Origin of the sequence: Brevibacillus reuszeri (genome assembly GCF_001187725.1) — a bacterium.
Lineage (GTDB): Bacteria > Bacillota > Bacilli > Brevibacillales > Brevibacillaceae > Brevibacillus > Brevibacillus reuszeri.
On the sequence record NZ_LGIQ01000017.1, the window covers coordinates 173,015 to 287,347 of the forward strand.

Annotated in this window: 114 protein-coding genes, 1 tRNA gene, 1 pseudogene and 1 riboswitch (2 of these 117 only partly in view); of the genes and pseudogenes, 41 read left to right on the plus strand and 75 right to left on the minus strand. The window is 48.9% G+C overall.

Translation table 11 applies throughout. The features are described from left to right. Positions 1–1,818, minus strand: the 5' portion of a protein-coding gene (tkt, locus tag ADS79_RS32260) for a transketolase (protein WP_049742589.1). Its footprint begins 189 nt before the window's first position; the window shows 1,818 of its 2,007 coding nt (coding positions 1–1,818); its start codon is at positions 1,816–1,818; its stop codon lies off the left edge, out of view. Positions 1,819–1,954: 136 nt separating this feature from the next. Between tkt and ADS79_RS35485 the strand changes: the two genes are divergently transcribed. Together ADS79_RS35485 and ADS79_RS32270 are read left to right on the plus strand one after the other, a co-directional pair. Continuing rightward, positions 1,955–2,113 carry a hypothetical protein gene (locus tag ADS79_RS35485; RefSeq protein WP_162490619.1) on the plus strand — a complete coding sequence of 53 codons (159 nt, stop codon included), beginning with the start codon at positions 1,955–1,957 and terminating at the stop codon, positions 2,111–2,113. Between the two features lie 21 nt (positions 2,114–2,134). Then, the gene (locus tag ADS79_RS32270; RefSeq protein ID WP_049742591.1) at positions 2,135–2,611 is read left to right on the plus strand and encodes an NUDIX hydrolase; all 477 of its coding nucleotides are present in this window, start codon (positions 2,135–2,137) and stop codon (positions 2,609–2,611) included. Positions 2,612–2,664: 53 nt separating this feature from the next. On the opposite strand, the gene ADS79_RS32275 is transcribed toward ADS79_RS32270, so the two are convergent. From ADS79_RS32275 to ADS79_RS32285, 3 genes are all read right to left on the minus strand, one after another. Beyond that, positions 2,665–3,252 carry a DedA family protein gene (locus ADS79_RS32275; protein ID WP_084766162.1) on the minus strand — a complete coding sequence of 196 codons (588 nt, stop codon included), beginning with the start codon at positions 3,250–3,252 and terminating at the stop codon, positions 2,665–2,667. Positions 3,253–3,521: 269 nt separating this feature from the next. Then, on the minus strand, positions 3,522–3,725 hold the full coding sequence (locus tag ADS79_RS32280; protein ID WP_049742592.1) for a YqgQ family protein: 204 nt from the start codon (positions 3,723–3,725) through the stop codon (positions 3,522–3,524). Continuing rightward, entirely contained in the window at positions 3,722–4,120 is a 399-nt protein-coding gene (locus ADS79_RS32285) for a hypothetical protein (RefSeq protein ID WP_049742593.1), read from the minus strand. The genes ADS79_RS32280 and ADS79_RS32285 overlap by 4 nt, the downstream gene beginning before the upstream one ends. A gap of 184 nt (positions 4,121–4,304) precedes the next feature. On the opposite strand from ADS79_RS32285, the gene ADS79_RS32290 reads away from it, so the two are divergent. Further along, complete coding sequence (locus ADS79_RS32290; RefSeq protein ID WP_049742594.1) at positions 4,305–5,474, plus strand: MFS transporter; 1,170 nt, start codon at positions 4,305–4,307, stop codon at positions 5,472–5,474. 81 nt (positions 5,475–5,555) lie between these two features. Here the strand turns inward: ADS79_RS32290 and abc-f are convergent, their stop codons facing one another. From abc-f to ADS79_RS32310, 4 genes are all read right to left on the minus strand, one after another. After that, positions 5,556–7,511 (minus strand): ribosomal protection-like ABC-F family protein, encoded by a 1,956-nt coding sequence (abc-f, locus tag ADS79_RS32295; RefSeq protein WP_049742595.1) that lies wholly within the window; start codon positions 7,509–7,511, stop codon positions 5,556–5,558. Positions 7,512–7,879: 368 nt separating this feature from the next. After that, positions 7,880–8,644: a stalk domain-containing protein gene (locus tag ADS79_RS32300; protein ID WP_049742596.1), complete on the minus strand. Its 765-nt coding sequence runs from the start codon at positions 8,642–8,644 to the stop codon at positions 7,880–7,882. Between the two features lie 158 nt (positions 8,645–8,802). Next, on the minus strand, positions 8,803–9,741 hold the full coding sequence (locus ADS79_RS32305; RefSeq protein ID WP_049742597.1) for an AEC family transporter: 939 nt from the start codon (positions 9,739–9,741) through the stop codon (positions 8,803–8,805). Between the two features lie 15 nt (positions 9,742–9,756). After that, positions 9,757–10,161, minus strand: a complete 405-nt coding sequence (locus ADS79_RS32310; RefSeq protein ID WP_049742598.1) for a hypothetical protein — start codon at positions 10,159–10,161, stop codon at positions 9,757–9,759. A 268-nt stretch (positions 10,162–10,429) separates the two neighbouring features. On the opposite strand from ADS79_RS32310, the gene ADS79_RS32315 reads away from it, so the two are divergent. The 5 genes from ADS79_RS32315 (at position 10,430) to ADS79_RS32340 (ending at position 15,196) form a co-directional block, all read left to right on the plus strand. Beyond that, the gene (locus ADS79_RS32315) at positions 10,430–11,254 is read left to right on the plus strand and encodes an amino acid ABC transporter substrate-binding protein (protein WP_049742599.1); all 825 of its coding nucleotides are present in this window, start codon (positions 10,430–10,432) and stop codon (positions 11,252–11,254) included. Positions 11,255–11,358: 104 nt separating this feature from the next. Beyond that, positions 11,359–12,195: an amino acid ABC transporter substrate-binding protein gene (locus ADS79_RS32320; RefSeq protein WP_049742600.1), complete on the plus strand. Its 837-nt coding sequence runs from the start codon at positions 11,359–11,361 to the stop codon at positions 12,193–12,195. Beyond that, a complete protein-coding gene (locus tag ADS79_RS32325) occupies positions 12,182–12,877 on the plus strand; it encodes an amino acid ABC transporter permease (RefSeq protein WP_049742601.1) in 696 nt (231 codons plus the stop codon). The genes ADS79_RS32320 and ADS79_RS32325 overlap by 14 nt, the downstream gene beginning before the upstream one ends. Positions 12,878–12,894: 17 nt before the next feature. Continuing rightward, the gene (locus ADS79_RS32330) at positions 12,895–13,632 is read left to right on the plus strand and encodes an amino acid ABC transporter ATP-binding protein (protein WP_049742602.1); all 738 of its coding nucleotides are present in this window, start codon (positions 12,895–12,897) and stop codon (positions 13,630–13,632) included. A gap of 595 nt (positions 13,633–14,227) precedes the next feature. Continuing rightward, on the plus strand, positions 14,228–15,196 hold the full coding sequence (locus ADS79_RS32340; protein ID WP_049742604.1) for a DUF4367 domain-containing protein: 969 nt from the start codon (positions 14,228–14,230) through the stop codon (positions 15,194–15,196). Positions 15,197–15,251: 55 nt separating this feature from the next. Here the strand turns inward: ADS79_RS32340 and ADS79_RS32345 are convergent, their stop codons facing one another. Next, a complete protein-coding gene (locus ADS79_RS32345) occupies positions 15,252–15,794 on the minus strand; it encodes a nitroreductase family protein (protein ID WP_049742605.1) in 543 nt (180 codons plus the stop codon). Between the two features lie 237 nt (positions 15,795–16,031). Between ADS79_RS32345 and ADS79_RS32350 the strand changes: the two genes are divergently transcribed. Then, on the plus strand, positions 16,032–16,325 hold the full coding sequence (locus tag ADS79_RS32350) for a leucine-rich repeat domain-containing protein (protein ID WP_049742606.1): 294 nt from the start codon (positions 16,032–16,034) through the stop codon (positions 16,323–16,325). A 21-nt stretch (positions 16,326–16,346) separates the two neighbouring features. On the opposite strand, the gene ADS79_RS32355 is transcribed toward ADS79_RS32350, so the two are convergent. Then, positions 16,347–17,129: a SagB/ThcOx family dehydrogenase gene (locus tag ADS79_RS32355; RefSeq protein ID WP_049742607.1), complete on the minus strand. Its 783-nt coding sequence runs from the start codon at positions 17,127–17,129 to the stop codon at positions 16,347–16,349. A 132-nt stretch (positions 17,130–17,261) separates the two neighbouring features. Here ADS79_RS32355 and ADS79_RS32360 point away from each other — a divergent pair, with 132 nt between their 5' ends. Continuing rightward, complete coding sequence (locus tag ADS79_RS32360) at positions 17,262–18,143, plus strand: LysR family transcriptional regulator (protein WP_049742608.1); 882 nt, start codon at positions 17,262–17,264, stop codon at positions 18,141–18,143. A gap of 48 nt (positions 18,144–18,191) precedes the next feature. On the opposite strand, the gene ADS79_RS32365 is transcribed toward ADS79_RS32360, so the two are convergent. Beyond that, complete coding sequence (locus ADS79_RS32365) at positions 18,192–19,640, minus strand: aminotransferase-like domain-containing protein (RefSeq protein ID WP_049742609.1); 1,449 nt, start codon at positions 19,638–19,640, stop codon at positions 18,192–18,194. 167 nt (positions 19,641–19,807) lie between these two features. Between ADS79_RS32365 and ADS79_RS32370 the strand changes: the two genes are divergently transcribed. Beyond that, complete coding sequence (locus ADS79_RS32370) at positions 19,808–20,728, plus strand: DMT family transporter (RefSeq protein WP_049742610.1); 921 nt, start codon at positions 19,808–19,810, stop codon at positions 20,726–20,728. 24 nt (positions 20,729–20,752) lie between these two features. Here ADS79_RS32370 and ADS79_RS32375 read toward each other — a convergent pair whose 3' ends face one another. Beyond that, positions 20,753–21,499 (minus strand): MIP/aquaporin family protein, encoded by a 747-nt coding sequence (locus tag ADS79_RS32375; protein ID WP_049742611.1) that lies wholly within the window; start codon positions 21,497–21,499, stop codon positions 20,753–20,755. Positions 21,500–21,573: 74 nt separating this feature from the next. Further along, positions 21,574–22,788, minus strand: coding sequence for a formaldehyde dehydrogenase, glutathione-independent (gene fdhA / locus ADS79_RS32380; protein ID WP_049742612.1), 1,215 nt, complete (start codon positions 22,786–22,788; stop codon positions 21,574–21,576). A 254-nt stretch (positions 22,789–23,042) separates the two neighbouring features. Here fdhA and ADS79_RS32385 point away from each other — a divergent pair, with 254 nt between their 5' ends. Further along, positions 23,043–24,812 (plus strand): sigma-54-dependent Fis family transcriptional regulator, encoded by a 1,770-nt coding sequence (locus ADS79_RS32385; protein ID WP_141260952.1) that lies wholly within the window; start codon positions 23,043–23,045, stop codon positions 24,810–24,812. Positions 24,813–24,908: 96 nt separating this feature from the next. Here ADS79_RS32385 and ADS79_RS32390 read toward each other — a convergent pair whose 3' ends face one another. The 4 genes from ADS79_RS32390 to ADS79_RS32405 form a co-directional block, all read right to left on the minus strand. Next, a complete protein-coding gene (locus ADS79_RS32390) occupies positions 24,909–26,003 on the minus strand; it encodes a glycoside hydrolase family 15 protein (RefSeq protein WP_049742613.1) in 1,095 nt (364 codons plus the stop codon). Positions 26,004–26,175: 172 nt separating this feature from the next. Next, on the minus strand, positions 26,176–26,997 hold the full coding sequence (locus ADS79_RS32395; protein ID WP_049742614.1) for an inositol monophosphatase family protein: 822 nt from the start codon (positions 26,995–26,997) through the stop codon (positions 26,176–26,178). Positions 26,998–27,173: 176 nt separating this feature from the next. Continuing rightward, positions 27,174–27,386 carry a CstA-like transporter-associated (seleno)protein gene (locus tag ADS79_RS32400; RefSeq protein ID WP_049742615.1) on the minus strand — a complete coding sequence of 71 codons (213 nt, stop codon included), beginning with the start codon at positions 27,384–27,386 and terminating at the stop codon, positions 27,174–27,176. After that, entirely contained in the window at positions 27,383–29,473 is a 2,091-nt protein-coding gene (locus ADS79_RS32405) for a carbon starvation CstA family protein (protein ID WP_049742616.1), read from the minus strand. Before ADS79_RS32405 ends, ADS79_RS32400 begins: the two co-directional genes overlap by 4 nt. Before the next feature lie 641 nt (positions 29,474–30,114). Here ADS79_RS32405 and ADS79_RS36475 point away from each other — a divergent pair. Both ADS79_RS36475 and ADS79_RS32415 read left to right on the plus strand, forming a co-directional pair. Beyond that, the gene (locus ADS79_RS36475) at positions 30,115–30,237 is read left to right on the plus strand and encodes a hypothetical protein (protein WP_255323391.1); all 123 of its coding nucleotides are present in this window, start codon (positions 30,115–30,117) and stop codon (positions 30,235–30,237) included. A 156-nt stretch (positions 30,238–30,393) separates the two neighbouring features. Continuing rightward, positions 30,394–30,879 (plus strand): hypothetical protein, encoded by a 486-nt coding sequence (locus ADS79_RS32415; RefSeq protein WP_049742618.1) that lies wholly within the window; start codon positions 30,394–30,396, stop codon positions 30,877–30,879. Positions 30,880–30,943: 64 nt separating this feature from the next. Here the strand turns inward: ADS79_RS32415 and ADS79_RS32420 are convergent, their stop codons facing one another. From ADS79_RS32420 to hppD, 6 genes and pseudogenes are all read right to left on the minus strand, one after another. Next, a complete protein-coding gene (locus ADS79_RS32420) occupies positions 30,944–31,276 on the minus strand; it encodes a hypothetical protein (RefSeq protein ID WP_049742619.1) in 333 nt (110 codons plus the stop codon). A gap of 15 nt (positions 31,277–31,291) precedes the next feature. Then, on the minus strand, positions 31,292–31,993 hold the full coding sequence (locus tag ADS79_RS32425; RefSeq protein WP_049742620.1) for a pirin family protein: 702 nt from the start codon (positions 31,991–31,993) through the stop codon (positions 31,292–31,294). A 38-nt stretch (positions 31,994–32,031) separates the two neighbouring features. Further along, a pseudogene (locus ADS79_RS34770) lies at positions 32,032–32,211 on the minus strand (GMC family oxidoreductase); the annotation flags it as partial. A 152-nt stretch (positions 32,212–32,363) separates the two neighbouring features. Further along, on the minus strand, positions 32,364–33,155 hold the full coding sequence (locus ADS79_RS32430) for a LytR/AlgR family response regulator transcription factor (protein WP_236700176.1): 792 nt from the start codon (positions 33,153–33,155) through the stop codon (positions 32,364–32,366). Then, positions 33,124–34,851, minus strand: a complete 1,728-nt coding sequence (locus ADS79_RS32435) for a sensor histidine kinase (protein WP_049742622.1) — start codon at positions 34,849–34,851, stop codon at positions 33,124–33,126. The genes ADS79_RS32430 and ADS79_RS32435 overlap by 32 nt, the downstream gene beginning before the upstream one ends. 160 nt (positions 34,852–35,011) lie before the next feature. Then, complete coding sequence (gene hppD, locus ADS79_RS32440; protein ID WP_049742623.1) at positions 35,012–36,103, minus strand: 4-hydroxyphenylpyruvate dioxygenase; 1,092 nt, start codon at positions 36,101–36,103, stop codon at positions 35,012–35,014. Between the two features lie 218 nt (positions 36,104–36,321). On the opposite strand from hppD, the gene ADS79_RS32445 reads away from it, so the two are divergent. Next, positions 36,322–37,011 carry a class I SAM-dependent methyltransferase gene (locus ADS79_RS32445; protein WP_049742624.1) on the plus strand — a complete coding sequence of 230 codons (690 nt, stop codon included), beginning with the start codon at positions 36,322–36,324 and terminating at the stop codon, positions 37,009–37,011. A gap of 231 nt (positions 37,012–37,242) precedes the next feature. Further along, positions 37,243–38,943, plus strand: a complete 1,701-nt coding sequence (locus ADS79_RS32450) for a M14 family metallopeptidase (RefSeq protein WP_049742625.1) — start codon at positions 37,243–37,245, stop codon at positions 38,941–38,943. 80 nt (positions 38,944–39,023) lie between these two features. On the opposite strand, the gene ADS79_RS32455 is transcribed toward ADS79_RS32450, so the two are convergent. The 10 genes from ADS79_RS32455 to ADS79_RS32500 form a co-directional block, all read right to left on the minus strand. Further along, positions 39,024–39,971 carry a methyl-accepting chemotaxis protein gene (locus ADS79_RS32455; RefSeq protein ID WP_049742626.1) on the minus strand — a complete coding sequence of 316 codons (948 nt, stop codon included), beginning with the start codon at positions 39,969–39,971 and terminating at the stop codon, positions 39,024–39,026. Between the two features lie 26 nt (positions 39,972–39,997). Next, positions 39,998–40,750: a hypothetical protein gene (locus ADS79_RS32460; RefSeq protein WP_049742627.1), complete on the minus strand. Its 753-nt coding sequence runs from the start codon at positions 40,748–40,750 to the stop codon at positions 39,998–40,000. 235 nt (positions 40,751–40,985) lie between these two features. Next, positions 40,986–41,225 carry a hypothetical protein gene (locus ADS79_RS32465; RefSeq protein WP_049742628.1) on the minus strand — a complete coding sequence of 80 codons (240 nt, stop codon included), beginning with the start codon at positions 41,223–41,225 and terminating at the stop codon, positions 40,986–40,988. 99 nt (positions 41,226–41,324) lie between these two features. Further along, entirely contained in the window at positions 41,325–41,945 is a 621-nt protein-coding gene (locus tag ADS79_RS32470) for a LysE family translocator (RefSeq protein ID WP_049742629.1), read from the minus strand. Between the two features lie 5 nt (positions 41,946–41,950). Beyond that, positions 41,951–42,385 carry an Lrp/AsnC family transcriptional regulator gene (locus ADS79_RS32475; RefSeq protein WP_049742630.1) on the minus strand — a complete coding sequence of 145 codons (435 nt, stop codon included), beginning with the start codon at positions 42,383–42,385 and terminating at the stop codon, positions 41,951–41,953. A 216-nt stretch (positions 42,386–42,601) separates the two neighbouring features. Beyond that, positions 42,602–44,089 carry a DEAD/DEAH box helicase gene (locus tag ADS79_RS32480; protein ID WP_049742631.1) on the minus strand — a complete coding sequence of 496 codons (1,488 nt, stop codon included), beginning with the start codon at positions 44,087–44,089 and terminating at the stop codon, positions 42,602–42,604. Positions 44,090–44,332: 243 nt separating this feature from the next. Further along, the gene (locus ADS79_RS32485) at positions 44,333–45,409 is read right to left on the minus strand and encodes a M42 family metallopeptidase (RefSeq protein ID WP_049742632.1); all 1,077 of its coding nucleotides are present in this window, start codon (positions 45,407–45,409) and stop codon (positions 44,333–44,335) included. 99 nt (positions 45,410–45,508) lie between these two features. Beyond that, positions 45,509–46,819 (minus strand): MFS transporter, encoded by a 1,311-nt coding sequence (locus ADS79_RS32490; RefSeq protein ID WP_049742633.1) that lies wholly within the window; start codon positions 46,817–46,819, stop codon positions 45,509–45,511. Between the two features lie 70 nt (positions 46,820–46,889). Then, a complete protein-coding gene (locus ADS79_RS32495) occupies positions 46,890–47,492 on the minus strand; it encodes a TetR/AcrR family transcriptional regulator (RefSeq protein WP_049742634.1) in 603 nt (200 codons plus the stop codon). A 70-nt stretch (positions 47,493–47,562) separates the two neighbouring features. Then, entirely contained in the window at positions 47,563–48,477 is a 915-nt protein-coding gene (locus ADS79_RS32500; protein ID WP_049742635.1) for a LysR family transcriptional regulator, read from the minus strand. 145 nt (positions 48,478–48,622) lie between these two features. Here ADS79_RS32500 and ADS79_RS32505 point away from each other — a divergent pair, with 145 nt between their 5' ends. Genes ADS79_RS32505 through ADS79_RS32510 form a run of 3 tightly spaced genes read left to right on the plus strand, consistent with a single transcriptional unit; the run spans position 48,623 to position 50,302 of the window. After that, positions 48,623–49,084 carry a nucleoside deaminase gene (locus ADS79_RS32505; protein WP_049742636.1) on the plus strand — a complete coding sequence of 154 codons (462 nt, stop codon included), beginning with the start codon at positions 48,623–48,625 and terminating at the stop codon, positions 49,082–49,084. Further along, entirely contained in the window at positions 49,077–49,259 is a 183-nt protein-coding gene (locus ADS79_RS36825; protein ID WP_409362416.1) for a hypothetical protein, read from the plus strand. The genes ADS79_RS32505 and ADS79_RS36825 overlap by 8 nt, the downstream gene beginning before the upstream one ends. After that, positions 49,238–50,302 carry an MFS transporter gene (locus ADS79_RS32510; protein ID WP_409362417.1) on the plus strand — a complete coding sequence of 355 codons (1,065 nt, stop codon included), beginning with the start codon at positions 49,238–49,240 and terminating at the stop codon, positions 50,300–50,302. The genes ADS79_RS36825 and ADS79_RS32510 overlap by 22 nt, the downstream gene beginning before the upstream one ends. Before the next feature lie 66 nt (positions 50,303–50,368). Here the strand turns inward: ADS79_RS32510 and pepV are convergent, their stop codons facing one another. The 4 genes from pepV to ADS79_RS32530 all read right to left on the minus strand — a co-directional run bounded on the left by pepV (position 50,369) and on the right by ADS79_RS32530 (position 55,400). Continuing rightward, a complete protein-coding gene (pepV, locus tag ADS79_RS32515; protein ID WP_049742637.1) occupies positions 50,369–51,805 on the minus strand; it encodes a dipeptidase PepV in 1,437 nt (478 codons plus the stop codon). Then, positions 51,792–52,523 (minus strand): GTP pyrophosphokinase, encoded by a 732-nt coding sequence (locus ADS79_RS32520; RefSeq protein ID WP_049742638.1) that lies wholly within the window; start codon positions 52,521–52,523, stop codon positions 51,792–51,794. The genes pepV and ADS79_RS32520 overlap by 14 nt, the downstream gene beginning before the upstream one ends. Before the next feature lie 215 nt (positions 52,524–52,738). Further along, on the minus strand, positions 52,739–54,817 hold the full coding sequence (locus ADS79_RS32525) for a methyl-accepting chemotaxis protein (RefSeq protein WP_049742639.1): 2,079 nt from the start codon (positions 54,815–54,817) through the stop codon (positions 52,739–52,741). A 109-nt stretch (positions 54,818–54,926) separates the two neighbouring features. Beyond that, complete coding sequence (locus ADS79_RS32530) at positions 54,927–55,400, minus strand: N-acetyltransferase (protein WP_049742640.1); 474 nt, start codon at positions 55,398–55,400, stop codon at positions 54,927–54,929. 200 nt (positions 55,401–55,600) lie between these two features. Here ADS79_RS32530 and ADS79_RS32535 point away from each other — a divergent pair, with 200 nt between their 5' ends. Beyond that, a complete protein-coding gene (locus tag ADS79_RS32535; protein ID WP_049742641.1) occupies positions 55,601–56,200 on the plus strand; it encodes a TetR/AcrR family transcriptional regulator in 600 nt (199 codons plus the stop codon). A gap of 32 nt (positions 56,201–56,232) precedes the next feature. Here ADS79_RS32535 and ADS79_RS32540 read toward each other — a convergent pair whose 3' ends face one another. From ADS79_RS32540 to ADS79_RS32550, 3 genes are read right to left on the minus strand one after another with little or no spacing between them, the layout of a single operon-like run. Continuing rightward, on the minus strand, positions 56,233–57,909 hold the full coding sequence (locus ADS79_RS32540) for a peptide ABC transporter substrate-binding protein (RefSeq protein ID WP_049742642.1): 1,677 nt from the start codon (positions 57,907–57,909) through the stop codon (positions 56,233–56,235). 3 nt (positions 57,910–57,912) lie between these two features. Then, positions 57,913–58,092: a hypothetical protein gene (locus tag ADS79_RS32545; protein WP_049742643.1), complete on the minus strand. Its 180-nt coding sequence runs from the start codon at positions 58,090–58,092 to the stop codon at positions 57,913–57,915. Between the two features lie 18 nt (positions 58,093–58,110). After that, entirely contained in the window at positions 58,111–59,382 is a 1,272-nt protein-coding gene (locus ADS79_RS32550) for an ATP-binding protein (RefSeq protein WP_236700177.1), read from the minus strand. A 392-nt stretch (positions 59,383–59,774) separates the two neighbouring features. Here ADS79_RS32550 and ADS79_RS32555 point away from each other — a divergent pair, with 392 nt between their 5' ends. Then, on the plus strand, positions 59,775–62,267 hold the full coding sequence (locus ADS79_RS32555; protein ID WP_049742644.1) for a U32 family peptidase: 2,493 nt from the start codon (positions 59,775–59,777) through the stop codon (positions 62,265–62,267). Positions 62,268–62,295: 28 nt separating this feature from the next. Beyond that, positions 62,296–62,526, plus strand: a complete 231-nt coding sequence (locus ADS79_RS32560) for a DUF1128 domain-containing protein (protein ID WP_049742645.1) — start codon at positions 62,296–62,298, stop codon at positions 62,524–62,526. A 71-nt stretch (positions 62,527–62,597) separates the two neighbouring features. On the opposite strand, the gene ADS79_RS32565 is transcribed toward ADS79_RS32560, so the two are convergent. The 5 genes from ADS79_RS32565 to fabF all read right to left on the minus strand — a co-directional run bounded on the left by ADS79_RS32565 (position 62,598) and on the right by fabF (position 67,797). Then, positions 62,598–64,094, minus strand: coding sequence for a DHA2 family efflux MFS transporter permease subunit (locus ADS79_RS32565; protein ID WP_049742646.1), 1,497 nt, complete (start codon positions 64,092–64,094; stop codon positions 62,598–62,600). Between the two features lie 226 nt (positions 64,095–64,320). After that, on the minus strand, positions 64,321–65,187 hold the full coding sequence (locus ADS79_RS32570) for an SDR family oxidoreductase (protein ID WP_049742647.1): 867 nt from the start codon (positions 65,185–65,187) through the stop codon (positions 64,321–64,323). After that, positions 65,184–65,687: a hypothetical protein gene (locus ADS79_RS32575; RefSeq protein ID WP_307725611.1), complete on the minus strand. Its 504-nt coding sequence runs from the start codon at positions 65,685–65,687 to the stop codon at positions 65,184–65,186. The genes ADS79_RS32570 and ADS79_RS32575 overlap by 4 nt, the downstream gene beginning before the upstream one ends. Positions 65,688–65,807: 120 nt before the next feature. Continuing rightward, positions 65,808–66,344 carry a MarR family winged helix-turn-helix transcriptional regulator gene (locus tag ADS79_RS32580; protein WP_049742803.1) on the minus strand — a complete coding sequence of 179 codons (537 nt, stop codon included), beginning with the start codon at positions 66,342–66,344 and terminating at the stop codon, positions 65,808–65,810. 208 nt (positions 66,345–66,552) lie between these two features. Further along, positions 66,553–67,797 (minus strand): beta-ketoacyl-ACP synthase II, encoded by a 1,245-nt coding sequence (gene fabF, locus ADS79_RS32585; protein ID WP_049742648.1) that lies wholly within the window; start codon positions 67,795–67,797, stop codon positions 66,553–66,555. Positions 67,798–67,930: 133 nt separating this feature from the next. Here fabF and ADS79_RS32590 point away from each other — a divergent pair, with 133 nt between their 5' ends. Further along, positions 67,931–68,803, plus strand: a complete 873-nt coding sequence (locus ADS79_RS32590) for a helix-turn-helix transcriptional regulator (RefSeq protein WP_049742649.1) — start codon at positions 67,931–67,933, stop codon at positions 68,801–68,803. A 34-nt stretch (positions 68,804–68,837) separates the two neighbouring features. Here ADS79_RS32590 and cimA read toward each other — a convergent pair whose 3' ends face one another. Continuing rightward, complete coding sequence (gene cimA, locus ADS79_RS32595; protein WP_049742804.1) at positions 68,838–70,460, minus strand: citramalate synthase; 1,623 nt, start codon at positions 70,458–70,460, stop codon at positions 68,838–68,840. 224 nt (positions 70,461–70,684) lie between these two features. Continuing rightward, positions 70,685–71,524 carry an alpha/beta hydrolase gene (locus ADS79_RS32600; protein WP_049742650.1) on the minus strand — a complete coding sequence of 280 codons (840 nt, stop codon included), beginning with the start codon at positions 71,522–71,524 and terminating at the stop codon, positions 70,685–70,687. Positions 71,525–72,000: 476 nt separating this feature from the next. On the opposite strand from ADS79_RS32600, the gene ADS79_RS32605 reads away from it, so the two are divergent. Together ADS79_RS32605 and ADS79_RS35790 are read left to right on the plus strand one after the other, a co-directional pair. Then, positions 72,001–72,270 carry a hypothetical protein gene (locus ADS79_RS32605; RefSeq protein WP_049742651.1) on the plus strand — a complete coding sequence of 90 codons (270 nt, stop codon included), beginning with the start codon at positions 72,001–72,003 and terminating at the stop codon, positions 72,268–72,270. A gap of 86 nt (positions 72,271–72,356) precedes the next feature. Continuing rightward, entirely contained in the window at positions 72,357–72,500 is a 144-nt protein-coding gene (locus tag ADS79_RS35790; RefSeq protein WP_162839561.1) for a hypothetical protein, read from the plus strand. Positions 72,501–72,681: 181 nt separating this feature from the next. Here ADS79_RS35790 and ADS79_RS32610 read toward each other — a convergent pair whose 3' ends face one another. From ADS79_RS32610 to ADS79_RS32620, 3 genes are all read right to left on the minus strand, one after another. Beyond that, the gene (locus ADS79_RS32610; protein ID WP_049742652.1) at positions 72,682–73,791 is read right to left on the minus strand and encodes a YheC/YheD family endospore coat-associated protein; all 1,110 of its coding nucleotides are present in this window, start codon (positions 73,789–73,791) and stop codon (positions 72,682–72,684) included. A gap of 111 nt (positions 73,792–73,902) precedes the next feature. Beyond that, a complete protein-coding gene (locus ADS79_RS32615) occupies positions 73,903–75,096 on the minus strand; it encodes a M20 metallopeptidase family protein (RefSeq protein ID WP_049742653.1) in 1,194 nt (397 codons plus the stop codon). Positions 75,097–75,177: 81 nt separating this feature from the next. Further along, entirely contained in the window at positions 75,178–76,173 is a 996-nt protein-coding gene (locus ADS79_RS32620) for a histidinol phosphate phosphatase domain-containing protein (RefSeq protein ID WP_049742654.1), read from the minus strand. 179 nt (positions 76,174–76,352) lie between these two features. On the opposite strand from ADS79_RS32620, the gene ADS79_RS32625 reads away from it, so the two are divergent. The 3 genes from ADS79_RS32625 to ADS79_RS32635 are packed head-to-tail and all read left to right on the plus strand — an operon-like array spanning position 76,353 to position 78,022. Then, complete coding sequence (locus tag ADS79_RS32625) at positions 76,353–76,538, plus strand: hypothetical protein (RefSeq protein ID WP_049742655.1); 186 nt, start codon at positions 76,353–76,355, stop codon at positions 76,536–76,538. 21 nt (positions 76,539–76,559) lie between these two features. After that, the gene (gene yqeK / locus ADS79_RS32630) at positions 76,560–77,177 is read left to right on the plus strand and encodes a bis(5'-nucleosyl)-tetraphosphatase (symmetrical) YqeK (protein WP_049742656.1); all 618 of its coding nucleotides are present in this window, start codon (positions 76,560–76,562) and stop codon (positions 77,175–77,177) included. Positions 77,178–77,194: 17 nt separating this feature from the next. After that, on the plus strand, positions 77,195–78,022 hold the full coding sequence (locus ADS79_RS32635; protein WP_049742657.1) for a class I SAM-dependent methyltransferase: 828 nt from the start codon (positions 77,195–77,197) through the stop codon (positions 78,020–78,022). A gap of 80 nt (positions 78,023–78,102) precedes the next feature. On the opposite strand, the gene ADS79_RS32640 is transcribed toward ADS79_RS32635, so the two are convergent. Continuing rightward, entirely contained in the window at positions 78,103–78,576 is a 474-nt protein-coding gene (locus tag ADS79_RS32640) for a dihydrofolate reductase (protein ID WP_049742658.1), read from the minus strand. Then, positions 78,573–79,367, minus strand: coding sequence for a thymidylate synthase (locus tag ADS79_RS32645; RefSeq protein ID WP_049742659.1), 795 nt, complete (start codon positions 79,365–79,367; stop codon positions 78,573–78,575). Before ADS79_RS32645 ends, ADS79_RS32640 begins: the two co-directional genes overlap by 4 nt. Before the next feature lie 129 nt (positions 79,368–79,496). Between ADS79_RS32645 and pdxR the strand changes: the two genes are divergently transcribed. Both pdxR and ADS79_RS32655 read left to right on the plus strand, forming a co-directional pair. Further along, positions 79,497–80,927, plus strand: a complete 1,431-nt coding sequence (gene pdxR / locus ADS79_RS32650; protein ID WP_049742805.1) for a MocR-like pyridoxine biosynthesis transcription factor PdxR — start codon at positions 79,497–79,499, stop codon at positions 80,925–80,927. A 126-nt stretch (positions 80,928–81,053) separates the two neighbouring features. Next, positions 81,054–81,257 carry a hypothetical protein gene (locus ADS79_RS32655; protein ID WP_236700178.1) on the plus strand — a complete coding sequence of 68 codons (204 nt, stop codon included), beginning with the start codon at positions 81,054–81,056 and terminating at the stop codon, positions 81,255–81,257. 97 nt (positions 81,258–81,354) lie between these two features. Here ADS79_RS32655 and ADS79_RS32660 read toward each other — a convergent pair whose 3' ends face one another. Further along, the gene (locus ADS79_RS32660) at positions 81,355–81,555 is read right to left on the minus strand and encodes a cold-shock protein (protein ID WP_049742661.1); all 201 of its coding nucleotides are present in this window, start codon (positions 81,553–81,555) and stop codon (positions 81,355–81,357) included. A gap of 223 nt (positions 81,556–81,778) precedes the next feature. Between ADS79_RS32660 and ADS79_RS32665 the strand changes: the two genes are divergently transcribed. The 3 genes from ADS79_RS32665 to ADS79_RS32675 all read left to right on the plus strand — a co-directional run bounded on the left by ADS79_RS32665 (position 81,779) and on the right by ADS79_RS32675 (position 83,128). After that, positions 81,779–82,240, plus strand: coding sequence for a Slp family lipoprotein (locus ADS79_RS32665; protein ID WP_236700179.1), 462 nt, complete (start codon positions 81,779–81,781; stop codon positions 82,238–82,240). Between the two features lie 121 nt (positions 82,241–82,361). Further along, a complete protein-coding gene (locus ADS79_RS32670) occupies positions 82,362–82,559 on the plus strand; it encodes a DUF3951 domain-containing protein (protein WP_084766164.1) in 198 nt (65 codons plus the stop codon). Further along, entirely contained in the window at positions 82,556–83,128 is a 573-nt protein-coding gene (locus tag ADS79_RS32675; RefSeq protein ID WP_049742663.1) for a GNAT family N-acetyltransferase, read from the plus strand. Before ADS79_RS32670 ends, ADS79_RS32675 begins: the two co-directional genes overlap by 4 nt. Before the next feature lie 92 nt (positions 83,129–83,220). Here the strand turns inward: ADS79_RS32675 and ADS79_RS32680 are convergent, their stop codons facing one another. The 4 genes from ADS79_RS32680 to ADS79_RS32695 all read right to left on the minus strand — a co-directional run bounded on the left by ADS79_RS32680 (position 83,221) and on the right by ADS79_RS32695 (position 89,055). After that, positions 83,221–83,700 carry a zinc ribbon domain-containing protein gene (locus tag ADS79_RS32680; protein ID WP_049742664.1) on the minus strand — a complete coding sequence of 160 codons (480 nt, stop codon included), beginning with the start codon at positions 83,698–83,700 and terminating at the stop codon, positions 83,221–83,223. Between the two features lie 124 nt (positions 83,701–83,824). Beyond that, entirely contained in the window at positions 83,825–85,171 is a 1,347-nt protein-coding gene (locus ADS79_RS32685; RefSeq protein ID WP_049742665.1) for a PepSY-associated TM helix domain-containing protein, read from the minus strand. A gap of 270 nt (positions 85,172–85,441) precedes the next feature. Further along, positions 85,442–87,409, minus strand: a complete 1,968-nt coding sequence (locus tag ADS79_RS32690; protein ID WP_049742666.1) for a dynamin family protein — start codon at positions 87,407–87,409, stop codon at positions 85,442–85,444. Then, positions 87,406–89,055, minus strand: a complete 1,650-nt coding sequence (locus tag ADS79_RS32695) for a dynamin family protein (protein WP_049742667.1) — start codon at positions 89,053–89,055, stop codon at positions 87,406–87,408. Before ADS79_RS32695 ends, ADS79_RS32690 begins: the two co-directional genes overlap by 4 nt. Before the next feature lie 198 nt (positions 89,056–89,253). On the opposite strand from ADS79_RS32695, the gene ADS79_RS32700 reads away from it, so the two are divergent. From ADS79_RS32700 to ADS79_RS35795, 4 genes are read left to right on the plus strand one after another with little or no spacing between them, the layout of a single operon-like run. Continuing rightward, positions 89,254–90,831 carry a spore germination protein gene (locus ADS79_RS32700; RefSeq protein WP_049742668.1) on the plus strand — a complete coding sequence of 526 codons (1,578 nt, stop codon included), beginning with the start codon at positions 89,254–89,256 and terminating at the stop codon, positions 90,829–90,831. Further along, on the plus strand, positions 90,828–91,934 hold the full coding sequence (locus ADS79_RS32705) for a GerAB/ArcD/ProY family transporter (protein WP_049742669.1): 1,107 nt from the start codon (positions 90,828–90,830) through the stop codon (positions 91,932–91,934). The genes ADS79_RS32700 and ADS79_RS32705 overlap by 4 nt, the downstream gene beginning before the upstream one ends. Next, positions 91,927–93,138 (plus strand): Ger(x)C family spore germination protein, encoded by a 1,212-nt coding sequence (locus ADS79_RS32710; protein WP_049742670.1) that lies wholly within the window; start codon positions 91,927–91,929, stop codon positions 93,136–93,138. Before ADS79_RS32705 ends, ADS79_RS32710 begins: the two co-directional genes overlap by 8 nt. A 23-nt stretch (positions 93,139–93,161) precedes the next feature. Next, positions 93,162–93,311: a hypothetical protein gene (locus ADS79_RS35795; protein ID WP_162839562.1), complete on the plus strand. Its 150-nt coding sequence runs from the start codon at positions 93,162–93,164 to the stop codon at positions 93,309–93,311. Between the two features lie 68 nt (positions 93,312–93,379). Here ADS79_RS35795 and ADS79_RS32715 read toward each other — a convergent pair whose 3' ends face one another. The 6 genes from ADS79_RS32715 to ADS79_RS32740 all read right to left on the minus strand — a co-directional run bounded on the left by ADS79_RS32715 (position 93,380) and on the right by ADS79_RS32740 (position 97,692). Then, on the minus strand, positions 93,380–93,910 hold the full coding sequence (locus ADS79_RS32715) for a type 1 glutamine amidotransferase domain-containing protein (RefSeq protein WP_049742671.1): 531 nt from the start codon (positions 93,908–93,910) through the stop codon (positions 93,380–93,382). A 157-nt stretch (positions 93,911–94,067) separates the two neighbouring features. Further along, positions 94,068–94,150 (minus strand) — tRNA-Leu (locus tag ADS79_RS32720). Between the two features lie 144 nt (positions 94,151–94,294). After that, entirely contained in the window at positions 94,295–95,512 is a 1,218-nt protein-coding gene (locus ADS79_RS32725; RefSeq protein ID WP_049742672.1) for a cytochrome P450, read from the minus strand. An 89-nt stretch (positions 95,513–95,601) separates the two neighbouring features. Beyond that, a complete protein-coding gene (locus tag ADS79_RS32730) occupies positions 95,602–96,618 on the minus strand; it encodes an anti sigma factor C-terminal domain-containing protein (RefSeq protein ID WP_049742673.1) in 1,017 nt (338 codons plus the stop codon). Then, positions 96,608–97,132, minus strand: coding sequence for an RNA polymerase sigma factor (locus tag ADS79_RS32735; protein ID WP_049742674.1), 525 nt, complete (start codon positions 97,130–97,132; stop codon positions 96,608–96,610). The genes ADS79_RS32730 and ADS79_RS32735 overlap by 11 nt, the downstream gene beginning before the upstream one ends. 41 nt (positions 97,133–97,173) lie before the next feature. Next, on the minus strand, positions 97,174–97,692 hold the full coding sequence (locus ADS79_RS32740) for a hypothetical protein (RefSeq protein WP_049742675.1): 519 nt from the start codon (positions 97,690–97,692) through the stop codon (positions 97,174–97,176). A gap of 137 nt (positions 97,693–97,829) precedes the next feature. Between ADS79_RS32740 and ADS79_RS32745 the strand changes: the two genes are divergently transcribed. The 3 genes from ADS79_RS32745 to ADS79_RS32760 all read left to right on the plus strand — a co-directional run bounded on the left by ADS79_RS32745 (position 97,830) and on the right by ADS79_RS32760 (position 100,916). After that, on the plus strand, positions 97,830–98,069 hold the full coding sequence (locus tag ADS79_RS32745) for a hypothetical protein (RefSeq protein ID WP_049742676.1): 240 nt from the start codon (positions 97,830–97,832) through the stop codon (positions 98,067–98,069). 115 nt (positions 98,070–98,184) lie between these two features. Further along, positions 98,185–98,610 (plus strand): metallothiol transferase FosB, encoded by a 426-nt coding sequence (gene fosB / locus ADS79_RS32750; protein ID WP_049742677.1) that lies wholly within the window; start codon positions 98,185–98,187, stop codon positions 98,608–98,610. 584 nt (positions 98,611–99,194) lie between these two features. Next, positions 99,195–100,916: a methyl-accepting chemotaxis protein gene (locus ADS79_RS32760; RefSeq protein ID WP_049742679.1), complete on the plus strand. Its 1,722-nt coding sequence runs from the start codon at positions 99,195–99,197 to the stop codon at positions 100,914–100,916. Here ADS79_RS32760 and ADS79_RS32765 read toward each other — a convergent pair. The 6 genes from ADS79_RS32765 to ADS79_RS32790 form a co-directional block, all read right to left on the minus strand. After that, a complete protein-coding gene (locus ADS79_RS32765; protein WP_049742680.1) occupies positions 100,913–102,034 on the minus strand; it encodes a chymotrypsin family serine protease in 1,122 nt (373 codons plus the stop codon). The genes ADS79_RS32760 and ADS79_RS32765 overlap by 4 nt on opposite strands. 465 nt (positions 102,035–102,499) lie before the next feature. After that, positions 102,500–103,807: a nucleobase:cation symporter-2 family protein gene (locus ADS79_RS32770; RefSeq protein ID WP_049742681.1), complete on the minus strand. Its 1,308-nt coding sequence runs from the start codon at positions 103,805–103,807 to the stop codon at positions 102,500–102,502. Between the two features lie 63 nt (positions 103,808–103,870). Next, positions 103,871–104,440, minus strand: a complete 570-nt coding sequence (locus ADS79_RS32775) for a xanthine phosphoribosyltransferase (protein WP_049742682.1) — start codon at positions 104,438–104,440, stop codon at positions 103,871–103,873. A 183-nt stretch (positions 104,441–104,623) separates the two neighbouring features. Continuing rightward, positions 104,624–104,725: riboswitch (purine riboswitch) on the minus strand. 448 nt (positions 104,726–105,173) lie between these two features. Next, positions 105,174–106,259: a ribosome small subunit-dependent GTPase A gene (rsgA, locus tag ADS79_RS32780; protein ID WP_049742683.1), complete on the minus strand. Its 1,086-nt coding sequence runs from the start codon at positions 106,257–106,259 to the stop codon at positions 105,174–105,176. Positions 106,260–106,506: 247 nt separating this feature from the next. After that, positions 106,507–106,749 carry a hypothetical protein gene (locus ADS79_RS32785; RefSeq protein WP_049742684.1) on the minus strand — a complete coding sequence of 81 codons (243 nt, stop codon included), beginning with the start codon at positions 106,747–106,749 and terminating at the stop codon, positions 106,507–106,509. Between the two features lie 146 nt (positions 106,750–106,895). Continuing rightward, positions 106,896–108,137: an MFS transporter gene (locus tag ADS79_RS32790; RefSeq protein ID WP_049742685.1), complete on the minus strand. Its 1,242-nt coding sequence runs from the start codon at positions 108,135–108,137 to the stop codon at positions 106,896–106,898. Positions 108,138–108,455: 318 nt separating this feature from the next. Between ADS79_RS32790 and ADS79_RS32795 the strand changes: the two genes are divergently transcribed. Continuing rightward, on the plus strand, positions 108,456–109,067 hold the full coding sequence (locus ADS79_RS32795; RefSeq protein WP_049742686.1) for a HutD/Ves family protein: 612 nt from the start codon (positions 108,456–108,458) through the stop codon (positions 109,065–109,067). 51 nt (positions 109,068–109,118) lie between these two features. On the opposite strand, the gene ADS79_RS32800 is transcribed toward ADS79_RS32795, so the two are convergent. The 6 genes from ADS79_RS32800 to ADS79_RS32825 all read right to left on the minus strand — a co-directional run. Next, positions 109,119–109,745 carry a YcnI family copper-binding membrane protein gene (locus ADS79_RS32800; RefSeq protein WP_049742687.1) on the minus strand — a complete coding sequence of 209 codons (627 nt, stop codon included), beginning with the start codon at positions 109,743–109,745 and terminating at the stop codon, positions 109,119–109,121. Positions 109,746–109,758: 13 nt separating this feature from the next. After that, on the minus strand, positions 109,759–111,039 hold the full coding sequence (locus tag ADS79_RS32805) for a copper resistance CopC/CopD family protein (protein ID WP_049742807.1): 1,281 nt from the start codon (positions 111,037–111,039) through the stop codon (positions 109,759–109,761). 144 nt (positions 111,040–111,183) lie between these two features. Next, positions 111,184–112,236: an ABC transporter substrate-binding protein gene (locus ADS79_RS32810; protein ID WP_049742688.1), complete on the minus strand. Its 1,053-nt coding sequence runs from the start codon at positions 112,234–112,236 to the stop codon at positions 111,184–111,186. 21 nt (positions 112,237–112,257) lie between these two features. Then, positions 112,258–113,049, minus strand: coding sequence for an ABC transporter permease (locus ADS79_RS32815; protein ID WP_049742689.1), 792 nt, complete (start codon positions 113,047–113,049; stop codon positions 112,258–112,260). Continuing rightward, positions 113,046–113,849 carry an ABC transporter permease gene (locus ADS79_RS32820; protein WP_236700186.1) on the minus strand — a complete coding sequence of 268 codons (804 nt, stop codon included), beginning with the start codon at positions 113,847–113,849 and terminating at the stop codon, positions 113,046–113,048. Before ADS79_RS32820 ends, ADS79_RS32815 begins: the two co-directional genes overlap by 4 nt. A 44-nt stretch (positions 113,850–113,893) precedes the next feature. Continuing rightward, positions 113,894–114,333 carry the 3' portion of an ABC transporter ATP-binding protein gene (locus tag ADS79_RS32825; RefSeq protein WP_049742691.1) on the minus strand. The gene runs 547 nt beyond the window's last position, so the window shows 440 of its 987 coding nt (coding positions 548–987); its start codon lies beyond the right edge, outside the window — the gene reads right to left on this strand; the stop codon is at positions 113,894–113,896.

Genomic DNA, 114,333 nt, shown 5'->3' on the forward strand with positions numbered 1-114,333 from the left:
TGGAATAACAGAATCGCGGTATTCCTTGGATTGACGCTCAAACAGGTTCCAGCTTGGCAGAGAAACGACGCGCGTTTCTACACCACGGGACAGGAGCTGTTCACGTGCTTGCATCACCAAGGACACTTCTGATCCAGTCGCAATCAGAATGAGCTGTGGTTTGACGCTTGGTGCGTCGGCGAGTACATAACCACCCTTGCTCACGCCTTCTGCTGCTTTTTCCAGCGTTTCTGGCAAGACTGGCAGGTTTTGACGAGTCAATACCAAAACAGTTGGCTCATCTGTGCGGGACACAGCATATTTCCATGCTTCATTCGTCTCTACCGCATCTGCTGGACGCAGTACGTTCAAGCCTGGCATCGCACGCAGGGACGCCAATTGCTCAATCGGCTCATGGGTAGGTCCATCTTCACCGACAGCAATGGAATCATGTGTGAAGACATATACCACTGGCTGCTTCATCAGTGCAGAGAGACGAATAGCTGGACGTACATAGTCAGAGAAGACGAAGAATGTACCGCCATAAACTTTTACGCCACCGTGCAGCGCCATACCATTCAAAGCCGCTCCCATCGCGAACTCACGAACCCCGAACCAGATGTTGCGTCCTTCGTATGTGCCAGGCAGGAAGTTGCCAGCTTCTTTGATCACAGTATTATTGGAGTGTGCCAGGTCTGCAGAACCGCCCAGGAAGAAAGGAACGCTCGTTGCCAAAGCATTGATCGCATTACCGGATGCTACACGGGTAGCCAGCTTTGCTCCTGCTTCATACGTTGGCATGTGGTTATCCCAGCCTGTTGGCAGGTGACCTTCCCCAGCAGTCGTAAACTGTGCAGCCAGATCAGGGTACGCTTTGGCATACTCCGCAAACTGGTCGTTCCAGGAAGCTTCTGCTTTTTCTCCTGCTGCTGTAAGTCCTGCATACAGTTCTGTTACTTCTTCTGGTACATGGAATTCATTTTCATGTGTCCATGCGTAGTTTTCTTTGGTCAATTTTACTTCTTCTTTACCCAAAGGTGCGCCGTGGGAAGCACTAGATCCACCTTTATTCGGGCTACCGTAACCGATCACGGTTTTTACCTCGATCAGGGTTGGACGATCCAAATCCAGCTTCGCTTCAGCAATCGCCGCTTCAATCGCAGCCAGATCGTTTCCATCCTCTACGCGGAGGTATTGCCAGCCATAAGCCTGGTAGCGTCCCGCTACATTTTCAGAGAAGGAGCGAGACAGCTCTCCATCCAAAGAGATATCATTAGAATCGTACAAAACGATCATTTTACCCAGTTTCAGGTGAGCAGCTAGAGAGGAAGCCTCACTGGAAACACCCTCCATCAAATCGCCATCCCCACAAATCACGTAGGTGAAATGGTTCACGATGTCAAACTTGTCGCGGTTGTAAACGGCCGCCATGTGCTTTTCTGCCATTGCCATCCCTACAGCCATCGCGATACCTTGTCCCAGAGGACCGGTCGTAGCATCTACACCAGCAGTATGGCCAAACTCAGGGTGACCAGGGGTTTTGCTGCCCCATTGGCGGAAATTATGTAGGTCTTCCAGAGAAACATCGTATTTCATCAGGTGCAGCATGGAGTATAATAGCATGGAGCCATGTCCAGCTGAAAGGACAAAACGATCACGGTCAATCCACTTCGGATTGCTCGGGTTCACTTTCATAAAACGGCTATACAGCACGTGAGCCATTGGAGCTGCGCCCATCGGCATTCCTGGGTGGCCGGAGTTGGCCTTTTCGATGGCATCAATAGCCAGTGTGCGGATCGTATTAATGGAAAGCTGATCAACAGATGTATGCTGAGTCATCTCGAAAAATCCTCCCTGCTTATTCTTTAAATCACTACCTGTAACTACTGCAATCGGTTTAAAAACACACTGTGCAATTATAGCACAGTTCAAGGCCATATTCATGTCTGCTTTCACGAAAAAGGAGGTCCCTATTATGTCTACTTTTTATCTCATCATCGGAATTGTACTTGGCGTAGCGGGATTCGGCATGCTGCTTGCTGCCATGACCAGCTCACCGCTTGTCAAACAAAGAAAATTAGAGCGTCAGCGCAAGGCAGCTGAAAACCATCGCCCGGAGGAAGGCGGCTTCTAAAGACGAAAGAGGGAGCGTACCATGAACAAGGATCGTTTTACCATGCCCGTCGCTGTTCATCTTATTCTAGTACGCGGGACGGAAATCTTACTGCTTCGCCGCTATAACACCGGTTATGAAGACGGCAATTACAGTGTGCCTGCCGGTCATTTGGATGGAGACGAGGAAGTCGTGGCAGGAGCCATTCGCGAGGCAAAAGAAGAATGCGGCATCGATCTTACCGCTTCTGAGCTGCGCGTCGTTGGTGTCATGCATCGCCGTTCTGTGGACGAGCGCATCGACTTTTTTCTTGCCGCCTCCAGCTGGAGTGGGGAAATCATCAATTGCGAGCCTGAAAAATGCGACGAGCTGCGCTGGGTGGATATAAATCATTTGCCAGAGAACGTCATCCCCTACGTTCGTCAAGGCATTGTCAATTACAAGAACGAGCAATGGTTTGACAGCTTCGGCTGGGACAAGTCTTCGGCTGTAGCCCACTGCCTGACTACGATTTCGTAAAACAAAAAAGCAAACAACCTCATGGGAATACACATGCCCGGTTGTTTGCTTTTTTATCCTTTAGGATCTTTCTCGATTTCAATCCGCTGCAGCTGGCGAATCACCATATACACCAAACCTATGCTGCACAGTGCGATCAGCGTAATTTTACTATACGTATAGACACCTGCCACCATTTCATCCATCCTGTCAGCGAACAAATACCCCGCCAGATAATAATGAAAGGTCCAGATGAGACTGCTCGGAAAAAAGTACAGACAAAACAGCCTGAGCGGAAGACGGCCTGCCCCAATAAAAAATGGTATCACATGACGAACAACCGGAAAAAAGAAACCGAGACATAGCATCCACCCGAAAAGCCGGTCCCTTTCTTCGCGGGTTCTTCCCTTCCCTGTGGGAATGAGCCTCCGCTGGAGCAGCCAGTTGACGATAGGCGTTCCAAGCACTCCCCCGATTATGTATCCGCTTGCCAACACCAGCGATACACCCGCGTAAATTGAAAAAAATGCCACAAAAATTTGTGCGTCTATATGTGCAACCTGTGCCCCCAAGGACATCACGGTGATTTCATCTGGAATCGGCTTCTCCACCATGCCCTTTACCATTTTCGCAAACAGGGTAACAAATTCTGTGCTCGCCACGTTCCATCCCTCCCTAGCTCCCTGATCTAATCGTACTAGGGAAACCTTTCAAAAAAAGAGAGATTCGTTTAAGAAAGTTTAAAGGATTTCTGAAGAATTTCTTACGGAAAAAGGCGTGCTTATCGAAAGCCCTGTGCCCGCTCGATAAACACGCCTTTTTTTACCGTATAAGAATTTATAAGCACGACGCTTATGAATTCTGGAGCGCATGGAAGCCTTCCGCTAAAACGCGGTCGCTCCTCCTTGGGTAAGCCTCGATAGAGGTTTTCTTATCGCCCCTCTGCTTTTCGTCTATCTCGCAAAGCAGACAAAGCCTCCAGAAGCTCTTCTTTGTCAATGACATTCAGTTCGTAAAGCTCCCGGATTTCATCTTCTATCAGAAGTAAATCCCCCTCGGGATCTCCCGTATAAATGAATAAACCGAAGCGATGCAAAAACGCTTTTAAATCGAAATCATTCGGGCCAGCTTTCAATTTGCTCCCTCCAGATCGCTTTCCATCCTAGCGAGGACGGCGTCGTAGTCAAATTCGACAGCAAAGCCAGTAATTACGATGATCTTTGCAGTTGGATACGCTTCGCGCCACGCCTCCTCCTCTTCCGGCTTCAAACCGACGATGTACAAAGGATCTGATGATAGCTGTTCATGCTCCAGACAGAGCTTTAAAAATGTACGGCATCTCTCCTGCTCTTGTGCCGCATTGAGGACGAGTACCGCCCGTGTTACCTCTCCTGACTGCCTCTGTTCGGCCAGCATCTCAAAGGTTTTCGCAGTAGGGACAATCGCATTCACCTCAGGAAAACGATCGAGAACCTCATCCAGCCAATCATCCTCGTGCCAGGCCAGGTAGTACATCATCGCAGTAGACATGATCACAAACACCTCATGGATATATACTTGACAACATTCTGAACGATTCTTGTTTCTTTTCCATTATAACATGGATCATGCCCACATGCGTATGTTGCTGGCTTGACTTCCCACGAACCATCACGTAAGGTGGAAAAAGTAAACAACATCCTGAATCGATTTTGTGTGAAAAGAGGTATTTTCTGTGAATAAGAAGCATCTGGCCCTCTTGTTCTTGATTGCTTTTCTCACGATGCTGGGCTTTGGTATCATTATCCCGATCCTACCATATTTTGCGGAACAGCTGGGCGCGACTTCCTTTCAAATCGGCGTCCTGTTCGCCAGCTACAATATTATGCAGTTGGTGTTTGCTCCGATCTGGGGAACACTTTCAGACCGCATCGGAAGAAAACCATTAGTATCGTTTGGCTTGCTTGGATTTTCCATCACCTTTATCCTGTTTGGAATCGCTGGCAGTTATACAGAAATGCTGATTTACCGTATTTTGGGTGGAATCGTATCTGCAGCAGCACTCCCTACCGTTACAGCGATGGTAGCGGATTGGTTCCCTTCTAATGAACGGGCAAAAGGAATGGGGATAATCGGAGCCGGAATCGGTCTTAGCTTTGTATTTGGACCTGTGATCGGCGGATTGTTAAGCGCTTACGGATTTGCCGTACCGTTTTACGCCTCCGGAATCGTGGCACTCATCACGTTTTTTGTCATTTTATTTGCTCTGCCAGAAAGCCTGCCGAAAGAAAAACGGGCATCCCACAAACGCGAAGCGCAAGGAAATCCGCTCGTTTCCCTTTTCGGTTCCCTCAATCTCCTTTACGCCATCTTGTTTATTGTCTCGTTTGCGTTTTCCGGACTGGAGACGACCTTTGCTCTGTACATCCATGATCTTTATGGCTTTACCTCAAAAGATTTGGGCTACATGTTCTTGGTCATGGGGATCATCGCTGCCATCGTACAAGGTGGCATGATCGGCAAAATGGTGAAGCGAATGGGTGATGCAGCTGTTTTGACATTGGGAATGATCTTGTACGGAATCGGCTTTTTCGCCATCCCGCTCTCAGGAAACTTCTGGGTGCTGGCACTGATTCTCTCCTTGTTCGGAGCTGGACAAGGCATGATTCGCGCCACAGCTACCGCCATGATTACGCAGCGAACAACCCAGGGGCAAGGCGTGACGTCTGGAGCCATCAGCTCCATGGACAGTCTGGGACGGATTTTAGGCCCACTTGCTGGTGGCGCTGTCTATCAATTTACGTACAGCGGACCTTTCCTTCTTGGAGGAGTTTTGATGGTACTGATCCTGCTCTGGTTCCGTAATAGCTACCGCAGCCTGCCTGAACCAAGCGCCCAGGCGTAAATCACCCGCATCACGACTTATATCATGCAAGACCCGCCAGCGCTACACAATTGCTGGTGGGTCTTTTTACGTTTTCTTTCTTTATCCTTCTTGCAATGCTAGCCAAGCCAGGTACGTTTCATCCATCTCGGTCTGCACCCGCTCGATATCCTGTTGCCATGTTACCAGCTGCTGATAATCAGCCCCCTCGCTGTGAAGACGGCTCGTTAACTCTCCCTTTTCTTCTTCCAGCAGCGCGATTTTTTGTTCCAACTCCGCCAGCTTGAACGCATTTGGTCGTTTCGCTGATGCTTGCACGGGCTTCATGATCGTTTGCTGCTCGACTACTGGAGGCGCGGCTTTTTTCGGCTCTTCCTGCACAATCGCCTTGGGTCGCTCCTCCCGCACCTCTGCTCGAGACAAGCTTCGCTGCTTTTGCTTTTCCCGCGCGTCTTCATATGAACCCACATCGTGAATGAGTCTTCTATCTTCTACCCAGAATACACCGTCCACCATCTTTTGCAGGAAATAGCGGTCGTGAGAAACGATAAACAGCGAGCCTTTAAAATCAGCCAGCGCTTCCTCCAATGTCTCTCTCGCTTCGATGTCCAGGTGATTCGTAGGTTCATCCAGAATCAAAAGATTGATTTCCTGATGCATCATCTGGGCGAGCCGCAGGCGCATCCGCTCTCCGCCGCTCAACTGCCCAATCCGTTTGAAAACATGCTCTCCGTAAAAAAGGAAGCGGGCCAACATATGTCGTGCTTCTGGTTCCGTGACATGCGCCACCTCACGAAATACATCAATCAGCCTTTGTTTTTGATCGCCCTCCAGCGCTTGCTGCGATAAATATCCAACCTTTACATTGCTGCCGATTTTCAGCGAACCATCATCAGGTGCCAGCTCACCCAGCAGCATTTTGATCAAAGTAGATTTGCCGCAACCATTCGGGCCAAGCAGCGCTTTTCTTTCGCCAAAACGAAGCAGAAAGCTCGCATCCTCAAATAGACGTTTTCCCCCAAAGGATTTGGATACACTCGTGGCGACCAGTACATCCTGACCACTTCGCTCGGTCTTTTGAAATTGGAGTCCCATGCGATCTGCTTCCATTTTCGGTCTGTCGATTCTCTCAATCCGAGCCAGCGCTTTTTCCATGCTTTTCGCCCGACGGTGAAACGCCTCGTTTGGCGGATTCGAGCGATTTCCCCATTCCTTCAGCCGCTTGATCGTCTCCTTCATCTTCTTAATCTGCTTTTGCTGCTCCTGGTAAGCGGCAAACTGACGCAAAAGCCGCTCTTCCCGCTCCGTCACAAAAGCACTGTAATTTCCGATGTAATACTCAGCCTCCCCGCCATCTACATGGTAAACCGAGGTGACGACGGCATCGAGGAAGTAGCGGTCATGGGAGATGATCAAGACAGTTCCTGGATAGCTTTTTAAAAATTCCTCCAGCCATTCCATCGAGTGTACGTCCAAATGGTTCGTCGGCTCATCAAGCAGGAGAACATCACTTTGCTGACATAGCAGCTTCGCAAGACCCGCTTTTGTTTTTTCTCCCCCGCTCAGCTGGGCGAACGGAGTAGTGAGCAGCTCAGCGGAAATTCCCAGACCCTCGGTCACTTGCGCCATTTTCGTCTCCCACTGATAGCCGTCCATTTGCTCAAATTCATCCTGCCATTTTTGATAACGGAGCATCAAACGATTCAGCTCCTGTTCGTCTTCATAAGCAGTTCCCATCTGCTGTTCCAGCTCGCGCATGTTCTCCTCAAGCTTTCGAACCTGTGTGAATGCACTCGCCACCACGTCTTCTCCTGTCCACTCCGCAGGATAGGTAGGAGTTTGGGGCAAATACGCCCACACCGTCCCTTTTGCGCGGTACAGCTCACCTGAGTCTGGACTTTCAATTCCTGCCAGCAGCTTGAACAAGGTCGTTTTACCAGCACCGTTTGGCCCGACGATACCTACCCGCTCGCCTGCTTTTATTTCCAATGTAATTTCCTGCAAAACCGGATCTGCTCCGTATGATTTTTGGATACGTTGAGTAGCTACGATAATCATAAAAAACCCTCCCTGGTATGGTATTTCGCTAAAAATGGACGCAAAAAAGCCGCAGGCATCATACCTGCGGCATCGTTCAAGGACTGACTATACAGCAAAGAAGAGCTGATCTAGCCAGTAACCTGATGTTTGCAAGAACCAATCAAACTGTTCCTGTATTGATGCATGGCACGCCTCTGGATACTCCGTTCAGTTGTATGACCGAAAATGGACAGACTGATCCCGTTAAGCGTTACATCATGCGTCATACTGGAAGTTTCTACCACAAACCATGCCTGAAGAGTTCCGAACACGTACCTACACCTCCATTCAAAGAATAATCTTATCCCACATCATACAACAGGGGATGGAAAATAACAACAGCGATGTTACTGAAATGGTTGATTTGTATCGGCATCGATCACAACGAGTGTCGTATACGGCGGCAGCTTTGCCTTCCCGACCAGATACGGATAGGTGATGACCTGCGGGTACATCCGATCAGGATCTGGTGAGGTTTGCTTCACATACACAATTAACTGCTCCCAGCTTTGCTGGACTTTGACCACTTGCAGGCCATAACCCGGATGTGGCAATTCCCCGCGCGCAATGACGTACAAATCTCCCTGATGGTATACTCCTTTTTTCTTTTTGACCGATTCAATAAAAGCTTGCTGCTCCGAGGTCAGCTTATCGACTTCCACCAGCGTAAATTTTTCTTCGGACTGCGCTGCTATGACTTCCACCGCCCTTTTCTCGGCATTCCATTCGATCTGATAGCCTGCTTGCTCAGCCATCCATCTGAGTGGCAAATAAACGGTTCCATCGCGGACAATAGCGAGCTGCCCATCCGTTTTCCACGATCCGTTTACTGCTACTTTCCCCGTATCGATTTGAAATGTCAGGGTAGCCTGCCCACGCGTTAACTTTCCTGTCTGTCCCTCCTGCTTCCAGTCTGCCTGTAAAATGCTGCTCGCGTCCTGGGCAGACACATACGTGCGCTGTGTAATGAGCAGCGACGCCTTTTTCATCGTGACTTGCTTGCCATCTATCATGATCGCCGGAGTTGCTGACGACGCTGGCGCAGCCTCTATTGGTTGTGCTGCAAGCAGCGTCATCCCTAGCACAACAGCTAATGCAGTTTTTCCTTTCATCGCCGTTCCTCCATCCTTGTAGGTTCGCTGTTTCTATCTTGTTAGACTTGGTGATCCTCTTATTCGTTTCAAGGCTGTGAAAAATAACCGCGCATACACAAAAAAACGGACCACCCATAAAGGCAAGACCGAATTTTTGATAAGCACAAGCTATCCAATTAATGCAGCAGCCAGTTTCCCATCAGGACGACTGCGGGTATCGAGAGCAGCGCGAGCAGTGTGGAGAACACCGTCGTCATCGCGCCCATTTCTTCATCCGCAGAATAACGGGCAAACAGGATGGAAGCCAGCGTCAAGGTTGGCATCGCCACTTGTATCAGCGCTACGCTGACAATGTCTTGATCCAGAGAAAAAATGGATAGTAAAAAGGCAGTAAGCAGAGGAAACAAAAACAGCTTGAACGCAATCGGCATCCCGAGAAGTGGCAGGGATACTTGAGGCTTGTTACGCAAAAACAGCGGCAGCAGCATCCCGATGTACATCATGGCAAGCGGAGAAGCCAGCTTGGACAAAGTCCCGAACAAGCTTTTAACCGGTTCCGGGGGCGCAAAGCCAATCAACGCCGAGCCAAGACCGAGCACAATCGCAATCATCGGAATATTGATGAGGGTCTTCAAGCCTTTCAAGGAAAACGAGCCTTTTTCCTGGAGCATCATGACACCGACCGTCCACAGCACCACATCCACACCAGCATCAAAGATCGCGGCAAGCAGTGCACCCTTTGGCCCAAACAGTGCGGCACAAAGCGGTAGACCGATAAATCCGGTATTGCCAAGACCCGACAGGATGGCAATCTCACGCCTTTTTTTCGCTGGCAAAGGAAGCGTCCGTGCACCCGCCCACCCGAGTAATATGCCCAAGCAATTCAAAAGAATGGAAATGAGGAATATTGTGAAAATTTGAGTGATAACTTGCTTGTCCATCGGCGTCTGGAAGATCCCGTCCAAAATAATACAGGGCATCGCAACATTAATAATAATAGTGATCACAAGCTTACGGGAATCGGCCGTCAAGGGCTGCCGGTAACCGATCAGGCTACCGATCCCAATAATGACGGCCATCACAAGGATGGACTGTTGCAGTGTTTGCAGTTCCATGTTTCTCTCCCCCGCCTACATTTCTACAGGGAGCCATTGCAGCTCCTGAGGCTCGCCTTTATCGCAAGTACGCAGCACATCGCCACAGAGCGGAACTACCTGCTCTAACGGAACACACCAGGAGATTGGAAAAGCCACTTCGCTTCCTTCGATCACAAGCGAAGCCATCACTGCGTCAGGCTGTTTATCCGTTGTCAAAACAAAATGCTTTTCGTAAGGCTCATGCTCTTTCCATTGAACGAGTACCAGCCCGTTATTGCCACCTGCAACCACAAGGTCTACATGATCGCCGTATGCGGCATGCACCAATGTACGGTCGATACCGTTTAATTGGGCAATCTCCTTCAGCACCTCGTGCCAGGCAACGTGCTTTTGCTCGATGCCGCTCTCATCTGTGTACACACGCCAATCGTTCAACATAGCTATAAACTCCTTTTAAAAAAAGCCCAAGATTCGTACCTAATTGTACGCTTCTTCCACAGGAACCTCAACCACTAGTTGTACTCTTCCCGCTCGTTTCAGACATATCCTGCGAGGAAAAGGTGAATCCTTAAGAAATGGACAAACACATCTAGCTTATCGAAAACATAGTATTCTAATCGGAATTTAAATATTTTTTCATTGACAACGTCATTTCCTGCCACTACTATGAATCCATAAAATCTGATCAACAAAAGGGGATTTTCAGATGAAAAAGGTCGTTTTCTCCGCATTGTTATCTTGCCTGCTCCTGGGAATCGTCGGTTGTAGCAGCTCCACCTCCCCTTCCCAGCCTAATATCGCAGCACCATCCGAGCAAGCCGCCACTCCCAATTTGCTTGAAAAAGTAAAAAGCGAGAAAAAGCTCGTCATCGGGACAGAAGGAACGTACTCTCCATTTACGTTTCATGATCCATCCGGCAAATTGACCGGCTATGACGTCGATGTCGCCACAGAGGTTGCCAAGCGCCTCGGTGTTGAACCAGCGTTTCAGGAAACTCAATGGGATGCCATGTTTGCAGGTCTGGACTCGAAGCGCTTTGACGTGATTGCCAATCAGGTAGGAATCCGTCCTGACCGTCAGGAAAAATACGATTTTTCCAAGCCATATACGATCTCGCGCGCTGTTTTGGTCACACACAAAGATAATACGACCGTCAAGGATTTCAAAGATATGAAAGGACTCAAAGCAGGGCAATCGATGACGAGCAACTACGCAGATCTCGCACGGTCAAATGAAGCAGAAATCGTCGGTGTTGACAGCTTCAATCAGGCGATCGATTTGATTGCGCAAAAACGCGTAGACGTTGTCATTAACGACAACCTGTCCGTGCTTGATTTCCTGAAAGCGAAGCCAGACACCCCGATCAAGGTCGTGGCGAAAAACGAAAAAGGCCAGCCAACCGCCTTTATGTACCGAAAAGGCAGCACGGAGCTCGTAGATGCCATGAACAAGGCGCTGGATGAAATGCAACAAGACGGCACACTCAAAACCATCTCGCAAAAATGGTTCGGGGAAGATATCACGAAATAAATTCAGCTTAAATAAGCCATTCATTATTTTCACGTTGACAAAAAAGCTTTGCCCTTTTAGTATTGGTCTAAATTAATTCATATCGGTTTAGTGGGGGATTATTTATGAAAAAACTATTGCTTTCTGTTCTTGTTTCTGGATTATTCGTTGCACTTGCGGGTTGCGGAGCCGCTCCTACTCAGCAATCTCAACCAAGCAATAACTCTTCCACTCCAGCAAAAGAAGAAAAGAAAGATCAAAGCTTGCTGGATAAAGTAAAAGCAGATGGAAAAATTCTCATTGGTACAGAAGGCACCTACGCTCCGTTTACCTTCCACGATCAATCTGGCAAACTGACTGGTTATGATATAGACATAGTGACCGAGGTAGCCAAGCGCATCGGCGTAGAGCCTGTCTTCCAGGAAACACAGTGGGATGCGATGTTTGCAGGTCTGGACTCCAAACGCTTTGACGTGGTAGCCAACCAGGTGGGCATCCGTGCTGATCGTCAGGAGAAATACGATTTCTCTAACCCGTACACCGTATCTACTGCGGTGCTCGTAGCGCACAAGGACAATACAACGGTAAAAGGCTTTGAAGATATCAAAGGCTTGAAAGCAGGGCAAACACTGACAAGCAACCTGACTGACATCGCCAAGAAAAATGGCGCGGAGATCGTTGCTGTCGAAGGGTTCAACCAGGCAATTGACTTGCTCGTTTCCAAGCGTGTAGACATTACCATCAATGACGGGCTGTCCCTGCTCGACTTCCTGAAGCAAAAACCAGATACGCCAATCAAAGTCATCGCAAAGGACCCGAACGTCTCGAAAAACGGATTCCTGTTCCGCAAAGGCAGCACAGATCTCGTTGATGCTTTCAACAAGGCACTCGACGAAATGGAAAAAGACGGTACAAGTGCAAAAATTTCCGAGAAATGGTTTGGTGCAGATGTTTCTAAATAACTTTTTTGACAACCCTGAGCGCCTGAACCGTTGGATCGATATCGCGCAAAGCTCCTTTCTGCCTCTTTTGAAAGGAGCCTTGCTCTATTCTTTGACGCTTGCCGTCGTTTCATTTTTCATTGGTCTGATCATTGCGATTTTGACTGCACTCGCTCGCCTTTCTGGAATGAAGCCGTTGATTGGGCTCGCTCGCTTTTATGTCTCGCTCATCCGAGGCACCCCACTCTTGGTTCAGCTGTTCATCATTTTCTTCGGTTTGCCGAGTGTCGGGATTATGATCGATCCGTTTCCTTCTGCGGTAATCGGCTTCTCCCTCAGTGTCGGCGCCTACTCCTCCGAGGTCGTTCGCGCGGCAATTTTGTCTATCCACAAAGGGCAATGGGAAGCGGCGTACTCGCTTGGGATGACGTATTGGCAGGCGCTTCGTCGCGTGGTTTTGCCACAGGCTGCACGTGTATCCGTTCCGCCTTTGTCCAACTCCTTTATCAGCTTGGTCAAGGATACTTCCCTTGCTGCGGCGATTCTCGTTCCCGAGATGTTTCGTAAAGCGCAGGAGATTGTGGCGGCAACCTATGAACCGCTATTGGTCTATTCAGAGGCCGCACTCATTTACTGGATGATTTGCTTTGTCCTCTCTATTATTCAGGATCGCATCGAAAATAAACTAGACCGTTATGTATAAGAAGTAGGTGAATGCCCATGATTACGATTACGAATTTGCACAAACAGTTTGCTAGCCTCGAAGTGCTAAAAGGAATCTCAATGACCGTTGAAAAAGGAAAAGTAGTCGTCATCATCGGTCCATCCGGCTCTGGCAAAACGACACTATTGCGCTGTCTCAACGCATTGGAAATTCCGACAACCGGCAGCGTTCAGATCGGCGAGGTCAAGCTGGACTTTTCTCAAAAGGTCGATCGATCAAGCATTCCTCGCTTGCGCAAGCAAACCGGGATGGTTTTTCAGAGCTACAACCTGTTCCCTCATATGACAGCACTGGAAAACGTCATGGAAGGCCCCGTTACCGTGAAAAAGGAAAACAAAGAGCAAGCCAAAACAAAAGCAGCCGCCTTGCTCGCAAAGGTAGGACTTGGCGATAAGCTGGACCATTATCCTGCCCAGTTGTCTGGCGGCCAGCAGCAAAGGGTCGGCATCGCCCGTGCATTAGCAATGGACCCGCAAGTCATGCTGTTTGACGAGCCCACCTCTGCCCTGGACCCTGAGCTGGTTGGCGAGGTGTTGAAGGTCATGAAGGAGCTTGCCATGGAGGGAATGACGATGGTCGTAGTGACGCATGAGATGGGCTTTGCCCGGGAGGTTGCCGACGAAGTCATTTTCATGGACCAGGGTGTCATCGTGGAGCACGACAGCCCTCAAAAGCTGTTTAATCAACCACGAGAAGATCGGACGCGCCAATTTCTGCAGCATCTCAAATCGTAAGAATAAAAAAGACTCTGTGTTCTCAAAAACACAGAGTCTTTTTTATACATAATGGACTAGTCATCCCAGAAGCTCGCTACCAGAAGAATAATCAGAATGATCCACAAAAAGCTGCCATTACCAAAAAAACCAAAGCCGCGTCCGCATCCCATCTGTTCCACTCCTCTCGTCATAAGTCATGATAGAAGCACCAGTCTGATTGAATCAAAAGCGCTTCTCTCCAGCATATGACAAACCCTGCCTGCCTGTATGGATGCCTGTCTACCGCCATCAAAAAACGGGTGCTTGCCCTCTTTTTAAAATTGAGCCTAAAAATTAACAAATGCTTTATGTTGTCTCTACTTCTCCTTAATATCAGCAGTCTATCATAAGAATTGTCAGACCCTACGATGGACATAACGTCCTCCATTTACCGCCCGTATAGCCCCCTTCTAGATCGGGCGGGCTTTTTTATTTTTACCGGATCGCGATCACGGGATTGCAAAGAAGCTAATCCTGCTTGTTTTATAAAAAAGTTTGCAAGAAGTGGAAAGAAACTGGAAACGAAATAGGTAGTAAAGGGTGAAAAGAAAAACTTTGGAGAGGTTGTGTAGACATGAATCGAAAGTTGAAACGTTTCTCCCTCCCTGCTACTGCAGCAGCAGTTCTGGCTGTTTCATTGGGATTTGGAGTTGTACCGCTGGCAGCCGTAGCTGCTGAAGCCAAACAGGAAGCCCCACGCCAGTTATCGCAGGAGAGTGCGTCCGAACAGGCCGGCTATCCGGTAAAGCTCCCTTCTTACCTGCCAAAGGGATATTATTTGTCCGATTTGGTGTACGTGAAAGACCTGGGTCAAGTACTTGGCACTTATTTTAGAAATGCGGGCGGCAATGCTGCCTATTTGCGAATCAAAAAAGCGGAGATTGCGAAAGAAGTGACTGGTCTAACAGAAGTGACGTTCACAAAAGGAAAAGCGTATGCGGGCAAACGTCCTGATGAGTATGGTGATATGAATTTATTGTTGTGGGAAGAGGAGAAGGGGATTGTTTATCAATTCACAAGCGGCCTGGCTGTCGATGAATTGAAAAAGATGGCCGATTCAGTCGGAGTGGGCACACCTCCTACGCCACCCGATCAATATGAGATTGTATCCGATACGCAAGAAATAACCGCAGAAAAAGCCGCAGAATGGCTTGGCTCTCCACTCCTGTTGCCAACGAAGCAGCCAGAGGGGGCAATTATCTCATACAGCTACACGAAATCGGACAATGAGGAATCCGTGACGGTTAATTTTAATAATCCGACCAAACCAGATGACCGTTTTTTCATCGACATCATGAAAGGTGATATCCAAAAAGAGGTTGGAAATGTCCCTTACATTGACGGCAAGAGCACAGTGAAAGAAATCAAGTTGGCAAATGGAACAACCGCTTATGCTTGCCAGTATAAGGCTTGGAGCCCCACCGATCCGAACCTGACAGCGTTGCAGGTGCTATTCTGGGAGCCGAGCAAAGGTGTCATTTACAAAACATTTGGCTTCAAGTCGATCGAGGAATATGTAAAAATAGCCGAATCAGTTAAATAAAAGCATGTCACACAAAAAAGCGAGATCACCTAAGTGGCGGTCTCGCTTTTTGTCTTTATTCAAATCGAGTGAACTTTTCTTCTGCTGGTGTCCGCTTTCTGGCCGCAGGAGGATTTTCTTTGTCGAAGAAGCCCAGATGCAGGAAGCCTACAATTTTCTCTCCTGGTTGAACGCCGAGAATGGCATGTGCTTTCGGGTCCCAGTTATGCGGGTTTGTTTTCCAGACGACACCAAGGTCGCGCTCCCAAGCAAGCAGCTGGAAGTTTTGAATCAGGCAGTTAACTGCACTGAAGTCTTCCTCCCACTGCTTCTGGCGCGGGTCTTCTTTCATGATGACGATCAAATATGCCGCTGGTTGGCTGTACATTTCCCTACGCTTTTCGTGGGCTTCAGGAGGGTAAACGGTAATCAGGCGCTCTACAAAATCCTTTTTCTTCTCAGTAGAAACAAATACAAAGCGCCACGGCTCTCGCAATCCATGATTGGGCGCATATACAGCGTCATTTAACAGCTCCAGAACGAGCTCTTCTGAAACAGCATCCGGTTTATAATCCGTTTTGATAGAGCGACGCTCTCGAATGACTTTGGCAATGGACAAAGTTTTCACCTTCTTATTTATAGACATCGTCTGCTTTTTGATAATGGTTATCAATATCATATGTTATCTTTACCGAGCAACAAAATCAAGCAAAAGTTACCTTTCGAAGTCCCTTTTTGAAACCTATGCTCTCGAAAAGCGACCATTGCTATCCGTAACGTTAGGCGTCGTAAGACCATTTTGATATAATGCCGATAGTAGTTGAACTGAAAAATTCCTTGTAGAGGAGCAGATGCTGTGCGGTTGAACTTTGATGGGGCAAACCTGACTGAAACACCAGCGATTGTATTCGAGACACCCAATCTGATTGAGTTGAGCGTGTATAACAACAAAATAAAAAGCATACCCGAGCGCCTCTTTACTCAGCACCCGAAATTAGAAGTGCTCAATTACGCAGGGAATGAAATTGAAGAAGTACCGGAGGGAATCACAAACCTGCAATCAATCAAAATGCTTGACCTCAGATGGAATCAGGATTTGAAAATCGGTTGTTGGTTAGATGAGCTAGAGAAAAAAGGATGGCGTGATTGACACTGACCATCCTTTTTCTTCTTATTCCGGGCGCCGGTCCTTCAACCAATCTCCACCCGCTATTTTCCCGACGGATGCCATCAGGACTGACAAATGCGAGCTCCCATCGATTCCTAAATATTCGTTCATGTTCTGGTCCATCCAGTGTCCGATTGTGGCGACGCCAAGCCCCAAGCTGTTTGCTGCCACATGCAGGTTTTGCGAGACATGCCCCGCATCCCACCAGATGTAGCGATAAGCCCGTTCTTTGTACTTATCCTTTGTTCGATCGACCATAGCCGTCCAGACAAAATTGACCGCAGCACGGCGCGTCATTTCTTGCTCCTCGGTAAATAAATAAACGGTTTCTGCCGTGTCTTCCTGCTTCAACCCCTCCAATGTCCAGTTTTCAACGTCGAGGTGATAGAGCCCTTTTTCCAAGCCTTCTACTTGATTCACAAACAAATAGGTCTCGATTGGATACAGGGCACCCGCAGATGGTGTAGTCCGTAGCTGGTAGTTCCCCATATCTGCCGTAATGCCCTGCGTTGCCCATAGTAGCAGATTGAGTTCATTGATGGTCAAAGGCTTTGGCAAAAAGTTGCGTTTGGACCGCCTATTTGCCATCACCTCCCACACATTTGTGACTGGCGGAAACTGTGGTTTACCTAAAGGCACTCTGACAAATGCCTCTTCATAGCGCATGTATGTCGCTGGTCTTTTGGAGAAATCGTAGCGAGAAGCCCACCCTTTTTCCAGTTCCCCCACCCGGTATGATGTTGCTTGGATAAAATCATTTGCAATTCGTTGCCATTCAGGATGCATTGCGTTCCTCTCCTCGAGTTCCTGTTAATAAGCTGCCTCATGATTTTTATCTTAAGCAGATCTTTAACATTAGTAAAACAACTGTTTATAATAGTAAGCATTAGTATTATCTAATGAAAGGAGAAGTAGCTCGTGACACTGGCACAACTGCAAGTGCTTGTCGCCGCCGCCAAGGCAGGCAGCTTCACAAGAGCGGCGGAGGAAATCGGTTTTACTCAATCTGCTGTCTCCCAAATGATTCATACCTTGGAAAAAGAGCTAGGGGTCTCCCTCTTTAATCGCAGTCGAAGTGGAATTACTCCAACAAGCATCGGCGAACGAATGCTGCAGCACGCGCGCGACATATTAAACATCACCTCTCTTATGACACAGGAAGCGAATTCGGCCCGCGGCCTGGCATCCGGGACTCTCCGTATCGCATCTATTCCGAGTGTCGCCTCCCGCTTATTGCCCGGACTGCTTGGCAGCTTTCGCAAACGGTTTCCTGAGGTGGACATTCTGCTGCTGGAAGGGGAAAATGACGAAATTCATTCGTGGCTGAATAACGCTGTTGTTGACATCGGGTTCACCGTACACGCAGACAAGAACTTGCAAACCCTGTCTCTTTTGCATGACGAGATGATGGTAATCCTGCCCGATACCCATCCGTTAAAGGATCATGTCACACTCCCATTCTCTGAGATCGCTGACCGTTGCTTCATTATGCCAAAGGATGGCTGCATCAAAAACTTGCTGCACAAAAACAGCATAACTCCATCCGTTACGTTTGAAGTCCGCGATGTTACGACGATCCTGACCATGGTGCAGGAATACGTTGGAGTCACGATCATGCCAGAGCTCTACATCCCGGAGATCACCCCAAAGGTGGTCGCCATTCCCCTGCATCCCCCGATCACCCGTGAGGTCGTTCTGGCCGTAAGAGACTGGCAGGAGATTTCCCCGCTCACGGCTGAATTCGCCATTCACAGTCAGCAACATGTACAAGGACTGGGCCAAAAGCCCGTCGCCAAATAGGGACAAAACCGCTACCCGTTTTGTCCCTGCTCTGCTCCTACGCTCGAACTATACGCTTCGCAGACTGCGAATGATCTCACCCAGACGCTCGATTCCTGTTTCCAGGTCTTCGAGTGAAGCATACCCATAAGAGATTCGCAGGTATCCTTCTGGCTCCTGACCGTATATATTTCCTGGATTTAAAAGAATTCCATGCCGCAATGCCTTGCCAAACAGCTCCATCATTGATAGTTTGTCGTTGATCTTCAGCCAGATTAGAAAGCCGCCCTGCGGGACTTCCCATGTCGCCAAGTCGTGCAAATGCTTTTGCAGAGCGGCTATAACAGCTGCCCTCCGTATCTTTAACTGCTCTCGTACCTCTCCCATGTGCTCCTCGTACAATCCACTTGCCAGCCATTCTGCTGCCACTCGCGAAGAGAGCGAGCTTGCTCCGTAATCCGTCTGCATTTTTAAATCGGACAGCCGCTCAATTACCGGCTCCGGTCCTACTACCCAGCCAATGCGCAGACCCGGTGTCAATGTTTTGGATAGGCTGCCGACATACAGCACATGCCCATGCTTGTCCCTCGCTTTTAACGGCGGAGGCGGTGGTGCCTCAATCCATAGCTCACGATAAATATCATCTTCAATAACAGGGAGCCTTTCTGCCTCACAAACGCGCATGAGCTCTGCCCGCCGACTCTCCGACATCAGGATGCCTGTAGGATTATGAAAGCACGGGATTGTATATAAAATCGAGCTGTTCTCTTGCCTGCGCCGTTTGACGATGTCATCAGGCTTCAAGCCGTACGGATCCATCTGTAATCCAGTCAGCTGCATCCCGGCTGATTGAAAAACGTGTAAGGAATAAAGGTACGATGGCTGCTCCAGCAAAACCGTAGAGCCGCGATGCAATAGACCGACAGAAATCAGCTGGAGCGCCTGCAATGCTCCGGAAACGATGAGAATCGATGACGGGGATGCCTCTATCCCCTTTCGACGCAAATATTCACTTAACGCCTGCCGTAGCGGATAGTACCCCCTCGGCTCCTCGTATCCGAATCTCCCCAGCTGCCCTGTGACCTTTTCCATCACGAACTTCATCGTATCCAACGGAAAGATATCAGGAGAAAGCTCACCTTTGCTCAGCTGAATCAAGTCGGGATCAAATTCATCCTGATTGATTTTGCGGACAGCTGTCAGACTCGGCTTGTGCAGACCTGATTTTACGTACTCATTCCAATCCGGTGGTGGCGTCGTAGCGAGCAGTGTCCACGTATTGTTGACCACAACCGTGCCCATTCCCATTTTTCCCTCAATCAAGCCATCCGCCATTAATTCCTCTAGCGCCGTAATGACCGTGCTTCTGTTCACCCCGAACTGCTCAGCCAGTACACGCTGGCTAGGGATTTTGCTGCCAATCGGCCATTCCCCTGTTGAAATCCTGCCCCTGATATAATCGATGATTTGCTGATATTTTGGTTGCTGGCTCGTTTGACTGCGCCTGTTTCTCGCCATCTCATCCCATCCTTTTGTCGATCCGTTCCCAGTGTAAGTGGTTGGTTTTTTTGTCGTGTAAGTGGTTGCAGATATTTTAACACTTGTTGATTACGATGGAAAAAGAATAAGACTAAAAAAGTACAGGTGGTTGGTTTTACTAATACATGAGGAGAGGAAAGAGAGGCATGTCCCAGCATACCAGAATTCGAGTTTTTGCCGCGCATGGAATTAGTATCTTACTTTGGGCATCTGCCTTTACAGGAATTCGTGTCGGTCTTGAGGCATACTCACCGGAGCATCTGTCTGTTTTACGCTTTCTCGTCGGATCGCTTTTTCTCGCAATCCTAGCTCCCTTTTTTCGTGTTCGCTTGCCTGCACTGCGAGATGTACCGTTCCTGCTATTATTGGGTGCATTGGGTTTTACGGTTTACCATACGGCACTCAACTACGGAGAGCAAACCATCAGTGCAGGAGTAGCAAGTCTGTTTGTCGCGACGACGCCCATCTTTGCAGCGCTTCTGGCGCTTTTGTTCTTTCGGGAGCGCTTTGGGGGAAGAGGATGGCTTGGTGCATTGATCGGATTTGGCGGTGTCGCACTTAGCTCCATCGGGACAGGAGAACCCTTCCAATTAAATAACGGAATATTCCTGATTCTTCTCGCTTCCTTTTCTGAAAGCATCTACTTCGCTTTTCAAAAAAAATATGTGGAGAAGTACGGCTCCTTTGCCTTTACAGCTTACACGATTTGGGCAGGAACGCTTTTTATGCTGGTATTTTTGCCAGGACTGGATACTGCGATCATGCAAGCACCACTCCATGTCACGCTCAGTGTTTTGTACCTCGGGATTTTTCCGAGTGTCGTGGCTTATTTGACCCTCGCCTATGTCACATCAGTCGTCGGCACCTCCGAAGCGACCAGCTCGCTGTATCTCACGCCTGCACTTGCCTTTTTGATTGCCTGGGTATGGCTCAAGGAGGTTCCTTCACTGCTCACGATCATTGGTGGGCTCATCACGCTCGGCGGTGTATTGCTCTCCACGGTTAAGGCCAGCAGCGCTTTGCCTCAGTCAGAAAAAAGAGGCACGGCTCACGTAAAAAATGTGTGAGTCTGTGCCTACCTACTGTTGTTGTTATTGTGGCAAAGAATGACCATTCGAGCGGGTGAACGCGATTTTGTCATAGGATAACGCTGCCAGAATCGCTCCCGCTATCGGTCCGATGAGATAGATAGGGAATTGGCTCCAGTAAACCTTGCCCCCCATCAATGAATCAATCAAATACGGTCCAAATGTACGGGCAGGGTTAAACGAAGAGCCTGTCGGAGCTGCCGTCATCATGATAATTCCAGCCACTGTGAGGCCAATGATGAGTCCTGCGAAGCCTTCCGGTGCGCGCTGATCGACAGCTACACCCATAATGACAAGCATCAGGACATACGCCTCGATCGCTTCGATCACTATCCCGCGTATATAGCTCGTATCTGCTGAAAGAACGGTTGCACCCAAATTACCGATAACCGCGCCGTCGCTGCCAAGCACAGCCACGATCCCGAGTGAGCCCAGGACTCCTCCTACACATTGGGCCACGATATAAGCCGGAACGTCTTGCCAGGAAAATCGCCCGACAGACGCCAAAGCTACGGTGACAGCAGGATTAATATGGCACCCGGAGACCTTACCAAACGTGTAGATCATCGCAGCAACGACCAAACCAAAGGCCAGGCTGACAACGCCAATATCTGCGAGAGTTGCCGCCTGATTGCTTTTCGCCGTAAGAATTCCTAAAAAGGCTGCCGTGCCTGGTCCAATCAAGACTAACAGTGCCGTACCAATCAGCTCGGCAGCGCACCGCTTCCATAGAGAAGGGGGTTGCTCCATCGTCCCACCTTCCTTTCTTCACGTGTAAGAAAAGCAATCTTCCTAACACTTTCTGGAACGCATAACGAGATGCTTTAGCGAACAGAGCCGTGCGGATCAATGACGAACTTCTTGGCTGCACCACTGTCAAACTCGCTATAGCCCTTTGGCGCATCATCAATGGATATGAGTGTTGCATTCACAGCTTTGGCAATTTGGGCGCGTCCACTCAAGATGGACATCATCAAGCTATGATTGTATTTCATGACAGGTGTTTGGCCGGTCACAAATGTATGTGCTTTTGCCCAGCCGAGTCCAAAACGGATTTTCAGCGTCCCTTCCTGGGCATCCGCATCAATTCCGCCTGGGTCACCAGTCACGTACAATCCTGGAATTCCCAGACCGCCACCTACACGTGTAACCGTCATAATCGAGTTCAATACTGTCGCAGGTGCTTCTGAATGGTTTGGTCCGTGGCCATGTGCTTCAAAGCCTACGCAATCTACGGCACAATCCACTACTGGCTCACCCAAGATATGCTCGATCAGCTCACCCAGATTATCGTGCTTGCTCAAATCCACCGTCTCGCATCCAAAGCTTCTCGCTTGTGCCAAACGCTCCGGATTGAGATCACCAACAATCACGACGGAAGCGCCAAGTAATTGTGCCGAATGCGCCGCAGCGAGGCCAACTGGACCCGCCCCAGCGATGTAGACCGTAGATCCTGGTTTCACTCCCGCACTCACCGCTCCATGGAAGCCCGTCGGGAAAATGTCAGAGAGCATTGTCAGATCCAGTATTTTTTCCATCGCTTTGTCTTTGTCCGGGAATTTCAGTAATTGGAAGTCTGCATATGGAACCATGACGTATTCAGATTGACCGCCTACCCATCCTCCCATGTCTACGTATCCATAAGCTGATCCAGGTCGATCCGGGTTGACGTTTAAACACACATGCGTTTTTTGCTCCCGGCAGCTACGGCATCGACCGCACGCAATATTGAACGGAACGGATACGAGGTCGCCTTTTTTCATAAATTCTACATCTCTGCCTACCTCGATCACTTCACCTGTAATTTCATGACCCAAAACCAAGCCCTCAGGCGCGGTTGTCCGACCACGTACCATATGTTGATCGCTGCCGCATATATTGGTAGTGACAACCTTCAAAATCACTCCATGCTCACATTTTCTTCCGACGTTCAGCGGGTTTACTCCAGGTCCATCACGCAGCACCAAATCCGGGTAGCCAATGTCCTCTACACCTACTCTGCCCGTTCCTTTGTACACGACTGCTTTGTTTCCTGCCATCTGAACCCCTCCTTGAGATCGTTTCGCTCGTTGAGAAGCGATTACAGTGACTACCTACAGCAGATTTTGTGCCAACAAAGAAAATCGCTGTCAGATGGACGATCAACGTACGGCATTTTCTCCAAGTGTTACAAAACGGGACAAACGAGTGTGGATTTTCGTGACAACTGCTCAACTTTTGAAATCTTCTTACTTTTTTCGTGTTATACTAACGTTGAGTTGAGACATGCCATTTCCTGTCAGGAGGTGTATTTGTGTCTTCAGTCGTGTATTCCCATGAATTTGAAATGATTCGGGAATCATGGCAGCGCTGCTATGCCCAAGGCTTTCTTCCTACCGACTCTGTACGTGGTCAGGTGCTGTCTGAGAGTCAAATCCGCTCATTACAAAAAGACTCCCGTTTCCTTCTGGAGCATGCGATCCCCGTATTCAACTCCCTGTTTCCGCTCTACAAGCAAGCAGAGTACATCGCGGTTTTAACCGATTGCCAAGGTACCATTATTCACGCCGTATCCACACCACAATTTCAGGAGCTGGCCGACTCGATCTACATGCGACCTGGCGCAAATTGGTTGGAGGACACCATGGGCACCAACGCCATGGGTGTGACGCTGCGCGAGAAAAAACCGGTCCTGGTCTACGGAGAGGATCATTTTTACCAGACCAATCACTTCCTGGCGTGTGCAGCCAGTCCCATCTTTAACGCTCAGGGGGAATTGATCGGAGCCGTCAACATCAGCTGCCGGATCGAGCAGTACACCTCCTCCCTCCTGCCATTAGTAACCATGCTTGCCGACACCTTGCAAAATCGCCTTTTACTAAGTGATGCCCACAGAGAGCATCTCTTTACCCTACGTCACATGGAAAAGCTTGAGAATGAACACCCCACTCCTCTACTCACCCTCGATAATGAACAGCGAATTGTTCGCGCCAATCGCGCAGCAGAGCGCATCATTGGCCGGGATTGCCTGGGTAAGGAGTTCCGCATAAAAGAAGGCTATGTGATGGAAACGATCTCTGACCATTCCCAAAAGCTCTGGCGCTCGATTGCCATACGGCCGCGCCCCGTCTCCAAGCAAAAAAATTATGTATTTGATGATATTTTCGGTACATGTCCAACGATTACGCGTGTAAAGCAGCTAGCCGTTCGGGCAGCCTCCATGGAAATGCCCCTGCTTCTCAGTGGTGAAAGCGGTACGGGCAAGGAATTGTTCGCGCAATCGATCCATTCCGCCAGCGCCCGTAGCGATCAGCCTTTTATTGCAGTCAATTGCAGCGCCATTCCTGAAGACCTGGTCGAAAGCGAGCTGTTTGGATACGAGCGTGGCGCATTCACCGGAGCAAAAGCCGATGGCAGTATCGGCAAATTTGAAGCCGCCCACAACGGCACGCTGTTTCTCGATGAGATCGGCGATATGTCGCTGCGTGCCCAAGCCGCCTTGCTGAGAGCCGTTCAGGAAAAAGTCATTACGCCTGTTGGCAGCGTAAAAAGCAAGCAAGTGAATGTGCGCATCATCGCCGCTACACATAAACATCTGCCTGATGAGATTCGCTCCAAGCGTTTTCGTGAGGACTTGTACTATCGGCTAAAAGGAATCCAGCTGACACTGCCACCCCTGCGCAAGCGAAGCGATATCGGTGCACTCTCTACCTATTTGCTGCGTAAGATTGATGATGACGCCTTTCTTTCCCACGATGCCTTATCCTACCTGCACCGCCATTCGTGGCCGGGCAATGTCCGTGAATTAAACAGCATCCTCTCCCAGGCTGCTTTTCTCGCAGATGGTGGGATCATTGAGCCTATGCACCTGCAATGGGAGCAGGATTTGACCGAGGAGAACACTCCGTCTTCCAACGGTGCTGGTGCTTATCATCGCCAATCTCTCGAAGAAACCGAGAAAGAAACGATTTTACGCACGTTGGACACCACGCGCTGGAATATTAGCCGGGCAGCCCAGCTGCTACAGGTTAGTCGCAATACGCTATATCGAAAGCTGACTGAGTACGGCTTTCATCGGCAGTGAGCTTTGGTATGACAGTCTGACTAAACCGACCCTTTGACATGTTCGCGGTCTATACAGCAAAACGCGGCACCCCATCAAGAGAATGCCGCGTTTTTGTTAGCAATGCTTGATGCGTCCGAGCTCAGATGCCAGCACGAGGTACATCGCATGTGACCAGAGTAGTGGCATAGCCGGCTCACCCGAGCTCTTCACCCAAGAAGAATAATCTTGTGGTGAAAGCAAATGCTCCTGCACCTGTTCAGGCAAGCCCGAAGCTTTGCACTGCGACTCGATCCAGTCCGCCATTTCATGTGCCTGCTGGCTTTTTCCTGCCCGGGTGTAGTACCAGCCAAGCCACGCTGACAAAAGCAGCCATTGCCCGCCTCCGTAGTACGTATCAGACGCGTAGCGATGAACACCGTGGCCTGCTACCAGTTCTTTTTCAATTGCTTGCACCGTCTGTTCCATGACTGGATCATCTACTTCTACCAAGCCAAAAGGCAGCGTTAGCCATAAAAGACTGGCATCGACAGCTGGATTTCCGATCGACTTTACAAATCGACCATGTGCCACGCCATGCTCCAAAACGAATTGACGAATCGCCTCAGCCAAGTGCGCAAGCTCACTTGCTCTTTCCGGCAAATAAGCTTCCATCGCTTTGATCCCCGCAAAAATCGCCGCCAGTGTGACCGGATGAACCCGATCGCCCGCTTCCTCCCAGCAATCGAAATTTGGCAACTGCCAACAGGCTGCCAAGTAATCGAGTGTCAGCTCTATGGATGGGGCCAGCTTTTGAATCAAATTATTTTCTCCACTGTACTGAATATGCTTTGCCAGTCCCCACAGCCATGTCCCATATCCGTCGAGTTGAAAGCTTCCCCAATCGCCGCTGACTTCCTCGCCATCTACCGTATAGCGGGTATGCAAAAAACGGTTACTTCCCGTCTCTCCCCCGCGATCGCCAGCCTGTACAGCAGCTATCGCGGCTTTGGCTTTTTGTTCATGCAAGGTGATGACTCGATCACACCACTTATAAAAACGGCTTGCGCTGTCGTGCTCGCCAACCCGATTCATGGCATAAGCCGTAAAAGCTCCATCACGAAGCCACGCATACTTGTAATGAGTAAAGGCCGGTGAGGCGATATAGGCCCCTGACGTAGCCTGGTGCCGCAAAATCAATTGAATGCTTTGTGTGCACAGGGTATTGGTCATCACACGATCCTCCCTCAGCAAAAAACAAGCCTGCCTTCTATATCACCTTTCTTAGACACGTCTTTTTAGCCATACTGCTATAGCATATGCGCCAATCATCCAGATGCAACCATGCCTAGCCAAAAACCCCACCGGAGAAAATCGTCCAGTGGGGTCAAGGGGTAGAGTAGTTTCAAGCTTCCGTGTCTGTCGCCTCCGACAAATCCAGGTAATGCTGCAACTCCTCATAAAACGTCGGATTGCACGCCATGACACTGCTTTTCTCGTTATACGGCAGTGGCTCTCCCATCATGTTGGTCACACGCCCTCCCGCTTCCTCCACGATAATTCTTCCAGCGCCGAAATCCCAGGCGTTAAGCGAGAGGCTGACATAGCCATCCAGTCGACCGGCAGCAACGTAGGACATTTCCAGCGCCGCGCTTCCGAGCAAGCGCATCCCGCGCACTTTTCCAGCCAGCTTTTTAACAATCAGGTCAATGCCCATCTGCTCAGCACGCTTGTTCCAGAACACGCTCGTACATAGAATGGCTTCCTCTAGGCTCACAACTCTGTCCAGATGCAGAGGGCGGTCATTGAGGAAAGCTCCCTCTCCCTTCACCGCGTAAAAAAGCTCGTCTCTGGAAGGATCGTAAACAGCTCCCACGAGTCCCTCACCCTTATGATAAACGGCAATGGAAACGGCAAAATTGATCTGCTGATGGACAAAATTGGTTGTACCATCAATCGGATCGATGACCCACAGCGTATCGTATTGCCTGTAATCCTTGGCAAACGTGCTTTCTTCTCCCAAAATACCGTGATCGGGAAAACGCTTCAGAATCATATCGATCACGTGCTTCTCCACTTCTTTATCAACAGCCGTGACAAGATCGGAGGCAGATGTTTTATACTCGACAGTAAACGGTTCCTTCATTCGCTTCATACTCAGCTCGCCCGCCGACCGGGCGCAGGCGAGAGTCAGCTCTTTTAGCGCCGTCAGTGTTGATGCTTGCACTCGTATCGCCACCCAAAACATGACTTTTTTTTAGTGTACCATACTTTACCTGCTGTTACACCACACGTAAATACTCGCAACTTTAGAGATCTTGCTGCTGGATACTCTGGCTCCCAACAAAACAGGATGCCCCTCGTCATCTAACTGACTGCTGGAGCATCCCTTTATCCTGCTTCTTAGCAACAGCGTGTTACGCCGCCCTTTTCATACCGCTCGGTGAGTGCGTACATGTAATACTCGCGCTCCGTCATCGGAAATATTCCCGGAGCCGCATGAGTCATAAGCCAGTGCTGCAAATAACGATCATAGTCAGGCATTCCAAAGATCGTCTTGATGGCAGAGCTTACGCGGCGCCACGACTTTCGCATCGCTCTCCATTTACGCCTCATGCCACGTGATGCCCTTTGCCGTCAATGAAGTCTCCTTTGGACTCAATGTATGGGGCTTCGTACAAGGGGTACTTTTTCCCTCGGATGATATTGATCCACAAGCGTGCCCCATCGAGGATGATCCCGATCGTGATGACCATGAAAATCGCGCAAACAGCAGCATCGATTTGGTCATTGAGGATCATTTTTTGGGCGGCTTCGATCGTTTTTACGCCTTTTGGCAAGGTACCAGCATCGAGTGCCTTCTGAAATGTCTCAGCATGTGACAGGAAGCCGATTTTCGGATCTGTATGAAACAGCTTTTGCCAGCCTGCTACGAGCGTGGCTGTCGTCAGCCAGGCCATTGGGACAAGAGTCACCCATGAGTAAGCTGCCTTGCCCATCTTAAAGATGAGTGTCGTTCCGACGGTGAATGCAATCGCTGCAAGCATCTGATTGGCAATACCAAACAGTGGCCATAGCGTATAAATCCCTCCGAGCGGATCCATGACTCCCTGGAGCAGGAAGTATCCCCAGCCGAGCGTAATAATACCGGAGCCGATCAGATTTCCTGGAAGCCAGTTCACTTCTTTCATTTTCGGGATGACGTTGCCGAGCATGTCTTGTACCATGAAGCGACCGACACGCGTCCCTGCATCAATCGTCGTAAGAATGAAGACAGCCTCAAACAGAATGGCAAAGTGATACCAGAATGCCATGAGTGCTTTGCCGCCCAAAACCCCGGAGAAAATGGTTGCCATGCCGATGGCAAGTGACGGCGCCCCACCCGTTCGGGAGAGAATCGTTTTTTCCTGAATATCGTTGGCTAGCGTAGTCAACTGGTCAGGAGTGACGGTAAAGCCCCAGCTGGAGATTGCAGTAGCCGCTGCCGCTGCATCTGCCCCGATTACGGCAGCCGGTGAGTTGATCGCAAAGTAAACACCTGGCGTCAGCACGCATGCCGCAATCATAGCCATGATCGCTACACCTGATTCCATCAGCATACCGCCATAACCGATCAGGGGAGCATGGGATTCCTTTGCAATCATCTTCGGTGTCGTACCAGAGGAAACCAGCGCGTGGAAGCCGGAAACAGCTCCACATGCGATCGTAATAAACAGGAATGGGAACAAATTACCCGCAAATACTGGTCCCGTGCCATCAATGAACTTGGTCAAGGCTGGCATGTGCAGTGGCGGTAGTGTGAAGATGATCCCTAACGCCAAAATCGCAATCGTTCCGACTTTCAAAAAAGAGCTGAGGTAATCTCGCGGTGCCAGCAAGAGCCATACCGGAAGCACCGAAGCTACAAAGCCGTAGACGATAATCATCCAGGCGAGCTGTACTTTGGAGAACGTAAAGGCTGGACCCCATGTTGGCGAAGCAGCGACGAGCTGCCCCAGCCACAGGGAGAAGAACAGTAGGCCAAGACCAATCAGTGAACCCTCCATGACACGACCAGGTCGTATATAACGCATGTATAGCCCCATCAGAATGGCAATCGGCAATGTCATAAAGATCGTAAAGGTAGCCCACGGCGATTCTGCAAGTGCGTTGACAACAACCATTGCCAAAACGGCAATCAAAATAATCATGATCGCGATGATGCCAACAAGTGCGAGTGCCCCACCAAAAGGCCCGATTTCTTCTTTTGCAATCTGTCCGAGCGATTTGCCATTTCGGCGCATCGAACCAAAGAGAATCACGAAGTCCTGAACCGCTCCCCCGATGACTACCCCGACGATGATCCAGAGTGTTCCGGGCAAATATCCCATCTGGGCAGCGAGTGTAGGTCCTACGAGCGGCCCAGCACCTGCAATTGCCGCAAAGTGATGTCCGAAAAGTACCCATTTGTTTGTAGGAACGAAGTCTTTTCCATCGTTGTTGACTTCAGCTGGAGTGGCTCTCTTATCATCGAGCCCCATCAATTTCTTGGCAATAAATCGACTGTAAAAACGATACGCAACAGCATAAGTGCAAATAGCAGCAGTCAGCAGCCAGAACGAGTTGACAGATTCTCCACGAGTCAGTGCGATGACTCCAAACCCGATTGCTCCCAGAGCGGCAATCCCACCCCAGATGAGGATGGAAAGAAGCCATTTCTTCATACATGCGCCTCCTTACCTATTTTACGTAAAATTCAGGCAATTCGCCTTAGAACAAGGTATCATAAGGGTGTGGGTTGTCTGAACCAATCTTGGCTGAACCGTACAAAAACAAGCACGAGCTGCACCATACGCGCATGAGTGAAAGCGCATACAGCTATCCTCGCCTCTTGCGCCATCCATAAAAACTGAAACCTTTCTACGATTCTATCGTATGGCATATCTACTGCATTTTTTGCATAGGAGGGACAAGATGCTATCTCGCCCCAATGCTTTCATACGTACGTTATGGTTTTCTCTTCTGGCCATCTGCTTATGCTTTTTTCCCAGCAGCTCGATTTCTGGCGAGCCTACTGTTCCTGATGCGCAGGCATCCTATACAGCCTTGCACAAAGGCGTGTTTCATCTCGTCAGCTATCGTCTGCACACCCCTGTAAAGATTTTCGTGCAGAAGCAGCAAGCACTTTTCTTGCCTGTAAAGCCGATAAATACGCTTTATTTGCTTCTGGCTCTGCTCGTCAGCTTTTTGTTTATTGTCCAAACGAGATTAAAATGGATCATTCTCATGCCGATCAAGTATGGGTCCCGATTTGTGGACAGCCTCCTCAAAGGAATGCAAAGCCAACCTGAGAGGAGAATGAAAAATGAGATATACAAAAAGAGAAGTGGAAATGATTCAAGGAACGATCAGAGATATCAAGGTTTTTTCCATCGCCCTAGCCGTTGTGGTGATCGGTTTGTTCGTTTTGAAATACTACGTCGGATAGCATGAATATCACATCATTCCTCCCTTTTCCTCGTGGATTGGGAGGAATTTTATTTAGGAGGGATGTAAGTCTCCGTCCCTAGACTGATTCTCTCGTTTACAGCGTATGATAAAATGATACAAGAACTGGAAGGTTGAACTAAAGGAGAACGTGCTCATGAGACAAATCGGCGGCTATCTATTAATCGGTATTGGCGCAATCTTTGTAATGGCTACCTATTTAAATATCCCGCTCGCAATCGACAAGCTGTGGCCTGCATTTTTACTTATTCCTGCCATTGCTTTTCACTTTTTCTTTTTTATGGACCCCAAGCCACAGCGTGCAGGCTTGCTGGTACCAGGCGGAATCCTGCTCGTATACGCCCCGCTGTTCTTTGTCAGTCAGATCTTTATGGACGGCGATATGAGCAAAACCTGGCCTTTCTTTTTGATCGGCCCTGCGTTTGGTCTGACGGAATTATACATTTTTGGCGGACGGAAAAAAGGACTGCTGATCCCTATTAGCATTTTAACAACAGTAGCATTGGTATTTCTGGCAGCGAATCTGTTGTCGAGTCAGGTGGGGGGAATCCTTGGCCTGTTGCTCATCGTCTTGGGTGGCTATCTCGTATCCCGCAAAAAAAGAGACGACTTTTCGATATAAACGGTAAAAAGACCAGCTCGGCACAAAAGCTATCTGATGTGCTGACCTGGTCTTTCTCTATGATTTACAGCTTGGTGCTAAACTGCTCAGGGATATACTCGATTTTCGACTGCGCCACGATCGTTAACTGCCGGGATGCAGCATCGTAGGTGACCGGGCCATCCTTTACGTAAAACCAGATTTTTTTCGTTGGCTGTCCCTCTTGCTCCTGAAACAAAAAGACATTCAGCTCGTCCTTCCACTTCATGATCTCTGCTACTCGCTCATCATGAGGTAGTGCCAGCGTAAAACGTGTCTCTTCGCCCGTTTGCTCCCACTCATAGGAAATATCATCTTTTCCAGAATCAATAAAAGCTCTGCCTCCGACGGCATGCTTGACCAGCAATGTTTCGTTCATCTTGTGCATCCTCCTTTACGGCAAATCAATCAGCATGAAAAACGCTTCATCTTCTGCAGCTGCAAGCGTGAGGCTCGTCTCCTTCTCGATTCGTGCCGAGTCCCTGGTCGCTAGCTTTTGCTCGTTCACAAAAAGCGTACCCTCGATGACAAACAGAAACGTCCGTCTCCCTTCTTTTTGCGTGAAGGAGAGAGTCTTCTCCGGCTCGAGCCTGCTCAAATAGATCGTCATATCCTGATGAATCGCAGCGACTTTCTCTCCACCCTCGGGAGCCACGACCGGCAGCAGCTGATTTTGCATCCCTTGTGCATCATAACGCTTCGTTTCAAAGGAAGGATTCAAACCCCGTTCGGATGGCATGAACCAGAGCTGTAAAAAATTCAGCTCATCGGTTTCCGAAGCATTGTATTCAGCGTGGATAATACCGCTACCCGCACTCATCCGCTGTACCTCTCCGGCAGATGTCACCTCGATATTGCCCAAGTTGTCTTCATGCTTGATCGCACCGCGCAATACAACCGTGACGATCTCCATATCACTGTGAGGATGCGGTCCGAAGCCTTTGCCTCCGATTACTTCGTCATCATTGCACACACGCATGACACTGAAGCCCGTATTCTTCTCGTCAAAATACTCTCCAAAAGAAAAGCTGAGATGACTGCGCAGCCATCCTAAATCAACCGAATATCTCAAATTTGAAGGATATACTTGTATCATACCCACTCTCCCTTTCCTCGTAGTTCTTTTTTAGTTTACTAGGAAAAGTACTTTTCGACCAGCTTTTCGGCTGTACATGTTGCCAGTGCTTGTTTGGTCAGCTTTGAATTCGGGCCGCCCAGACAATAGTAGTGGACGCTGTTGTCAGCGATGAACAAGCGATTGACCTGATACGCTTCGCATGTATCATCAACCACATAGCCCGTCCGCATGGTGCTCCCGCGGAGAATTTCCCAAATAATGCAGGGTCATCCCGCCGACTCCTGCATTCTGCCAAATAAAGCCTTGTGAAGTATTGTGCATCCACGGCGGACGACTGCGATAGGCTGGTCCCCAGCGATACCTCCCCCTGCTCGTCTCCCTTATGTGTTTAAAAACCTAAACGTCTTTTCAGCTCCTTGACCACATTACGGCTAACTGGCACCTCTGTCTTCCGATTATCCTGCATCACCAGATGAATCGAGCCCTTGAACCACGGCACCAGCTCTGCTGTTTTGGACAGATTGACGATATACGCGCGATGCGTCCGAAAAAATTGCTGAGGGGACAGCCTGCTCTCCAGCTCCTGAAGCGAAAAAGAGGTTGCGTATTGCTCACATCCGGTATAAATGCTGGCGTGCCTGCCCTCCAGCGTAGCAAAAACGATTTCATTCGGATCGATGAGCATGATCTTGCCGTTTTTTTCTACCGGAACCCGACGTGGCTGCTGATCTACCTGTACGCTTTGCAGCAAAAATTGCAATCTTTGCTCAAGATGTCGCGTTTCTATTGCTTGCGGAGCATTTGCTGAGCGCAGTAGTCTGCGCACCCTGTTCATCGTTTTCTCCAGCCGCAGCTCACTAAAAGGCTTGACGATGTAATCGACCGCTTCTGTTTCGAACGCGCGCACGGCATGAATTTCGTAGGCACTAGCAAAAATGATGACTGGTGGCTTCACCATGGATTCCAGCAGCTCCTGTCCGACATCGACTCCATCACGATCCTGCAAATGAATATCCAAAAAAACCGCATCAGGCTCGACCTGAACAATCGAATCTAATGCCTCTTCTCCGCTGCTCGCCTCCCCGATGACAGAAACTTCTGTAAATTGCTCCAATAAATAGCGCAGCTCTTCTCTTGCTGGTGCTTCATCATCCACGATGAACACTTTTAGCACTCGCATTCACCCCTACCGGTAATTGTATCGTGCAGGTCGTGCCCCGCCCTGGCTCACTTTCAATCACGATTCCATATGGCTCGCCATAAATGGAACAAAGCCTGCTCCTGACGTTGGATAGCCCGATTCCAGACAGACGTCTCTTCCCTTCCTTTTGTGTCTGGGAGGGGAGAAAAGGGTACTGGTCCATGCCCACGCCATCATCGGCTACCCTCAGCTCCAGTGTTTGTGTATCCAAACGTCTTGCCCTGATCTTCACTGTTCCGCCTTCTCGCTTGGGCAAAAGTCCATGCTTCACCGCATTTTCTACCAGCGGCTGCAAAATGAGTCCAGGAACCGTTACCCGCTCTACGCCAGATTCAATCTCATACTCAACGTGCAGCTTTTCCCCAAAGCGGGCACGCTCGATTGCCAGATAGGCTTCGATATGCTCCAGCTCACCGGCCAGGCTGACATAACCTCCGGAATCGTGCAGATTTCGCCGGAAATACTCACCCAAATGAATCAACAGCTCTCGTGCTTGCTCGGGACGAAAACGAATAAACGAAACGATCGTATTGAGGGCATTGAATAAAAAATGCGGGTTGATCTGTGCGTGCAAAGCTTTAATCTCCGCATCGGCCAACAGGCGAGATTGCTTTTCCAGCTCTGCCAGCTCCAGCTGGGTCGAAATAAAGTTACCCAAGCCGCGAACCAGCTCCAGGTCAACAGCCGACAGCTTGCGCGAGCGATCCTGATACAATTTCAGCACACCCGCTACCTCTTGCCTGCGCATCAACGGTACGAGTATCGCGTAACGCAGTGAGCAGTTTGGCTCCTTGCAGCCGATTTCCTCCTTTGTCCGGGCGATCATCATTTCCCTGGTCAAAATGACTTCCTCGGTTGCCTTTGTCGTAATTCCTTCCCCTACTACATGATGCGAGGAACCCGCGCCAACATGGGCAAGCACCGTCCGCGTATCTGTTATCGCGACAGCAGCAACTCTCGTCGTCCGTAGAATTTCCTCCGCTACTTTTTTCGCAGAATCATAGTTCAGCCCTTGGCGTAAATAGGAAAGGGTCTTGTCTGCGACCTGCATCGTTCTTTGTGCCTGCAAAGCACCGATGCGCTCCTCTTCCTTTTTCACCAGATCGATGATAATGATCAGGATGGCGACCCCAAGCGAATTCACGACGGACATCGGGACGCTGATCGATTTTACGAGGGCCAGCGCTTCTGCATAGGGGCTTGCCAGCAGCAGAATAATCCCCATTTGCATCCATTCCGCAATGAACCCTACGCCCAGAGCAGTCGTCCAGCCAATACCCTGGTTCCGATTGCGCCGAAACTGGTAGATCAATCCGGCGATCAAGCCCTCACTAATCGTCGATACGGCACAAGCCAAATCGGTAAATCCCCCGAGTGAATAGCGATGAATTCCCGCGATCAAGCCCGTCAGAAGTCCAACCCACGGTCCTGCCAATAATCCTGCCACTACGGTACCGATCACCCGAGAGTTGGCGATAGCGTCCTGGTACCAGATGCCATTGTAGGTTCCCAGTATGGAAATGGCGGAAAAGATCAACACCATCACTGCTTTTTCACGCCAGGTCGCCTGCTGGTTCAAAATACTGCGAAAGGCCCGTACACGTGTAAATAAAAGTGCGGCAACGATCAAGACAGCCGTCCGCTCTGCCAAAGGAACCATCAAGGCTACATTCATGTCGCTTCCCCCTAGAAACCAGCTCTATCCTCATTATCCACATCCGACATATAAACGGTCAAGACGAATTGTCTGACAAGACTGACTACGGACAAAAAACCACCCTCAGCGCACACGTGCCACGTTGAGGATGGTTTCCATGGTCGAGGAAAAAGATTTCTTACAGATTCCCGCGTCTCTCTTGCTCGCGCTCCAGCGCTTCAAACAGCGCTTTAAAGTTGCCGTTCCCAAAACCACGTGCGCCTTTACGCTGGATGACTTCGATAAACAAGGTCGGGCGGTCTACGATCGGCTTGCTGAACAGCTGCAGCAGGTAGCCCTCATCGTCTCGGTCTACGAGGACGCCAAGCTTTTTCAGCGCTTCAATATCCTCATCGATTTCGCCCACGCGATCCTTCAGCTCTTCGTAATACGTATCTGGTACAGAAAGGAAGTCTACGCCATTTTCCTGTAGCTTGGAGACTGTTGTAATAATGTCGTTGGTCAAAATCGCGATGTGCTGAACACCAGGCCCTTTATAAAACTCAAGGAACTCCTGGATTTGCGATTTGCGCCGTCCTTCCGCAGGCTCGTTAATCGGGAACTTGATGCGTCCTGTTCCGCTTTGCATCACCTTGGACATGAGCGCGGAATACTCCGTTGAGATATCGTCCTCGCTGAAGTTTTGAACCGCCGTAAAGCCCATGACCTTTTGATAATACTCAACCCACTCATCCATGACTTCTACGTTGCCTACGATGTGGTCGATTCCGACGATTCCCGTTCCTTCTGCTTTTATAGGGGATTGGTAGGCGATATAGCCTGGCAAGAATGCTCCACTGTAGTTTTTGCGCTCGATAAAGGAATGAATATTTTCACCGTACGTGCCGATAATTGCTTTTTTTACTGTTCCGAATTCGTCTGTGTATTCGGTTGGCTCCATGATCGGAATCGCGCCACGCGAAACCGCTTCTCGATAGGCTTGTTCACAGTCTTCTACTCTCAGGGCAACGTCCTTGACTCCATCCCCATGCTTTTTCACGAATTCAGCAATCGGATGGTCGGGGTTTAATGCTCCGCTGATCACAAACGTCATGTGATTTTGCTTTAGCACATACGAAACCTTGTCGCGAGAGCCTGTCTCCAGTCCGGAATAGGCGACTGCTTCAAAGCCGAATGCTTTCGTAAAATAGTGCATCGTTTGCTTAGCGTTTCCTGTGTAAAATTCGAGATAATCCCAGTCTTGAATCGGAAAAAAATCGGTGTTGCTCATTACTACCCCTCCATTTTTCCTGCTTTTTCAATTAATAAGACTTTTTGGGTTATTATGATTATTTTGTCGACATATTGAGATTACATTGGAAACGCTTCCTCATGCAAGAACGTGAAACACCGCGAAAACGCTAAAACGCTTTCATTGATTAAAGTACGCAATTGAGCGGGCGCTTGGTACAATGGAAGCAGGATTTAGGATGAAGGGAGCTTTTATGTATGAACCAGTGGAGTGAGCAAGCATCCAAGCAATGGGACGAATACGCTGCAGATTGGCATTCGAAAAGTGATGCTATGTGGGAAACAGGTAGTCGACGTACCATTTTACCCTTTTTCATGCAGCTTATTTCGGCACAGACAGGTCCCGTTCTCGATGCGGGCTGCGGTGACGGATATGCCAGCTGCAAGCTTGCGGAGCAGGGCTTTACAGTGCAGGGTGTAGACATTGCCGGGGAAATGATTCGCCTTGCCAATGACCGGGTAAAATCAGACCATAATCAGGTTCATTTTCAAACCGCTGATATCAGCAGCTTGCCATTTTCTGACGCGACTTTCGCAGGTGCACTGTCTATCAATGTCGTAGAGTTTACCCACTCACCCATTCGTGCCTTGTTGGAGCTGCATCGTGTGCTGGCTGTTGGAGGTGTATTGGTTTTAGGCATACTTGGCCCGACAGCAGGACCGCGTGCGCATAGCTATCGCCGTCTCTATGAGGAGGCCACAATCCAAAACACGATGATGCCGTGGGAGGCGAAACAGCTAGCACGCGAAAACGGCTTTACGCTCCTGGCCGAAGAGCCTGTTTACAAAGATGGCATAACACCGGATATCGCTGGCCGCTTAAGTGTGGAATTGCGAGAGGCTGTCAGCTTTTTGACACTTTTTGCCCTGCAAAAAACAGCGAAATAAACACTTCAGAAACGGGCTGTGAGCGCCTTTGCCAATAGCCCTACTTTCTGTTCCTTCGGTCATTTGCCGATCATAAACATGGACATGAGCTTGGCACCATGCTTATTGTTATACTCACTCGTTAGTCCTGATTTTCACCCGAAAAAAATGGATAAACAGGCCAATTAACATTTTTGTAATTATCTGATATTTTTTCTATACATTACTTTTATCCATTTTAGGAGGGACGCTATGGGTAAGAAAATAGGTGCTGCTGTTTCAATGGCTCTCATTATCTCTGTGTTCGCCAGCGGTTCAGCGGTTCCGATGACGTTTGCTGCCAGCAAAGCACAAGCAGCAGAAGCCAAGACGGAAAAACAATTTCTCCCCTATTATGGCTATGGCCCAAGCTATGTTCAGCCTGAAAGTCTCCAGGCACTCTTCCCCAAGCCTGATATCGACTTCGGAACACCCGCTTTTCAAAATGGCAAGGTAGCATTCACCTCGCAACAAGAAATGATCGCATACATAACCAAGCTGGCAGCAGGCAATAAACATATGAAGCTCGTTACGATTGGTACCTCGCTGGAGGGCCGGGACATCCCTCTGCTCCTGTTCAGTAACGATTTGGAATCGATCAAGAAAAACAAAGACAAACCGCTCATTTGGCTGCAAGCGCAAATACATGGCAACGAACCAGCAGCAGGCGAATCGGCACTTGTTATCGCCAAATGGCTCGCGGAGGAAAAGCTGGGCGCCGATCTCCTGGACATCGTGAATATCGCAATCGTGCCGCGAATCAACCCCGATGGCTCCTATGGCTTCAAGCGTTATATTGCGACTGATCTGGATGCCAATCGTGATTACATGAAGGTCGAGTATCCCGAGGTACAGGCAATTCACAAAGCGATCAATGAGTATGAACCGGACGTCATCCTCGATGCCCATGAGTATGGCGTAAACTACACCCAGTTTGCTGATGTAGGACCCAAAGGCGCCATCTCCTCCTACGATGTGCTGATTTCGTCTGCAAAAAACTTGAACATACCTGAATCACTACGCAAGATGTCTGATAATCTGTTGCTGTCAGATGTACAAAAAGTGCTGGATCAGGATGCTTTGTCACACCACGCTTATTTTACACTCGCCAAAGGCAAGGACGGCAAGATCACTGCCACGGAAGGGAGCACAGAAACGAGGATCGGAAGAAATGCACTCGGCTTGAAAAATACACTGACATTCCTGGTGGAGACGAGGGGAATTGGCATCGGACGTGCCGATTTTGAACGCCGCGTATACAGTCAGGCCATCACCCACTTTTCTTTTATCCAGTCAGCCGCTGCCCATGCCAGCCAGCTCAAAGCAGCGGTAGCGAATGCTCGTAAGGAGATAACTGACAAAGGCAAAAAGGCAAATGACAACGACAAAATCGTAGTCGTAAGTGAAAATAAACGCGTGCCCAACCAATCACTCGTAGTCGTCGATTTGGCCGCGGCGAAAAAAGTATCGGCTCCGATTGACTGGGTCAGCTCGACAGATGCGTTTCCCGTGCTTGAGCGTGAACGCCCTACTGCCTATCTGATGCCCCCCGCCTATCACGAGATCGCACAAAAGCTGGAGCAGCTCGGCGTTACGGTAAGCAAGCTGTCCCGGGATACTACTGTCCCAGTAGAGGGGTACAAGGTAATCGAAAACAAAGTAAATACCGTCTACGAGAATGGACATTTTACCAATCAGGTAACGACAAATGTCTCGGAGAAAACCAAAACATTCCCTGCGGGCAGCTATGTGTTTCAGATGGACCAGCCAAATGCGAATTTTATTGCGCTGGCCCTGGAGCCTGAATCAGTAGACAGCTACGTCTCCTTTAATTTTATTGCGGTGGAAAAAGGGGATGAGGTGCCCGTCTACCGCTATATGTTGGAGCAAGCTCTCCCTATCACGAAGCGTTAAGATACCCAACGAAAAACGTCCCTCTCCACGTCAATGGATGGGGACGTTTTTATGTAAGAAAATGAAATCAACCAAATGGATTAGGCCAATACTTTTTTCACATCTTTGATGCTTGATTGCAAAAGCTTGTCTACTTCTCCTGCTTCTCTCACATGGCTAAGCAGGTCATCATTCAGCTCGTCCAGCAAGCTTTTCGCTTCATTCACCTGCTGCGACACTTCACTCGCAAAATGCTTTTGCTGCGAAATGATTTGCATGACGCCAGTGACCTCTTCATTTACCTTATGGAAAGCCTGAGCAATGCCTTCCATTTTGCCGGAAGCATCCTTGCTGATGGACAGGCCATCCTTGATCGCGGTACTGCTCTTTTCGCTATTTGCGAGAGCCTCTTTTGTTTCCTCTTGAATCTTGCCGATCAAATCTGCGATGTCTTTCGTCGAATTCGCTGTCATCTCTGCCAGCTTGCGTACCTCGTCTGCCACCACAGCGAAACCGCGTCCCTGCTCACCTGCACGCGCTGCTTCGATCGCTGCATTCAGTGCAAGCAGATTCGTTTGATTCGCAATATCGCTAATCACTTTGACGATGCTCGTAATTTCCGAGGAACGATCTTCCAGTCTGCTCATGGAGCGAGAAGTGTTCACCGAATCCTTTTCCAGCGTACTCATGACCTGTACGACTTCATTCATCGCTTTTTTGCCTTCATCTGCCCGTACAACAGATTCCTGGCAAATCGTCGTCAGACGCTCGCCACGCTGAAACAATTGGTTGGCAGATTCATCGTCGCTTTCGTTAATACGCTGGATTTTTTCGACTACCTGTTTCATTTGTGTCGCCAGCTGCGCGAGCCCGTCATGCTGGGAGTTTACTGCATTGTGCGAAGAGATGATAGCACCCATCTGTTCATAAATCGCTACCAGCTCTTTTTTCATCGCTTGCTGCATTTCTTCTGCCGGATTTACCTGAGTTGCTACTGCCGTCGCTGCTGTTTCCTTTTCTGCAAGTCCCTTGTCCTTTTTCCAAAACATGCTCCGTTCACTCCTTTTGTCCACGGTTAGTCATCGCGGCGGGAATACATGCGTGATTCCACAATACCCGGATGCTGCTTCGCCAAGATCAGCAGATTCTCCAAAAAAAGATAATGCCCTTCCAACAGTTCCACGTCCTTGCGCTGAAATTGCTTCACCTGCAAATACTGCTGCATTTCGAGCGCATAGCGTTCCAGCTTATCGTGAAAATCGTTGGCCCTGAGCATCTGCTCCACTTCAGGATACTCTGTTTTTAACCGGGTAATTTCCCCGTAGACTTTGCTGCCCTCCAGAATCATCTGATACGCGACTCTCTCCATCGATGCAGTCGTTGCGGCTTCTTGCTCCTCACGATCTGCACGAACATCGGAAAAGTACGTGATGAAATGGTAGACAGTCAAAAACAGTGGTCCCAAAAATAAAATGATCCCTGCCTTGTACACGTGCTGATTGGACAAATTGCTGATGAGCAGGAACAAATGAAACAAGATCGCGCCCAGCCATACGTAAATAATGATCTGGTGATTGATCTTTCCTGCCTTTGGATGGCGGGAAAAGGCAAAGGTAAGGCCTAGCAAATAAAAGGCGAGCAAGGTAAAGCTGGCCGAAAATAATGCCATCTCCATCTCTTGCAGCCAGGTTGCATCGGCGGGAATCTCGATCAAAAATTCAAAAGCGAGCACCAGCAGTGAGAAAAGCAACCCCATGATCCAAAACCGGCTAACTTCACTATCGTTCCTCCGCCGGGAGCGGTAACGTTCTGCACGGGATCCCTTCATGATCTTCTCACCTCAATCACTATGATTCGCCACAATTCTAGCTTTTCCTTTCATGCCCGGCCAAATTCTGACAAGATCATCATCCAGTTGTAATGGCTTGTTCACATATGTACTGAAAAGCTTGTCTTCTCGCGGAAATCCATTTTTTACGCAGTAGAAAAAAGCCCGAACGCCTTGTGCAAAACACTGTCTCGCTTTACCTGGCAGTGGGCTTTTCTAAATCTTCAATTGGCGATTATCTTCCTCTACGGGGATGATTGTCCACTACAGTCAATGAACCATCTCTGATGTAGCGCAATATTTTGGATACGGAAATACCTGTTGCATTGGCAATCTGCATCGCATTCGAATTCGGATAGCTTCTCACATAGTTTCGAATCGTTCGATAGTCTTCCATATCGTTTTGCCCGCAGACCTGACACGTGTATTCGCCAGGATTTAGTATATGTCCGCACTTAAAGCATTTATCCGTCATCGCTGGTTCTCCTCATACCCTGTACTTTGATGTCATTTTGCACAAAGGGTTCTATCTACCTATATATTACCCACATTGTGGTAGGAGGAAAACACTATTTCACACAGTTAGTCCTTTTTGCAGCAAGATCAGGGCAAAAGCAATAAAACATATACCCACAAGCCTATTAAGTCTCGTGAGCCACTTAGGTACAAGGTATTGCCTCACAGCGTTTCCGAGTAACGCAACAAATCCGAGGAACAAAAGCGTCGACAACAAGCAGCCCCCAGCAAATAATAACACCCTAGACAGACTGGGCAGGTGCTGGGTAGCCATCATGGAGCCGAAAACACCCGACCAAAACAAAATCGTTAGCGGATTCGCAAGCGTTAGGGACAGTCCGTATAAAAAGCTGCTCGGTTCTCGCATTTCCGATCCTTCTCGTTCATCCTCCCCCGTTTCATCCATCGCTTTCGAACGCATACTGTTTACACCAAACCAAGCCAGTATGACCGCCCCTCCTATGAGCACAACCTGCTTGACCCAAGCCACCTGTAAAAGAAGAGACAAGCCACCAATAGCACCCGCCATATAAAACGCATCTACCAACGCTACTCCCGCGATCATTTTCCATGCGCTGGAAAATCCGCACCTGATCGACCGCTGCAAAATCGCCAGGCAAACAGGTCCGACTGAAAGCTGGAGAAGCATCCCGAACAAGAGTCCGTCCCAAAGCGCCATTCGACTCACAGCTCCTCTTTCATGGTCGACAAGGCAATCATCGTGTTGGTCTTGCTCACTCCCTCGATTCTCTTGAGCTTGTCGGAAATCAGCCACTCCAGCTCCGCCGTTCCTTTAACCGCGACTTTCAGCAAGTAATCATAGGAGCCTGCCAGGTGATGACATTCCAGCACGCTGTCAGTTTGCAAAATCGTCTCGCGAAAGCCTGCGATATGCTCGGTTTTTTCCAGTTCCACCATGATAAAAGCAATCAGGTGAAGCCCTAGCTGCTCCCGGTTTATTTTAATCGTGAATTGATCGATGATTCCGCAGTCCTCCAGTTTACGGATACGCTCGGAGACGGCTGGCACAGAGAGATGGACCTGCTTGCTTATCTCCGAGCTGGTGATACGGCTATTTTCTTTTAGTAATTGCATAATTTGTTCATCGATGCGATCCATGTTATCCCTCCTTCCCCCCATTATAGCAAGGGATTAATTAATGAAGTTGATTTCTGCAAATCACGATAAATATTAACGCAGAATTCTCTTTTCGCATTATTTTGTTTTGTAACGAAGCCTTTTTGGGGCCGCAGCTTAAAAAAGTTAACTGCAACGATGAGCACAAAAAAACTGCCTCGAAACAAAAAGTATCAAGACAGTCCTGTATGGGCTGATTTAGCCTCTTCCTTTTCCATTGCTTTTACCCGCAGATGGTCGAAACGGTCTTCCACCCTGTGCTGGACGCCCGGCTCCGCCTTTTCCAGCTTTCTTGGCAGCAGGCTTCACGGTTTTCCCCGCTTTTCGTGCCGCGATTGCTTCTGCCTTTTTGCGGTTTTGCTCGTACTTGGTTTGCAGCTCATCCAGCTCACGCGCCAGCTTTTTCTTGTAGCCTGGTTTTACCTTCGTCTTTTTCTTCAAGGCTTCACGAACAGGAGCAAACTCCTTGTCCTTTTCCTTCTTTTGCTCTGTTTGCTGCTGTTGGCGCAGTTCAACAAAATGTGCTTCCCGCTCCTCAGCGCGCTGACGACGACCAGCATCCAGGTGACGGCCAGCTTGCAAAATGCGTTCTTCGATGGTTGCTTTGGTCGCTTTGGCGAAGCGACCCATCAGGTTTTTCTGGCGAGGGGAAATGAGCGAGATCGCTTTTCCTTTTTGTCCAGCACGCCCAGTACGTCCGACGCGGTGAATATAGCTGTCCACGTCGTTTGGCAAGTCGTAGTTGATGACATGCGTCACGCCTTCCACATCAAGTCCACGGGCTGCAATATCCGTAGCAACCAAATATTGGAATCGAACTTCACGGAACTGCTTCATCAGCTGCTCACGCTTGTTTTGGGACAAATCGCCATATAGCGCTTTAGCGGACAGTCCATTCTCCTGCAAGCGCGCAGTCAACTGCTGTACACGTACTTGTGTATTGGCAAATACAATCGTCAAAAACGGCTGCTCCTGCTCCAGTACGTCAACGAGTGCATCCGTCTTGTCGCTTTGATTGGTTACGTAGTAAAACTGCTCGATTTGCTCGACAGTTTTTTGTTTACCCTCAATCTTGATATGCGGCGGCTGCTTCATGAAGCGATGCGCCAGCTTTTTCACCAAATCAGGCATCGTTGCCGAGAACAACAAAACCTGACGCTGGGACGGAGTGTGTACGACAACTTGCTCCACATCCTCCAAAAAGCCCATCTCCATCATCTTGTCAGCTTCGTCCAGTACAAGTGTGGAGATACGTCCAAAATGGAGCGACCCGCGCTTCATATGATCCAATACACGACCAGGTGTACCAACAACGACATGTACGGTTTCCTTGAGCTTGTTCAATTGTCTGTCGATATCCGTTCCGCCATGCAGCGACAGGACGTTGATCTCAAGATGCTTTCCTAGCTTTTCTATTTCTTTGGCAATCTGAATAGACAATTCACGTGTCGGTGTGAGGATCAGCGCTTGAATGTCCCGCTTCCCTGCATCCAGAGCGTTCAGGATCGGCAGCATGAATGCTGCGGTTTTTCCTGTCCCCGTCTGTGCTTGTCCAATAACATCTTTTCCTTCCAGAATCAGCGGAATTGCTTCCTCCTGAATCGGGGTTGGTTCTTTATAATACAGGTCTTGAATCCCTTGCATCAGCTCCGGTCGAAAGCCAAAAGACGCAAACGATTTTGCCATGGTGTACACTTCCTTTCACAAGCGGTCCGATTCGCCACACCAATGACTGCATGGACAGTGGGGTGCGAAAAAACCGGCAACCGTCAATCATAATCATCCCTAGGCAAAAAAACGCCCGCTCGGATTCCTATCCTACCTATACTAAATGAGTCGATGCAAAAAAACAACTAAACCATTACAAAAACCCTCCCCATCATCTTGTAACGACTGCCACAGATGAAATAGAGAGGGTTTATCTCGTCTTTATTGATCTAACAGAGCTGCAATCGTTTTCCGATCTAGCTTTTTGATGACCGCAACCAATAGCTCTGCCGCTTGCTCAAAGTCTTTTTTGGCCATGATCGAATTATGACTGTGAATGTACCGAGTGGCGAAACCGACAACGAGAGATGGACATCCGATGCCGTTCGTATGGAACTTAGCCGCGTCCGTACCACCGCCTGCGAGCGCATCTACCTGAACGTTGATCCCGATTTCCTCTGCTGTATCCATCACCAAATCACGCAGTCCCGTATGCGGAATCATGGTGGCATCAAACAGCATCACCAGTGGTCCGTCGCCAACATTGCAGGTCATCGGGTACGATTCATTGCCTGGCGTATCATACGCGATCCCGACATCGAGGGCGAAAGCAATGTCTGGCTCTACCAGCTGTGCAACCGTTCCGGCACCACGGGACCCGACTTCCTCCTGCACGGTCGCCCCTCCGTATACGATGTTTGGATGATCCGTTTTTTGCAAACGGTTCAATACCTCGACAGCAAGGGCACATCCGGCACGGTTATCCAGAGCTTTTGCTACCCATAGCTCACCATCACGCATCGTGGTAAATTCACTCGCTGGCACGATCCAATCTCCGGCACGAACGCCCATCGCTTTCGCATCCGCTTCATCTTTTGCTCCGATATCAATATAGAGATCCTTGAGCTTCATGACTTTTTCACGCTCTTCTTTTTCCAGAGCATGCGGTGGCTTGGAGCCGATAATCCCCAGATGCTCGCCTTTTCGCGTCTTCACCTTCACTCGTTGTGAGAGGACATTGTGCGGCCACCAACCGCCGAGCTGGATAAAACGCAAATAGCCCTTGGAAGTAATATGCGTAACCATGAAGCCGATCTCATCCAGATGACCTGCGAGCAAAATCTTCGGACCATTCTCAGCTCCTGTCTTCTTGCCAAGCACGCCGCCCAATCGGTCTTTGACCAGCTCCTCAGTCAGCGCCCCCAGCAATTGCTCCATCTTTTTCCTAACCTCCCGTTCGTGCCCGGGAACGCCGTCTACTTCCGTCAATTCCTTGATCAATTTGGTTGTATCGTCCATGTTCAGTCTCCTTTTTGAGTCAGACCTACCTTTTTATGATTTCGCTAAGTGGCAGAAATAATCCTTGAATTTCCATTCTTTCGCAGCACATTACGTTGGTCAGGCAGTTGCATTCTCGTCAGTGCGTACTCCTGCTGCCGGGGACTGCATTTCTTTTGTGGACCTTTTCGTGATGGTGGAAAACAGCAGCAAGCAAATCATGCCCATCCCTACAAATGCACCGGTGATGACGACAGGGGGAACCCAACCACTCAGCAAAATGAACACACCTGCACTGCTCGCTCCAAGAATGGACAGGAGGGAATAAACCGCCATATACGTGCTACGCGCGTGATCAGGCACCATGTTCGCGAGCAGCGCTTGCTTGACCGGGATATGCATGACCTCGCCCAAGGTTGCAAAAAACATCGCAAGCAGTAAAACGACAGGTGAGCTGCTGAAGCTAATTACGGCGTACCCGAAAAAGAACAGGAACAAGCCAGACAGTAGCATTGTCCGCTCCTTGCAAGCTTTCAGGAGCGAAGAAACTAGGACGGTTAGACAAACGACGAGAAGCGTATTTTCCGTTTTTAACAATCCGAGCAAATTCATCCCGTCTACGGACCAATCCAGAAAAGAAACGAATGGCTGCGGCACAGGAATCTCCCGGACCAAGCGAATGCCAATGACATTTGTCAATTGCTCCTCCACCGAAATGATAAGCAGGTTGGCCAAGGCAAACCAAACAAACCAGCGATGCTTCAGCACAATTTTATACGATCCAAGGATATCGCGCAGAAAGCCAAGCCGTTGCTTCTTTTCCTCCCACGATGGCAAAGCGGGTGTACATTTCATAGGCCGATACGTCTCCTCGATGAACAAAATCGTAATCCCGAGAGATAATCCCGTGCTGGTCGCCACACCGAGGAACAGAAAAAAGTGATGGGTCTGAAACAGAAAAGCGCCTGCCAAGCCCCCGATCGCAATCGCCAAATTATTCAACCAGTACGAGACAGTAAAAATTGATCGTCTGTTGTCGGGATGACTTGCATCGATAATCAGCGCTTGATAGGCAGGTCCGACTGCTCCGATACACAGGTGAATGAGGAGAAACAGGCAAAAGGTAACGTACGGCAGCTGAAGCCATGGAGAATTGACTAGCGCCACGCATGCAAACCCGAGTGTCATGCCTGCTTCACTACACACGATCACTTTTTTTCTGCCGATTTTATCAGCCGCATATCCGCCTGCAAAAGACCCGACGATATTTGCAGCCATCACACCCATAAACATTAAGCCCGTCACAAAGGTTCCTAGCTGCTTGGAGAAAAAGACAATTAAGTACGGTGTGACGGACATGACCGCCATCGTCGTCACGAAATGCAGCGCGAGCCTGATTTGGATATTTCGATCAAAATGCCAAAACTTCATTCGCAATCATTCCTTTTATCAAAATAACGATTGATTAATCAATCGTTTGTACTCCAAAAAAATAGACCGACTAGCTTCTCTTCGGTCCGAACAGCTGCATGGCAAACGGCACAAAGCTGGTCCACATTTGACTATCAGGAGAATCGGTCAAATTCACCCGGAGCCCAATCAGCAAGCTCATGTAAGCCGTAGCCACATATTTTGCGTCTTGCTCATACAAAGCTTCTTGCTTCTGTCCATTTTTCAAAAGCTCCCCTACCTGCGCCCGGAACGTATCATGGAACTGATCCAGCTGGGCAAAAGGCTCGGGAAAGCGATTATGGTAGCCAATGACTTGAACGACAAGCCGCAAATACGTATCGAACTTGGCGATGATGCGCAAATGCTTGGTCACCATCTTCTCTAATTCCAATACGGCATCTTTGGCCTGCGGATCAAAGTCTAGCAATTGTAAGGAATACTCGTGCAGAGGTTCTACGACTGCCGCGTAAAACAGCTGATCCTTGTTTTCAAAATACGTAAATACACTGCCAAAGCTGACGTTGGATGCCTTCGCGACCTTTGCAATCGTCGTATCGTTATAACCGTGCTCAGCAAAAAGCTGGATGGCTTGCTCCAAAATGGTTTCTCGTTTCTGTTTCATCTTTTGAACTTGCTCATCAGAAAGCGGCATTCTTGCATACTCCTTACAAATGATTAATCAATCAATCGTTATTAGCATTATATAAGATTCTCCACTTTTTTCAAGTGATTTTCTCATGTGTTTGTCCGATTCCCGTTGTAGGTGTAGCTGCTCTCAATTGCTCAATGAAGTTTCTCGCTGCAACGGACAGGTAATGATCCTTCAGCCAAATCAGGCCCGAACCCGCACTCAAATTCGGCTCCGCAATCCGGGTGACCTTTAGATGATGTCCCTTGTGCATTTTCAGGACGACCTCAGGGACGATAGTTGCTCCAAACCCCGAAGACACCAGTTCCAACAGCAACGGAATATCCGAGCATTCGGACAACAAGTTGATTTCCAGCTTGCGGCGGGCGAATTCCTCCAAAATCAGGTGATATACGCCTAAGCCCCCAGTGCTCGGCAATATCATCGGATAGGCTTGCATTTCCTCAAAGCTGATCGTATGTGCACAGCGAGCATCCTGCGCCGATGAGACGAAGAAAAACGGCTCCTGCTTCAAATGCAATATCGAAAAATCCTCAAGCGCAAGTGGAAAACGCACAATGGCAAGCTCAATGGTGCGTTCCTTGATCAGCTTGCATAGCTGCGCTGACTCGTTTTGTTGAATTTTATACGTCATATGTGGATAGCGATCACTAAATTTGCGTAAATGTGGCGCGAGTAAATCTGAAGAAAGTGTATTGACGCCAATGCTTAATTTCCCGCGCACGCCCTCGCTGACCTCTTTTACCTCCAAACGCGATTCTTCCATGTATTTCACCATTTGCAAGGCGTGCTTGTACAGGTTGATCCCTGCTTCTGTCAGCTCCAAGCCTTTTTGGTGACGGATCACTAATTCGACTCCTAGATCCTGTTCCAGGTTTTTCAACTGTTGGCTTAATGGAGGCTGCGCCATATGAAGCCTTTTGGCTGCTGCCGAAATTTTTTTCTCTTCTGCAATGGCAATAAAATAGCGCAACTGCTTCATATTCATAAAAAGCACCTCCTTTTTAGATATACGAAAAAGATTATCAAAATGAATTTCATTAATATTTTTCGTATATCTTTTCCCATGGTAGCATAATGACAAGGAGCACAAAAGGAGTTTACTCATCTATGCCCATCAGGAGGAACCGATTATGAAAGCAAACCCATTCATGCAGCAAGCAATCGAATTAGCGTACGATAATACACGCAAGAATCAAGGAAAGCCGTTTGGTGCCGTGATTGTCAAAGACGGTGTGGTGATCGGGACAGGTGTCAATGACGTTCTCGCTACCCATGACGTAACCGCTCATGCGGAAATGCAGGCGATTCGCGAGGCGTGCAAAACGTTGGACAACGCTTCACTCGAAGGCTGTGAGATTTACGCCAGTGGACAGCCTTGTCCGATGTGTCTTGCTGCCATCTACTGGACAGGAGCCAAAACCGTTTATTATGCCTACACGGAAAACGATGCGGCAGAGGTGGGGATGAGCACGAAGCATGTGTATGAGCAGTTGGCCCTTCCGTTTGACAAACAAGTGCTGCCCATCGTGCGCATGAAAAACGAGGACGAGGGGATAAATCCATTTGCCTTCTGGAAGCAAACGCGTGGGTAACCAAAAAACGTTTCCTCTCCTCTTAGTAAACATGTTTTTGGCCATGCTCGGAATCGGTCTCGTCATCCCGGTGCTGCCGCAGTTTTTGCATGAATTTGGCGCTGGTGGACAAGCAGCGGGATATTTGGCGCTGGTGGACAAGCAGCGGGATATTTGGTTTCCTGCTTCGGGCTGACTCAGTTTCTATTCTCCCCCATTGCGGGCAATCTGGCGGATAAGTACGGACGAAAGCCAATGATTGTTCTGGGTCTCGGACTGTTTGCTCTCTCCAACCTCTGTGCTGCCATCGCTGATAATCTGTGGTTTTTGTTCCTGTCACGCCTCATTGGAGGTGCCGGCTCTGCTGCACTGGTTCCTTCGATTATGGCGTACGCAGCAGATATCACAACGAACGAGCAACGGACAAAAGCCATGTCTTATATAGGTGCTTCCATGTCGTCTGGTTTCATCATCGGACCAGGTGTCGGGGGCTTGCTCGCTGAGTTTGGCATGCGGGCGCCTTTTTTCGCATCAGCATGTATCGGTGTTCTGGCGATGCTCGGCAGTATGATCGTGCTGCCAGAGCCTCTTTCGCTGGAAACGAGATTGAGGCGGCAGCAGACCAATGTGAAAAAACCAAACGTTTTCGTTCAGCTCGCCCTTTCGATCAAATCCCGATTTTTCGTCCTGCTCTTCCTGGTCTTTGCCCTTACCTTTGGGCTTACACACTTCGAAGCGATTTACCCGCTATACGTCGTGCAAAGCTATGGCTTTACCACCCTGGATATCGCCATTTTGTTTACAGTCTGCTCGTTGATCGGCACAGTCAATCAAGTCGTGCTCACTACCCGACTGATTCTCCGCTTCGGGGAAAAGGCAACCATCAATTACACCTTGCTGCTATCCTCAATCTCGCTTGTCTTTCTGCTTTTTTCCGGCAACTTTTGGTATGTGATGTTCGTTACGATGATGTTTTTCACCTGTAACAACATCTTACGGCCAACAATCAATACGCTTCTTTCGAAGGAAGCAGGAGAACAGCAAGGCTTTGTCGCGGGAATGAACAATGCTTACATGAGTCTCGGCAATATTTTCGGACCCATGCTAGCTGGAATACTGTTCGACATTCAAATCAATCTCCCATATTTATTTGGTGCCTTTGTGCTGCTCATCGCCTACTTCGTCTCCGTCAAATGGATCGAGAGCAAACGAGCGATCACGAGTTTGGAGATGAGCTAGAGTGATTTAGGAAAAAAGACGACTGGAATGTGCGATCTTCCTGCACCTCCGTCGTCTTTTGCTTTTTTACTTTGCCAATTCGTATATCGCTTGGGCGTAAATCGCCGTCGCCTTGATCAAATCATCTACAAGGATATGCTCATTACGCTGATGGGCACTGTCAGCGCGTCCTGGGAACAACGGACCGAATGCTACCCCTACATCCAGGGAACGTCCGTATGTTGCACCGCCGATAGCGATAATGCCTGCTTCTTCGCCCGTTTGCTCTGTATATACACGTTGCAGAGTAGTGACGAGTGGATGCTGCGGATCTACCCGATGCGGTGTCAAATGCTCCGCCACCTCCAGAACAAATCCCGCCTCTGCTCCATGGCTCGTCAGCAATGCTGACCAATTCTCAAACGATATCGAGTGGGGGTAACGAATATTGAGACGGAACAGGGCATCCTTGTCTACCTCGTATTCCAGCACACCCGTATTTACCGTCAGAGCTCCCATTTCCTCGTCGACATGGGCAATTCCCAAAGCATCTCCGCCATGCTGACGATACAAATAGCGATCAGCAAAGCCTACATATGCTGCGCCACGCTCATCCAAGGCGAGCGACTGCAAGAAGTGTGTCAGCTCTGTACCGGCGTTGACCCCTTTGCTCGGGTCCATTCCGTGTACCGAAACACCTTCCATATGCAGCTGCACGAAGCCGTCTTTTTCTACAGCTTCTCCTGTAAGACTGTTCCCCTGCAAATACTGACGATAATGCTCTGCGATGGCATGACTGTCTAATCCGATTGGCGCAAGTATCGCGACGCCTTTATCCGGCACCATATTCATGCGCAGGCCAGCTTGCAATGAAACGAGCTTGGCTTGTACGTTTTCTGCTGCCGAGAGCCCCAGGCGCTGAAATGCTTCTACTGTTTGGCGCAGCGTGAGATCTGTCAGCCCTTTTTCCGCGTAAATGAGCGGGAAATCTGCGTCCGGTGTAAAGCCCATTGTCGGCATTTCCTCTGTTTCAAAATACGTTTTCACGCATTGCCAGCTCGATTCCTCGTCGGTTCCCAAAATGAAACGGACTCGCTTGCTGAGTGGTAGACCCAGCTCCATGACGATTTTGGCTGCAAAAATAGCTGCCATCGTCGGTCCCTTGTCGTCAATTGCACCACGTGCCACCAGACGGCCATCTACAATCTCTGCTGCATACGGAGGGGTGCTCCAGCCATCGCCTTCTGGCACGACATCCACGTGGCTCAAAATCCCGATCAGTTCCTCGCCTTGACCGAATTCTGCGTGTGCCGCATAGCCGCCAACGTCTTTGATCGTCATCCCTGCTTTTTCGCAGACACCCAAGGCAAAGTCCAATGCTTCGCGAATCCCTTCTCCAAACGGCGCACCTTCTCGCGCGGTTTCCGGATCGAGTACGCTTTTGATTCGCAAGAAGGCTTGGGTAGTAGAAAGGAGGTCTTCCTTGCGCTTGTTTGTTTCCTCCAGCCAATTAATGGTCGTCATCGCTCTTGTTCTTCCCTTCTGTTATGCTCATATCGTCCATTCCGGCATCAATGTCCAGGTCTAGCTCGACCAAGGACAGTAGCGATTCCATCGGTACTTCCTTTTTCGTGAATTCGGCCTGCGCCTCTTTGATCTCGTCTCGGATGTTGTTCATCTCACTATCCAGTTTATAAGATGCCTTGGCAGCCTCGAACAATCGCTGGCGAACGATTGACGGGATGATCCCCTCGTACTTGTAATTCAGTGAATGCTCAATCGTCGCCCAAAAATTCATCCCCAACGTACGAATCTGGATTTCCACTGGAATAGTCACTTGCCCATCTGCCATCATGATCGGATACTCAACCGCCAGATGATAGCCCCGATATCCGCTTTCTTTTGGCGTGGACACATAATCCTTCTCCAGATAGACTCGCATATCTCCACGCTTGCGTATCATTTCGACGACAGCTGGTATATCATCAATAAACTGACAAATAACACGGACACCAGCGATATCGCGCAGCTCCCAGCAAATGTTTTCATCAATTGGAAATTGCAGGCGATTTGCCTTGTTATATATGCTAGGGATCGATTTTACCCTGCCAACAGCAAATTCAATCGGCGAGTGCTCCTTACGCTTGCGCAGCTCATTGCGGATATTTTTAATTTTAACTTTGATTTCTTCGACAGCTTGCTCGAACGGCAGCAAGTATAGTTCCCAATCTAGTTTGTGCACGCTTACGTCCCTCCGGCCCAAAACTCTCCATCGTCCTTATCATTCAACATTTTGGTTAAGATATCCTTCCAAATCATAAAAAGAGAACATGGATACGCAAACAAAATTGTTGAAACTTTTTTCATGTGATTAAACCTTCTTCGGAAACATATATGCTATGAAAATGAATTCCTACATGTTGAAAAAAGAGACCAGTCTCCCGGCCTCTATATTTCTTAATTTTCAGTTAAAATAAACAATGATAATGACAAGCGCAAATCCTCCGCCATTTTTGCCAGCTGATCAGCAGATTGCGCGATAAGCTCCATGGATGCACTCTGCTCTTCGACCGCGGCAGATATACTCTGTACTCCTGCCGCTGCCTGCATCGAGGCTGACGATACTTCCTGTGCGACTGTGACCACCTGCTTGGCGTCGGGAGCCATACGGGCGAAAGCCTCACTGACTCGCTCCATCTCCTGTGACACACGGATGATGTTTTCCTCGATCCGTTGGAACATTTCTCCCGATTCCTTCGCTGTTTTCATGCCGTGTGCTGTCGTTTGAGCGCCCACCAGCATCTTTGCTACAACTGCTTTTGTATCTTTTTGAATGTCGCTGATCATACTCACAATCTGTTGCGTAGCCTCATTGGTGCCCTCTGACAGCTTGCGCACCTCTCCTGCTACGACTGCAAAGCCTTTGCCATGCTCTCCGGCACGTGCTGCTTCGATTGCAGCATTCAAGGCGAGTAGATTGGTCTGCCGCGCAATCTCGGTAATGACAGAAATGATCCGGGAAATGTCTTGTGATCGCTGCTCCAGTGTATGTATGACATCCGTTGCCCCTTCTACCGAGCGATTGATTTCCTCCATGCTGTCCATGACTGCTGTTACCGCTTGTCTACCTGCCTCGGCATGTCGCTTCATCTGCCGGGAAGATACAGAGACCTGCTCCACATTATCGGTTACCCCCGCCACATCATTCGTCAAATCAATGGCCAGCTGCAAGGTCATTCCCATTTTCTCCATCTGATTGTCAGCAGACGAGGCTACCGTATCCACGACCTGCACGATTTGCTGGCTCGACTGTGCGATCTCTCCCGTATTTCCATGAATGTCGCGCACTGCATAAGAAACGGACGTTGCTGCTTGCCGCACCTGTTCCAGAATCGTATGCAGCTGATCTCTCATCACTTGCAGTGAGCGTGCCAGCTCTCCCAGCTCATCCTTTCGCGTAAGCAGTTTTTTCGGAAACGTTCTGGAGAAATCTCCATGCCCAATCCGATCAGCGATCATCAGCAGTGCACGGAACGAGCTGCGCAGCCAGTTGGCTGTAAACAACGAAATGACGACGATCAAAAAGAGTACGATACCATTAAAGGCGACCATCGCATTTTTAATCCGTGTCGGTCCAGACAAAATTTCGGTCATACCCATCTCTGCCAGAATCGCCCACTTTGCATTTCCTATCTGTACCTGATCGTAGGAGACAAGTACTTCTTCGCCCAGGTAATCCACGCTTTGCTCGGTTCCCGATACCCGCTCTTTGCTCATCATTTTTTCCGTGATTGGAGTCTCGACCTTTTGTGTCAGGAGCATATCTTGTCCCGAGCCAATCTGGGAGCGCATCAGCTTGTCAGCACCGACGAGGTAGATTTTGCCCGTCTGACCAAGCCCTTCTCGTTGATTCAGCTGACGAGAGATGTACTCAAGTGGAACCTCTACCGCTAGTTGTCCAAGAATATACCCTTTTTCGTAAATAGGAGCTGCGATGTACACACTAGGCGTACCCCCTGAAGGCTCATAGCGCCCCAAATCCGACATTTCCGCACTCTGCACCTTCAAAACCTTTTGTACGGTTTGTCCAAGCACGGAGCTCGCATGCAGTCCGTTTAACAAATTGGTCCCTAGATCAGACTGTGGTTTTGTCTCATAGACGATGTCACCCTTGTCGTTTACAAGAAAGGCGTTGGCGAAACCGTAGCGAGCTACCTCCATTTTCAATTCTTTCGTATAGCTGTTCTCTGCTTCCTGATAAGCGGCTGTATCTCTCCCCTGTTGCCAGATTCCTTCGAAAGAGGCCAAGGCTGATATGACAGTGCCCGATGCAGCCAGCGTATCTACATTTCGTGCCCGCTCGCGAAAGTAATTTTCGACCTGCTCTTTCTTGCTGTTCCGCAATGCCTCCATGGTAGCCGCACTTTCACCTAGCAATTCCTGCTTCGTTTCTTGATAAGCAAATACGCCTGCCGCTGTTAAAGGTACGATCCCCGCCAGCAACAGGACAATAAGTACGCGCGCCCCCAATTTCATAGAAAAGCCCCCCATTACCAATCTGTTCTGGCAAACTATTCTTTATATTCTTGTACTTCTCATAAATATAGTACCTGAACAGAAAAAATGGAAGGCTCTACCTGAAATATCAAACAGTTTCCATGATCATGGCAATTTCATCGCACATTGGCAGCTTGGAGCAGTTGATACAATCCTTCCAAGTCTTTTGCGGCAATGTTTCTTTTGCGACAATCCAGAACCCGCATTTTTCAAAGAACTCTTTTTGGTACGTCAAGGCAAGCACACGCTTTATCCCAATCACCTTGCATTGTTCAACCAAATGCAAGACCAGATGCTTTCCGACGCCTTTTCCTTTTGCCTTTTCAGAGATGGCGAGGGAACGAATTTCCGCCAAGTCTTCCCACAAAATATGCAGTCCCGCTACGCCCACTACATTGTCTCCATCGTGAGCGACAATGAAAGACTGCAAATTTTCACAGACAGACAATTTCGTTCGCGGAAGCATCAACCCCTGTTGTGCATATTCATTAATGATTTCCAACATCGCATCGACATCTCTCATCGTTGCCTGACGCACCGTCAGCGCTTTAGTGACACTCATTTTATTCTCCTCCACTCCATGCTCTGGCAGCTTGGTTTGATTTAATATTTATTCATTATAGTATATAAATATACAATCGACTTTCGCAGAAGTCTATCCCTTTTTTTGGCGCTTTTTGCCCGATCTCCATCGAATAATTCTTTTGTAGGTAAGGGTTGTGTTATAATCAAGCATACGGTATCAGCGGAGGTGTTTCTTTTTTGACGACAAGACGGGAACGGAAAAAGCGCGAAACTCGCGATAAAATCTTTAGTTCGGCGATCAAGCTATTCAAAACACATGGTTTTGAAGCAACCACCATCGACATGATTTCAGAGGAAGCGGATGTCGCTCGCGGCACGATCTTCCTGCATTTCACGTCAAAGGAAGCCATCCTTGCCAACTGGGGCTATGAACGGCTGCATGAGATCGAGGAGCGTCGTGAAGAGTGGGATTATGGAGATGATTGCAAAGCCAAGGTGCTGCGCATTTATAAAATCATGAATGAAGTGACGATCACGAACTTTGATTTTATAAAGGTAGTGGTGGAGTCTTCGATGAAGCATCGCAAAGTGCTGGAAAATGAAAAGAACATGTACTTCGAGCTACGCCAGCTTTTTGCGGATTTGATCGAGGAAGCACAGGAGAAGGGTCAGCTGAAAAGCAAATTCAATTCTCTTGTAGCAGCCAACATGCTGGAAAACATTTATTACAATGCGCTGTATGATTGGGTTCGCAGTGAAGGTGCCTGGGCTTTGGAAGAAATAATGGAAGAAAAGGTCTCAATCGTATTCGAAGGGCTAGTCGTGGAAGAATCCTAACGACTAGCCCTTCGTTTTTTCCTTGTATCTAGTTACTCAAAATAGGCCCACTTGTATTGAACATTCCCCAGTCCTGAAATGACTACGCCCTTCAGATTGGGGTTTTTGGCATACACAGTAGACTTGAAGTAGAACGGGATCACAGGCATGTCATCCACTAACATCTTTTCGGCATCCTGCAAGATTGCTTTGCGTTTTGCCGCATCGCCTTCCTTGGCAGAAGCAGCCAGCAGATCCGCAAACTCTTTCTTTTCCCATCTCGTATGGTTGTTGCCTTCCTTGGTGCGGAAAATCTCCAGGAAGTTGATCGGGTCATTGAAGTCGCCCGTCCAGCCCATACGCGCCACCTGATATTTGCCATTCTTAATGTTTTCGTAGTAGACGTTCCATTCCTGGTTTTCCAGCTTCACATGAACGCCCAGATTTTTTTGCCACATATCCTGGACAGCCTGCGCAATTTTCGTTTGCGCTTCTTCTGTGTTATAGGAAAGAGTAATAGGCGGCAATGCCTCGACACTCGCATACCCTTCTTCTTTCATACCCTCTGCCAGCAGCTGCTTCGCTTTTTCCACATCATTGTCTGCAAACAAGCCCTTCTCGTTTTCTGCAAACATCGTTGGCGGTACGATTGCTGTCGCAACCAGTTCTCCACCCTGTGTCACGTTCTCGACAATGTCTTTGCGGTTGATTGCGTAAGAGAATGCCTGTCTGATTTTCTTGTTGTTAAACGGCTTCTGCTCGGTATTGAATTCATACCAGTACGTACCCGCTTTTGGCGTGATTTCGAGTAGGCCTTTTTCCTTGAGTGTCTGCATCGCGTCAAGCGGCACATTACCCGTTGGGGCACCTGCCCAGTCCAGGTCTCCATTTTCCAGCATGGACAGCTCGGTATTGGCATCATTGATGATGTTCATTTCGATTTTGCTTAGCTTGACATTATCTGCATCCCAATAATGCTCGTTCTTTTCCAACACGAGCTTGGTCTTATGCTCCCACTGCGTGAGCTTGAAAGGACCGTTGGATGTATAGTTAGGACCGGCTTCCTTGGCCCAGTCCGGATTTGCGCTCACGACCTTCGTATTTAATGGAAAATAGCTGTAAAAAGCAGTCAGCTCCAAGAAGAATGGAGTCGGATTTTCCAGCGTTACAACCAAGGTTTTGTCGTCTGTAGCCTTGACACCAATATCCTCTGGCTTCGCCTTGCCGCTAAAAGCTGCTTCTGCATTTTTCACATAATAGAGCTGATAGGCATACTCCGAGCCATTTTTTGCATCCAACACCCATTTCCAGGCGTTTTCAAAATCGTGGGCTGTTACCGGGTCGCCATTGGACCACTTGGCATTGTCCCGAATTGTAAAGGTGTATGTCAGCAGATCATCCGAAGGCTTGATTTCGCTTGCAATCGCTGGCTGCGGCACACCGTCCTTATCCGTTCGAGTCAACCCTTCAAACGTCTGGAAAATAACGTTGGAGGACCATACATCCGTAATAAGCCCCGGATGCAAAGATAATGGCTCTGTAAAATTGTTTAGACGCAGTACCTGATCGGGAGTCTTAGCAGCTGGCGCTGGCTCCGTTGTTTTCGTCCCTGCTGCCTGTGGCTGCTCCGCCGGTTTTGTTTGTGCGCATGCGGTAAGCGATACAGACAGCCCTGCGATGAGAACTGCCTTGATCGATTTATTCCACCATGCATGATGCGATTTACCCATCTGTTATTCCCCTTTGTCTGGGAGCCGTTGTTGTCCTGTGCGTTGTTGCCATTCTTTCAGCTCAGCTTTGATTTGATAGAGCTCTGCCCTGGTCTCTAGCTTGAATGCTTTCATTTCGCTACGTATGCAGGCAAGCTCGTAAAATAGCTTGTCCCATAGCTCTTGATCTTGATCCTTCTCCATGTTCGCCTCCTTTCCAGGTCAAGGCACAGCTGGCAAACGAATCGTCACCATCGTACCTTTTCCAAGCTCGCTTTTGATTTGGACACTGCCCTGCATAGACTCAATAATGCGACAAGTCACCATGAGGCCAAGTCCGGTCCCCTTTTCCTTTGTTGAGTAAAAAGGAAGACCAATTTGTGCAATCTGCTCTCTGGACATGCCGGACCCTTCGTCACGAATGGTAATCACGATGAATGCATCGACTTGTTCTACCTTTATATGCAGCACACCTCCACACTCCTGCATGGCCTCAATCCCGTTTTTCATCAGGTTCATCAAGGCCTGCTTCACCTTGGAGGAGTTGCTGTACACATACACCTGCCCTTTGGTACTCGTGACGATTTCTATTCCATTAATCACGGCATAAGAAGCCATGAGAGCAGATACTTCCTGAGCGATCGCTGCAATATCCAGACGGCTCTTCACGTCTGCCTGCGGCTTCGCCAAATTCAGATAGTCCGAGATGATAAATTCAGCCCGGTCCAGCTCGTTTAAAACCAGTCTTATGTATTCATTCTTCTGCGGTTTGGACTCCTCACCCAAAAGCTGCACGAAGCCGCGTACAACGGTAAGCGGATTGCGAACTTCATGAGCTACGCTCGCTGCCAGCTCACTAATCAAATTCAGTTTTTCGGAGCGTTCCACTTGTATCCGAATGATGTACGATTCCCGAATATATTCCATTAAATAGGTAACGACACCCAGTACCACCACGCTAAGTATGCCTATTTCTGCAATCGGCCTGAAATGAGCATACATTTGGATCGTCGTGTAGTCCCTCGCAATATATAGCCAGAGCAGCACAACCATAACGGACAATTGCTTCACGCAGCCTACGAGCAGGATAACCGTCATTCTTTTTCGAAACGAATAACGATACCAATCTTTTACCCAAAGACTCGCAAAACCTGCGTAAACCATGCAGCTAAAGACGGTCAGGAAGATGCCCTCTCCGCCCTGTGAAATCCGATAGGCAATCATGACGAGAATCGTAAGCAGCCCCGGGATATAGCCAGCGTAAAGAATGGTAATAATGATAGGTAACGCACGAAAATCAAACTGTAACTCTTCTCCAAACTGTATAGGAAAGCTCATGCATAAAATGACGCTTATCGAACTGAGCAACACGACAAAGGATGATTGGACATCCAGTCTGTTTAAATTTGAACGATCCAACCAGACACCCTTACACAATAGGACAGGGACGATAATGAACAGAAATTGCAATAAAATGTCTTTGATGATTGGCATATCGGTTCCTCTGATCGTTATCAAATTTTTTGCACTTTTCCCACTAAAAAAACTCCACGAACCTGCACTCTGATTTAGCATGCAAAGCTTCCGCTAAAACGCGGTCGCTCCTCCTTGAAAAGTCCACGATAGAGGTTTTCTTACTAAATCAGAAAGGATAAACTTCCCGGTTCTGCTCCCTGATTTAGCATGAAAAGCTTCCGCTAAAACGCGGTCGCTCCTCCTTGAAAAGTCCACGATAGAGGTTTTCTTACAGAATACCATTATATCCAGTCTGTCTGGAAGGGACATTTTCAACATCTGGTAGAGACGATGTTTTCCTTGCGGTGACCTGCACATTTCCCTATGATGAAGAAGAGCTTGTTTGAAGACCTTGGAGGTAAGACATACACATGCGAAATGGTATCAAACGTGAAGATATTGAACTGTTGGCCCCTGCTGGTAACTGGGACTGTTTGAAGGCTGCTGTTGCAAACGGCGCCAATGCGATCTTTTTTGGTGTAGAAAAGTTCAACGCCCGTGCGCGAGCGGAAAACTTCCATATGGCGGAATTGCCCGAGATTATGTCCTATTTGCACATGTACGGTGTAAAAGGATTTCTTACATTTAACATCCTCGTGTTTGAAAATGAACTGGAGGACGCTCGCGAGCTAATCGACGCCTGTATTCATGCCGGGGTAGATGCGGTTATCGTGCAAGACCTCGGTCTGGTAAAGCTGATTCGTGAAATCTCTCCCGACTTCCCGATTCATGGCTCGACACAGATGACGATCACCTCACCAGAAGCTGTCGAGTTCACCAAGCCTTTTGACATTGAGCGCGTGGTGCTTGGCCGGGAAAACTCGTTAAAAGAAATTAAAAAAATCGGCGAGAAAGCAAAGCTCCCGATGGAAGTATTTGTCCACGGCGCCCTGTGTGTTTCCTACTCAGGACAGTGCCTGACCTCTGAAATGTGGGGAGGCCGTTCCGCCAACCGCGGTGAGTGTGCACAAGCATGCCGCTTGCCGTATGATCTGATGGTGGATGGCGTTCAAAAAGAGATGGGCAATATCGCTTATGTGCTCTCCCCTAAAGACTTGGCTGCCATTGACCTCGTACCAGAGCTGATCGAGGCAGGCGTCACTTCCTTTAAAATCGAAGGACGTCTCAAATCTCCGGAATATGTAGCAAACGTTGTGAGCAAATACAACGCAGCGATTGAGCGTTATTTTGCAGGTCAGGATACGGGACCTAGCGAACAGGAGGTTCGTGAGCTGCAGCAAAGCTTTTCCCGCGGCTTCACGCACGGCTTCTTGACTGGAACCAACAACAAACAGCTGGTCGACGGGTCATTCCCGAAAAGCCGCGGCGTGTTCCTCGGTACGGTTAAAAAGCTGCTGGGTAGCGCTGTGCTCGTTGAAATCACTTCCCCTGTTAAACGGGGTGACGGAATCGTGTTTGACGCGGGCGACCCGACGCAAAAAGAAGAAGGCGGACGCATCTACGATATTCTCTCCCGTGGCAAAAAGGTAGAAGGCGAAGTCCAAAAAGGCATGTACGAAATCGTCATGGGTCGCAACGACGTGAACCTGAAGCGTCTTCACGTAGGAGATCGCGTCTGGAAAACGAGCGATCCTGAGCTGGACAAACGACTGCGCAAAACATTTGAGACGGAAAAGCCGTACCACACCTTCCCATTAGCCGTTCATGTGAACGGCAAGCTCGGCGAAAAGCTGAGTGTCACCTGGGTTGATAAGCTGGCGAACCATGCAGTCTCTGTTCCATCCGAAAAGCCTGTGGAGGCTGCTCTCAAGCACCCACTCACCACAGAGCTGCTGCATGATCAATTAAGCCGACTCGGTGGAACCCTGTTCCATCTGGAGGCAGGTGATTTGACCGCTGAGCTCGATGGTGATCTGATCGTCCCTGTCAGCGAGTTGAACCGGATGCGCCGGGAAGCGGTAGAGCAGCTGACGTTCCTGCGTTCCAAGCCGCCAGTCTACCGCCATCAGGATGTGAACGTGTACGCGGATGTTCCTAAGAAGCAGCAAGTCGAAAAGCCGCTCCTTACTGCTCTGTGCCGTTCACTGGAGCAATTGGAAGCTGCCGCGCAAACAGACGTAGACTTCCTCTACGCTGACTTCGAATTCGTCAAGCAGTATCCTGAAGGGGTTAAGCTGGCGCATAAATACGGCAAGAAAATCGGGATCGCGACCATGCGGATTCATATGCCGGATGAAAACGGTGTGCTGGCGCTGATCGCAAAAAGCAAGCCTGACGCGATTTTGGTGCGCAATACCGGGGCACTCTACTACTATCTATCGCGTCGGGACGAAATTGACATTCCGTTGATCGGAGACTTTTCGCTCAATGTCGCGAACCATAAGGCCGTCGAGCTGTTCCTGGAGGCAGGACTTTCACGCGTCACTCCATCGTATGATTTGAACATCCAGCAGATGGTTGATTTGCTCGGCCGCTCCAATGCAGCAAAAATGGAGCTGGTTATTCATCAGCACATGCCGATGTTCCATACCGAGCACTGCGTATACTGCACCTTCATGAGCGAAGGAACCGACCACACCAACTGTGGTACACCATGCGAAACGTCCCGGATCTCGCTGAAGGACCGCGTAGGCTTCTCCCATCCGATTCGTGTAGATACCGGCTGCCGCAATACAGTCTACAATGCGATCGACCAGTCTGGTGCGGAGTATTTGAAAGAATTCCAAGGTCTCCAGATCGGAAGCTATCGGATCGAGTTTTTGGAAGAAGAGCCTGAGCGGGTAAAAGAAGTGATCGAGCTGTATCGTAAAGCATTGCGCGGAGAAGTAAGCGGCACACATGTATGGCGTACCCTCAAGGCAACGAACCAGTTGGGCGTCACACGTGGACAGCTGACGAAATAAATACCCTTTCTCGGGAGGAGAGAAAACCATGGCTGATCTGAACCAACCTACCGTCGAGAACCTCGCTGTCATCATCGAGGGCATCAAAGCCAAGCTGAACATGGCAAACACAGCTGTCATGCGCCCGGAGGACTTTGATTTGGAGCACTATGAGGACCTTCTGTATCTGTACAACATGGTGCAGAAAAAAACAGCTTTCGGCATCAACGAAATGACCGCGATCGTCGAAGAGCTGGGCGCTATGCGCAAGCAAGCATAATGATAAATAGAAAAAAGCGTCGTTCCCTGATCGGTGGGAGCGACGCTTTTTCCTTTTGGCAGGGAGATCGTTCAGGATAGCTGTGGTACCCGCTTTTTCTCTGTGACCTCATCTCTGCGTGGAGTCTTGTTTCGCATAAACAGAGCCAGTATGAGCGCAACGACGGTAAAAAGCGTCGCGATCCAAAACGCATCGCTCGTTCCCATCGCCATGCCCTGCATGGTAGCCAGGCCCATATGTGCCTGATCAGCTGGATTTATGTGTTCGCTTCTTACGATGTCCGCTGTATGCGCTGCACTTTTCGTCGTCATGATCGTCACGAACAGGGCTGTCCCCAAAGCTCCACCAATCGCATTGATCGTATTGGACATAGCGGTTCCATGTGGATTCAATTTCAGCGGCAGAGCATTCAAACCAGAGGTCATGACAGGCATCATCAGCATCGACAGGCCAAACATGCGAACGGTATACAGTGTCACCAGATAAGTGTAGGTCGTATACAAGCTCAGCTTGGTAAAGCCAAAGGTCGTAACGATGGTGATGACCAGTCCAGTCAGCGCCAGTCCCTTCGCCCCAAACTTGTCAAACAGCCTGCCCGTGATCGGCGACATAATCCCCATGATAATACTGCCAGGCAATAACAGCAAACCTGATTGCACAGGGGTGAAGTGCAGGATATTTTGGACATAGACAGGTAGCAAAATCATGCCCGAATACATCGACATGTTGACCATCAGGCTGATGAGAACCGCCAGTGTATAGGTCGGTGTCTGGAAAATGCGGAATTCCAGCATAGCATGATCAATCGTAAGCTGCCGCCAAACAAATACTCCCAGACTGATACAGCCAATGATCAACATAAGGATCACTTCCGTATTTCTCCAGCCCAAGCCCCCAGCAGAACTAAATCCGTACAACAAGCTTCCAAAACCGATCGTCGAGAACATAATTCCCCAGACATCCAGCCTTGGGCTACTTGTCTCCGTGACGTTTTTCAATACAAACGAAGAAATAATAAGGACGATGATAGCGATCGGCAGCACAATGAAAAACAGCAATCTCCACGAATAATGCTCCACAATCCATCCGGAAAGCGTAGGACCAATCGCTGGGGCAAACACCATCGCGATACCAACAATGCCCATTGCTGATCCCCTTTTTTCAAGCGGGAACATATTAAAAATTACATTCGTCATGAGCGGCATGAGAATACCCGCGCCTGCTGCCTGTACGACACGCCCGACCAGCATAATCGAAAAGCTTGGCGTGATGCCGCAAATAAGTGTACCAGCAGCAAACAAACTCATCGCGGTAATAAACAGCTGTCTCGTCGTATACTTCTGCATCAGAAAGGCCGTGGTCGGAATCAAGACACCATTGACCAGCATGTAGATCGTAATGACCCATTGTGCAGTCGAGGTCGTGATATGGAACTGCTCCATCAGTTTTGGCAAGGCAACATTTAATAGCGTCTGATTGAGCAAAGCGGCGATGGCACCCGCAATAATGACAGCGAGAATCGGCCCTCTACGTATCGAATTGCCTTCCACTGCTTGATGTTTTGCCATGATCGTCTTACTCCTTCTCCGCCTACAGGTAATGGTTTTCCAATCCTCGATAGTATGTAACGAGGAAGTGCTTGCCATTCTTGTTTGGCAAAAAAGGCGCATTCCTATCCCTTATTCAACTGCTGCCGACTCCTGTGAATTTCAAACATTGCTCCTTCGAAACGGGCAGGGAACGGTGGAAAAAGCTTCGTGACTTTAACCGTCAATATTTGCCTAAGCGCTCATACTACCGGAAATTTTCCAGATTTTCTAGTAGAAAAGCTTCCAGTGTGCGCGGAGCTCTGCCGAGTACATGCTCTACATCGCCTGTAGGTTTTTCTGGCAAGACTACGGACATAGCCTGAATTTCTACTACATGGTCTGCCAGCCACAGCGGCATTTGTCCGAACTCCATTAATTCGCGGCGCAGGACTTCGGCGTCCATATTGATGTAATCAATGGGGCGCTCGAGTAGCGTAGACAGCTTTTTAGCAATCTGTGGATAGCTGAAAAGCTCTGAGCCAGTCAGCGTGTATACACAACCCGCTTTCTCCCGGTTTGTCAAAACCTCTGCGGCTACATCGGCAATATCTCGGCAATCTACAAAATTGCAAGCTGTATCACCCATGGACCCGGAGAAGACGTTGTAGGCAGAGATGGTCGGCGCAAAGCGCAGCAGGTTTTGCATAAAGGCGTACGGACGCAGCACGGTTCCCAGCATCCCAGAGGTGGACAATACTTTTTCAATTTCCATATGCCATCCCGCTACAGACACCGGAGACTTCGGATCAAAGACTGGACTGGATATTTTCACGATATGCTCGATCCCAGCTTCGCCAGCAATCTGTATGATTGATGATTCCAGCTCAACCTGATTCGGACTGTTTGAGATAACAAGGAAGAGCTGGCTAGCCCCTGTAAAAGCTTGACGGAGTGATTCCTGGTCAGAAGCATCCGCCTGTACAAACTCGACCATTGATCTGCTTGCATCCCCGAACTGCTTTTGCAGCTTCTCTGGTTCTCTGCTGACTGCCCGAATAGCCACACCTTTTTCAAGCAAACGTTGTACCAGTGCTCTTCCAATTGTTCCTGTAGCTCCCATAATAGCGATCATTGTTTCATTCCTCCGTTTTGTAATGGTTTGGTAGCAAGACGCCAGCGCCAAGCGATCAATGTGCTTGCGATTGTGGCTGAAAGCGGGAAATCGGTCCAGACACGACTCAGTAAGGCAAATTGATGATTCGGATAAAATTGGTTCACCAGGCTCGTTGTCGTCCATGCGGCGATTAGTCCAATTGAGACACCTGCCAATGCGAACATTCCTACCACAGCCAGATGAGGTTTTTGCATGATCCAGCGATATTGCCGCCCACGGCTTTGCAGCCAAAGTCCAAGCAGCAGGGCTACCAACGCTGATGTTCCTCCAATTGTGGTAAGCGCGCCGATTTGAAGATTACGATCTGCGGTAATCAATCCACCGATGCCCGCCATGATCGCAGGGGAAATGTACGCCATCAGCACTTCACGCCCAAGCACAAAGTTTTTCGCCTGAGAACGAGAAGCCCTCATGGCGTAAGTACTCTCTACCTTTTTCGAGCCATTCATGTTGTTCATCTTGCAATCCTCCTCTCTTCAAGTAAATCGTTCAGTAAATATAATTAGGTTCCTAACTATATATGGATGAAAATGGGCTAGCTATACTAGCCCCATCTCCCGTTACTGATGTTCTTTTCGTTACTCCATGTCGTCTGTTAGTGCTGAGATTCCTTTTGTCACACGCCCAAGAAGATCAAGAAATACACTGCGTTCTTGGGTAGTGAGCAAGCTGACCATCGCTTCGAGTCTCGTAAAGTGCTCAGGAGCCATCTCACGCAGCTTTTTTGCTCCCGCTTCTGTCAAAACGACGGACTTTTGCCGACCATCTTTGGAGCTTGCACGTCGTGTGACCAGACCGTCACGCTCCAAGGTGTCGATCAATCCTGTCACGGTAGCACGTGTTACACCGAGATGGTCTGCCAGCTGTGAGGGCAAAGCTTCTCCATCATTGTCTTCCAGATCTGCCAACAAGCGATAGCGTCCTGTCGATAAACCAAACCTGGAGAAATGAACCTCAGCTGCGTGCCCGAGCTTTGCACCTGCTTCCATCAGTCTGGCTGCGACGAGCACTGCCTGGGCATCAACATCCAGTTGATACAGATCGATCTGCCTTTTCGATTGTAAAAGGGATGGTATTGCTTCCATCTCATTTGGTTTAGTAGGATCCTTTGTCATAAATATAGTATGGATCCTAACTACTTTCATGTCAAGCCCCATCTCCAAGCTTTTCTAAAAACCTGATTCCCCCGCTCCTGTTGGTAAGCCCCAGCTGCATTTCTACCGGACAACCAGACTTTCTAATTATGATCTACATAAAAAAGCCCGACCAAAATGGTCAGGCTCTCCAGCTTTCTTGCTTATCGAGTTTGAATGTGACTCGCCTCTAAACAGTTTGGTACTTTTTCAAGACAATCACAGCATTATGCCCGCCAAAACCAAATGAATTGGACACCCCGATATTCAGATCCGATTTTTGGCGTACCTGATTCGGTACGTAATCCAAATCACAGAGCGGATCACGTTCTTCCAGATTGATCGTAGGGGGAATCAGCCCGTCCTGCATGCTTTTGATAAGCGCAATCGCTTCTGCGCCGCCAGCTGCACCAAACATGTGCCCAATCAGAGATTTATTCGCGGTGACAGGAATTTTGTAGGCGCTCTCCCCAAACAAACGCTTGATGGCGGCTGTTTCTGAAAGATCACCAATTTCAGTACTGGTAGCATGCGCACTGATCAGATCAACTTCCTCCGGCTTAACTTGCGCCTCCTGCAATGCCCATTTCATAGCCAGATAAGCACCGGTTCCTTCCGGATGGGTTGCCACCATATGATAAGCGTCCGAGCTCGCGCCGTAGCCAATCACTTCTGCGTAAATTCGCGCGTTGCGACGCTGTGCATGCGAGAGTGATTCCAGAATCAATATGCCTGCTCCTTCTGCCATCACGAAACCATCTCGATTGACATCGAATGGTCTGCTCGCTTTGGTAGGCTCGTCATTTCTCGAAGATAATGCGGTCGCATTCCCAAAGCTAGAAAGCGAAATCTCGTTAACAGCCGCTTCCGCCCCGCCTGCTACAACGACATCTACTCCCCCCATTTTGATTAGTCGATACGCTTCCCCAATCCCTGTATTGCCAATCGAACAAGCTGTAACAGGCGACATGGTGGGACCCTGTACCCCAAGCTTGATGCTGATCATAGCCGCAGCCATATTCGAGATCATCATGGGTACAAGCATAGGGCTGACACGCTCCGGTCCTCTTTCCCGCAAAACGGTATGCTGATCTAGCAAGGTTTGCACCCCGCCAATTCCCGAGCCAACATAGACACCTACTCGCTCACGATCTACCTGCTCGAGATTGATTCCTGAGTCAGTAATCGCTTCATCGGTTGCAGCAATCGCATATTGGCAAAAACGGTCCATTCTCCGTGCTTCCTTGCGCCCGAAACGCCCCTCCGCATCGAAATCTCGAACGATCCCCGCTATTTTCGTTTTAAATCTCGTTGTATCAAATGTATCAATGCGGGATATGCCCGACTTCCCTTGGACCAAGCTATTCCAAAAGTGATCGACTTGATTTCCGTTTGGCGAAATGACTCCCAGTCCAGTAATCACGACCCGTTCCATCGTAATCCCCCTATCATAATTTCCTTTATAGACACCATCTTGCCACACCTGTTATCCTATTACAAGTTGTTGTTTATCCTAGTATAATGAATACCAGAATGACCACCACTACCAAAGAATGGATGAAAAACGGATGAATCATCAGACCAGATTGCAGGCTTTATCTACTTTTTTGAAAACACAGCGTGCCAAAATCCTGCCCCAGTCTGTCGGACTTGCTCCTGGTACACGCAGGCGCACACCTGGCTTGCGCAGAGAGGAAGTAGCCCAGCTGGCAGGTGTGAGTGCAACCTGGTATACATGGCTCGAGCAAGGACGGGATATCAAGGTGTCACCCTCCGTTTTGGACGCGGTCGCGAAAGCATTGCAGCTGACTGTTGATGAGCGAAAATACCTCTATGCACTCGCGATGGAAACAGGTACAGGGGTCATTCTCCAAAAGGAAGAGGCTCATCAGATCAGTCCATCTCTTGCGCGGATCTTGCGAGAGCTGCGCTCATGTCCATGCATCATCTCCGACAGACGCTTGCACATCGTCGGATGGAATGAGGCTGCCTCACACGTGTTTATGGATTTTGAACAAATCCCGTATGAGCAGCGAAACATGCTGCGGCTGTTGTTTACACGAAAAGAGTTTCAACGTCTGGCCGTGAATTGGGAGCATTTTATGAGCGGCTTTCTCGCCATCTTCCGTGCCTATTACGGCCAGTATGTAGAGGATGAATGGTACGAGCATTTTTTAGCAGAAATGAAAGAGGTGCATCCTGATTTCCTCGCTCTCTGGGAAAAAAGTGAAGTCAGCTCCGCTCCTGAGGTTTTGATTGAATTTCGTCATGCAAAAGCTGGAAAGATGCTTTTTCATCTGACGTCGCTACAAGTACAGGGCAGTGCAGATTTGCGCTGTAGTATTTATACACCGGACCCAGACTCTGCTACCGAAATGAAGCTGAGACAACTCATGGAACGGCCCGAGCAATCGAATGGCGCATACGCAGAAGAAGCCTGACCACAGTGGCCAGGCTTCTTGGTTCTTCTTTCGTTTAGTGATTGACGATGCCTACTCGTGCTCCTGCTGCTGCATGATTGTCGGCTTCCACGCAGCCTTCCTTCCACAGCATGTAGCGAATACTGTCCGCTAACGCTTCCCAGCTCGCTTCGATCACGTTTGTAGATACCCCAACTGTACTCCATTTTTCTCCGTTGCTTGCCGATTCGATCAAAACGCGAACCTTTGCCGCTGTTGCACCATTTTCGTCCAGTACGCGTACCTTGTAATCGGCGAGATGCATATTGGCGATGCATGGATAATAAGATTCCAGCGCTTTTCGCATGGCATTGTCGAGCGCATTGACCGGACCGTTGCCATCTGCTGCGGTATGGACGGTTTCGCCGTTGACGCTCAGCTTGACCGTAGCCTCGGATGTGATGGATTGCACAGCCGCTTTTTCCATCAAAATTTTGAACGAGTCGAGCGTAAACAGGTTTTTCAGCTTGCCAGCAGCTTCCAAAAGCATCAAAGTCAGTGAAGCTTCTGCCCCTTCATACTGATAGCCCTGGAACTCGCGCTCTTTAATCCGGGTAATGACCTCACGTGCTTTTTCACGATCCAGCGAGAGATCGATCTCCAGCTCTTCCATTTTTGCCAGCAGGTTGCTTTGACCAGCCAGCTCGGAAACGAGAACACGGCGCTTGTTGCCGATATTTTCCGGCTCGATATGCTCATATGTTTTTGGATCGCGCAGAACAGCACTCACGTGGATTCCACCCTTGTGCGCAAATGCACTATGTCCAACAAATGGTTGATTGTTTGGCAGGGTCATATTGGCGATCTCAGCGACATAACGAGAAAGCTGCGTCAAATCTTGCAGCTGTTCGTTCGAAATACAGGTGAACCCTAGCTTCAGCTGCAAATTCGGAACAACAGAGATCAGGTTGACGTTTCCACAGCGCTCCCCGATTCCATTGATCGTGCCCTGCACCTGCGTGGCGCCCGCCTGAACAGCTGCAAGCGCGTTAGCAACGGCTACACCACTATCGTTGTGCGGATGAATTCCAATCGGGACACGTAGCTGACTCACAGCGCTCTTCACAATATCATACACTTCATGTGGCAGGCTTCCGCCATTTGTATCACACAAAACGATCCAGTCTGCGCCCGCTTCCTCAGCAGCTTCGAGTACCCGCAGGGCATAGCGAGGATTTGCCTTGTAGCCATCAAAGAAATGCTCTGCCAAAAAGAGCGTAGTCAAGCCTTTTTCTTTGAGGAAAGCGACGGAATCAGCCACCATCCGTATGTTTTCTTCCAATGTCGTTTTCAGCGCGTCTGTAACATGCAAATCCCAAGACTTCCCGAAAATCGCCGCTGCCGATACACCACTGGCGATCAGTGCCTGCAAATTATCATCCTCGGAAGCTGCTACGTTCGGACGACAGGTACTTCCAAAAGCAGTGACCTTGGCATGTTTCAGCGGAATCTCCCGGACACGCTCGAAAAACGCCATGTCCTTTGGATTGCTGCCTGGCCATCCGCCCTCGATAAAATCGATACCAAATTGATCCAGCCGCAGTGCGATCTTTATCTTGTCTTCCACTGACAGGCTGATCCCTTCTCCCTGCGTACCATCTCGCAGGGTCGTATCATACAGATACACCTTGCTCTCCATGTCTCCACCCATTTCCGCTAATTTAAAGTAAACCTCTATCGAAGCCTCTGCATGAAAGTGCGACCGCATTTTAGCGGAAAGTTTCCATGCGTTCCGGAAATCATAGGCATTTGAGCCTAGAAATCCTTAAATTTTCAGAATAATCCCACCATTTAAAACTTTGGATGTTACCCAGTATACCATAGCCCAATTGGAAAGAAAACGCGCGAAATTACTGGTTTTTTCTATGTCCGTGGGTGGCGGACAAAAGCTGCCGTTTGCTCGATTGCTGCCTCGAGCTGAGGCGAAGTTCCCGAAAACGGATGACGCGTGTTAAATGTATGATCGGCGCCTTCTATCCAGTGCAGCTCACTGTTTTTGGCAACCGCGTGCAGACGTTTTGCACCCTCTACCAGACGGACAAAATCTTTTTCGCCAATGATGATGCAAAGAGGCTGTTGCATCGCAGAAACCTTTTCCAAAAGGTCGTATTCCTGCGCATTATTATCCACATCATCAATAACTACATGTGTAATAGGCATGTTTTGACCTGTACGTGCATTCGGTATGTAACCCACTCCGTTTTCCCCGATTTGCTGGCGCAGCTTCTCATCGAATAAATTGACATGAGCGATTCCGTTCCAGGTGACGATGCCTGCAATATGCGGATTGCCTGCACCAAACAAAATGGCATCTCCTCCGCCCTTGCTATGCCCGAGTACATATAGTTTTGTTTTGTCTACATAGCTTGGCAACGGAATTTTGCCTGCTGCAATCCATTCCGTCAGCAACGTTAAATCGGCAATCTCCCGGGCATATGTATTGCGCCCGAACTTCTCCAGCTCGTCAAAATCAGTCAGGCTCTCCCCGACGCCATTGCAGCTGAAATTAAACCGAATTGTGGCAATCCCCCGCTTTGCCAGCTCCTCGGCTACATACGGAAAGCTGCCCCAATCCTTAAAGCCTTTGAAGCCATGGCAAAAAATAAGCAATGGCTGAGCTGCCCCTGCTGACTCCATAGCGTGAACATCCCCGCGTATTGTCAGATCTTCTCCTGCTGGAATGGAAAAGGTAGTATGGCTCATCGTTTCTTCCTCCTTCATAGATATATATCCCTATCACGTTTCTTCTAGTATGCTATGTTCCCTCCCTAAAAGAAACAACTGCAAAAGAAAAAGACCCTCTCCACTAGGAAGGGGAAAAATGGTTGTGTTCGTAATGATTAATGGAATCCTAAATTAGGAGATGATAGGGTTGAAATGGTTTGGGCGGGAATGTTTGTCATACTATACCGTCCCATTTATCAAATCGATTGTTTTGTTTAACTAGGTTCATTTCCAAAACTGCAACCAAAAGAGTTAACTTTCGTTAGCAGACAGTATTGAAAGCGTGGTGTATGTTAAAGTTGCCCGTTGTAATAGCTTTCTTATCCGTTGATGGAACGCCGTGTGCGATGAAAGTCGCCCGCACGGTGTAGGCTCGGACGAAAACCCTAAAGAGAAGGGTATAAGTCGAGAATAGCGAACCACCAGCAACTGCTAGCATTATAAGTGGGGGTGACATGACTATCATCACTATTCGTTTTGATAAAGCTTTATCCGCTGAAACACTAGCTAAGCAAAAAGTGGTAAAATCGTTTGGATATGCGGATGGAGAATGGGGCGGTGGCTTAGTCAACTTCATCATGTGGGATAATTCCAATCCCGACAGCCCACTCCTAAGCATTTTCACCAGCTTGGGTGTATCTCTTGAGCCAGGGAATTACGTTACTTTTATTGATGGAGCAATAAAGGATATTCATGGAAATACTATTACTCGAACAACACCGTAAATGCTAAATCTATCAACTGCCCTCGGAAATCCCGGGGGTTATTTTTGTTGTCGGAACTACGGCATTTAGAACAGGGAGAATAAAGCATGAAAAGCCTTTTGAAAATGATGATTGGTTTGATATTTGCTTTTTGGTCCTTTACGCTGATGAGTGTTATTGGCTTTATAGGGTCTGGAGCTATTATTTTCTTTTCAATTATGATGCAGCGAAATGCTCGTGATCTGCCTTGATCACTGACTGATAGGCCCTCCACCCTCCCCTTTCAACACCCTCTAGCCTGATTTCTTCAGGATAACGTACTCTCGTTGCCACAGAAAAACACCTCCAAGTTGTCGCCATATTTCAGACATGGTCGCATTATCTTGAAGGTGTCTTGCTTTGTTTTACATTATGGGGTCAGTCCCGAAGATCCTAGAAAAGCTTGAGGGATGGTTCTCTCTCTTCTATTTGATCAGCCAGGTATAATGCGTACTCCAGCGGTCTGCGTACCGCTTGTAAGTATCGCTTATGCTGTCCCAGCTGTCGAAAAATTTCCCTTCCCGGCTTGGGATTAATCTCGATGATCCATACTTTTCCGTTCTTATCGATTCCGAGATCAAAGCCAAACTCCATCATTTTCCCGTAGTGCTGCTCGATTCGCGACACCGTTTTCAGTGCCAGCTCCTTGCACTCCACGATGATCCGCTCTGCTTCTTCCCGGCCGAACCGATTGATCAAAAAAGCTGCAGCCGGCACCGCTGATCCTCCTCCGTGAAGATTGGAGGTCGAGGAACGACTGGCCCCTATGCGCATCCCCATGCCTGTAAGTCGCCATTCCCCGGTGCCGTCCTTTTGTACCAGCAATCTGGCATCGATTGTTCTTCCTGGAATCAAGGAAAGCTGGAGCCCTTGCTGCAAAAAGAACTGCTCGTTTCCACTTTTTTCGGATCTCATCCAGTCTTCCAGCCGCTTGCATAGCTCCACGAGAGAATACAGCCTTTCCCTGCTTTTCGCCTGCTGCTTGGTCCTTCCGTGCAGAATGTACCCGTTCGCTTGTCGCTCTACGCGCAGAATGCTCCGGCCTCCCGAGCCATTCGTCGGTTTCAAGTACACCATCTGATGCTGCAGCAACATGGTAAACAGCGTCTCCTTGGAATACGGGCATGTCTCGGGCAACCATTGCTGAAGCGCTGGGTCCTGCACCAGAACTTGATGAACCCGATATTTATTTGAGAAGCGGCTATTCGCATAGCGAAACCAGGGCTGCTTGCGAAAAGGCAGATAGATGCTATGCTTGGCTAACGGATAATAGCGATAACGGTCAATCACGATGTCGGGCCAACCGTACCATTCACTGGTCCAGCCCGTCTCCTGCGGGACATAGCCTCTGATTTGGCGGATCGAAAAACGGACATCCTGCGGACCAAACACGAAGACCTCCGCGCCCATCTTTATTCCTTCCTTTACCAGCCGGCTCAGAAAATCTGGTTCAACAAATCCTGTTTCTCCTCGGTAGGTTAGTATGCCAATCCGTTTCCTCACCGGGGGCACTCCCCTCCTTTGTGTACATTCGCCCTTTCTCCCTATCAGTTTATGGCTGAAACCAAAAAAAAGCGCCTTTACCCGTGATAGGCAAAAGCGCATTTTCATAGGTTAGCCCTGATGTTTTTCCAAATAGTGAAGCGCTGTACGTCCCAATAGCTCACCAGCAATCAGCATGCAATCCTCGTCAATGTCGAAGCGCGGATGGTGATGGGGGTACTTCGCCAATTTGTCCGGATTGCCAGCCCCTACGAATAAATAGGCGCCTGGAACCTTTTCCAAATAATACGAAAAATCTTCTCCACCCATGAGCGGCTTCATCGGCTCTACCCGATCTGCCCCAAACGCTGCAATTGCGGCTTCCTCGGCAATTTTTGCTTCTTTTTCATTATTAATAACGGCTGGATAACCACGATCGTAGAGAACCGTCGCACTACCACCGAGCATAGCAGCTGTCCCCTCTGCAATCTCTATCAAACGTTGCTCTGCACGGTCGCGAACCTCTGGCAAAAACGAGCGAACGGTTCCTGTAAGGCGGCAGCTGTCAGCAATGATATTGTTGTTATCCCCGCCCTGAAAAGTCCCTACAGTCACAACTACACTTGCCAGTGGACTGACGTTGCGGCTGGCAATCGTCTGCAAACCGCCTACGATTTGCGACCCGATCACGATAGAGTCAACCGTTTCTTCCGGTACCGCACCATGACCTCCCTGACCCTTGATATCGATCACGAAATCATCCGTGTTTGCCATAATCGGTCCTGGGCTAATAAATACTTTGCCTACAGGCAGCATGGACCAGAGATGGACCCCAAATACCGCATCGACGCCATCTACCGCTCCATCCGCAGCCATCTGAATCGCTCCACCTGGTGATTCTTCCTCCGCATGCTGGAACAAGAAGCGAATCTCACCAGCAAACTGGTCGCGTCGAGGTGCCAGGACAGAGGCTAGTCCCAACAGCTGGGAGGTATGTGCATCATGACCACAAGCATGCATCACACCGGGTACTGTCGATTTGTACTCGACTTCTTTTTGGTCTTGAATCGGCAACGCATCGAAATCAGCGCGCAGGGCCACTACTGCTCCTGGCTTGCCGCCCCGTAAAACGCCTACTACTCCGCGACCACCTACACCTGTGCGCACTTCATCAAAGCCAAGTCCCGTCAAAATTTCTGCAATCATGGCAGGTGTTTTCTCTTCTTGGAAAGACAATTCAGGATGCTGATGCAGATGGCGTCTCCAGCTAATGATTTGTGGCTCCATCTCTGCCAGCAGCTCGTTTAATTGTGCTTGTAAAGACATCGCGTTTCTCCTCCCACATGCTGCTCTTATCGTTTCTCGTACACTTATCATAGCAGAAACGAAAGAGAAATGGGGGCTTGACTAATCGAGCGGCAAGAGACTTCGCTTTCTTTTTTCAAAGCTGGAAATGGCTGTGATGCCCGCGCGTTTGAGCTGTGCATGCGCTTCATCGAGATGCTGACCTACCTGATCGGGGAAAAACGCGTTTGAAGAAGTCGTAATCGGCACCTCGTGATGAGCGAGAATTTCCAGCATCCGCAAGCTCGGAGAAATCTCTCTCATCGGAGAAGAGAGGTAGCCTGTGCTGATTTCCGTCGCCACATCCCATCGCCTGAGCGCTCTCGCTACACGCTGGTAGTAAGCCAAGAGGGCTGTCTCATCAGGGCGATAACCAAACAGCTTGATGCCATCGATGTGTGCGATGACGTCAAATAGTTTGCTTTCGACAGCTTGCTGCACCAGATCAAAATACCGGCCATACAAAACAGGCAAATCCATTCTCCCAAACTTGTCCTTTGTTTCTGGATGATGAAAGCCCCAGCCCTGAATAAAATGAACGGAGCCCATGCAAACATCCCAAGGGTAGGCTTCTATCACATGAGCAAGCTCACTTTCTGCACCTGGAAAATAATCGAGCTCGATGCCAATCCGCAGTTCTACCCCATCGTCATGCCAGCGCTGCTTTTCTCCCTGCAAAAAAGCCGTATACGCATGCAGGGAATCGTTCATGACGCGATCCAGCCAACGACGCTGTATTTGTCCCAAGCGATCCTCCGAAAGATGCACATGCTGCTCATATAGCTCCCTGAGCTCTGCAAACCTGTACATGTGCTCAACGATACATACTGCCTCAATCCCCGTTTGCTTGGCGTAAGCGCGGTATAGGTCCAGCCATTCCCGTGAATAGGGACCTTGTCTGAGCCGTTTTGCAAGCTGTCCAACCATTTCGTACGCCCATTCTCGTCTGCCCCCGTCTTTCTCATCGCCAAGCAACGACCCCAGCGTTTCAGTGAGCTGATGCAGCCATTGTGACGAGTACGGACCTTCCTCTAGATGCACATGAAAATCAACTCTCATCCCGATCCCCTCCATGGGATTGTCCACAGCTATTTTCTATTGTTTTTATGCTGAAAAAGCAGGACATATGTCGCATATCTACAGGAGGCAAATCATGCCCAGAGAGTGTATAATGGAAAATGGAATAAAAAGGAATTTTCGTAACTCATTGGAACGATTCGCTTAAAGGGGGACTCGTCATGTTGTGGATGGTTTTGGGAGGCATTATTGCTTGTTTTCTCGCTCTCGCCTACGTCAGCAGTCTGATGAAGCAAAACCGCTATGGACAGCCGGATCATTTCTCAGGAGAAGGTTTACCTGCAACACACACGAGTGCGACCGACACAGAAGCAAGAAACGTGAATCAGTCCGGAGACAGACCTTGATGGGGAAAGGGAGAATGGACGATGGAGGCATACGCACAGCTGAGAGAAGGCTGGTCGCGGGTTCATGATGTAGCGGTAGATGCAGAAAGCCTTTTGAACCTGCATGGCTTTGAGCATACCGCCTCACATTCCAAGCGTGTAGCCGAGGAGGCAGCTCGTTTGGCAATCCGTTTTGACGTTGAACCGCTGGGCGCCAGGACAGCTGGATACTTGCACGACATTAGCGCGGTTTTCCCGAATCATCACCGGATTGCGATTGCAGAAAAGCTCGGCATCGAGATTTTGCCCGAGGAGTACGTCTTTCCCATGATCATTCATCAGAAAATTTCCAAAGCCATGGCCTGTGATTTGTTTTCCATTCAAGATGAGGCCGTCTTGAATGCCATCGAGTGCCATACCACCCTAAAGGCCCAGCCCTCTCGCATGGACCTCGTTCTGTTTGTCGCCGACAAGATCGAGTGGGATCAAACAGGCACACCTCCCTATCTCCATGCGCTCTTATCCGCATTGGACAAATCCCTGGAACACGCCGCTCTCGTCTACCTCACCTATTTGTGGGAGCAGCGGGAGAAGCTAAGGGTTGTACATCCTTGGTTGATAGAGGCGTATCGCTACCTTTGTCAAACCATCCATGTGTAGAAAGCAGGTGAACAACTGTGAGTCATGTAGTCGATTACTATTCCTTCTTTGTAGAAAAAGAATGGACAAGACTTGATCGCGAGCCACTTGAGTTTCTCATTAACTGGCACTACATGAAGCAGCACTTGCCTGGATCAGGTACTGTGCTGGATATTGGTGCAGGCCCTGGAAAGTATTCCTTGCAGCTAGCCAAAGCAGGCTATCGGATAACCCTTGCTGACCTCACTCCCAAGCTCGTGGACCTCGCTCGTCAAAAGGCAACCGAATTTGGATTGCTGCATCAGTTTCAAGGCTTTCATGTGGCAGATGCACGCGATCTCAGCCATTTCCCAGATGAAGCTTTCGATGCCTCTCTCATGCTTGGCCCCATGTATCATCTGCAAAAGGAACAAGATCGTGCTGCGGCGGCAAAAGAGCTACACCGTGTTACCCAAAAAGACGGAATCGTTTTTGTCGCCTTTCGCTCGAGATCCAATCACATCATGTCTGCATTCATGGCTCCAGAAAACTGGAAGCCACATCATCAAATAGATGCCATCCATGATTTTTATCAGACAGGAATCTTTGATCATACAGAGGAGGGACGCTTCACAGGTGCCTATTTCTATCCTGTCGATGAAATCAGCCCTTTTATGGAATCTTTCGGTTTTCAAACAATCCAGTTGATTGGTTCAACGAACATTGGAGCCGTTTTGACTACGGAGCACTGGCGTTATTGGCAGGAGCGCGGAGAAGCTGAGAAAGTCATCCAGTTATTGATTGAAACAGCAACTGATCCAGCTCTGCTCGGGATGTCTTCCCATCTGCTTTATATCGGGAAGAAGGCTGAGAGTTTTCCTCGTTAACCAAATAGACCTCTTCAACAACCATACAGCTGTTTTAAGAGGTCTATTTCTTTTCCCATCTTCAGTGCCATTCCGGCAACTTATTTCTTCCGATCAAACGTATAAAACGTATGCGGAACCTGGTTTTTCTCATCCACAATTCCTTCGCGCTTGTCCACCATGGTGTACGCCTCGCGATCCCACTCCGGGAAAAACGTGTCGCCCTCTGTTTCCAGATCAATTTCGGTAATGTACAGGCGATCTACATTATCGAGGAACTGTCGGTAAATCTCTGCTCCACCAAAAATGATGACGTCTCCAAGCGCCATTACCTCTTCTTTTGTATGGACAACCTCGACTCCATCGGGCTTAAAATCGCGGCTTCTCGTCAGTACGACATTGCGACGATTCGGCAGTGGCTTTCCGATCGATTCGTATGTCCTGCGGCCCATGACAATCGTTTTGCCTGTCGTTAATTCCTTGACGTTTTTCAGATCAGCAGGTAGATGCCATGGCATGTCCCCGTCCTTGCCAATCACCTGGCCACGTGCATAAGCGACAATCAGGCTGATCATACAGCCACCTCACCCTTGATATGCGGATGCGATTCGTAGCCCACGATTTCAATATCATCGAAGGTAAAATCAAAAATCGAAGTTACTTCCGGGTTGAGCTTCAGCTTTGGCAAAGCCATCGGTTCGCGGCTGAGCTGCAGCTTGACCTGCTCCAGATGATTTGTATACAGGTGGGCATCTCCGATTGTATGAACAAAATCTCCGACCTCCAGCCCTGTTACATGTGCCATCATATGCGTCAGCAAAGCGTAGCTTGCGATGTTGAACGGTACGCCCAAAAACGTGTCGGCACTGCGCTGATACAGCTGGCAGGAAAGCTTGCCATTTGCTACGTAAAACTGAAACAACAAGTGGCATGGTGGCAACGCCATTTTATCCACTTCAGCAGGGTTCCACGCACTGACAACCAAGCGGCGCGAATCAGGGTTGCGCTTGATCTCGTCAATCACCCATTGGATCTGGTCGACGGTTTTGCCGTCACGCCCTGCAAAAGAACGCCACTGCTTGCCATAAACTGGTCCCAGATCACCATTCTCATCTGCCCATTCGTTCCAGATGCGCACGCCGTTTTCTTGCAGATAACGAATATTGGTATCTCCTGACAAAAACCACAATAGCTCATGAATGATCGATCTTGTGTGTAATTTTTTCGTTGTCACCATTGGGAAGCCCTCGCTCAGATCAAAGCGCATTTGATGACCAAAAACGCTAATCGTCCCCGTACCTGTCCGATCTTCCTTGGTGACTCCCTCGTCCAAAATTCGCTGGCACAAGTCCAGATATTGTTTCATCTCGCAACACTCCTTCCACCCATCTATACTAAACCAAACTGCAGCAAAATTGAATGATGAAATCCATGCTATAATGAGCAGGATAGTTATGGGATATGCACCGTATTTTAGAAAGAGGGCAGGATGGTCATGGATGATAGAATGACGACTTCAACAAAGCCGATTTACAAGCAAATTGCAGAGCAGATTGAGCAGCGAATCAGTAGTGGAGAGTTTGGGCCAGGCAGCTTTTTGCCATCAGAACGCTCCTTGGCCAAAGAGCTTCACGTCAATCGGTCGACGATTGTCGCTGCGTATGATGAATTACAGGCATCCGGGGTCGTTGAGCGCAGACAAGGAAGCGGAACGCTCGTAAGCCGGGATATATGGGGATTGGCTCGGACACGCGTGCCGAATTGGCGCCATCTGACGGAGACTGGCTCGTTTCGGCCGAACCTGCCCTTGATTCAAAAAATTCGCCGGGAGACACATGAGCACGAGCTGATCGATCTGGCAAGCGGAGAGCTGTCACCTGATCTCGTCCCCCATGCTGCTATCAAACAATTAATGACCGCAGAGGACTTTCCTGTTCATTTGGGCTATGAGCATCCGCTTGGGAACTGGTCACTGCGCGAAACCTTGACTGGGCACATGAAAACGTGGAGAAGTATCGATGCTCCTCCCACCTCCATCTTGGTCACTTCCGGCGCACAACAGGCGCTGCATCTGGTTGTCCAATGCCTGCTCAAGCCAGGTGATGCTGTAGCCATCGAGGAGCCTTCGTATTGCTACTCCTTGCCGCTGTTTCATTCTGCAGGCTTGCGCACGTTTCCCCTTCCCATGGATGAGGAGGGGATCGATCCGGATCAGCTGGCGGACCTGCATCGCAAGCATCGGATCAAGATGGTCTTTCTCAATCCAAACTATCAAAATCCGACTGGTACGCTGCTGTCACTCTCACGGCGCAGGCGACTGCTCCAGATCTCGGCTGAAAACGGCATCCCGATTATCGAGGATGATCCCTATAGTCTGACGTCCTTTGCTCATGAAGCCGTCCCTACGCTCAAATCACTCGACAAGCATGGAACGGTTCTCTACATCAGCTCCCTCACCAAAATCGTAGCGTCTGGCCTGCGTATAGGCTGGATTATCGGACCACAAACCGTCATCGAGCGATTGGCTGATGCCAAGCAGCAATTCGATTTTGGGCACAGTATCTTTCCACAATGGCTCGCTGACCGCTTCCTGCAATCACCGGATTTTGTCAGCCATATCGACAAGCTGCGCACACAGCTGGCCATCCGCTGCGACCAGCTGGCGTTTTCTTTGCAAGACCAGTTCGAGGATCAGGTAAAGCTGATCACTCCTGAGGGCGGCATCCATTTATGGTGTCAGCTGATAGGAGAATGGAGTGAGCAGCGCCTGCTAACCGAATCGGTAAAACGTGGAGTCGTATTCGTCCCTGGTCATCTCTTTGGCGCACAAAAAGGGTTTGTCCGCTTCACATTTGGGCGTGCCCAGCTTGAGCATCTCCCTGAGGCTGTCTCCCGTTTTAAAGAAGCTTTCACTTCCAGTGGATGAGCAAAAAAACCTTGAAGTGGATGACCATTTTTTTCGTTGATCGTTATATGATCGAGGAAAGAAAACATAAGCATCTCCATATATGATCACCGGAAGATGACTGTCATCTACAGAAAGGACGGATACATGACTATGTCAGTTACGCCATTTATTATTGCTGTTTTCGTTTTGGTCTTCGTCGCTTTCGTCTTGACGTTTCGCATCGGACTTAATCCGGAGGAAGCCACTCAACGGAGCTTTGGCCATCGTTCCCGTAATCTGCTTTATATTTACGGGATCGTTACCCTGATTTTGCTGATTGCCTTGTCTGTTTACCTCTATAATCTTTAGCCGCAACAAAGACGCCGTCCCATCAATTTGATGAGATGGCGTCTGGATTATCGAGAGGGATAAGTCACCCGGTTGCTTTGTCAGAATCCATTTCTAACTACTTGCGAGCTACATTTGCTGCCTGCAGTCCCCTTTGCCCATTTACGATCTCGAACACAACCTGCTCGCCTTCCTCCAGATTGCGATATCCCGATCCAGTGATGGCGGAATAGTGAACGAAAACGTCTGGACCTCCATCTCTCTCAATAAAGCCATAGCCCTTTTCCTTGCTGAACCATTTTACTTTCCCTTGAATCATTGTGTTTCCTCCCTGTAATCAATGCAGCTCTTACGCTTACCCCATCATATGCGGATGCCGAGAAAGTGGAGATACACGAAAAGAAAAAAACCATGGGAGGGGTGCTCCTGCATGCAAAAATCGTTTCCGGTCAAATATATGCGCGTATGATTATATCTTGAAACGTTTTCTTATCCGATTCGTAAATAAGGGTAAGAGAGAAGGGAAAAAGGGGTGTTTTAGAATGATGCGCAAGGCATTCATCGTGGTGTGCGCGCTGATGCTTACAGCCTGCTCAGAAATATCCGAAGGAATCCAAACAGCAGAGCAGGCTGTAGAAACAGGGAAGCAGGCCATTGAAACGGGAAAACAGGTGGTTGAGGCTGGCAAACAACTCGCCGAATCAGAGGTAGCTCAACAATTAAAAACGTATTTACAGCAAAAGTACGATTCCTCGGAAGCATTGCGCAAAGCGATGTTTAGCGGGGATGGCAAGCTGTTGACAGAAGAATTGCAGAAAACGGAGCTAGCCAACTTCAGCTTTTACAAATCGGATATGTTCTCGGTTGAGTACAAGGGCCAACTGAGTGGCGACGGTACATTTAAGGTCGTAAAACAAGATTTGAAGAACCCGGGTGCTGAGCCGACTGTTGTAAAGGAGTTCAAGGTAAGCTTGGATAACAGTGGTCAGGTTCAAGTAGAATAAGCTGCGACGTAACCCCCTTTGTTGAACCAAGCGTTCATGTAAGGGGGTTTTTCTTTGAAACTACTCGCAGGCTCCAATCGTAAACCGGTAAAAGCCGTTTTTGTTTGAAAGGATGACTGCTATGCTTATGATGTCTGGTCTGATTATCGCCGTCTCCATAGAGCATTACTACACCCCTTTGGACCGCATGTTCGGACAAACTCCAATCGAGTATCACGAAGAAAAAATCGAAAAGAAAGAAGCAGAGGACGAAGAGGGCGACGACAAGGAAAAAAATAGCAGAAAACAGCCAAAAGAAAAGAAAGGGGTACATTCATGACCGTGCATTTACAAGGGAAAAAAGTGCTGCTGAGAGACATCCGCAAAGAAGATATCGATGAGATTTACTATTGGAAATACGAGGCAGATGATCGCGAGCACCTCAACTGGAATGGACCCTATAAGCCATTGGAATCGCTCAGTAAGGAGGAATACCATTCTCTCCCCCGCTACGCCGAATCATTGGCGCTTGTCGGAACTGATGACCCACGAACCGAGCTGATCATCGAAATAGACGGGAAACTGAAAGGCAGTGTTGGTCGGTACTGGATTTCCGAAGAGACAAACTGGTGCGAAATCGGCATCGTCATCTACGACTCCCGATACTGGTCCAACGGTTATGGTCGCGAAGCATTCCAAATGTGGATCGATTACTTGTTCACCCACATGGATACGGTCCGTTTGGGAATCGGCACCTGGTCTGGCAATGAACGCATGATGCGGCTTGCTGCTTACTGTGGAATGATTGAGGAAGCACGCGTACGCAAGGCAAGAATCGTGCGTGGGGAATACTACGATGCGATCAAAATGGGGATGCTGCGCGAGGAATGGGAAGCACGCAAAGATTAGACTGTAGGCTTTACATCTATTTGGAAAAAAACAGGGCCCTTTTTGCAGAAAAATCATGCAAAGAGGGCTCCTCTGTATTCGGATGAATCAGCTTAGTCGTTCTTTGGATCGTTGGGATTCTTCGTTTCTTGCAGAGGGGGAGAAATGGCTGAAATATCAATGATCTCAGGTGGCATACTGAATTGATGGCCGCAGGTCGGGCAAAATTTGGTTTCCAGGGAAACGACCTTTCCGCAATCACATACCTTTTCGTTGTTCAACTCCTTGATTTTACTGTGAAGCTGCTTGATCTCGCTCTGAATCTCCACAATCTCGTGGCAGTAGCCTTCGATTTCCGATGTGACCGTTACTGTCTGGTTTTGCGAAAATGACATAAAAACGATTTCTCCGATCTTGGCTTGCTTTTCCTCGACCTGCTTTGCCAAGTCTTGCGCCTGTAGCTTCAGGCGATTGATTTCTACGACGGTCTTTGCCTTTTGCCCCGCATCTGTAACTCCCTGCTTTAATTTATCCAGAAAGCTCATATGGACCTCCTCTCCTATCTCCTGACCAATCCCTTTTTCCTTCAACATTGCTTCATGCCCCTGCCTGATTTTATCCATCGTTGATTACGCTATATGAATATGGATATTCGACAGTGTTCCAGCCGATTACTGTGGTACTGGCGCTGGCTGTCCGCAGCTCTCCCCCAGCTTGTTAGACAGTACGCTCTCTTTTCCCTCTCGTGACAAACAAAATGCCTTCGATCAATGCGATGACGAGCAACGAGATGCCGAATAAAGGCATGATCACACCTAAAATCACCATCAGGCTGATGAAGCCAATAGAGAGCCTGTTCGAAACCTTTGGCGGTGCAAAGGACTTCTGCTCGGCCTTGCGAAATAGCCACGTTTTGATGCCCCAGAAAATCACGAGCAAGAAGCAAAGACAAACAACCGTGTTCAACAGCTTGTTGGCCCAGCCAAATAAGTGCCCCTCATGCAGCGGGATTCCCCAGGTAAACCATTTGGCCAAAATACCGTAATCTTCGTAGCCAGTCTGCGCAATCAATCTTCCACTATACTGATCGAAATAGGCGGTCATTTCCTCATACGGACTGACATCCAGACCGGTAACCCCCGTATTGCTGCTTTTGGAGACCGTATAAACGCCATCGTCGCTGCTTGGATATACGATGGAATACGGCTTCGTAATACGAGCTTCCTCCACTTTTTGCATCAGCTGCTCAATCGGCAGCCGATTGCTTGTATTTGACAGGTCCGGAGCAGCAGTCATTGCGCCATGATGAGCATGTGCATCGGTTGAGGTCGGCGCTTCATTTTTACGGGTCGCCCACGGAACCTCGCTCATGTCAGAAGTAAGCGGCTCTACCTGTGGCTGCCCAAGGGACGGATATTTTTGTGAAGCAGTATAGATGAAATCCCCCATAAAAGCGGACCAGGGCAAGCCGGTAAAAATAATGACGATCATCGGAATGGTAATCATCGTACCAACAATCGCGTGCCATCTCTTGTTACTCTGTCGCGGTGACATCTTTTCTCTTTTCTTCCACACTCGTCCTTTAAAGGTCATATAAATGCCGGACAGCAGCAAAAATATTGCCCAACTGGCCGCCAGCTCGACCAGGTAGTTCACGACAGTGCCGCCTACAAAAAGCGAGCTGTGTGTATCGCGCATGACATTAGAAAACGTGTATCGCGCGTCCTGACTGCCGATCAGCTGGTTCCTCGGATCCAAAAATATGTACCTTTGATCACCCGTTGCATTTTTCATGGTCAGACGCGTATTGTATGGCTCGTCTAGCACGATGATCTTGGATACGGCAAAGCCTTCAAATTGATTACTCGCCTGTTTCATTCCCTCATCCAGCGTGAGCTTTTCTGACTTGTTGCTTTTTCCAAAAAACAAATCCGCGTACGCCCTGTTTTCAACATCGGTGTAATACAAATAACCAATGCCGCTTAAAGTCAGCGTGATCAGCAGAGGTGTGATAAAGATCGCCGCATAAAAATGCCACCGCCAAAAACGATTATAATTGCCCATGCCCTCTTCTCCCCTATGTCGATTTCGTCGAAGACTTGCGGTTCATACACGTTGCCGCTATGATTCGCACAGACTTCATCCATGAAGAGTATAAAATTTTTACAGGCAACAGCTGAATGACTCGACATGGCTATTTTGAAGGGGAATTGTGGCAGTGTCGTGAAAAGAGTGTGAAATTGGTGTGCCAAAAAGCCCAGGAGCACTTTTCAGGCGCTTCCTGGGCTTTCTCGTGTCTTTTATTCGGTTTTCGCGCCAAAGCTCACAGAAGCCCTACGCAAGCTCTGCAGCTACCCGATTCATCTTGGCTTCCAGCTCACCCAGATCGACATTCATATCCAAAGCAGCAAAAACACCTGTGAAATACGCATCGATTTGCTCGATGACGCGCGCTCGCTCGCTTGCCACGATCTCGGTAAAGAGCGCTTGGAACTGCTCATCGAGCTGCTCGCTACCAGTTGCAACATAGGCAGCCACCGGATCTTGCAGTCGTTTCTCCAGGTCTTCGCGCATTTTCGTTTTGCCATCCTGCTCAAAAAAGTCCTTCGCATTTTTAAACAAGGAGAGAGCCGGCTGAAAAGCTGCCGGTCCGACCGGCAAATCCTCGGCAAAGGTGAGCGTCTCTACTTGACGTGATTGATATGGTGCAAGTGTCAGACTGCTCGCATGGGCCTGCACATCCTTTTGCCATGCCTGTACCAGGGAAACACCCTGCTTGTTAATGAACTTTTCCAGGCGCAGCGTAGTAGCGCGCAGCTCCTGTGCCAAATCGTAGCTGATGGAGCGCAAAAGGTCAGTCAGGCAGCCTTGCAGCGCTTGCTTCAAGTTACGGCCATCGTCCTTGAGCACAGCCGGATTGAAGGCAAAATTGTAAAGCTCGGCGAAACGGAAAAAGAGACGCTGTTTCACGTAATAAACTAATTCCTCACGCTCTTTTGCCAAATCCCGTTCCTGTGAGGTCGTCACCAACGCTTCAACCGCTGAGCGGGCAGCGGCTTGTGACGCAGTAGCTGCCTCACGACGCGCCAGTCGCTCGCTTTCGCCAGATTGGGCCATTCGCATGAATTCACCCAAGGTATCGTAGGCGCGGCGGATTTCACTCACTGCTGCGTTTACAGCAATTTGCGTCAACTCCTCAATCGTAAAGCGCAGGAAGTCTACTTCAAATGAAGCCATGCCTGACAGCTTGAACGCCTCGTCAGCAGCCATCAATGGCTCGCCTTCTGCTGTTTGTGTCCGTTGACGGTACACCTTTTCAGCAGAGGCAGCCAGCTTGCATTTTTCGTGCATGCGCGCAAGCAGTGCCGTCTGACTGGAAACTGGATAAATCCGCGGCAAACGAATACCACAGGTCAGCAGGTTTTTCTCTACGTGGGTAATAACTCCTTGCAGCTCTTCCTCAGACGCAGCAAGGTCAGCCGCGTTGACGATGAAAAACATTTTGTCCATCTCGAATGTATCTTTTACGCGACCCATTTGCAGCAGGAACTCGCGGTCCGCTTGGGCAAACGCATGATTGTAATAGGTTACGAACAACACTGCGTCCGCATTTTTCATATATTCAAAGGCAACACCTGTGTGACGTGCATTGATCGAGTCAGCACCTGGCGTATCTACCAGCACAATCCCTTGATCGGTCAACGGGCAGGAGTAGAACAGCTCGATGTACTCGGCAAAGCATGCCTTCTCTTCCTTGGCTACGAAGCCTTTAAAAGCCTGCATGTCTACAAGCAGCTCCCCGCCCAGATGCGCAGTCATGTCTCCCAAGCCCTTGGTGACAGCTTTCAAGAAGGTGTAGTGCGGCTTCGCTGTTGGGGGTATCTGCGTCACATCAATCTTGCTCAGCTCAGCCAGTGCTCCCTCCAGCCCGCTTGCGGACAGACCAAACACGGCAAGGGAACGAAGAACGTCCTGCTCGATTGCCTCTCTGCTCTTCAGCACGACACGCACTGTTCCGTGTGGATGCGCCTCGTCTGGAGGCATGATTTTGTTGATCGCTGCTGTTGTCGGGTTTGGTGACACAGGCAGCACGAGATCGCCCATCAAGGCGTTGGCAAAGGAGGATTTTCCGGCACTGAACGCACCGAACAAAGCTACGGTAAAACGGTTGGCTGTAAGCCGCTCTGCGCGATCCAGCATAGCCTCTGCCTGTGCTTGCATACCTGGTACGGTATTAATTTCTTCACTTGTACGGCGCAAGCGCTCTGCTGCGGCCACTAGTTTGTCTCGTAGTTGATTCATGATTCCTTGTCTCCTTCACGCATGATCGCCTGCAAGCGTTGTTTGGCTGCCTCTTCACCCGCGGCGAGTTCAGACAGCTTTTTGTGTACATCTGCCAGCTCACGCAATGCCGCAAGTCGCTCATGCTGCGCTGCACCTTCGGCCCCCACCTGCTGCTCCAGAAGCGCTGTTACCTGCTCGATGAAGCCAAGACCAACACGTCTGTACTCCAGCTTGATCCCGGCAGAAATATCGTTACAGTAGTTCATGACATATTCGCGCGATTGTGCCCCATCCTTGATGTGCTTGGCGAGAAACTCAGGGGTAATCTCGATTTTGGTCGCATGGACACGAGCATGGTACTCTTCATCACGGATGTCGTAAACTTGCAGCTGTTTTCCCATCAATTCTCTGAAATGGAAGTCGAGATTACCCGCCACCTTCTCCCGGAATTCGGTCAGCAGCACTTCCTCGCGCCGTGCTTTTTCCTCTTCCGTCTTTTTACCCGCGAATAAGAAGCCCAGCTTGAATCCAGGCTTGCGACTCTCCAGATAGCTCTCTGCCGCTTCGTTGGTGCTGTAATAGGTGAGGCGAGCATTGTCGAGCAGTACACCGAGGTCCTTCTCCATCTGCTTACGTGCTTCGATGGTACGGCTCTCCAGCGTTTTTGCCTGTGCTTCAGCATCCTGCAAGTTAGTAGCCACAGCCTGAGCATCAGAGCTGTCGAGTCCATCGACTTCGATGCTTCCCAGCTTGTTCTCCAGCTCCTGACGTTTGCCAGCCTGACTCGCTTTTACTTCCTGAATGTGCTCCTCAATCAAATGATCTGCCGCACTACGTACACTTTTTGCGACCAGCTCTTCGCGATCCGTGATCAACTGACCAAGCATGCTTCTGAGTTCCTCGTACTGATTTTCCAGATGATCAGGTTCAGCAAGTGAAGTATAGTAGATGCCATCCGGCTTGATATTCCAGGTTGCGAATGCCTCTTCCACGCTTTCCTTATAGCTCTCGAAGTCCAGCTCGAAGTCGAGATGCTTGTCGATCATGTTGACGACCAAATAAACCGGTTTGCCCCGGTCCTTCAACGTTTTTGTGAAATTGAAGTTTTCCTCTGCCTGTACGTGGTTGTAATCCATCATATAAATGACGACATCGGCCAAATGAAGCGCAGATTCTGTCGCGATTTTGTGAGCGGCATCGGTAGAGTCGATCCCTGGTGTATCCAGCAAGCTCGAGTACTCGTCGAGGAAGGTACCCGGATACGAAACCTCCACGGATTCTACCGTATCGCCATCAACGGCAAACTGCTTCAGCTTTTCCATCTCCGTGTCTGGATCAAACGTAATCACACCACTTGCATTTGTATACACGCGAGCTGCCTTTTCTCCACCACGAATTTTGACGACATTGGCGCTCGTTGGAATAGGATTGGACGGCAGCAGATTTACTCCGAGAAGTGTATTGATCATTGTCGATTTCCCTGCGGAAAAGTGTCCGCAAAAAGCAATGTTCAGCTCTGCCTTCTTCGTCTTTTCAGCCAGCTGCAACAGCTTGGCAGGTGTTTTGCTGTCGCCCTGTTCCTTCATTTGTTCAGCTAATTGTTCCCATGTATGTGCAAGCCGGGAAAAATCCGTTTCCCGTATCAATACTTGACTATTGAGCACTACTATCCCACCCTCTCCATCAATCCTGCTCTCTCTACTACTCTCTATTCTACCATGCCGAATGTATCATACCTTTGTGGGGTTGATCAATTCTTTGTGTGAAAGTTTATTCATGGAACTTTCATCCGCATAATTTTCCTGTGATCTGGAAAAAATCGCACTAACATGATATTCGCATCTTGATCGGGAGGGACTTACATGCTGCGAAGATTTTGGTCTGCGCGCCACAAAAAGAAATCCTCCTCCCCCTTCATGCAAAAAGCGTTGCAAACCCAAGGGCCTCCCGTATTGTTGTCCAGCAGCTTGCAGGAAAACATGGAGACGATCAAAACCGAGCTCGGAAACCCGCACGATCTGCTCATTCGCACCTTGTTGATCGGCAACAGTCATCATACGTGTGCGATTGTGGCCATTGACGGGCTTATAAACAGTGACATGCTGCACAGTCAGGTGCTTAGCCATATCCAGCTCACGATCTCCATAGCCGGAAAAATCGTTCCAAGTGAACCGGAAACCATTCTGAATCTGCTAAATGAAGAAGTGCTTTCCGTCAGTGAGATCAAAAAGTCCTCCTCCTTTACGGATGTCATTGATTGCGTCCTTGCTGGAGATATTGCCCTTTTCGTGGACGGTACGAGCCAGGTCATCGTCATTGACAGCAAAGGCTGGAAGACGAGGGCGACTGAAGAGCCTGTATCCGAAGGGGTCGTAAGGGGTCCGCGCGATGGCTTTACGGAGAGCATCCGTGACAACACCGTGCGCATTCGTAGGCGGGTAAAAGATAAACATTTGCGGTTTGACGGCTCTTTCGTAGGTTCTCGCAGCAAAACCGAGCTGATTATCGCGTATATAGACAGCATTGTCGATCCCGAAATGCTGAGTGAGGTCAAACGTAGAATCGCCACCATCGACATAGATGAGGTAGAGGAATCCGGCTTTATCGAGCAATGGATTGAGGATGATTTTTTGTCTCCCTTTCCACAGATCCACAATACCGAACGACCAGACAAGGTGGCAGCTGCCCTGTTCCAAGGCCGTGTTGCCATTTTGCTCGACGGTACACCCATGGTCTTGGTCTTACCGATCACAATCGGTTTTCTCCTGCACTCGCCAGAGGATTATTACGAGCGCTGGATAGCCGGTACACTTGCACGGCTATTGCGTTATCTCGCTTCGTTTCTTGCTGTCTTTTCACCCGCTTTTTATATCGCTCTGGTAACCTTTCACCCTGGACTCATTCCATCTGATCTCGCTTTTTCGATCGCGGCAACACGAGATGGCGTTCCATTCCCTGCTTTTGTGGAATCGCTCTTGATGGTGACGACGATGGAGCTTTTGCAGGAAGCAGGTTTGCGACTTCCCAAGCCGATTGGTCAAACTGTCGGGATTGTGGGCGGACTGGTGATTGGGGATGCTGCCGTATCCGCCGGGATTGTCAGTCCAGTCATGGTTATTGTTGTTGCTCTCACGGCGATTGCTTCCTTTGCCATCCCTTCGTACCATTTAGCGATTGCTTTTCGAATGATTCGTTTCCTCGCCATGCTTGCTGCTGCCATTTTTGGCATCTACGGTGTCGTACTGAGCTTTATCATGATTATGATTCATTTAACCAATTTGACGAGCATCGGTTATCCGTACTTGGCTCCGTTTACACCGCAAATGCCTCAAGACTGGAAGGATTTGATCCTGCGAGCACCCGTTACCTTTTTGCGAAAGCGGCCGGGATCACTTCACCCAAAAGATGAAACACGCACAGGAACAGGGGACCCTACATGAGTGCTCAAACGTTTGCAGAGAAATTAATCAGCAAAAATCATATGGGCATCAACATCGCCTCCGTAACCATCGGGGTCGGAATTCTCACATTTCCCCGTACGCTGGCGAAAGCAACCGGAGCATTTGATGGCTGGATATCCGTCATCCTAAGTGGTTTGATCGCGTGGCTGATTGGCTGGATGCTGGCCAAGCTCGCTGCGCGGTTTCCGCGACAAACGTTTTTTGAGTATACCTCCATCATCGCTTCCAAGCCTGTCGGATATGTGCTGACCATCCTTGTCTGCGTGTACACCATGTTGTTTGTTTCCTTTGAAATCCGGGCGATTGGCAATATCTCGAAGCAGTATTTGTTTTACGAAACGCCTGTTGAGATGATCACGCTGAGCTTTTTGTTGATTGTCCAATATGCCGTCGCCGGGTCACGTATTGCAATGCTGCGTTTGAATCTGCTGTTTCTGCCGGTTGTCTTTGTCGTCATCGCCGTTGTGCTGCTATTTACGACACAGCTGGTGGAAATCGAGAATGTACGACCATTTTTCTCCTCAGACTGGCGTTCCCTGCTCAAAGGAACGGAAGGGGTTGGCCTATCCTATTCCGGGTTTGAAGTCATTTTGTTTTACACGATGCTGATGCGAAACCCTCAGGAGGGTCCTCGTGCGATCGCAATCGGTCTCGCCATCCCGGTTTTGCTCTATTTAACAATCTACATGTTTGTCATCGGGGTCTTTTCAGCAGAAGTCGCAAAAAATCTGACTTACCCTACTATTGAGCTCGCCAAAGAGGTGGAAATTCCAGGGGGCTTTTTTGAACGTGTCGAATCCATTTTCTTCACGATTTGGATCATGACCATCTTTAATACATGCGCGATGTGGCTGGACATCACGATCATCAATTTGACTTCGATGTTTCAGCGTGTCACCAAGATTCTTTGGATTTTTATCCTCTCTCCGCTGATTTATTTCATCGCCATGCTTCCGCAAAACCTGGTCGACTTTTTCACGTTTGCCGAAAAGCTGACCTACTATGGCTTTCTTATTGTCTACCTCGTTCCCATCGGTCTCTTGCTTTTGGCAAAGCTGCGAGGGGTGAAAGGTCATGAATAAGCGGCTTGTCTCACTGTGTCTGATTGTCATGCTTCCTATCTTGCTAAGCGGATGCTGGGATCAGGTCCAGATCGAGGAGAGGGGGTTTGTCGTCGGTGTTGCGATTGATGCACCTCGCTCCAACCAAGCAGAAAAAAAGGCCAATCAGGAAGCACCTGACAAGCCTAAAGGGAAGCAGCGTTTTTTGCTGACCCATCAGCTGGTCATTCCCGGTGGTCTGATTTCAGGCTCCCAAGGAATCAGCGGCGGACAAAATACGACAGATGAAGCTTTTCTCAATCTCGTCTCTGAAGGAGATTCCCTGCTGGAAATTTCCCGAGAGCTTGCTACCCGTACGAGCCGGACTCCCTTTTATCAGCACCTGAAAATCATCGTCGTCTCTGAAGAAATCGCGCGTTCTGCTACTGCCTTCTCCAATACACTGGATATTCTTTTGCGTGATCCAGATTCGCGGCGCAGCAGTAAGATTTTCATCTCCAAGGGAGACGCGCGCAGGGTTATCGAGGTGCGGCCCAAAACCGAAAAAATACCTGCCCTCTACATCAATTCGATCGGAGAGAACATTAATAAAAACGCACGGATGCTCCCCGAGGTCCGAATCGGTGATGTGCATCAGTATTTGTTAAATGAGTACAGCTTTGTCCTGCCGAGGATTATTGCGGAGAAAGAAGAAGTAAAGGTTGCCGGCTCTGCCGTTTTTAGACGAAAAAATCAGATGGTCGGCTTTCTCGGAGAAGAAGAAACAGAGGGGCTCAATTTTTTGACCGGACATGTTCAGGGTGGATTATTGAAAGCCAAATATAAGGATGACTTGGTTGTGTTAAATATCCATGGAGCGAAAAAAAGTATAAGGGCGGATATTCGAGACAAGCAGCACATCAAATTCAATGTGGAAATTCAATGCGAGGGTGTCATTTTTGAATCGTATGCCAAAATTGATTTACTGAAAGCAAAAACGATGGAACAAATACAAAATGTTTTCGCCAAGGAGATCGAGCGTTTGTGCAATGACACGATCCACAAAGTACATCAGGATTTGAAAGCAGATGTGATCGGCCTTGGCAGCTATCTCAAGCAGAACCACCACTCCCTCTGGCAGGAAATCAAGAAGGACTGGGAGATTGGACAAGAGCTATTTGAAAAAAGCGAAATTCACGTATCCGCCAATGTCTTTATTCGCAATATCGGCGGGATTAACAAGTAGAAAACAGTCTGGGGATAAGCATAATGAGCAAAATGATCGGATCTCTTCCTCCCTACCTGACTCTGTCAGGTGTCGTTCTCTCCTTTTTGATTCCTTTTGTTGCCTACAAGATTACGAGCACAATCAGGAAATATGGGAACCCGCCATGGAAAAAAGGGAATAACGGCGGGTAAAGCAGGTTTATCCCTCCCAAAAAGAAAGCAGGGCAGCCGAAGCTCCTTCGGACATGCCCTGTTCTCTCTTATGTTGCTTTCTCAGCCAACAAATCAGCAAATGCTTTGGCATATGCCGGCAAATCTGGTGGACGACGCGAGCCGACGATGTGTCCGTCTACTACTACCTCTTCATCTACCCAAGTCGCCCCTGCATTCTCGATATCATCCTTGATGCCAGGCGTAGAGGTTGTAGTCACGCCGTGCAGTATTTTTGCGGAAGCGAGTACCCAGCCAGCGTGGCAAATATGGCCGATTGGCTTTTTTGCCTCATGCATTGCGGCTACGAACGATAGCACCTCTGGATAACGACGCAGTTTATCTGGCGCCCACCCACCTGGTACCAGTACTCCAGCATAATCAGCCGGGTCAATCTCTGCCATGCTTTTTTCCGCTTCGCACGGTACTCCATATTTGCCTATGTACACATGATTTGCTTTTGGTCCAACGAGATGAACGACGGCTCCTTCTTCACGAAGTCTCAGAACCGGGTACCACAACTCCAAATCTTCAAACTCACTCTCCACAAAGCAAACAACTTGTTTTCCTGCAAGTCTCACCGTATTCGCCTCCTTTACTCCCTTTCATTGTAGCACACGGTGATTGGAGAAAAGACAGCCTGATGGGAAGCTGCTGCCCCTGAAATGAAAAAAAGTGAGAAACAGGTCTAATTCACTGTTTCCCACCTTATAACAAAAAACATATGTATAGTGCTGATGGTGCCGGTAGAGGGACTTGAACCCCCACGGTTTCCCTCACGATTTTGAGTCGCGCGCGTCTGCCAATTCCGCCATACCGGCATATCGTATTGGGACTTTATTCCCAAGCTGATCCAGTCGCGCAATTCGACAATTTTCGCTACTTGCATCAACAATTAGATACTATACAGGTAATTGAGCGGAAAAGCAATACAGGATTTTTTTACCAGCGACAAAAGCACTAATTCAAGGCTTTTTTCGATTACTTATTTCGAATGTGACAGGAAACTCCTTCACTCCATAAACGAACGGGCTTGGAATCGGTGTAAGCGGTGTGCCCTCCACAAAACGGATATGCTGCAATCTCCGAGCGATTGCCTGTATCGCTATCTGACCCTCTAAACGGGCGAGAGGCGCTCCCAGACAAAAGTGAATGCCAAAGCCAAAAGCGAGATGTGCGTTTGGCTTACGATCTACGATAAAGGTGTCGGGATCAGGAAATTTCGCCTCGTCACGATTGGCCGATGCGACCCAAGAAATGACTTGCTCACCCGCTTGGATCGGTACATCGCCAATTTGCACATCCTTGGTAGTGATTCGGCCAATTGCCTGGACCGGAGGATAATAACGCAGAACCTCCTCAATAAACCCGGGAACGAGCGCTGGCTGCTCATGGAGTGTTTGCTGCAAGCTTTGATCCTCTGTCAGACGGCGTACTGCATTTGTAATCAGATTGGTTGTCGTTTCATTCCCTGCTGCCAAAAGAAGGATCGAGAAAATGATGATTTCTTTGTCATCGAGCTTCTCCCCTTCAATATCTGCTGACAAGAGAAGTGAAATTAAATCATCCTGCGGCTCCTGGCGGCGCAGCTTCATGATTTCGGCAAAGTAGGCGTCCAGCTCTTGGCGAGCCTGTGTCCTTTCCGCCATCACTTGTACGAATAGCTCTTCTGTATTTTTTGCTGGTCCCTTTACCAAAATATCCGACCAGTCTTTAAACAGCTTTCGATCCTTCGTCGGTACACCTAACAGCTCCGCGATGACGATGACGGGCAGCGGAACAGCAAGGTCGTGGACCATGTCCATCTTGCCATCGCTTTGTACCGCATCCAGCAGTTCATCCGTGATTGATTGGATGCGTGGCGCCAGATCGGCAATCACCTTTGGCGTAAAGGCTTTACTGACCAACGCCCTCATTTGTGTGTGCCTCGGCGGGTCCATCATTAACAGAGACTCGTTTTCTTCCCCGCCCCTTTTCGATGAAAAGGTAGCCGGGTCCTTCAACACCTGATGGGCATCCTCATAGCGAAATACATCCCAGCATTTTCGATTCTCATCATAGCGAACAGGGGTTGTCCCGCGCAGTTGTGCAAAAATCGGAAAGGGGTCGAGCTTTTTTTCGATCGTATTTAAATCTTCCATCGGAATGATATTCGCGTACCGTGCCTTATTCGTTGTTTGCATTTTTCATTTCTCCCACGCTTGTCTTCTTGGTGCATTCCTCCTCTATCGTCCCCATCCCATTTGTTTTCATTCCTTGGCACGCGGGTCCGCTACCAATTCCATACCTCGATCCTGCCTAAACGGAATTCATGAAACTCCGGGTCTCGTTGGAGCTTTTCCAGTTCTCGCACAGGACCAGTGACAAGCGCTCCATAGACAGTAATGCCATGCTCTTTCAAGTATGCTAAACGAGGTTCATCGTAGCTTTCGAAGCGACTTTTCCCATTCGCCAATACATACTCCAGATCGGGAATAAGCTGCTTCTCGGCACTTTCCACGGATTCGTTTAAATGAAAAGTCGTCTGTGACAGTCTCGATTTCTCATCATAGAGCACTTCTGGACGCAGCACCAGAAAAGGTACATAGGTATCAGTACTGCGAGTATAGGAAGGCTTGAACGTCTTCAACTCGCCTGCATACACAGGCATTTGCAGGATAGCGACGTCGTATTTGGAAAGCAGCTTGCGCATTTGCTCCGGCGTTTGCGGATGAATGGAGGACAAAGATATTTCCGCCACATACCCGTCCGAGATATGCTTGAGCTGGTCCCATATATAGTCTTGTTCCTTTCGCTCTTTAACCGGACTGTCGCCCGTTATTGAACGCGGCAACGCGAAGTTAAAGGTCCCATCCCGATCATTCAGCTCTTTTTGCTGATAGTTGATCTGATAGCTCAGCTCTCCCCAGAACGGCTTTTTCACGGTTACCGATCCGACGACCAGCTCCCATTTCCCGATCTGTTTAAATAATGGCATTGTCGTCTCCTGCGTCAACCAAGGTGATAGCTCAACGGACGGATAATCCCACTTGCCGACCTTCACTCCTGAGTAATGCGTTTCGATGAGTGTCGTGGCGTAGCGAACCAATTCCTCTTCCTTTCCGAGCTGTTTATAGCCGATCTGAATGGCCAGCATATAGAGCATATATAAAAACCAAATGATCAAAAGAATGTGGATGATGTTTCGCCATAACGTAAACCTCGCTTTCCAGACCATCCTGCGCGCTTTTTTCTCATCCCACTGCAAGGCAGGCTCCTGCCAGTCCTTCAACAGCTTGTCATCCTCCATCACGCTTGCCTCCTTCTGCCCGGGCTTCCCACTCCCGAAATTTTTCTCTCGCCCGATACAAGGTTACTTTTACTTGATCCATACTGAGTTCAAGTGTCGTAGCCAATTCCTGATAGGTAAAATCCTCGATCTCTCGCAAGTACAAAATCGTTCGCATTCGCTCTGGGAGCTGCTGCATGACCCAAGCTACCTTCTCTTTTTCTTCTTTTTGACGATATACCATCTCCGGCTCATATGTACGTGAAGCTACTGGAATGAGTCGCCTGATGTTTTCCAGCATGTTTTGCTCAGACGTTTGCTTGCGCAGCCAATCAATATAAAGATTGCGTGCTACCTTATAGAGCCACGCCCGCACTTGTCTTGCTTCCTGAATTGAGAGGGAGAGCATGGCACGGTAAAAGGTTTCTTGCAGCAGCTCCTCGGCGATCTCGCGCGAACCACACATGCGAAATAAATAACGGTACAGCGGATATTGGTATTCTGCAAATAATTCGCTCCAAGTCTGTGCCTTCATCTCCCACCTCCTCTCTTATCAACGAAGTCGCGCGTGAAATGTTACCAACTTTTTTTGCAAAATTTTCTCCGCTGACGTCTCCCGACACAGGGCGTACAGCATCCTGCAAATGGTCCTCTGCGTCTAAAGTCTCGCGGCAAATTAAACGGAAAGTCCAAAGGGTGACGACCAAATACGATCCATCGTCCATCTGGGCGTTTTCTTAATTGATACACACGAAAAAAACGGTCGCTAGGATCGAACTGGAACCAGACAGCAAGCGTGACACATCTTGGTCCCTCTGAAAGCACCTGTGATTTGACGATGGGAGGCGCTCCAATCCCGCCGCCAATCGGAATAGCCAGTTGTCCATGAATCCGGCGCAAATCAAGATTGCCGATGACCCGACTCGCTAAACAAGGAGTCATCGTTCTTTCTAAAAATCTGCGAATCTTCTGTCTGGAGTTGAATCGTGCCGGCAAAATATTTCCACGCTCTCCTACCTGTTTATGAGCGGAGAAAACAATCGTCCAAAAAGCCTGTTCCGTTTGCCGCACTACCTGCACCCATTTCTTTTTCATTAGGCATACCTCCCTCCTAAAAGGGTATGCATCCGGAGCTGTATGCGGTTGGGCTGCGCCTGCCTACATATTCACCAGGGAAGAAGGACATAGTAGCATGGTGTGCCAAAACCCCATTATTTTGGAGGAGGATATTCATGCCTAGCCAAATCAATACCGATTCGCTTAAAAAAGCTGAAGTTGCTGCGACTCTTGCCAAATCAATGATTACCCAAGCGATCGAACAATCTGCCGCCAATCCGCAGCTCGCGGAAGAAGCGTTGAAGACAGCGTCTCAAGAAATTGCCCAAGCACAAACGATGGTATCTCAAGTCCAATCCACCATCCAAACCCAATCACAGCAACAACAGCAACAACAGCAACAACAGAAGCAATAGTCATAGCCTCCTATACACGAAAAACAGGCAGACCCACAACATCCATGGGTTTGCCTGTTTTTGCTCACTCTTTTACAATGATGAGTAAAATGCGATTGGGAAAGAGGGGTTTTTCTTGCCACAATTAACCGGAATCAACCATTTGCTGTTTTCTGTTTCAGATCTGGAGAGATCCTTCTGCTTTTACCGAGACGTGATGGGAGCAAAGCCGCTTGTACGCGGGAGAAAGCTCGCTTATTTTGATTGGAATGGCTACTGGCTGGCTCTGAATGAGGAGCAGGACATCCCGCGAAATGAAATTGCCCATTCTTATACGCATCTGGCCTTTTCCATCGACGAGGCATCGTTTGATGACTGGAAAAGCCATTTGGAAAAGCATGATGTCATCATCCTGCCAGGCCGTGAACGCGATGAGCGAGACAAGCGCTCACTGTATTTTACTGACCCTGATGGTCACAAATTCGAGCTGCATACCGGAACGCTTCAGGATCGTCTCTCCTATTACCGCTCAGAAAAAGGGCACATGACCTTCTTTGATTAAGAATCACCCTTTTTTGTTATAAAACGATATAATTCGATAAACAAAAAAGGATAGACCCGCAAAGCCTAAAATTCCTACCAGAATCAGGAGTGGATAGAAATTAGTGAACAGCATACTGCCTACAAACAGCAAAAAACAGACAATGAATCCGAGTACATTTTGTAAAATGTTATTTTTGCTCATAGATAAAAATCATTACCTTTCTATTCGCTGTTCTTCTATTATAGCGAATATTTGAGCAAAGCGTTTGAAAACAGCTCCTCTTTGGCTCTGGCATCGAAGAAATGCTAAAAAAACATAGGTCAAAATGGTCATATTTATTCTATAAACATTCACAAATTTACAATAGTTCAATAGTAGCAGTTTGATTCCCATGATATTATGATGGAAGTAACCAGAACCGATCTCAGTGTTTGCTACTGACCTATTCGTTTGGTGATAGGTCTGTTTTTATTGTGCTGCTCCGCCTACATACGTGGTCAAGCCAAGTATTCGAATCAGATGGGATTGGTTTATGAGTTGCTGTATGAGTTGCTGTATATTCATTCGTTACTATGCAAGAGAGTAAAACGCGGAGGGATACTATGTTTGTAAAGCGGGGGGAGTCTGTCATGACCACCAAGATCCAGGAAAGTGACATACCCATGACAGAACAATTAGCAGGGAAAGTAAAGTTTTTGCAGCTCAATCAGGCGGACCTGGATCGCATGAAGCAATTGGAGCCGATACTGAATAAACATCTCGACGCAATCACCGACCGCCACTATCAAATGCTTCACGAATATTCCCACTTGATGCACATCATCGAATCCAATACAACGATAGATCGCCTGTCCAAATCGTTTCGCCACTATCTGCAAACGCTTCCGAACGCCCAATTGGACGAAACCTATGTAAGAGGCAGAGAGAAAATCGGGGAAGTCCACAGCAGAATCGGACTTGCCCCGGAATGGTACACGGGCTCCTATTTACGGGTATATGAATTCTTGATCCCGTCAGTCGTCTCTGCCTACGCCAAGAAGCCTCAAGAAATATCAGCAACTCTCCTAGCCCTGATCAAGCTGTTGACGCTTGATTCGCAGATTGTGCTTCAATCCTATCAAGAGGATACGGATTACAAGGTCGTAGATCGACTTGGACAAGTTCTGGAGCTCGTCATGCAAATTGACAAGATCAAGCACGTCCTCGATACAGTAGAAACGACAACCGATGAAGCTAGCAACGTACGCTCTGCGGCTGAACAGCTCACTCACTCTGTCCAAAAGGTCGCACAATCAGCCGTGATGGTTGCCGAAAATGCCACGACTACTATGGAGCAGGCAACAACGGGCCAGGAAATTATTCAGGCCTCGCTCAAGAGCTTTCTCTCGATGGCAGATGAATTTAAAGACATGCAAACAAAAATTTCTCAGCTCATGGCTTCTATTGAAAACGTTTCCCAGGTTGTCCAAGTCATTCGCAGTGTCGCTGATCAGACCAATTTGCTCGCGCTGAATGCATCGATTGAAGCAGCGCGTGCAGGCGAACATGGGCGTGGCTTTGCGGTTGTTGCCGAGGAGGTACGCAAGCTCGCTGAACAAACGAAGCAGTCCGTCCAGAGCATTACCTCTACCATGCAAAACGTGCAGCAGGAAGCAAGTCAAGTCAAGGATTCCGCAGCACAGATGAGCGAACACTTCAGCCTAGAAGCCAACCAGACGCGAGATGCAATCGATCTGATGGCAGACATCGTACAAAACATCGAAAAGGTCGGTCATTCTACCGGACATATTGCCGCACAGGCAGAAGAACAGTCTGCCGCCACCGATGACATTTCCCAGCGAATCACGCAGGTCCAAGCCAATATGGAGCTCATCGCTGAGAATGTAGCCCACGCAGGGAAGAATGTCTATGACATCGGGGCCGGCATCAATGATCTGCACAAACTCAGCATCAGTCAACTGAATCAATTAAAGGCAAAGCACCATTTGCGGATCGTCAAAACCGATCATCTTTTATGGAAATGGTGGCTCTACAACTACATGCTCGGTTACCACAAGATCGAAGAAAAAGATTTGGTTGATCATATGCAATGCCGTTTGGGAGTCTGGTATCACGAAGCCAAGCATGATCCAAAAATCAACTCTCTACGCTCTTTCCAGCAATTGGATGTGCCGCACCGAAAGTTCCACGAGGCGGTCCGCAACGTTTATCTCTTGGTGAAAGCCGGCAAGCACGATGAGGCCGAGTCAGTATTTTCCAGCCTGGAGGAGCTGTCCGAAAACGTCTTGAATTGCCTCGATCAATTGGCTGAGGAGATGCGCTAAATACGTTTCTTGCGTCCCTGCCTTTTTCTTTTCGACGGCAATACCCTTTTCGTCATAATCGTACCCAGTTGCGTTGCAGACAATGGCTGCGTACGCATTGGGTTCTTTGGCTTTCTGCTATTCACTCGGTTATATCCAGTCGCACTCGCTGCACGCGCAACCCGTATACCGAAAGCCTGCATCGCCCATTGAATCGGAAACGAGATAGAGAGTCTGCCATCCGCGGAGCCAGCAAAATTGACGGCTGCCGCCAAGTTGCTTGCAGTAAGCCACACAGAACCGGAATCGCCAGGCAACGAGACCGCTCCAGCACCTCGAATGACCGTTTGGTTGCGAAAACGAATGGTTCCAAGTCCGCCAAGATTGCCGTAATCAACGTCAATGTCCGTATGGATGGACACTACAACTCCACTGACTCTGCCTGATGACCGTCCTACCTTTTTAAATCGACTCCCGACAGCGTAGGAGCGCACATGGCCGCGCACGGTTCCCACCGTCGCATAGCGGGGAGCCAGCAATCGATTCGTCGTCGGGATGGATAAGGCAGCATCAATATAATTCGCACCATTTTTACGCAATCGAACATAGCGATACAAGCGACCGATCCGATCCCTTCCAGACCGTCCCCCGTCCGCTCCACCTGGCTGTATCGTCTCCGTATAGCCACCTGTATTGTTTTTATTGAGAACATGATTGTTGCTAAGCAAATACCGTTGTGCACTCCGGGAAGCACTTTGGACGATCAGACCTGCTGTCCCAGAAACTCCCGGATAGCCTACGCTGTAGCCTGCGATTACCGGCCGAATTCTACGTCGAAATGAAGTGGCAACAGCCTTTGCCACAGGGGCGTGACAGCAGCAACGACCTGAGGTGATTCTCCGAACCGGAACGGCCACTCGTACTCGTCCGGTAGCTCTTGTACTTCGAACAGAAACACATTGTGGACAAGCTCGTTTCACAGTAGCGCTTGCTTTTTCTGTGTATAAAACGATGCAAGCCCCACCTTTTCTGTCTTTTCCGTTGGCATAGCCGATTCCAATGCCGACAACACCGGGCATTTTCTTCCACCGCTTGACCAAGTGATTTTTGGCTTGCATCGCTTCCTGAAACGTAGCCATCGCTCCCCGTCCTCTCCAGAAAAATCCGTACATTGTCATCCTATGCGGCTTACAGGGAGGCTCACGGGGCTTCTGACACTGCGTGACAGCCTGTTTTTACTCGTCATGGGTAAAGAAAAAGGTTGGGTTTTCGGCGGGCTTTCCGGGAGGAAAGGAAACAGGAGAAAACGCTTCAGGTACTTGGGTCACTTGCGCAGGTGATTCCCTGCACGGCTCCAGACAAAAAGCGAAACCGCGTACAAAGTAGTGATTTCAGGGAGTTTCTCAAAGGTGGACGCTTAAAACCTTGTTTCGCTTTTTATCTCACACCTCGGTTGTGCCCCAAAGACCACGCGTTTTCTCCTGTTTCCTTTTACCAGCCATTGTGCTTGTAACGGCTTTTTCTTTTTTTGGTTTCCTCGTTGTCGTTGTAAAAAAATAGAAAAAAAGCATCCTCTACCTTGGTGGAGAATGCTTTTTGGTAAATTAAGATGCTTCTGAAATTGCATTTGCAGGAGCTGTCTGCGCTTTTTTGTTCGTGTGTACGAGCAGGATGTTGAGCACTACCGCAGTCAGGGAGCCTGTCACGATACCGTTTTGCATCATCATTTTCAACAGTGTCGGCAGTTGGTCAAACATAGTTGGAACCGTTGCGGAGCCAAGTCCGACTGCAATACTGCATGCTGCGATCAGCAAGTTTTCGTTTTTTCGCAAATCAACCTGGGACAAAATGTTGATTCCCGAAGCTACAACCATCCCGAACATCGCGATCATAGCTCCACCGAGAACGGCACTGGGAACAACGGTTGTCAAGGCAGCCAACTTTGGCAACAGGCCGAGAACGACAAGAATTCCACCTGCTCCGATCATGACATCGCGTGATTTAATGCCCGTCAATGAAACCAGACCGACGTTTTGTGAAAACGCAGTGTACGGGAATGCATTGAAAATTCCCCCGAGCACGATGGCTACGCCTTCTCCGCGCAACCCTTTCACAACATCTTTATTGGTGACTTCCGTATTGGTCACTTTTCCGAGTGCGAAATAAACGCCTGTAGATTCCGCCATACTGATGATATTTACCAGAATCATCGTTAAAATGGCAACGATACTGAACTGTGGAGTTCCGAAGTAAAAAGGTTCTACGACACTAAACCAGGAAGCAGTCGCTACGTTTGCGAAGCTGACCATTCCCATCATATATGCTGCAACAGTACCGACGATCAAGCCAAGCAATACCGAGATGGCACGAATAAAGCCTGTAAAAAAGCGATTAATAAGCAAAATAATAACAAGAGTACCCAATGCCAAAAGCAAATACTGTGGTTGACCAAAGTCAGGCTTTGTTGCATCTCCGCCGGCGGCGTTGGTCATCGCTACAGGAATCAGGGACAGCCCGATAATCGTAACGACAGAGCCTTGTACCACGGTAGGGAAAAAACGAAGGAGCTTGCCAAATAGAGGAGCAGCAAATACAACGAACAATCCTGAAATGATAATAGCCCCATACGCTGTCGCCAAATTGGTCGAGGAAGCAATGGCAATAATCGGTCCTACCGCAGTAAAGGTACAGCCGAGGACAACCGGAAGACGAATCCCTGTATAGCGTGTGCCTATCACCTGCAACAGGGTAGCGATCCCACTCGTAAACAAGTCGGCTGCGATCAAATAAGCGATTTGGAGCGGCGTCAGCTTTAATGCTGCTCCGATAATCAACGGCACGACGACTGCTCCAGCATACATGGCTAGAACATGCTGCAATCCCAGGGTGACGACCTTTTGTTTGGATAGCATTTGTGTTTGTTTCTCTCCTCTAGTGTAGTGTCGTTTATGAGTTACCTTATAAATTCTTACACGTTAAATGAAATGAATTCCTTCTGGTGACATCGATTGGATACGAGCCAAGGATTCAATCCGAACACCTTGCTGCTCTAACAAGCCCCGGCCTTCCTGAAAGCTTTTTTCAATAACTGCCCCTACTCCTACGAGATGAGCTCCAGCATCCTTGATGATTTGCGTCAAGCCTACCAGGGCTGCACCCGTCGCCAGGAAATCATCTACAATCAATACCCGATCCTCTGGGGACAAATATTGACGAGACACGCTGATTTGATACGTTTCTTGACGAGTAAAGGAATGGACCGGTGCGGAGTAAACCTCCTCGGTCAACGTGACAGCCTTTTTCTTTTTCGCATAGACAAATGGCACACCCAGTACAAATGCGGTCGCCATTGCAAAATGAATACCACTCGCCTCAATCGTCAAAACCTTCGTGATAGGCTCGTCCGTAAACAGCTCAGCAAAGCGCTTGCCAATATTCATCGTCAATTGCGGGTCAACCTGATGGTTTAAAAAGGCATCTACTTTTAACACGGATGCAGACAGTACCTTGCCATCCTGTACGATTCGGTCTTGTAATTCTTTCATCTGTTTTTCCCCCTTGAATTTATCCCTACCAATCAATAAAAGCCCAGAGCAGACAGGTCACGAGCTGGCTGACATACAAACCAACACGAAGTGAAACCTGTCCCTCTGGGCTTTTCTCCCTTAGGTGTAACACGCTTGTGCGTGTTAGCGTCGCTCGGACCAGCCTTCTCGCCGAAACGGAACCCTAGACGCTCTTTCACTCGTAGTCAGGTGATTTACGGTCACCCGGTAGAAACTGCTGGGCCTTATTCCCAAAATTATACGAGCATGTATGAGAGAGTCCCCGTTAGCGCCCGACATCCACTTATCGCAGAGCGTCACTTTCCGGTGTACTCCTATGCTTTTTCGATAAAATCAAATCTATCATATGTGTCTGCTGGGGAGCAAGCGTTAATTTTTGACGGGTGGGGGCGCGTAGTTGTCTGATTGGCTGTAGTGGTGGAGAGGAAACAGGAGAAAACGCTCCAGGTACTTGGGACACTAGCGCGGATGATTCACTGCACGGCTCCACTTCAAAAGGGAAACCGCGTCCAAAGTAGCGGTTTCAAGAAGTAATTCCAAGGTGGACGCTTAAGAACGTGTTTCCCTTTTTTCACTCCGCCTCGGTCGGTGTCCCAAAGACCTCCGCTTTTTTCTCCTCTTTCCTCTCACCAGCCTTGGTCTTCCACCTGGCTTCTTTAAAAACAGGTAAGAATTAAACGCAAAAAACCCTCGATTCCTCGAGGGTTTTTGGTTAGCGCTTTGGTTTTCTTTGGCGCATTTCTACGTTGATTTTTTTCCATTTATCTTTTTCGGCGGCTTTCAGTCTGGCGTCTTCTTTTCGGGCCAGATGTGCCAGCTCTCGTTGCAGCTTGAGGTAGCTGTCAAAACGGGCTTTTTCCAGGGTTCCATCCTCAATCGCTTCGCGGACAGCACATCCTGGCTCTCGCTCGTGCTGGCAATCATTGAAGCGACATGCTTCAGCGATGGATTCGATATCGTCAAAAGCACCGCGGAAGCCTTCGTCTGCTTCCCATAGCTGCAGCTCACGCATACCCGGGGTATCAATCATCAAGCCCCCTTCTGGTAGACGGATCAGCTCGCGATGGGTCGTCGTGTGGCGACCGCGATCATCGCCCTCACGCACTTCACTCACGCGCTGCATTTCGCTGCCGCTCAGCTTGTTAATCAAGGTAGATTTCCCTACACCTGAGGAGCCCATCAAGGCAATGGTCTTGCCCTCGCCCAAATAAGGCGCTAGCTGCTCCAGACCTTCTCCGTGCTCAGCGCTGACCACATGGACAGGCACACCGATTGCGACCGACTCGACCTCCGCCAGACGCGCATCCAAATCATCGCACAAATCGGCTTTGCTCAGTACGATCACTGGAGACGCTCCACTTTCCCATGCGAGAATGAGGTAACGCTCCATTCTGCGTATATTAAAGTCATTGTTTAGCGCATTGACGAGAAATACAATATCGACATTGGCAGCGACGATCTGTTCTTCGACAGTATCCCCAGCAGCCTTGCGAGAAAACTTGCTTTTGCGTGGAAGCAGCGCATGAATAGAGGCTTTTTTCTCCTCTACACGTGGGTTGATCACAACCCAGTCTCCCACAGCCGGATAATCCTCGCGGCCAGTTGCCTCGTAACGCAGCTTTCCAGTTACCTCGCCCAAGAGCTCTCCATGCTCACTCATTAGGCGATAAATGCGTTTATGTTCCAGCGAAATACGTCCTACGCTGTAGCCTTGTTCGGCATATGGGGCAAAATGATCAGCAAAGTATTCATTCCATCCCAATGATTTCAATGTTTGTTCGTTTGTTAGATGATTCACTACGGATTCCCCCTGCAATTGGTTAAATAAATGGCTTTCGCCAAACCAGTCACAGTCGAATCCTCATTTTGGGTGAACGGTTTTATTGTTCGCTTGAAAGGAGGATTCCTGCGACCCCGATACCTACACTCTGTACGAATTTTGTGTTTGCCATATAACATCTCTCCTTTTCAAACCGAACGAACCGTTCAGGTTTGGATTCCTATTTCCCAGTTATTGTACCACGAAATTTGGTTATGCAACAGAGTCAGTCTCCCCCGCCACCGCCACCATCTCCACCACCGCTGTCGCCGCCACTGTCGTAGCTTCCATGGTGTCCGTCATGATGGTGATGGTGATTGTGGTGATGGTGGTGGTGATCGTCTACGTAAAATGGCGTACTGCTATCCGACGAAGAATGAGAACGACTACTTACGCCTTTTTTGGCCTTGGACGCCAGGATCAGCATAACGACCATAAATAAGATGACGATGATGATGAAAAACTCCATCTGCCTCACGTCCTTTCTATGCTACTGGAAAGAGTATTTACCTAGTCAATTATAGCATACGAAACGGGCAAGACCGTAAAGGGCCGTGTCCAAATACACAACGAAGAAGGCACATACTCCTTATCGAGTACGTGCCTTCTGTCGCTTTACCGTTTTCGCAGCACACGCCCAAATACAACCAGAATCGGTGTTAGCAAGATTCCCGCTACCACCAGGGAGGCGCGAATGGACAGTCGATGTCCGATCCATCCCACAACGGGTCCACCTGCTGTTTGACCGAGCGCATTGGATTGGCTCATCATCGACAAAATTGTCGCACGAACACTGCTTTCAATATTCAAGTTGAGCCATGTATCATAGAGCGGGCTGCTCAACGCCTCAATGACCCCAATCATGAGAAGGCATGCAAGCGCCCATTCAAAGCTGGGTGCCAAAGCAAAGGAGATGACCGCCGCAATCTTTAAGCCAGTCAGGACAAACATGCCGACAACGACAACACGTTCGTTGTTCACATCTAACCGCTTTTCCGCAATCCCTACAGCTACCAGACTGAGAAGGGCAGAAACCGCTGCGATCATACCAAACCACATTGGCAACGATAATGTCCCTACCAGTGGAAACCCGATCTCCGAAATCAGATTTGCTTCCCAAAGTCGGTCATACCCTTCCGACGCTGCACCAGTAAACAGCGTGACCAGCAAAATCAAAAACAGGATTGGCTGACTACGAATCACCTTTGCACCCGACAGCCAAGTCGTAGCCATTTCTTTAAAGTGCGATGCTCCTTCTTCTCGCGGCTTGCGTGTAAAGGTCGTCTCTTTCATAAACAGGCTCAAAAACACGCCGAGGAGCAAGTACAAGATCCCGCCAACCAAATACGGCAAGTTCGGCGCCAAGGTCGATAGTCCAACACTAAGGGCGATGCCCAGCAATGTTGCCAGCAGAGCATAACGCTTCCCACTCATAAAAATGGTGCCGATCTTCTCTTCACCAACCTCATCCACGATCCACGCTGTATCTGCTCCACTAACAAATGTGTCGCCCACTCCATAAAAGACTTGGGCCAGAAGCACCCAAAACATCACTGGAATGAACGGAACCATTCCTTCCAGTGCCGGGATGATGCCTTGCATGGCAAATCCTGTGCCAATCACGAACATTCCGATAATGACGGACAATTTCCGACTGTACGTATCAGCGACTACACCCGTCACACTTTCGAAGAGCAAAACAGCCAGTTCCAGAACCATCCCGATCAAGAGCAGCTCAAACGGATTGAGTCCAAGCGCCGTAATGTAGTAAATCGCATACGTCGTAAACATCGTCGTATTGGCGAGCGATGTAGTAAACCGCTTTATCATATAAACTTTCGTTGCATCCAAAACCATCGAGACTGTATCCACCTTTCAGGCAGAGGACACGCTCTCGTTTTCACATATGCAATCGATTTTAATGCCAATGCATATTCTGCAAAACTACGTACGTGCCACTCTACCGCTCATCATTCTTCCTTCCTGTACTTGCGTGCTTTCAACAAATGTTTTTAACATTTTTTTACACCTCCGATAGTAATTAGTCCCTATTATAAACGATTTCCATGAAAATGCTCGAGCATTTTTATCTTTGCCAAAAAACATTTCATCGGTACTATTAAGAGGTGAGCAGTAACGTACGTTTTTGCACCTCTCAAATGAAAGGAAAAGACTATGACCTACTCAATCCGCATCACCAGAAAAAGTGCGCAGCATACCAGTCAATGGTCAGGCGGCTCCACGACACAGCTTGCTATTTACCCAGAGACGGCGGTTTATAGCGATCGCAGCTTCCAGTGGAGAATCAGTACAGCAGTCGTTGAAGCAGAGGAATCCTCGTTCACCCCGCTCCCCGGCTTCTGGAGGCTACTAATGATCCTTGAGGGAGAATTGTTTATCGAGCACGAGGGACATCACAGCGTGACCCTGCCGCCGTTTGAGCAGGACAGCTTTAGCGGGGGATGGACAACACGAAGCAAAGGAAAGGTAAGGGATTTCAATCTCATGCTCGCAGAGGGCAACAGCGGTGAGCTGAAAGCCATCCATGTCGCACCTGGACTTCACCTGGAACTGGTGGGAGTACGCGATCATGACGAGCGCCATGTAGACGAAGCGTTTTACTGTGTCAACGGCCCGGTTAGCTTTCTTATTGATGAAGATGAGGTAACGTTGCAGGATGGCGACTTTATGCTCATAAGCAAGATGAGCTCGGCAAAAACGATTACTGTATCCAATCAGGCGCAGAAAAAAGTGACCCTCATCAAGACGTCCATTTTTTATAGCTAAACGTAAAAAGCCGCGTAGACTCTCGCTCTACACGGCTTTCTCTCTTTTCATTTATGCTTTCTTTCTAAACAGACCTACGATGGCAATGAGCAGTGCCAAGCCAGAGAGAACCAGTGGCAATGTGTTGCTTGTTCCCGCGCTGCCTGCACTCTCTTGGGCTGGAGCAGTTGCAGGCGCTTGTGCCTCACCGTGGTCATGTCCCGCTTCCCCAACTCCTGCTTTCACTGTCGTTACAGAAGCTGGCGTTTGGGAATCCTTGTCACCCGTCCACTCTACGACTTCCCCATCTGCATAGGTTTGGTATGCTTTCCAGGCAAGGCTACCTTCTTCTTTTGGATTCGCACCGACGAAAGCAAATTCCATAAACTCATGTGCCTTGATACCACCATCTGTCGCCGTCCAGACAAGTGCTGTATTGCGTCCATCTTTATCTTTTTCAAACTCATAGCTCCAACCCGGGATTGGCTGTACGGTGTTTACCTTTACGCCAGCAGGGAACTCGAGCTTTACCTTCGTTGTATTGACATCCTTTTCTACAGGAACGCGAACCGTATATTTTTCATAAGCACCTGTCGTCGTCTCTTTCGGGTACACATTCACATGGGCTTGTGCTGCAGTCGCCAAGGTCAATACCGCCCCTGCCACCAAAACACTGCTCATCCATTTTGTCCATTTCATCGTAAAACCCCTCCTAGTTTGAATCTGTTTGCGTGATTTCCTGGGTGGTTGTTTCAGGAGTCGGATAGTTGGTTTGGCTCATCCACAGACCTGCCAAAATCGCGACGATGCCTAGTATGATTTCCCAGCGCAAAAGGACTTGCTGCAAGGTATTTTCTCCTCGCCAACGCTTTGTTTGCCGGTAAGCAAGCCCTAGCATCACACAGACACTGATTACTTTTCCATACAGCAGATAGCTCCACGTAAGCGAGCTTTGTAAAACACTAGCCAGGTCTGTCTGCACCAGCAGCATGAAAGCGCCAGTGACAACTGCCAGTACTGCAGCGATGGCAACCGTCCGCAAAAAGAATGCTTTGAACTCTTTGCTATTTCGTTCTGCCTGTTTTCCCGCGAGCAGTAAATAGACCAGGGCTCCCAGCCACAACGAAACAGTCAGGACGTGCAACAGTCGCAGCACAATCGACAGCCACACCGGAGTGATCCCCCATGCATGCCCGCCAAAGGCTTGTGCACTAACCAGCAGTACCCAGATGCTCACATACCAGCTGCTAATCATATTCGGCAATGCGAGCAGGAGCATCAGCACAAAAGAGACGATTAGCATGATCGCAAACGGCGACTGAGCAAGCAGCTTTGTGTCCAGCTGCCATAATGCCTGTGTCAAAGAAACGGAAGTCAGCGATTCATCGTATAAGAACCAAAGAAAGATAAGACCAACCAGTCCGAGAATCCAACCAATCTGTCTGCCGATGCCAAACAGCTGTGCCATGGAAGGCAATCCATAGCGCTGCGCCCGCCAAGCGACCACGTACAGCCCGCCTCCAAGCAAAATAATGCCTTGGGCCAAATAACGGTACACAATCAGATAGCTGCTATCTGATTTCTTTGCCACAGAGGGCTCAGCCACAACCGCGCTCTTTTGTCCAATCGAAAAGGACAAGCGCTCTTCGACAGGATGTCCGTCCTCCGATACGACTGATACGATTGCCGTATAGGTTCCTTCGGCCAAATCAGGCAGCGCAACGTTCACCTGGTAAGCATCTCCAGGCTGTAAGCTCGGCCGCTCCAAGCGAATTTCTTTGCCATCCCAATCGTACAATTTCATGGAGACCAGATCCGGCTCCAGCGTTTCTGTAAATCGCATGGATAGCTGTCCTGGATTTGTTTTCAGTACCTCTCCGTTTTTTGGCGTACTGCTCATTAATCCTGCATGGGCTTGAACAGATGTCATTCCCGTTGCAAGCACCAGGAAAAGGGCTAGCCAAAGCAAGGTCAGGTATCGTTTCCACCTCATGACCACAAACCCACCCCCATCGCCTTTTCGTCATTAATCCTATCATTAGTGTTTCTGAATCCATATGGCTCAACCGGGCTAATTGCTGTGACGATTTTTTGAAGACAAAAAAACCGAGACTGTATCTCAGCCTCGGTTCATTGTTTATCGTCCACTCTTCATTTCTGTCCAGTAACGATCGTATTCCTGCAATGTATCTCCCACGTCTACCAGCCACTCCGCACGAGCGATATCAGCTGTGTCGAGGAAGATCATTTTGTTTGCACGGTATTCCTCGCTGTGTAGCGGATACGCCTTCTCGTTCGGGTTGCTGTAGCCGATTGATTCGTAGTTTTTCACGCTGACTTCAGGTTCCATCAAATAGTTGATAAACTTCTCAGCCAAATCCTTGTGCTTCGCACCCTTTGGAACTGCCATTGTGTCTGCCCAAATGGTAGCGCCTTCTTTTGGAATGATGTATTCCACGTCAGGATTTTGTGCTTGAATAAAGGCAGCGTCACCAGACCATACGGTACCGATCCACGCTTCTTCTGCGATCATTTTTTGCTTGATGTTATCGGTATCAAATGCAACGACACCAGGTACGAGCTTTTTCAAATCAGCAAACGATTTTTCCAGCTCTTCTTTGTTCGTGGAGCTGTTGGAGAAGCCGTTTTTGATCAGGGACATTCCCATCACTTCACGTGGATCGTTCAGCATGATGACGCGACCTTTGTAGGCATCATTCCACAGATCGTTCCAGCTCGTCGGCTGCTCTTTTACAAACTTTTTATTGTACGCAATCCCTGTAATTCCCCATGTGTATACAACGGAGTGCTTGTTATCCGGGTCGAATGGTGGTGTCTGGAACGTAGAAACGATGTTTTTCATGTTTGGAATGTTTTCCTTGTTCAAGTCTTCCAAAAGTCCCAGTTGAATCATTGTTGCTACCATGTAATCGGATGGCTGGATCAAGTCGTAGCCAGATGCGCCTGCCTGGATTTTTGCAAGCATCTCTTCATTGCTGCCATACACGTCGTAGTTGACCTTCACATTGTACTTCTGCTCAAAGTCTTTGATTACATCCGGGTCAAAATTATCTGCCCAGCTGTAAATGTTGAGCACTTGTGCTTCCTGCTCAGAGGAGGAACAACCAACTACGGTAAATGCGAGTACGGCGGTCAATGCGCCGATCATCAAGGACTTCATACGTTTCATCTTTCTCTCTCAACCTCCAACTCAATAAGTAATCGTTTTAGAATCCTTACGGCGGAACAGCTCAGCGATGATAACCAACAGCACCGTACTAACGATCAACAAAGTCGAAAGTGCGTTTACTTCAGGTGAAACACCGCGCTTGACCAGTCCGTAAATATATAGCGGCAAGGTGGTCGAATTGGGACCAGCCACAAAAAACGAAATGATAAAATCATCCAGCGACAATGTAAAGGACATCAGAAAGCCTGCGACGATGCCCGGCATGATTAGTGGCAATGTCACATGACGCAGTGTTTCCCACGGAGTCGCTCCGAGGTCCTGTGCTGCTTCTTCCAGCTCTTTGCCCATATCAGCCAGCCGTCCTGAGATGATCACCATCACATACGGCATGCTGAATGTAACGTGCGCCATGATCAGTGTCGCTTTTCCCAGCTCCATATGAATCTGGCTGAACAAAACCAAGAGGGCCAGTCCCATCATGATCTCTGGAATCACAATCGGCAAGTATATCAGGCCATTGACGATGTTGCGCCATTTCAGCGTGTAGTGCTTGATCGCAAGTGACGCTGCCGTTCCGAGCACGGTTGCCAGTACACTGCTGATAACCCCGATCGACACACTGTTTGCCAGCGCCTGCATGACTTGTCTATTTTCAAACAACGATACATACCACTTCCAGGTAAAGCCGGTCCACACCGCATTGATTCGCGAATCATTAAACGAATAGAGCACCAAAATGGCAATCGGCAAATATAAAAAGACGAGCATCAGCCAGGAATAGCCAGATAAAATGTTTCGACGCCGTGTGTTCATGCTGCCCCCTCCTTTGATTCGCTCGCTTTAGTCGCGCGGAAATAGAGGAGAATCAACAGCATGGACAGCAGCATCAGTACGATGGACAAGGCCGATCCAAATGGCCAGTCACGCGCTGATAAAAACTGATTCTGAATGACGTTTCCAATCAAGGCTGACTTTGCTCCCCCCATCACATCCGGAACGACGAACATCCCAATGGAGGATACAAATACGAGGATGGAACCGGTCACAACACCCGTTTTGGTCATCGGCAATGTCACATGCCAAAATGCCTTCCACGGAGTCGCCCCCAAATCGTAGGCTGCCTCCAGCTTGCGACGATCCATCTGCTCCAGCGATACGTAGATGGGCAGCACCATAAACGGCACCAGCGTATACACCATCCCGAGCAGTACAGATCCGGAATTGTACAAAAGCGGCAGCGGTTCCGAAATAATACCCATCGATTGCAGCATCGTGTTCACGACACCTTGTGAGCGCAAAATAATGACCCACGCATAAGAGCGAACGAGGAAATTGATCCAAAACGGAATCATCACGAGCAAGAGCCAAATCTTTTGCTTGGATTGCTCGAGCCTTGAAATGTAATACGCCAAAGGATAACCGCTCAGAATGGACAAAAGGGTAGTCAGGATAGCTACCACCATCGTGTCCCAAAAAATTTGACCGTACAGCGGGTCCCAGATGCGGATGTAGTTGTTCAAGGTGAACTCATAGACAACTTGCCCGTATGTTCCTCTTTTTAAGAACGACAGGGCCGCGATCAAAAGCATGGGCAAGACGAAGAGCGCACCCATCCATACAATGGCGGGAAGCGCGAGAAGTTTCACAGGTTTCTTGTTTAACAAGGAAGAATCACCTCGTCCGTCTGTGCCCATCCAAAGGCCACGTGATTATCCACCTGCCAGTCGAGACCGTCACCCGCATATTGATGCGCCATGACTGTCATATCAGTACCGTCAATCCGGATGTACAGCTTACGCAGATTACCGAGGAACACTACATCCGTGATACGGCCTGTTTTCTTGTGCTTGTCCGTCTGTTCATCTGTTCGATACAGCTTGATCTTTTCCGGGCGTACGGCAGTGATCGTCCCACCATCTCGGAATATGTTGTTTTCACCAATAAACGTAGCCACAAACAGTGTCTGCGGGGTGTTGTAAATCTCTGCTGGAGAAGCCATCTGTTCGATCCGCCCTTTATTCATGACCGCGATTCGGTCCGACATGGCCATCGCTTCCTCTTGGTCATGTGTGACATAAATGAACGTGATTCCCAGAT

What these genes read in the sequence shown, in the direction of transcription:
- ADS79_RS32805 (WP_049742807.1), bottom strand. Translation starts at nt 111,039, where the DNA reads ATGAGGTGGAAACGATACCTGACCTTGCTTTGGCTAGCCCTTTTCCTG.
- ADS79_RS32500 (WP_049742635.1), bottom strand. Translation starts at nt 48,477, where the DNA reads ATGAATATGAAGCAGTTGCGCTATTTTATTGCCATTGCAGAAGAGAAA.
- ADS79_RS32270 (WP_049742591.1), top strand. Translation starts at nt 2,135, where the DNA reads ATGAACAAGGATCGTTTTACCATGCCCGTCGCTGTTCATCTTATTCTA.
- ADS79_RS35790 (WP_162839561.1), top strand. Translation starts at nt 72,357, where the DNA reads ATGAAAAGCCTTTTGAAAATGATGATTGGTTTGATATTTGCTTTTTGG.
- ADS79_RS32445 (WP_049742624.1), top strand. Translation starts at nt 36,322, where the DNA reads ATGAACCAGTGGAGTGAGCAAGCATCCAAGCAATGGGACGAATACGCT.
- ADS79_RS32545 (WP_049742643.1), bottom strand. Translation starts at nt 58,092, where the DNA reads ATGGAGAAGGATCAAGATCAAGAGCTATGGGACAAGCTATTTTACGAG.
- ADS79_RS32375 (WP_049742611.1), bottom strand. Translation starts at nt 21,499, where the DNA reads ATGGAGCAACCCCCTTCTCTATGGAAGCGGTGCGCTGCCGAGCTGATT.
- hppD (WP_049742623.1), bottom strand. Translation starts at nt 36,103, where the DNA reads ATGAGCAACACCGATTTTTTTCCGATTCAAGACTGGGATTATCTCGAA.
- ADS79_RS32795 (WP_049742686.1), top strand. Translation starts at nt 108,456, where the DNA reads ATGACCTACTCAATCCGCATCACCAGAAAAAGTGCGCAGCATACCAGT.
- ADS79_RS32575 (WP_307725611.1), bottom strand. Translation starts at nt 65,687, where the DNA reads ATGAACAACATGAATGGCTCGAAAAAGGTAGAGAGTACTTACGCCATG.
- ADS79_RS32675 (WP_049742663.1), top strand. Translation starts at nt 82,556, where the DNA reads ATGACCGTGCATTTACAAGGGAAAAAAGTGCTGCTGAGAGACATCCGC.
- ADS79_RS32450 (WP_049742625.1), top strand. Translation starts at nt 37,243, where the DNA reads ATGGGTAAGAAAATAGGTGCTGCTGTTTCAATGGCTCTCATTATCTCT.
- ADS79_RS32285 (WP_049742593.1), bottom strand. Translation starts at nt 4,120, where the DNA reads ATGTCTACTGCGATGATGTACTACCTGGCCTGGCACGAGGATGATTGG.
- ADS79_RS32300 (WP_049742596.1), bottom strand. Translation starts at nt 8,644, where the DNA reads ATGAAAGGAAAAACTGCATTAGCTGTTGTGCTAGGGATGACGCTGCTT.
- ADS79_RS32435 (WP_049742622.1), bottom strand. Translation starts at nt 34,851, where the DNA reads ATGAATGTAGCCTTGATGGTTCCTTTGGCAGAGCGGACGGCTGTCTTG.
- ADS79_RS32315 (WP_049742599.1), top strand. Translation starts at nt 10,430, where the DNA reads ATGAAAAAGGTCGTTTTCTCCGCATTGTTATCTTGCCTGCTCCTGGGA.
- ADS79_RS32365 (WP_049742609.1), bottom strand. Translation starts at nt 19,640, where the DNA reads ATGGCGAGAAACAGGCGCAGTCAAACGAGCCAGCAACCAAAATATCAG.
- ADS79_RS32705 (WP_049742669.1), top strand. Translation starts at nt 90,828, where the DNA reads ATGAGTGCTCAAACGTTTGCAGAGAAATTAATCAGCAAAAATCATATG.
- ADS79_RS32320 (WP_049742600.1), top strand. Translation starts at nt 11,359, where the DNA reads ATGAAAAAACTATTGCTTTCTGTTCTTGTTTCTGGATTATTCGTTGCA.
- ADS79_RS32370 (WP_049742610.1), top strand. Translation starts at nt 19,808, where the DNA reads ATGTCCCAGCATACCAGAATTCGAGTTTTTGCCGCGCATGGAATTAGT.
- ADS79_RS32310 (WP_049742598.1), bottom strand. Translation starts at nt 10,161, where the DNA reads ATGTTGAACGATTGGCGTGTGTACACAGATGAGAGCGGCATCGAGCAA.
- ADS79_RS32640 (WP_049742658.1), bottom strand. Translation starts at nt 78,576, where the DNA reads ATGATCAGCCTGATTGTCGCTTATGCACGTGGCCAGGTGATTGGCAAG.
- ADS79_RS32455 (WP_049742626.1), bottom strand. Translation starts at nt 39,971, where the DNA reads ATGTTTTGGAAAAAGGACAAGGGACTTGCAGAAAAGGAAACAGCAGCG.
- ADS79_RS32405 (WP_049742616.1), bottom strand. Translation starts at nt 29,473, where the DNA reads ATGAAGAAATGGCTTCTTTCCATCCTCATCTGGGGTGGGATTGCCGCT.
- pepV (WP_049742637.1), bottom strand. Translation starts at nt 51,805, where the DNA reads ATGACGACCATTAATTGGCTGGAGGAAACAAACAAGCGCAAGGAAGAC.
- ADS79_RS32430 (WP_236700176.1), bottom strand. Translation starts at nt 33,155, where the DNA reads ATGCGAGTGCTAAAAGTGTTCATCGTGGATGATGAAGCACCAGCAAGA.
- ADS79_RS32470 (WP_049742629.1), bottom strand. Translation starts at nt 41,945, where the DNA reads ATGGCGCTTTGGGACGGACTCTTGTTCGGGATGCTTCTCCAGCTTTCA.
- ADS79_RS32725 (WP_049742672.1), bottom strand. Translation starts at nt 95,512, where the DNA reads ATGCAAACAACGAATAAGGCACGGTACGCGAATATCATTCCGATGGAA.
- ADS79_RS32625 (WP_049742655.1), top strand. Translation starts at nt 76,353, where the DNA reads ATGTTGTGGATGGTTTTGGGAGGCATTATTGCTTGTTTTCTCGCTCTC.
- ADS79_RS32465 (WP_049742628.1), bottom strand. Translation starts at nt 41,225, where the DNA reads ATGACGGATAAATGCTTTAAGTGCGGACATATACTAAATCCTGGCGAA.
- ADS79_RS32810 (WP_049742688.1), bottom strand. Translation starts at nt 112,236, where the DNA reads ATGAAACGTATGAAGTCCTTGATGATCGGCGCATTGACCGCCGTACTC.
- ADS79_RS32355 (WP_049742607.1), bottom strand. Translation starts at nt 17,129, where the DNA reads ATGCATCCTGAATGGCAACGAATTGCAAATGATTTTATCCAAGCAACA.
- ADS79_RS36475 (WP_255323391.1), top strand. Translation starts at nt 30,115, where the DNA reads ATGAGATATACAAAAAGAGAAGTGGAAATGATTCAAGGAACGATCAGA.
- ADS79_RS32600 (WP_049742650.1), bottom strand. Translation starts at nt 71,524, where the DNA reads ATGAGCCATACTACCTTTTCCATTCCAGCAGGAGAAGATCTGACAATA.
- ADS79_RS32505 (WP_049742636.1), top strand. Translation starts at nt 48,623, where the DNA reads ATGAAAGCAAACCCATTCATGCAGCAAGCAATCGAATTAGCGTACGAT.
- ADS79_RS32605 (WP_049742651.1), top strand. Translation starts at nt 72,001, where the DNA reads ATGACTATCATCACTATTCGTTTTGATAAAGCTTTATCCGCTGAAACA.
- ADS79_RS32735 (WP_049742674.1), bottom strand. Translation starts at nt 97,132, where the DNA reads ATGAAGGCACAGACTTGGAGCGAATTATTTGCAGAATACCAATATCCG.
- yqeK (WP_049742656.1), top strand. Translation starts at nt 76,560, where the DNA reads ATGGAGGCATACGCACAGCTGAGAGAAGGCTGGTCGCGGGTTCATGAT.
- ADS79_RS32460 (WP_049742627.1), bottom strand. Translation starts at nt 40,750, where the DNA reads ATGAAGGGATCCCGTGCAGAACGTTACCGCTCCCGGCGGAGGAACGAT.
- ADS79_RS32710 (WP_049742670.1), top strand. Translation starts at nt 91,927, where the DNA reads ATGAATAAGCGGCTTGTCTCACTGTGTCTGATTGTCATGCTTCCTATC.
- ADS79_RS32800 (WP_049742687.1), bottom strand. Translation starts at nt 109,745, where the DNA reads ATGAAATGGACAAAATGGATGAGCAGTGTTTTGGTGGCAGGGGCGGTA.
- ADS79_RS32740 (WP_049742675.1), bottom strand. Translation starts at nt 97,692, where the DNA reads ATGAAAAAGAAATGGGTGCAGGTAGTGCGGCAAACGGAACAGGCTTTT.
- ADS79_RS32475 (WP_049742630.1), bottom strand. Translation starts at nt 42,385, where the DNA reads ATGGATCGCATCGATGAACAAATTATGCAATTACTAAAAGAAAATAGC.
- ADS79_RS32785 (WP_049742684.1), bottom strand. Translation starts at nt 106,749, where the DNA reads ATGGAGTTTTTCATCATCATCGTCATCTTATTTATGGTCGTTATGCTG.
- ADS79_RS32680 (WP_049742664.1), bottom strand. Translation starts at nt 83,700, where the DNA reads ATGTTGAAGGAAAAAGGGATTGGTCAGGAGATAGGAGAGGAGGTCCAT.
- ADS79_RS32480 (WP_049742631.1), bottom strand. Translation starts at nt 44,089, where the DNA reads ATGGCAAAATCGTTTGCGTCTTTTGGCTTTCGACCGGAGCTGATGCAA.
- pdxR (WP_049742805.1), top strand. Translation starts at nt 79,497, where the DNA reads ATGGATGATAGAATGACGACTTCAACAAAGCCGATTTACAAGCAAATT.
- ADS79_RS32525 (WP_049742639.1), bottom strand. Translation starts at nt 54,817, where the DNA reads ATGAAATTGGGGGCGCGCGTACTTATTGTCCTGTTGCTGGCGGGGATC.
- ADS79_RS32390 (WP_049742613.1), bottom strand. Translation starts at nt 26,003, where the DNA reads ATGACCAATACCCTGTGCACACAAAGCATTCAATTGATTTTGCGGCAC.
- ADS79_RS32340 (WP_049742604.1), top strand. Translation starts at nt 14,228, where the DNA reads ATGAATCGAAAGTTGAAACGTTTCTCCCTCCCTGCTACTGCAGCAGCA.
- ADS79_RS32305 (WP_049742597.1), bottom strand. Translation starts at nt 9,741, where the DNA reads ATGGAACTGCAAACACTGCAACAGTCCATCCTTGTGATGGCCGTCATT.
- ADS79_RS32665 (WP_236700179.1), top strand. Translation starts at nt 81,779, where the DNA reads ATGATGCGCAAGGCATTCATCGTGGTGTGCGCGCTGATGCTTACAGCC.
- ADS79_RS32580 (WP_049742803.1), bottom strand. Translation starts at nt 66,344, where the DNA reads ATGACAAAGGATCCTACTAAACCAAATGAGATGGAAGCAATACCATCC.
- ADS79_RS32655 (WP_236700178.1), top strand. Translation starts at nt 81,054, where the DNA reads ATGACTATGTCAGTTACGCCATTTATTATTGCTGTTTTCGTTTTGGTC.
- ADS79_RS32700 (WP_049742668.1), top strand. Translation starts at nt 89,254, where the DNA reads ATGCTGCGAAGATTTTGGTCTGCGCGCCACAAAAAGAAATCCTCCTCC.
- ADS79_RS32485 (WP_049742632.1), bottom strand. Translation starts at nt 45,409, where the DNA reads ATGGACGATACAACCAAATTGATCAAGGAATTGACGGAAGTAGACGGC.
- ADS79_RS35485 (WP_162490619.1), top strand. Translation starts at nt 1,955, where the DNA reads ATGTCTACTTTTTATCTCATCATCGGAATTGTACTTGGCGTAGCGGGA.
- ADS79_RS32400 (WP_049742615.1), bottom strand. Translation starts at nt 27,386, where the DNA reads ATGAGGCGTAAATGGAGAGCGATGCGAAAGTCGTGGCGCCGCGTAAGC.
- ADS79_RS32745 (WP_049742676.1), top strand. Translation starts at nt 97,830, where the DNA reads ATGCCTAGCCAAATCAATACCGATTCGCTTAAAAAAGCTGAAGTTGCT.
- cimA (WP_049742804.1), bottom strand. Translation starts at nt 70,460, where the DNA reads ATGGAGAGCAAGGTGTATCTGTATGATACGACCCTGCGAGATGGTACG.
- ADS79_RS32690 (WP_049742666.1), bottom strand. Translation starts at nt 87,409, where the DNA reads ATGAATCAACTACGAGACAAACTAGTGGCCGCAGCAGAGCGCTTGCGC.
- ADS79_RS32565 (WP_049742646.1), bottom strand. Translation starts at nt 64,094, where the DNA reads ATGGCAAAACATCAAGCAGTGGAAGGCAATTCGATACGTAGAGGGCCG.
- ADS79_RS32765 (WP_049742680.1), bottom strand. Translation starts at nt 102,034, where the DNA reads ATGGCTACGTTTCAGGAAGCGATGCAAGCCAAAAATCACTTGGTCAAG.
- fdhA (WP_049742612.1), bottom strand. Translation starts at nt 22,788, where the DNA reads ATGGCAGGAAACAAAGCAGTCGTGTACAAAGGAACGGGCAGAGTAGGT.
- ADS79_RS32660 (WP_049742661.1), bottom strand. Translation starts at nt 81,555, where the DNA reads ATGATTCAAGGGAAAGTAAAATGGTTCAGCAAGGAAAAGGGCTATGGC.
- fabF (WP_049742648.1), bottom strand. Translation starts at nt 67,797, where the DNA reads ATGGAACGGGTCGTGATTACTGGACTGGGAGTCATTTCGCCAAACGGA.
- ADS79_RS32645 (WP_049742659.1), bottom strand. Translation starts at nt 79,367, where the DNA reads ATGAAACAATATCTGGACTTGTGCCAGCGAATTTTGGACGAGGGAGTC.
- ADS79_RS32620 (WP_049742654.1), bottom strand. Translation starts at nt 76,173, where the DNA reads ATGAGAGTTGATTTTCATGTGCATCTAGAGGAAGGTCCGTACTCGTCA.
- abc-f (WP_049742595.1), bottom strand. Translation starts at nt 7,511, where the DNA reads ATGATTATCGTAGCTACTCAACGTATCCAAAAATCATACGGAGCAGAT.
- ADS79_RS32685 (WP_049742665.1), bottom strand. Translation starts at nt 85,171, where the DNA reads ATGGGCAATTATAATCGTTTTTGGCGGTGGCATTTTTATGCGGCGATC.
- ADS79_RS32730 (WP_049742673.1), bottom strand. Translation starts at nt 96,618, where the DNA reads ATGGAGGATGACAAGCTGTTGAAGGACTGGCAGGAGCCTGCCTTGCAG.
- ADS79_RS32490 (WP_049742633.1), bottom strand. Translation starts at nt 46,819, where the DNA reads ATGAAGTTTTGGCATTTTGATCGAAATATCCAAATCAGGCTCGCGCTG.
- ADS79_RS32815 (WP_049742689.1), bottom strand. Translation starts at nt 113,049, where the DNA reads ATGAACACACGGCGTCGAAACATTTTATCTGGCTATTCCTGGCTGATG.
- ADS79_RS32770 (WP_049742681.1), bottom strand. Translation starts at nt 103,807, where the DNA reads ATGCTATCCAAACAAAAGGTCGTCACCCTGGGATTGCAGCATGTTCTA.
- ADS79_RS32550 (WP_236700177.1), bottom strand. Translation starts at nt 59,382, where the DNA reads ATGCCAATCATCAAAGACATTTTATTGCAATTTCTGTTCATTATCGTC.
- ADS79_RS32325 (WP_049742601.1), top strand. Translation starts at nt 12,182, where the DNA reads ATGTTTCTAAATAACTTTTTTGACAACCCTGAGCGCCTGAACCGTTGG.
- ADS79_RS32670 (WP_084766164.1), top strand. Translation starts at nt 82,362, where the DNA reads ATGCTTATGATGTCTGGTCTGATTATCGCCGTCTCCATAGAGCATTAC.
- ADS79_RS32615 (WP_049742653.1), bottom strand. Translation starts at nt 75,096, where the DNA reads ATGTCTTTACAAGCACAATTAAACGAGCTGCTGGCAGAGATGGAGCCA.
- ADS79_RS32495 (WP_049742634.1), bottom strand. Translation starts at nt 47,492, where the DNA reads ATGCCGCTTTCTGATGAGCAAGTTCAAAAGATGAAACAGAAACGAGAA.
- ADS79_RS32530 (WP_049742640.1), bottom strand. Translation starts at nt 55,400, where the DNA reads ATGAGTGTCACTAAAGCGCTGACGGTGCGTCAGGCAACGATGAGAGAT.
- ADS79_RS32775 (WP_049742682.1), bottom strand. Translation starts at nt 104,440, where the DNA reads ATGAAAGAATTACAAGACCGAATCGTACAGGATGGCAAGGTACTGTCT.
- ADS79_RS35795 (WP_162839562.1), top strand. Translation starts at nt 93,162, where the DNA reads ATGAGCAAAATGATCGGATCTCTTCCTCCCTACCTGACTCTGTCAGGT.
- ADS79_RS32555 (WP_049742644.1), top strand. Translation starts at nt 59,775, where the DNA reads ATGCGAAATGGTATCAAACGTGAAGATATTGAACTGTTGGCCCCTGCT.
- ADS79_RS32540 (WP_049742642.1), bottom strand. Translation starts at nt 57,909, where the DNA reads ATGGGTAAATCGCATCATGCATGGTGGAATAAATCGATCAAGGCAGTT.
- ADS79_RS32790 (WP_049742685.1), bottom strand. Translation starts at nt 108,137, where the DNA reads ATGGTTTTGGATGCAACGAAAGTTTATATGATAAAGCGGTTTACTACA.
- ADS79_RS32425 (WP_049742620.1), bottom strand. Translation starts at nt 31,993, where the DNA reads ATGATACAAGTATATCCTTCAAATTTGAGATATTCGGTTGATTTAGGA.
- ADS79_RS32570 (WP_049742647.1), bottom strand. Translation starts at nt 65,187, where the DNA reads ATGATCGCTATTATGGGAGCTACAGGAACAATTGGAAGAGCACTGGTA.
- ADS79_RS32760 (WP_049742679.1), top strand. Translation starts at nt 99,195, where the DNA reads ATGTTTGTAAAGCGGGGGGAGTCTGTCATGACCACCAAGATCCAGGAA.
- ADS79_RS32330 (WP_049742602.1), top strand. Translation starts at nt 12,895, where the DNA reads ATGATTACGATTACGAATTTGCACAAACAGTTTGCTAGCCTCGAAGTG.
- ADS79_RS32560 (WP_049742645.1), top strand. Translation starts at nt 62,296, where the DNA reads ATGGCTGATCTGAACCAACCTACCGTCGAGAACCTCGCTGTCATCATC.
- ADS79_RS32820 (WP_236700186.1), bottom strand. Translation starts at nt 113,849, where the DNA reads ATGGGTGCGCTCTTCGTCTTGCCCATGCTTTTGATCGCGGCCCTGTCG.
- ADS79_RS32590 (WP_049742649.1), top strand. Translation starts at nt 67,931, where the DNA reads ATGAATCATCAGACCAGATTGCAGGCTTTATCTACTTTTTTGAAAACA.
- ADS79_RS32420 (WP_049742619.1), bottom strand. Translation starts at nt 31,276, where the DNA reads ATGAACGAAACATTGCTGGTCAAGCATGCCGTCGGAGGCAGAGCTTTT.
- ADS79_RS32415 (WP_049742618.1), top strand. Translation starts at nt 30,394, where the DNA reads ATGAGACAAATCGGCGGCTATCTATTAATCGGTATTGGCGCAATCTTT.